At 65.6% G+C, this 115,343-nt stretch carries 101 protein-coding genes and 1 pseudogene (1 of these 102 running past the window's edge); 54 read left to right on the plus strand and 48 right to left on the minus strand.

Going from position 1 to position 115,343, the window contains the following annotated elements:
- Positions 1–216 precede the first annotated feature (216 nt).
- From QX135_RS08170 to QX135_RS08215, 10 genes are all read right to left on the minus strand, one after another.
- Positions 217–1,047, minus strand: a complete 831-nt coding sequence (locus QX135_RS08170; RefSeq protein ID WP_316170688.1) for an ABC transporter permease — start codon at positions 1,045–1,047, stop codon at positions 217–219.
- A 64-nt stretch (positions 1,048–1,111) separates the two neighbouring features.
- Positions 1,112–2,053, minus strand: coding sequence for an ABC transporter permease (locus QX135_RS08175; RefSeq protein WP_315776419.1), 942 nt, complete (start codon positions 2,051–2,053; stop codon positions 1,112–1,114).
- A gap of 145 nt (positions 2,054–2,198) precedes the next feature.
- On the minus strand, positions 2,199–3,710 hold the full coding sequence (locus tag QX135_RS08180; protein WP_316176684.1) for an ABC transporter substrate-binding protein: 1,512 nt from the start codon (positions 3,708–3,710) through the stop codon (positions 2,199–2,201).
- 78 nt (positions 3,711–3,788) lie between these two features.
- Complete coding sequence (locus QX135_RS08185; protein ID WP_315737197.1) at positions 3,789–4,499, minus strand: DUF1028 domain-containing protein; 711 nt, start codon at positions 4,497–4,499, stop codon at positions 3,789–3,791.
- A 15-nt stretch (positions 4,500–4,514) separates the two neighbouring features.
- Positions 4,515–6,317, minus strand: a complete 1,803-nt coding sequence (locus QX135_RS08190) for a gamma-glutamyltransferase family protein (protein ID WP_316176683.1) — start codon at positions 6,315–6,317, stop codon at positions 4,515–4,517.
- Between the two features lie 147 nt (positions 6,318–6,464).
- On the minus strand, positions 6,465–7,460 hold the full coding sequence (locus QX135_RS08195; protein WP_315776423.1) for an oligopeptide/dipeptide ABC transporter ATP-binding protein: 996 nt from the start codon (positions 7,458–7,460) through the stop codon (positions 6,465–6,467).
- Entirely contained in the window at positions 7,457–8,440 is a 984-nt protein-coding gene (locus QX135_RS08200; protein WP_316176682.1) for an ABC transporter ATP-binding protein, read from the minus strand. The genes QX135_RS08195 and QX135_RS08200 overlap by 4 nt, the downstream gene beginning before the upstream one ends.
- A 34-nt stretch (positions 8,441–8,474) precedes the next feature.
- Entirely contained in the window at positions 8,475–9,440 is a 966-nt protein-coding gene (locus tag QX135_RS08205; RefSeq protein WP_315737201.1) for an ABC transporter permease, read from the minus strand.
- A gap of 2 nt (positions 9,441–9,442) precedes the next feature.
- Positions 9,443–10,423 (minus strand): ABC transporter permease, encoded by a 981-nt coding sequence (locus QX135_RS08210; protein ID WP_315737202.1) that lies wholly within the window; start codon positions 10,421–10,423, stop codon positions 9,443–9,445.
- A gap of 108 nt (positions 10,424–10,531) precedes the next feature.
- On the minus strand, positions 10,532–12,127 hold the full coding sequence (locus QX135_RS08215; protein WP_315737203.1) for an ABC transporter substrate-binding protein: 1,596 nt from the start codon (positions 12,125–12,127) through the stop codon (positions 10,532–10,534).
- Positions 12,128–12,650: 523 nt separating this feature from the next.
- Here QX135_RS08215 and QX135_RS08220 point away from each other — a divergent pair.
- Both QX135_RS08220 and QX135_RS08225 read left to right on the plus strand, forming a co-directional pair.
- Complete coding sequence (locus tag QX135_RS08220; RefSeq protein ID WP_315715763.1) at positions 12,651–12,911, plus strand: DUF6489 family protein; 261 nt, start codon at positions 12,651–12,653, stop codon at positions 12,909–12,911.
- A gap of 139 nt (positions 12,912–13,050) precedes the next feature.
- The gene (locus QX135_RS08225; protein ID WP_316176681.1) at positions 13,051–14,055 is read left to right on the plus strand and encodes an alpha/beta hydrolase; all 1,005 of its coding nucleotides are present in this window, start codon (positions 13,051–13,053) and stop codon (positions 14,053–14,055) included.
- A gap of 109 nt (positions 14,056–14,164) precedes the next feature.
- On the opposite strand, the gene QX135_RS08230 is transcribed toward QX135_RS08225, so the two are convergent.
- Entirely contained in the window at positions 14,165–15,085 is a 921-nt protein-coding gene (locus QX135_RS08230) for an alpha/beta hydrolase (RefSeq protein ID WP_316176680.1), read from the minus strand.
- 146 nt (positions 15,086–15,231) lie between these two features.
- Here QX135_RS08230 and QX135_RS08235 point away from each other — a divergent pair, with 146 nt between their 5' ends.
- From QX135_RS08235 to paaE, 8 genes are all read left to right on the plus strand, one after another.
- Complete coding sequence (locus QX135_RS08235; protein ID WP_316176679.1) at positions 15,232–16,002, plus strand: hypothetical protein; 771 nt, start codon at positions 15,232–15,234, stop codon at positions 16,000–16,002.
- Positions 16,003–16,190: 188 nt separating this feature from the next.
- A complete protein-coding gene (locus tag QX135_RS08240; protein ID WP_315715766.1) occupies positions 16,191–16,667 on the plus strand; it encodes a phasin in 477 nt (158 codons plus the stop codon).
- Between the two features lie 93 nt (positions 16,668–16,760).
- Positions 16,761–17,642, plus strand: coding sequence for a phenylacetic acid degradation operon negative regulatory protein PaaX (gene paaX, locus QX135_RS08245; protein ID WP_316234022.1), 882 nt, complete (start codon positions 16,761–16,763; stop codon positions 17,640–17,642).
- Positions 17,643–17,720: 78 nt separating this feature from the next.
- A complete protein-coding gene (gene paaA / locus QX135_RS08250; RefSeq protein ID WP_315813025.1) occupies positions 17,721–18,710 on the plus strand; it encodes a 1,2-phenylacetyl-CoA epoxidase subunit PaaA in 990 nt (329 codons plus the stop codon).
- Between the two features lie 14 nt (positions 18,711–18,724).
- Positions 18,725–19,012 (plus strand): 1,2-phenylacetyl-CoA epoxidase subunit PaaB, encoded by a 288-nt coding sequence (gene paaB / locus QX135_RS08255; RefSeq protein ID WP_315737209.1) that lies wholly within the window; start codon positions 18,725–18,727, stop codon positions 19,010–19,012.
- A 133-nt stretch (positions 19,013–19,145) separates the two neighbouring features.
- Positions 19,146–19,922: a 1,2-phenylacetyl-CoA epoxidase subunit PaaC gene (gene paaC, locus QX135_RS08260; RefSeq protein ID WP_316162161.1), complete on the plus strand. Its 777-nt coding sequence runs from the start codon at positions 19,146–19,148 to the stop codon at positions 19,920–19,922.
- Positions 19,916–20,419 (plus strand): 1,2-phenylacetyl-CoA epoxidase subunit PaaD, encoded by a 504-nt coding sequence (gene paaD / locus QX135_RS08265; RefSeq protein WP_315772475.1) that lies wholly within the window; start codon positions 19,916–19,918, stop codon positions 20,417–20,419. Before paaC ends, paaD begins: the two co-directional genes overlap by 7 nt.
- A gap of 139 nt (positions 20,420–20,558) precedes the next feature.
- Positions 20,559–21,638 (plus strand): 1,2-phenylacetyl-CoA epoxidase subunit PaaE, encoded by a 1,080-nt coding sequence (gene paaE, locus QX135_RS08270; RefSeq protein WP_315772477.1) that lies wholly within the window; start codon positions 20,559–20,561, stop codon positions 21,636–21,638.
- 244 nt (positions 21,639–21,882) lie between these two features.
- On the opposite strand, the gene paaK is transcribed toward paaE, so the two are convergent.
- Together paaK and paaI are read right to left on the minus strand one after the other, a co-directional pair.
- The gene (paaK, locus tag QX135_RS08275) at positions 21,883–23,211 is read right to left on the minus strand and encodes a phenylacetate--CoA ligase PaaK (protein WP_315737213.1); all 1,329 of its coding nucleotides are present in this window, start codon (positions 23,209–23,211) and stop codon (positions 21,883–21,885) included.
- A 43-nt stretch (positions 23,212–23,254) separates the two neighbouring features.
- A complete protein-coding gene (paaI, locus tag QX135_RS08280) occupies positions 23,255–23,722 on the minus strand; it encodes a hydroxyphenylacetyl-CoA thioesterase PaaI (RefSeq protein WP_409998887.1) in 468 nt (155 codons plus the stop codon).
- A 214-nt stretch (positions 23,723–23,936) separates the two neighbouring features.
- Here paaI and QX135_RS08285 point away from each other — a divergent pair, with 214 nt between their 5' ends.
- Positions 23,937–24,983 (plus strand): YeeE/YedE family protein, encoded by a 1,047-nt coding sequence (locus QX135_RS08285; protein ID WP_316177245.1) that lies wholly within the window; start codon positions 23,937–23,939, stop codon positions 24,981–24,983.
- A 1-nt stretch (position 24,984) separates the two neighbouring features.
- Here QX135_RS08285 and QX135_RS08290 read toward each other — a convergent pair whose 3' ends face one another.
- The 6 genes from QX135_RS08290 to QX135_RS08315 form a co-directional block, all read right to left on the minus strand.
- Entirely contained in the window at positions 24,985–26,202 is a 1,218-nt protein-coding gene (locus tag QX135_RS08290; RefSeq protein WP_316176677.1) for a bifunctional alpha/beta hydrolase/OsmC family protein, read from the minus strand.
- Positions 26,203–27,059: 857 nt separating this feature from the next.
- Positions 27,060–27,425 (minus strand): hypothetical protein, encoded by a 366-nt coding sequence (locus QX135_RS08295; protein WP_316176676.1) that lies wholly within the window; start codon positions 27,423–27,425, stop codon positions 27,060–27,062.
- A gap of 151 nt (positions 27,426–27,576) precedes the next feature.
- On the minus strand, positions 27,577–28,239 hold the full coding sequence (locus QX135_RS08300) for a sulfite oxidase-like oxidoreductase (RefSeq protein ID WP_316176675.1): 663 nt from the start codon (positions 28,237–28,239) through the stop codon (positions 27,577–27,579).
- A gap of 26 nt (positions 28,240–28,265) precedes the next feature.
- Positions 28,266–29,588: an MFS transporter gene (locus QX135_RS08305; RefSeq protein WP_315737218.1), complete on the minus strand. Its 1,323-nt coding sequence runs from the start codon at positions 29,586–29,588 to the stop codon at positions 28,266–28,268.
- 206 nt (positions 29,589–29,794) lie between these two features.
- Positions 29,795–31,219, minus strand: a complete 1,425-nt coding sequence (locus QX135_RS08310) for an amidase (RefSeq protein WP_316176674.1) — start codon at positions 31,217–31,219, stop codon at positions 29,795–29,797.
- Between the two features lie 79 nt (positions 31,220–31,298).
- Positions 31,299–32,075: an SDR family oxidoreductase gene (locus tag QX135_RS08315; protein WP_315776434.1), complete on the minus strand. Its 777-nt coding sequence runs from the start codon at positions 32,073–32,075 to the stop codon at positions 31,299–31,301.
- 160 nt (positions 32,076–32,235) lie between these two features.
- On the opposite strand from QX135_RS08315, the gene QX135_RS08320 reads away from it, so the two are divergent.
- On the plus strand, positions 32,236–33,309 hold the full coding sequence (locus QX135_RS08320; RefSeq protein WP_315798114.1) for a tartrate dehydrogenase: 1,074 nt from the start codon (positions 32,236–32,238) through the stop codon (positions 33,307–33,309).
- A 421-nt stretch (positions 33,310–33,730) separates the two neighbouring features.
- Here QX135_RS08320 and QX135_RS08325 read toward each other — a convergent pair whose 3' ends face one another.
- From QX135_RS08325 to QX135_RS08335, 3 genes are all read right to left on the minus strand, one after another.
- Positions 33,731–34,642 (minus strand): NAD(P)-dependent oxidoreductase, encoded by a 912-nt coding sequence (locus QX135_RS08325; protein WP_316176673.1) that lies wholly within the window; start codon positions 34,640–34,642, stop codon positions 33,731–33,733.
- A gap of 224 nt (positions 34,643–34,866) precedes the next feature.
- Positions 34,867–36,117, minus strand: a complete 1,251-nt coding sequence (locus tag QX135_RS08330; RefSeq protein WP_316176672.1) for a Zn-dependent hydrolase — start codon at positions 36,115–36,117, stop codon at positions 34,867–34,869.
- On the minus strand, positions 36,114–37,076 hold the full coding sequence (locus tag QX135_RS08335; protein ID WP_316176671.1) for a LysR family transcriptional regulator: 963 nt from the start codon (positions 37,074–37,076) through the stop codon (positions 36,114–36,116). The genes QX135_RS08330 and QX135_RS08335 overlap by 4 nt, the downstream gene beginning before the upstream one ends.
- A 113-nt stretch (positions 37,077–37,189) precedes the next feature.
- Here QX135_RS08335 and QX135_RS08340 point away from each other — a divergent pair, with 113 nt between their 5' ends.
- The 6 genes from QX135_RS08340 to QX135_RS08365 all read left to right on the plus strand — a co-directional run bounded on the left by QX135_RS08340 (position 37,190) and on the right by QX135_RS08365 (position 42,827).
- The gene (locus QX135_RS08340) at positions 37,190–38,008 is read left to right on the plus strand and encodes a putative hydro-lyase (RefSeq protein ID WP_316176670.1); all 819 of its coding nucleotides are present in this window, start codon (positions 37,190–37,192) and stop codon (positions 38,006–38,008) included.
- 82 nt (positions 38,009–38,090) lie between these two features.
- Positions 38,091–39,335 carry an ABC transporter substrate-binding protein gene (locus QX135_RS08345; RefSeq protein ID WP_316176669.1) on the plus strand — a complete coding sequence of 415 codons (1,245 nt, stop codon included), beginning with the start codon at positions 38,091–38,093 and terminating at the stop codon, positions 39,333–39,335.
- Positions 39,336–39,528: 193 nt separating this feature from the next.
- Positions 39,529–40,407, plus strand: a complete 879-nt coding sequence (locus QX135_RS08350) for a branched-chain amino acid ABC transporter permease (RefSeq protein ID WP_315737227.1) — start codon at positions 39,529–39,531, stop codon at positions 40,405–40,407.
- Positions 40,407–41,411, plus strand: coding sequence for a branched-chain amino acid ABC transporter permease (locus QX135_RS08355; RefSeq protein ID WP_315779604.1), 1,005 nt, complete (start codon positions 40,407–40,409; stop codon positions 41,409–41,411). Before QX135_RS08350 ends, QX135_RS08355 begins: the two co-directional genes overlap by 1 nt.
- Positions 41,408–42,139, plus strand: coding sequence for an ABC transporter ATP-binding protein (locus QX135_RS08360; protein WP_315737229.1), 732 nt, complete (start codon positions 41,408–41,410; stop codon positions 42,137–42,139). The genes QX135_RS08355 and QX135_RS08360 overlap by 4 nt, the downstream gene beginning before the upstream one ends.
- Positions 42,123–42,827, plus strand: coding sequence for an ABC transporter ATP-binding protein (locus tag QX135_RS08365; protein ID WP_316176668.1), 705 nt, complete (start codon positions 42,123–42,125; stop codon positions 42,825–42,827). The genes QX135_RS08360 and QX135_RS08365 overlap by 17 nt, the downstream gene beginning before the upstream one ends.
- A 157-nt stretch (positions 42,828–42,984) precedes the next feature.
- Here QX135_RS08365 and QX135_RS08370 read toward each other — a convergent pair whose 3' ends face one another.
- From QX135_RS08370 to QX135_RS08395, 6 genes are all read right to left on the minus strand, one after another.
- On the minus strand, positions 42,985–43,887 hold the full coding sequence (locus tag QX135_RS08370) for an ABC transporter permease (RefSeq protein WP_315737232.1): 903 nt from the start codon (positions 43,885–43,887) through the stop codon (positions 42,985–42,987).
- Between the two features lie 3 nt (positions 43,888–43,890).
- Positions 43,891–44,826, minus strand: a complete 936-nt coding sequence (locus QX135_RS08375) for an ABC transporter permease (protein WP_315757781.1) — start codon at positions 44,824–44,826, stop codon at positions 43,891–43,893.
- A gap of 91 nt (positions 44,827–44,917) precedes the next feature.
- On the minus strand, positions 44,918–46,207 hold the full coding sequence (locus QX135_RS08380) for a PotD/PotF family extracellular solute-binding protein (RefSeq protein ID WP_315798108.1): 1,290 nt from the start codon (positions 46,205–46,207) through the stop codon (positions 44,918–44,920).
- 32 nt (positions 46,208–46,239) lie between these two features.
- Positions 46,240–47,277, minus strand: a complete 1,038-nt coding sequence (locus QX135_RS08385; protein ID WP_316177243.1) for an ABC transporter ATP-binding protein — start codon at positions 47,275–47,277, stop codon at positions 46,240–46,242.
- Between the two features lie 509 nt (positions 47,278–47,786).
- Complete coding sequence (locus QX135_RS08390) at positions 47,787–47,999, minus strand: hypothetical protein (protein ID WP_316176667.1); 213 nt, start codon at positions 47,997–47,999, stop codon at positions 47,787–47,789.
- Positions 48,000–48,023: 24 nt separating this feature from the next.
- Entirely contained in the window at positions 48,024–48,686 is a 663-nt protein-coding gene (locus QX135_RS08395) for an aldolase (RefSeq protein WP_316176666.1), read from the minus strand.
- A gap of 120 nt (positions 48,687–48,806) precedes the next feature.
- Here QX135_RS08395 and ltnD point away from each other — a divergent pair, with 120 nt between their 5' ends.
- From ltnD to QX135_RS08450, 11 genes and pseudogenes are all read left to right on the plus strand, one after another.
- On the plus strand, positions 48,807–49,730 hold the full coding sequence (gene ltnD / locus QX135_RS08400) for an L-threonate dehydrogenase (RefSeq protein ID WP_409997724.1): 924 nt from the start codon (positions 48,807–48,809) through the stop codon (positions 49,728–49,730).
- 26 nt (positions 49,731–49,756) lie between these two features.
- Positions 49,757–50,539 (plus strand): 2-oxo-tetronate isomerase, encoded by a 783-nt coding sequence (gene otnI / locus QX135_RS08405; RefSeq protein ID WP_316176665.1) that lies wholly within the window; start codon positions 49,757–49,759, stop codon positions 50,537–50,539.
- On the plus strand, positions 50,536–51,813 hold the full coding sequence (gene otnK, locus QX135_RS08410; RefSeq protein WP_316234023.1) for a 3-oxo-tetronate kinase: 1,278 nt from the start codon (positions 50,536–50,538) through the stop codon (positions 51,811–51,813). Before otnI ends, otnK begins: the two co-directional genes overlap by 4 nt.
- Positions 51,814–52,044: 231 nt before the next feature.
- Positions 52,045–54,072: a methyl-accepting chemotaxis protein gene (locus tag QX135_RS08415; protein ID WP_315737240.1), complete on the plus strand. Its 2,028-nt coding sequence runs from the start codon at positions 52,045–52,047 to the stop codon at positions 54,070–54,072.
- A 524-nt stretch (positions 54,073–54,596) separates the two neighbouring features.
- Entirely contained in the window at positions 54,597–56,300 is a 1,704-nt protein-coding gene (locus QX135_RS08420; protein WP_315737241.1) for a methyl-accepting chemotaxis protein, read from the plus strand.
- Positions 56,301–56,420: 120 nt separating this feature from the next.
- Positions 56,421–57,977: an ABC transporter substrate-binding protein gene (locus QX135_RS08425; RefSeq protein ID WP_316234024.1), complete on the plus strand. Its 1,557-nt coding sequence runs from the start codon at positions 56,421–56,423 to the stop codon at positions 57,975–57,977.
- A 183-nt stretch (positions 57,978–58,160) separates the two neighbouring features.
- Positions 58,161–58,817: pseudogene (locus QX135_RS08430) on the plus strand (methyl-accepting chemotaxis protein); the annotation flags it as partial.
- Positions 58,818–59,035: 218 nt separating this feature from the next.
- A complete protein-coding gene (locus tag QX135_RS08435) occupies positions 59,036–60,727 on the plus strand; it encodes a methyl-accepting chemotaxis protein (RefSeq protein ID WP_316234025.1) in 1,692 nt (563 codons plus the stop codon).
- A gap of 350 nt (positions 60,728–61,077) precedes the next feature.
- Positions 61,078–62,043, plus strand: coding sequence for an MBL fold metallo-hydrolase (locus tag QX135_RS08440; protein ID WP_315737244.1), 966 nt, complete (start codon positions 61,078–61,080; stop codon positions 62,041–62,043).
- A 39-nt stretch (positions 62,044–62,082) separates the two neighbouring features.
- Positions 62,083–63,189, plus strand: coding sequence for a J domain-containing protein (locus QX135_RS08445; RefSeq protein ID WP_316234026.1), 1,107 nt, complete (start codon positions 62,083–62,085; stop codon positions 63,187–63,189).
- A 113-nt stretch (positions 63,190–63,302) separates the two neighbouring features.
- Positions 63,303–63,647, plus strand: a complete 345-nt coding sequence (locus tag QX135_RS08450) for an antibiotic biosynthesis monooxygenase (RefSeq protein WP_315779625.1) — start codon at positions 63,303–63,305, stop codon at positions 63,645–63,647.
- Positions 63,648–63,662: 15 nt separating this feature from the next.
- Here the strand turns inward: QX135_RS08450 and QX135_RS08455 are convergent, their stop codons facing one another.
- Positions 63,663–65,174 (minus strand): acetyl-CoA acetyltransferase, encoded by a 1,512-nt coding sequence (locus QX135_RS08455; protein ID WP_316234027.1) that lies wholly within the window; start codon positions 65,172–65,174, stop codon positions 63,663–63,665.
- A 134-nt stretch (positions 65,175–65,308) separates the two neighbouring features.
- Here QX135_RS08455 and yghU point away from each other — a divergent pair, with 134 nt between their 5' ends.
- The 3 genes from yghU to QX135_RS08470 all read left to right on the plus strand — a co-directional run bounded on the left by yghU (position 65,309) and on the right by QX135_RS08470 (position 68,108).
- Positions 65,309–66,229: a glutathione-dependent disulfide-bond oxidoreductase gene (yghU, locus tag QX135_RS08460; RefSeq protein WP_410053222.1), complete on the plus strand. Its 921-nt coding sequence runs from the start codon at positions 65,309–65,311 to the stop codon at positions 66,227–66,229.
- A gap of 344 nt (positions 66,230–66,573) precedes the next feature.
- Positions 66,574–67,773 carry a molybdopterin-dependent oxidoreductase gene (locus tag QX135_RS08465; protein ID WP_315757766.1) on the plus strand — a complete coding sequence of 400 codons (1,200 nt, stop codon included), beginning with the start codon at positions 66,574–66,576 and terminating at the stop codon, positions 67,771–67,773.
- An 11-nt stretch (positions 67,774–67,784) separates the two neighbouring features.
- Positions 67,785–68,108 carry a cytochrome c gene (locus QX135_RS08470; protein ID WP_316176659.1) on the plus strand — a complete coding sequence of 108 codons (324 nt, stop codon included), beginning with the start codon at positions 67,785–67,787 and terminating at the stop codon, positions 68,106–68,108.
- Positions 68,109–68,134: 26 nt separating this feature from the next.
- On the opposite strand, the gene QX135_RS08475 is transcribed toward QX135_RS08470, so the two are convergent.
- On the minus strand, positions 68,135–68,746 hold the full coding sequence (locus QX135_RS08475; protein ID WP_316176658.1) for a flavin reductase family protein: 612 nt from the start codon (positions 68,744–68,746) through the stop codon (positions 68,135–68,137).
- Between the two features lie 181 nt (positions 68,747–68,927).
- On the opposite strand from QX135_RS08475, the gene QX135_RS08480 reads away from it, so the two are divergent.
- Complete coding sequence (locus QX135_RS08480; RefSeq protein WP_315737252.1) at positions 68,928–69,218, plus strand: hypothetical protein; 291 nt, start codon at positions 68,928–68,930, stop codon at positions 69,216–69,218.
- A 78-nt stretch (positions 69,219–69,296) separates the two neighbouring features.
- On the opposite strand, the gene QX135_RS08485 is transcribed toward QX135_RS08480, so the two are convergent.
- A complete protein-coding gene (locus QX135_RS08485) occupies positions 69,297–70,130 on the minus strand; it encodes an alpha/beta hydrolase (protein WP_315737253.1) in 834 nt (277 codons plus the stop codon).
- A 165-nt stretch (positions 70,131–70,295) separates the two neighbouring features.
- A complete protein-coding gene (locus QX135_RS08490; protein WP_315737254.1) occupies positions 70,296–71,075 on the minus strand; it encodes an SDR family oxidoreductase in 780 nt (259 codons plus the stop codon).
- A gap of 178 nt (positions 71,076–71,253) precedes the next feature.
- Between QX135_RS08490 and QX135_RS08495 the strand changes: the two genes are divergently transcribed.
- Genes QX135_RS08495 through QX135_RS08505 form a run of 3 tightly spaced genes read left to right on the plus strand, consistent with a single transcriptional unit; the run spans position 71,254 to position 73,420 of the window.
- Positions 71,254–72,048, plus strand: a complete 795-nt coding sequence (locus QX135_RS08495) for an enoyl-CoA hydratase/isomerase (protein WP_315737255.1) — start codon at positions 71,254–71,256, stop codon at positions 72,046–72,048.
- Positions 72,045–73,034 carry a phosphotransferase family protein gene (locus QX135_RS08500; protein WP_315776457.1) on the plus strand — a complete coding sequence of 330 codons (990 nt, stop codon included), beginning with the start codon at positions 72,045–72,047 and terminating at the stop codon, positions 73,032–73,034. Before QX135_RS08495 ends, QX135_RS08500 begins: the two co-directional genes overlap by 4 nt.
- The gene (locus QX135_RS08505; RefSeq protein ID WP_316176657.1) at positions 73,034–73,420 is read left to right on the plus strand and encodes a DUF6285 domain-containing protein; all 387 of its coding nucleotides are present in this window, start codon (positions 73,034–73,036) and stop codon (positions 73,418–73,420) included. The genes QX135_RS08500 and QX135_RS08505 overlap by 1 nt, the downstream gene beginning before the upstream one ends.
- A 148-nt stretch (positions 73,421–73,568) precedes the next feature.
- On the opposite strand, the gene QX135_RS08510 is transcribed toward QX135_RS08505, so the two are convergent.
- A complete protein-coding gene (locus QX135_RS08510; RefSeq protein ID WP_315737258.1) occupies positions 73,569–74,348 on the minus strand; it encodes an enoyl-CoA hydratase-related protein in 780 nt (259 codons plus the stop codon).
- A gap of 166 nt (positions 74,349–74,514) precedes the next feature.
- Here QX135_RS08510 and QX135_RS08515 point away from each other — a divergent pair, with 166 nt between their 5' ends.
- The gene (locus QX135_RS08515) at positions 74,515–75,789 is read left to right on the plus strand and encodes an acyl-CoA dehydrogenase family protein (RefSeq protein ID WP_316176656.1); all 1,275 of its coding nucleotides are present in this window, start codon (positions 74,515–74,517) and stop codon (positions 75,787–75,789) included.
- A 182-nt stretch (positions 75,790–75,971) separates the two neighbouring features.
- Here the strand turns inward: QX135_RS08515 and QX135_RS08520 are convergent, their stop codons facing one another.
- Both QX135_RS08520 and QX135_RS08525 read right to left on the minus strand, forming a co-directional pair.
- Positions 75,972–77,552, minus strand: coding sequence for a fatty acid--CoA ligase (locus QX135_RS08520; RefSeq protein ID WP_316176655.1), 1,581 nt, complete (start codon positions 77,550–77,552; stop codon positions 75,972–75,974).
- A 132-nt stretch (positions 77,553–77,684) separates the two neighbouring features.
- A complete protein-coding gene (locus tag QX135_RS08525) occupies positions 77,685–78,560 on the minus strand; it encodes an SDR family oxidoreductase (RefSeq protein ID WP_006613814.1) in 876 nt (291 codons plus the stop codon).
- Positions 78,561–78,662: 102 nt separating this feature from the next.
- On the opposite strand from QX135_RS08525, the gene QX135_RS08530 reads away from it, so the two are divergent.
- From QX135_RS08530 to ppc, 3 genes are all read left to right on the plus strand, one after another.
- A complete protein-coding gene (locus QX135_RS08530; protein WP_316176654.1) occupies positions 78,663–79,472 on the plus strand; it encodes a crotonase/enoyl-CoA hydratase family protein in 810 nt (269 codons plus the stop codon).
- 177 nt (positions 79,473–79,649) lie between these two features.
- Positions 79,650–81,194: an acyl-CoA synthetase gene (locus QX135_RS08535; RefSeq protein WP_316176653.1), complete on the plus strand. Its 1,545-nt coding sequence runs from the start codon at positions 79,650–79,652 to the stop codon at positions 81,192–81,194.
- A gap of 138 nt (positions 81,195–81,332) precedes the next feature.
- Positions 81,333–84,116 (plus strand): phosphoenolpyruvate carboxylase, encoded by a 2,784-nt coding sequence (ppc, locus tag QX135_RS08540; protein WP_316176652.1) that lies wholly within the window; start codon positions 81,333–81,335, stop codon positions 84,114–84,116.
- Between the two features lie 933 nt (positions 84,117–85,049).
- On the opposite strand, the gene QX135_RS08545 is transcribed toward ppc, so the two are convergent.
- From QX135_RS08545 to QX135_RS08560, 4 genes are all read right to left on the minus strand, one after another.
- Positions 85,050–86,165 (minus strand): SMP-30/gluconolactonase/LRE family protein, encoded by a 1,116-nt coding sequence (locus QX135_RS08545; protein ID WP_315737264.1) that lies wholly within the window; start codon positions 86,163–86,165, stop codon positions 85,050–85,052.
- A 124-nt stretch (positions 86,166–86,289) separates the two neighbouring features.
- On the minus strand, positions 86,290–87,204 hold the full coding sequence (locus tag QX135_RS08550; RefSeq protein ID WP_315737265.1) for an SDR family oxidoreductase: 915 nt from the start codon (positions 87,202–87,204) through the stop codon (positions 86,290–86,292).
- Positions 87,205–87,312: 108 nt separating this feature from the next.
- Complete coding sequence (locus QX135_RS08555; protein WP_316176651.1) at positions 87,313–88,452, minus strand: thiolase C-terminal domain-containing protein; 1,140 nt, start codon at positions 88,450–88,452, stop codon at positions 87,313–87,315.
- Positions 88,453–88,456: 4 nt separating this feature from the next.
- Complete coding sequence (locus tag QX135_RS08560; RefSeq protein WP_315776466.1) at positions 88,457–88,870, minus strand: Zn-ribbon domain-containing OB-fold protein; 414 nt, start codon at positions 88,868–88,870, stop codon at positions 88,457–88,459.
- Positions 88,871–89,061: 191 nt separating this feature from the next.
- Here QX135_RS08560 and QX135_RS08565 point away from each other — a divergent pair, with 191 nt between their 5' ends.
- Genes QX135_RS08565 through QX135_RS08575 form a run of 3 tightly spaced genes read left to right on the plus strand, consistent with a single transcriptional unit; the run spans position 89,062 to position 91,019 of the window.
- Positions 89,062–89,388: a hypothetical protein gene (locus QX135_RS08565; RefSeq protein WP_315772505.1), complete on the plus strand. Its 327-nt coding sequence runs from the start codon at positions 89,062–89,064 to the stop codon at positions 89,386–89,388.
- Between the two features lie 6 nt (positions 89,389–89,394).
- Positions 89,395–90,747 (plus strand): amidase, encoded by a 1,353-nt coding sequence (locus QX135_RS08570; RefSeq protein WP_316176650.1) that lies wholly within the window; start codon positions 89,395–89,397, stop codon positions 90,745–90,747.
- 20 nt (positions 90,748–90,767) lie between these two features.
- Positions 90,768–91,019: a hypothetical protein gene (locus tag QX135_RS08575; RefSeq protein WP_316176649.1), complete on the plus strand. Its 252-nt coding sequence runs from the start codon at positions 90,768–90,770 to the stop codon at positions 91,017–91,019.
- Here the strand turns inward: QX135_RS08575 and QX135_RS08580 are convergent, their stop codons facing one another.
- Positions 91,020–92,036: a biosynthetic peptidoglycan transglycosylase gene (locus tag QX135_RS08580; RefSeq protein WP_316176648.1), complete on the minus strand. Its 1,017-nt coding sequence runs from the start codon at positions 92,034–92,036 to the stop codon at positions 91,020–91,022.
- Between QX135_RS08580 and QX135_RS08585 the strand changes: the two genes are divergently transcribed.
- The 3 genes from QX135_RS08585 (at position 92,019) to QX135_RS08595 (ending at position 94,731) form a co-directional block, all read left to right on the plus strand.
- Positions 92,019–92,762 (plus strand): 2OG-Fe(II) oxygenase, encoded by a 744-nt coding sequence (locus tag QX135_RS08585; RefSeq protein ID WP_316176647.1) that lies wholly within the window; start codon positions 92,019–92,021, stop codon positions 92,760–92,762. The two genes, QX135_RS08580 and QX135_RS08585, sit on opposite strands and share 18 nt — an antisense overlap.
- 5 nt (positions 92,763–92,767) lie before the next feature.
- The gene (alkB, locus tag QX135_RS08590) at positions 92,768–93,421 is read left to right on the plus strand and encodes a DNA oxidative demethylase AlkB (protein ID WP_316176646.1); all 654 of its coding nucleotides are present in this window, start codon (positions 92,768–92,770) and stop codon (positions 93,419–93,421) included.
- A gap of 74 nt (positions 93,422–93,495) precedes the next feature.
- Positions 93,496–94,731 carry an MFS transporter gene (locus QX135_RS08595; RefSeq protein ID WP_316176645.1) on the plus strand — a complete coding sequence of 412 codons (1,236 nt, stop codon included), beginning with the start codon at positions 93,496–93,498 and terminating at the stop codon, positions 94,729–94,731.
- Between the two features lie 6 nt (positions 94,732–94,737).
- On the opposite strand, the gene QX135_RS08600 is transcribed toward QX135_RS08595, so the two are convergent.
- The 5 genes from QX135_RS08600 to hpaH are packed head-to-tail and all read right to left on the minus strand — an operon-like array spanning position 94,738 to position 100,036.
- On the minus strand, positions 94,738–96,372 hold the full coding sequence (locus tag QX135_RS08600; RefSeq protein WP_316176644.1) for a thiamine pyrophosphate-dependent enzyme: 1,635 nt from the start codon (positions 96,370–96,372) through the stop codon (positions 94,738–94,740).
- 18 nt (positions 96,373–96,390) lie between these two features.
- The gene (locus QX135_RS08605) at positions 96,391–97,263 is read right to left on the minus strand and encodes a fumarylacetoacetate hydrolase family protein (protein ID WP_316176643.1); all 873 of its coding nucleotides are present in this window, start codon (positions 97,261–97,263) and stop codon (positions 96,391–96,393) included.
- Between the two features lie 12 nt (positions 97,264–97,275).
- Entirely contained in the window at positions 97,276–98,814 is a 1,539-nt protein-coding gene (gene hpaE / locus QX135_RS08610) for a 5-carboxymethyl-2-hydroxymuconate semialdehyde dehydrogenase (protein ID WP_316176642.1), read from the minus strand.
- The gene (locus QX135_RS08615) at positions 98,807–99,205 is read right to left on the minus strand and encodes a 5-carboxymethyl-2-hydroxymuconate Delta-isomerase (protein WP_315757741.1); all 399 of its coding nucleotides are present in this window, start codon (positions 99,203–99,205) and stop codon (positions 98,807–98,809) included. The genes hpaE and QX135_RS08615 overlap by 8 nt, the downstream gene beginning before the upstream one ends.
- A gap of 24 nt (positions 99,206–99,229) precedes the next feature.
- The gene (gene hpaH / locus QX135_RS08620; RefSeq protein WP_316176641.1) at positions 99,230–100,036 is read right to left on the minus strand and encodes a 2-oxo-hept-4-ene-1,7-dioate hydratase; all 807 of its coding nucleotides are present in this window, start codon (positions 100,034–100,036) and stop codon (positions 99,230–99,232) included.
- A gap of 177 nt (positions 100,037–100,213) precedes the next feature.
- On the opposite strand from hpaH, the gene hpaR reads away from it, so the two are divergent.
- The 4 genes from hpaR to QX135_RS08640 all read left to right on the plus strand — a co-directional run bounded on the left by hpaR (position 100,214) and on the right by QX135_RS08640 (position 104,461).
- A complete protein-coding gene (hpaR, locus tag QX135_RS08625) occupies positions 100,214–100,669 on the plus strand; it encodes a homoprotocatechuate degradation operon regulator HpaR (protein ID WP_410052082.1) in 456 nt (151 codons plus the stop codon).
- 159 nt (positions 100,670–100,828) lie between these two features.
- On the plus strand, positions 100,829–101,914 hold the full coding sequence (locus QX135_RS08630; RefSeq protein ID WP_316176639.1) for a malate/lactate/ureidoglycolate dehydrogenase: 1,086 nt from the start codon (positions 100,829–100,831) through the stop codon (positions 101,912–101,914).
- A 132-nt stretch (positions 101,915–102,046) separates the two neighbouring features.
- Positions 102,047–102,826, plus strand: coding sequence for an HpcH/HpaI aldolase family protein (locus QX135_RS08635; RefSeq protein WP_316176638.1), 780 nt, complete (start codon positions 102,047–102,049; stop codon positions 102,824–102,826).
- A gap of 111 nt (positions 102,827–102,937) precedes the next feature.
- Complete coding sequence (locus QX135_RS08640) at positions 102,938–104,461, plus strand: altronate dehydratase family protein (protein ID WP_315737281.1); 1,524 nt, start codon at positions 102,938–102,940, stop codon at positions 104,459–104,461.
- A 209-nt stretch (positions 104,462–104,670) separates the two neighbouring features.
- On the opposite strand, the gene QX135_RS08645 is transcribed toward QX135_RS08640, so the two are convergent.
- Positions 104,671–104,868: a hypothetical protein gene (locus QX135_RS08645; RefSeq protein WP_008964013.1), complete on the minus strand. Its 198-nt coding sequence runs from the start codon at positions 104,866–104,868 to the stop codon at positions 104,671–104,673.
- Between the two features lie 453 nt (positions 104,869–105,321).
- Here QX135_RS08645 and QX135_RS08650 point away from each other — a divergent pair, with 453 nt between their 5' ends.
- From QX135_RS08650 to QX135_RS08665, 4 genes are all read left to right on the plus strand, one after another.
- Positions 105,322–108,636, plus strand: a complete 3,315-nt coding sequence (locus QX135_RS08650) for a transglutaminase family protein (RefSeq protein ID WP_316176637.1) — start codon at positions 105,322–105,324, stop codon at positions 108,634–108,636.
- Positions 108,637–108,666: 30 nt separating this feature from the next.
- Positions 108,667–111,201, plus strand: coding sequence for a circularly permuted type 2 ATP-grasp protein (locus QX135_RS08655; RefSeq protein ID WP_316176636.1), 2,535 nt, complete (start codon positions 108,667–108,669; stop codon positions 111,199–111,201).
- Positions 111,198–112,076, plus strand: a complete 879-nt coding sequence (locus QX135_RS08660; RefSeq protein ID WP_316176635.1) for a transglutaminase family protein — start codon at positions 111,198–111,200, stop codon at positions 112,074–112,076. Before QX135_RS08655 ends, QX135_RS08660 begins: the two co-directional genes overlap by 4 nt.
- Before the next feature lie 98 nt (positions 112,077–112,174).
- The gene (locus tag QX135_RS08665; protein ID WP_315714907.1) at positions 112,175–112,555 is read left to right on the plus strand and encodes a hypothetical protein; all 381 of its coding nucleotides are present in this window, start codon (positions 112,175–112,177) and stop codon (positions 112,553–112,555) included.
- Between the two features lie 938 nt (positions 112,556–113,493).
- On the opposite strand, the gene QX135_RS08670 is transcribed toward QX135_RS08665, so the two are convergent.
- Both QX135_RS08670 and QX135_RS08675 read right to left on the minus strand, forming a co-directional pair.
- Complete coding sequence (locus tag QX135_RS08670; protein ID WP_315772513.1) at positions 113,494–114,387, minus strand: SMP-30/gluconolactonase/LRE family protein; 894 nt, start codon at positions 114,385–114,387, stop codon at positions 113,494–113,496.
- Between the two features lie 217 nt (positions 114,388–114,604).
- A protein-coding gene (locus tag QX135_RS08675; protein WP_316234029.1) for a PQQ-dependent sugar dehydrogenase crosses the window boundary here: on the minus strand, positions 114,605–115,343 show its final stretch. The gene runs 1,310 nt beyond the window's last position; only the last 739 of its 2,049 coding nucleotides appear in the window; its start codon lies off the right edge, out of view; its stop codon occupies positions 114,605–114,607.

Genomic DNA, 115,343 nt, shown 5'->3' on the forward strand with positions numbered 1-115,343 from the left:
CCGCCGTTTTGTTTGGGGCGGTCTCTCGACGCCCCCCGCTGTCGTCCCGGCGAACGCCGGGACCCATAGCCACCGGCGGTCGTTGTTGTGCGAGAGGGTCACTCCGCGCGTGCCTCAAACCACGGCCTGTGGCTATGGGTCCCGGCTCAAGGCCGGGACGACAGCGGAGGATGAAGCGCCGGCGATGGCCTACGGCTTGCTCCTAAGCGAGATGGCTCACTGCTCCTGCTGCGGATCGAGCGCGTCGCGCAGGCCGTCGCCGAGGAGGTTGAGCGACAGCACGACGAGGAAGATCGCAAGCCCCGGCCAGATCGCCATCCATGGCGCGTTGGTGAGGAAGCGCTGGGCGGCGTTGAGCATGCTGCCCCAGGACGGCGCCGGCGGCTGCTGGCCCAACCCCAGGAACGAGAGCGCGGCCTCGGCGATGATGGCGGCGGCGACCGACAAGGTCGCCTGCACCAGCAGCGCCGGCATGATGTTCGGCAGGATGTGCCTGACCGCGATCTGCAGGTCGGTGTCGCCGACGCTGCGCGCGGCTTCGACATATTCCTCGACCTTGACGCTCATCACCTCGCCGCGGGTCAGCCGGACGAAGATCGGCGTCGCCGAGACGCCGATCGCGATCATGGCATTGCCGAGGCTCGGCCCCAGGAACGCCGCCAGCGCGATCGCCAGGATCAGGAACGGGCAGGCCAGCATCGCGTCGGTGATGCGGCTGATCAGGGCATCGATGAAGCCGCCGCGATAGCCTGCGAGCATGCCGATGGGGACGCCGATCGCCAACGCAATGGTGACCGAGATCGCACCGGCCAGCAGCGAGGCCCGCGCGCCGTAGATGACGCGGGCCAGCACGTCGCGGCCGAGATCGTCGGTGCCGAACCAATGCGCCGCCGACGGTGCCTTGCGCACCAGCGCCCAGCTCGTCTTGATGGGATCGGCGGGCGCCACCAGCGGCGCAAGGACGGCGAGCAGGATGAAGACCGTGATCAGGCCGAGCCCGACCATGGCACCCTTGCGCTTGACGAGGCGGCGCAGGGTGCGCTGCATCGGCCGTTCGAGCGGGGCGAGGGCGCGGGCTCCGTGCGGAGCTGACAGCGTCGTCTCGACCATGTCAGCTCCTCAGCCGCGGGTTGACGAGGACATAGGCGAGATCTGCGATCAGGTTCAGCATGATGTAGACGGTGGCGGTGACCAGCACGACACCCTGCACCACCGCGTAGTCGCGATTGAACACGGCATCGACGATCAGCTTGCCGAAGCCGGGGATCGAGAAGATCTGCTCGGTCAGCACAGCACCGGACAACAGCGTGCCGAGCTCGAGCGCGCCCAGCGTGATGACCGGCGTCAAGGCGTTGCGCAGCGCATGGCCGAGGATGACTTGGCGTTCGGAGATGCCCTTGGCGCGCGCGGTGCGGATGTAGTCGCTGCTCAGAACCTGCAGCATCGCGCTGCGGGTGTGGCGCATCAGGATCGCGGCGATGGCATTGCCGAGCACGAAGGCCGGCATGATGGTGGCGGCGAGGCTGGCCCGCCAGTCCTCGGCGGGCGAGACGTAACCGGAGGCGGGGAGCCAGCCGAGCTGGATCGAGAACAGGAAGATCAGCATGATGCCGAGCCAGAAGTTCGGCGTCGAGATGCCCCACAGCGCAAACAGGTTGGCGGCATAGTCCCAGGCCGTCCCGCGCTTCACGGCGGAAATGATGCCGGCGGGAATGCCGATCAGGAACGCGATCACGATCGCCATCGAGGCGAGCTGCAGCGTCACGGGCAGTTTCTGCAGGATGAGATCGCGCACCGGCATCTTGATGCGCAGCGACTCGCCGAAATCGCCCGAGAGCACGCCCTTGATCCAGTAGCCGTATTGAACGGGCAGGGGCTGATCGAGGCGATACTGCTTGCGGATCTGCTCGATCACCGCCGGATCGCGCTCCTCGCCGGCCATCACCAGCGCGGGGTCGCCGGGCAGGAGTTGCTGCAGCGAGAAGATGAGGATGGAGACGAAGATCAGCGTCGGGATGATCTGGCCGAGGCGGCGTGCGAGGAAGGTCAGCATGATCAGCTCTTCCTGCGGCGCTGAGGATGTCGGCCGTCAGATGCAGGTCGCGCCTCCTGCGTTCCCTCCCCCACAAGGGGGGAGGGAGCAGAGGGAGTTCGCCGCGTCGGCTGCACGTCCCGGCGGACAGAGGCCACCCGACCGCTCATTTCAGCTTCAGCCCGACCACGCGCACCAGGCCGTCCGGCATCTGCTTGTAGCCTTCGAGCTTCTTGGTGTGCGCGATCAGGATACGGCGGTGATAGAGGTAGAGGATCGGCTCGTCCTCGATCTCGAGCTTCGTCAGCTTCTCGTAGAGCGCCTTGCGCTGGGCCATGTCGGTCACGAGCCGCGCGTCGCTGAGCGCCTTGTCGGCCTCGGCGTTGGCCCAGACGCTGTAGTTCTGCGGCGCGTTGCGGTGCAGGAACACGTAACTGTTGCCGTCGGGATCGATGCGGCCGCTCCATGACAGCATGAAGGCCTGATAGTCGCCGGCCTCGGCCTGCTTCAGCGAGGTCGCCAACTCGGTGACCCGGATCTTCAGGTCAAAGCCGGCCTCGGCAGCCATCGACTGCACGACCTGGGCGGCGGCCTCGGTCTCGGCGCCCTTCGGCACCATGAAATCGACCGCGACAGGCGGCGTGACGCCGGCCTCCTTCAGCAGCGCCTTTGCCTTCTCGACATCGCGAGCACGGACAGGGAAGGCCTTCTGATAGTAGGGATGCGAGGGATTGACCCACTGGTTACCCGGCATGAACTCGCCGTTGAAGACGACTTGGTTGAGCGCCTCACGATCGATCGCGAGGTCGAGCGCCTGCCGCACCTTGGCGGACTGGCTGAGCGGACCCTTGGCCTTGTCCTTGCCGATGTTGAGCGTGATGCCTTGATAGCCGAGCTCGATCGCCGTCGAGAGCGCGAGCCTGGAATCGGCGCGCACGTCCTTGATGTCGGTGGCGAGCACGCGCTCGATCAGGTCGAGTCCGCCGGACTTCAGGTTCGCCAGCCGCACCGTGGCATCGACGATCGGCTGGTAGACGATCCTGTCGATGAAGACGTTGTCCTTGTTCCAGTAGTCGGCGAACTTCTCGAATACGATCTTGTCCTGCTGGACACGTTCGACGAACTTGTACGGACCGGCGCACACCGGATGCAGGCCGAACTTGTCGCCGGCCTCTTTCGCGGCCTTCGGCGACACCATCATGCCGGCGCGGTCGGTGAGCTGGGCGATCAGCGGCGAGAACGGCGCCTTCAGGACGAGCTTGATTGTCAGGGGATCGACGACGTCAACGTGATCGACCGAGGCGAGCTCCGGTTTGCGGAACGAGCCGGGGAAGGTGAGGTGGCGGTCGAGCGAGAATTTGGCGGCCTCGGCGTCGAACGGCTCGCCGTCATGAAACTTCACGCCGGGCCGCAGCTTGATGATGACCTCCTTGCCGTCGGCCGAGGTCCCCTGCGACAGCGCCAGCTGCGGTACGATGTTCAGCTTCTCGTCGATGTCGAACAGCTTATCGCAGGTCGCGGCGAACACGATGCGGCCAACATAGGTGCGGGCCATGGTCGGATCGAGAACGTCGGGGTCCTCGGCAAGGCCGATGCGCAAGGTGGTCTGCGCCTGCGCGACCGGCCCCCAAGAGGCCACGACAACGGCCGCGACCGCGGCCAAGCACCAGTTCCTCATCATCCGATGTCCCTCACGCGAATGCAGCCTGCGTTGTTGCACTATCAATACCAACCACGTGCCATGCTTCCGGCTTGGTCATGTCTGGTTCGCGAGCGCGGCGGCGATGCCGGCATCAATCGTGGCGCGATCCGTGATCCCTGCAGGATTGTCGCGCGTCGGCATGAACTGCCGGAATACGGCCCAATGCTTGCGGCTGACGCTCTCCAGTCGTTCGAGCTCTGCCAGCGGATCGGGGTGATCGTCGACGCGCAGATCGAGCTCGGACCATTCCTCCTTGCCGTGGACGAGGAGGGCAGCGGACTGTTTGCCGCGCTTGTCGCCGCCGGCGGCCTCGCCGGCCTTCATGGCGGCGATCAGGCGCAGGGCGAGGGGCAGAGCGCTGTTGGCGAGAAAGGCGTTCGCGGTCTCGTTCAGCACTTGTGGGCCGGCCAGCATGTTGCCGGCAATTGAAAAGCCCCGGCCTTCGAGATGGCCGCACCAATCGATGCAGTCGCGGCCGGTGTGGGCGGCAATCTGGCCGTTGCGATCGAGGATGTGGAGCTGGCGGCTCTCGCGGCCGGGATCGGCAGATGTCAGCAGTTGCACGATCTCGCGCGGATGCCGGCCGTCGCGCAGCAGCGTGACGCCGTCGATGCCGTAATAGGGATTGACCAGCGCCTGGGTGGCGATGCCGCCGTGGCCGGCGACGATGAAGGGCACGCGCGCGCCGACGGCGAAGAAGCGGGTGGCGACGGCGATGCCGATCTGGCCGGTGAGATCGTCCTTGGCAATGATCGACCAGGTCATCGTCGCGTCGCTCTCTTATCGTCCGGCCGCGTAACCCTGCATGCCCCGCGGATTGGCCGCGGCGCGGCGGCGGCGGCCCACGCGGGAGGCCGCGGTGAGGCGGCCCTCCGACCAGTCGGGGCCGACTTCGACCACATGGCCGCGGCGGCGCAGCTCCTCGACGGTCGCCTTGGGCACGCGGCCCTCGACCACGAGCACGCCGGGGCGCGCGGTGCGCGGCCAGAACGAGATCGGGAAGTGTTCGGAGTGCCACGCCGGCGCGTCGATCGACTCTTGCAGGTTCATGCCGGCATGGACGTGGCGCAGGAAGAACTGCGTGTTCCACTGGTCCTGCTGGTCGCCGCCGGGCGAGCCCCAGGCGACGTAGGGCTCGCCGTCGCGCAGCGCCATGGTCGGCGACAGCGTGGTGCGCGGCCGCTTGCCCGGCACCAGCGCGGCTGGATGATCCTCCTCCAGCCAGAACATCTGCGCGCGAGTCCCCAGGCAGAAGCCGAGCTCGGGGATGACCGGCGATGATTGGAGCCAGCCGCCGGAGGGCGTCGCCGAGATCATGTTGCCTTGGGAATCGATGATGTCGAAATGCACGGTGTCGCCGCGCACCTCGCCGAAGCGGCCGACGGTCGGCTCGCCCGAGCCCATTGCGCCGACGGCCTCGCGGTGGCCTTGGGCCTCGCGCAGCTTGACCTTGGCGCCGTAGCCGTCGAGCGTGCCGGGACGCAGCTCGAGCGAGGCCTTGTCGGTGATCAGCTTGCGCCGCTCGTCGTTGTAGGCATCGGACAGCAGCGTGCCGATCGGGATGTCGGCAAACTTCGGATCGCCGTAGAACGCTTCGCGGTCGGCGAACGCAAGCTTCGCCGCTTCGATCTGCCAATGGATGAAGTCGGGTCCGGTCGGATCGAGGCCGTCGAGCGCAAATCCCTTGAGCAGTGCGAGCTGCTGCAGCAGCACCGGGCCCTGGCTCCAGACGCCGGCCTTGCACACGGTGTAGCGGCCGTAGTCGTAGGTCAGCGGCGCCTCGATGGTCGGCTGCCAGCGCGCCATGTCGTCGGCGGTCAGCACGCCCGTGTGGCGCGAACCCGAGACGTCCATCACTTCCTGCGTCCGGCAGAAGCGGTCGATCGCCTCGGCGACGAAGCCCTGCGACCAGGCCTTGCGCGCGCGCTCGATCTGCGCGTCGCGATCACCACCCGCGCTTTCGCCTTCACTCAGGATGCGCGCGTAGGTTTCCGCGAGCTGTGGATTGGTGAACAGCGTGCCTGGCCTGGGTACCTCGCCATTGGGCAGATAGAGCGCGGCCGAGGTCGGCCAATGCGTCTTGAACAGTTGCTCGACGGTCTGGATCGTCGCGGAGACGCGCTCGACCAGCGGATAGCCGTCGCGCGCGTAGGAAATTGCCGGCTCCAGCACGTCGCGCAGCCGCATCGTGCCATAGTCGCGCAGCAGCAGCATCCAGGACTCGAAGGTGCCGGGCACGCAGGCCGCGAGCAGGCCGGTGCCGGGCACCATGTCGAGGCCCTCGCGCTTGTAGTGCGCAATGGTGGCGCCTGATGGCGCCGGGCCCTGGCCGCAGATGACCTCGGTGCGTCCGCGTCTGACGTCGTGCAGGATGATCGGCACGTCGCCGCCGGGACCGTTCAGATGCGGCTCCACCACCTGCAGGGTGAAGGCCGCCGCGACGCCGGCATCGAAGGCGTTGCCGCCGCGCTCCAGCATCGCCATGCCCACCGCGGTGGCCAGCCAGTGCGTCGAGGTGACGACGCCGAAGGTGCCGTCGATCTCGGGGCGGGTCGTGAAGGGATCGGGGTTGATGAAGCTCATGGCCGGCTTTGCCTATCCTATCGAGTCGCCGTCATTGCGAGCGAAAGCGAAGCAATCCAGGACCGTGGATGACGCCCTGGATTGCTTCGTCGCTTCGCTCCTCGCAATGACGATCCATTCAAATTTCGCCTCATCGCTCATCACAACTCAGGCCGGCACAGCGGCCGCGGCCGGCTGGTTCACCGCATGGCAGGCAACGCCGCCGATCAGCTCGGGCGCCTGCTGCCGGCACAGATCGAACGCGAGGGGACAGCGTGGGTTGAAGGTGCAGCCCGGAGGAGGGTTGATCGGGTTCGGGATCTCGCCCTTGACCGGAATGCGCTGGCGGCCCGACATCGACAGGTCCGGCACCGCGCCGAGCAGCATCTTGGTGTAGGGCATGCGCGGATCGCTGAACAGCGTGCGGCCGTCCGCGATCTCGACGATGCGGCCGAGATACATCACGCCGATGCGGCTCGCCATGTGGCGCACGACCGCGAGATTGTGGCTGATGAACAGATAGGTCAGGCCGAACTTGTCCTGCAGGTCGCGCATCAGATTGAGGATCTGCGCCTGTACGGAGACGTCGAGCGCCGAGGTCGGCTCGTCGCAGACGATGAACTCGGCCTCCGAGGCGAGCGCGCGCGCGATGGCGATACGCTGGCGCTGCCCGCCGGAGAATTCGTGCGGAAACTTCTGGCCGTCGTCGGGATGCAGGCCGACCAGGGTCAGCAGCTCGCCGACGCGGTCCTTGATCTGGCGCTCACCCTCGATGATGTCAAAGGCGCGGATCGGCTCGGCGATGATGCTATCGACGCGGAAGCGCGGATTGAGGCTCGCGTAAGGATCCTGGAACACCATCTGGATGCGGCGGCGCAGCGTGCGCCGCACCTGGGCCTGGCGCGCATCGCTCATCGACACGCCGTCGATGATCACCTCGCCCGACGTCGGCGGCAGCAGCCCGACCACCATGCGCGCGACCGTGGTCTTGCCCGAGCCGGATTCGCCGACCAGCGCGAAGGTCTCGCCCTTCCTGATCCCGAAGCTGACGCCGTCGACCGCCTTCAGGAACTCCTGCGGCTGACGCTCGATCACGCGGTTGAGCCAGGGTTTCGAGACGTCGAACACCCGGCGCAGGTTCTTGACCTCGACGAAATCGGTCATGCCGCGGTCTCCGTCGCGCGATCATAGAGGTGACAGGCGACGGCCTGCGTGCCCTGGCGCAGCGGCTCCGGCCGGTCGACGCGGCAGCGGTCGAAGGCGAAGCTGCAGCGCGGATTGAACGAGCAGCCGGGCGGGATCGCGGACAGGCGCGGCATCGAGCCTGGGATCTGCACCAGCCGCTTCTCCTCGCCCGCGAGCGTCGGGATCGCACCCATCAGGCCCTTGGCGTAGGGGTGCAGCGGGTTCTGGATCACCTCCTGCACCGGGCCGATCTCGGCGACGCGGCCGGCATACATCACCGCGACGCGGTCGCAGGTCTCGGCGATCACGCCCATGTCGTGGGTCACCAGCATCACGGCGGTGCCGTGGTCGCGGCCGAGCCGCTTGATCAGCGAGATGATCTGCGCCTGCACGGAAACGTCGAGCGCGGTGGTCGGCTCGTCGGCGATGATCAGCTCCGGCTCGGCGCACAGCGCCAGCGCGATCACGACGCGCTGGCGCATGCCGCCGGAGAATTCGTGCGGATAGCCGTCGATGCGCTTCTCGGGCGCCGATATGCCGACCTCAGCGAGCAGGTCGATGGCTCGCTTGCGCGCCTGCTGCTCGGTGAGGTTGGTATGGGTCCTGATGGTCTCGATGATCTGGTCGCCGACGCGATACAGCGGATTGAGCGAGGTCAGCGGATCCTGGAAGATCATGCCGATGCGCTTGCCGCGCACCTTGCGCATCTCCTCCGGTGGCAGGTTGTCGACACGCAATCCTGAGAGCAGGATCTCGCCGCCGGAGATGCGGCCGGGAGGATCGATCAGCCCGATCACGGCAAGGCCGGTGACGGACTTTCCGGCGCCGGATTCGCCGACGACGCCGAGTACCTCGCCCTTGGCGATGTCGTAGGAGACGCCGTCGATCGCGCGCAGGGTGCCGCGCCGGGTCGCGAACTCGACCTGCAGGTTACGCACGGACAGAACGGGGGCGGTCATGAGCTCAAGCCTCGGAAGGACGCAATCACGCGGGTCATCGCAGTTTCGGGTTGAGGGCGTCGCGCAGCCAGTCGCCGAGCAGGTTGATGGCGAGGATCAGTCCGGCCAAAGCGATGCCGGGGAAGGCGACGATCCACCATTCGCCGGCGAACAGATAGTTGTTGCCGATCCGGATCAGGGTTCCGAGCGAGGGCATCGTTTCGGGCATGCCCGAGCCGAGGAACGACAAGGTCGCCTCGGTGATGATCGCCAGCGCCAGGTTGATGGTGGCGATCACCAGCACGGGACCGGTGGTGTTGGGCAGCACGTGGCGCAGCATGATGACCGGCGCGGGCAGGCCGATCAGTTGAGCTGCGGCGACGTAGTCCTTGTTCTTCTCGACCAGCACTGAGCTCCGCACCGTGCGCGCATATTGCACCCAGAAGGAGAGGCCGATCGCCAGCACGAGCACGACCAGCATGCTGAGCCAGTCCAGCCGGTTGCCGGATACCGACTTGGCGATGCCGTTGACCAGCAGAGCGATCAGGATCGGCGGAAAGGTGAGCTGGACGTCGGCGATGCGCATGATCACGGTGTCGACCCGGCCGCCGAAATAGCCCGCGATCAGGCCGAGGCCGATGCCAAGCGCGCCGGAAAAGGCGACGCCGAGAATGCCGACCAGGAGCGAGATCCGCAGGCCGTAGAGGATGGCCGAGAGCACGTCGCGACCCTGCTCGTCGGTGCCGAGCAAAAACGGGCTCTGTCCGTCGGCGGTCCATAGCGGCGAAATCCGCGAGTTCAACAGCTGCAATTGGGCCGGGTCGAACGGGTTCTGCGGCGACAGCAGCGGCGCGAAGATCGCCAGCAGGAAGAACAACAGCGTGATCACGGCCGCGGCGACCGTCAGCTTGGAGCGGCGGAAGGAATAGAACAGGTCGCTCGCAAGCGCACGCTTCAGCCATCCGTCGGTGGCGCGCGGCGTCTCGACGGGAGTGGGATGAGGAAGGGCTGCGTCGCTCATGATCAGGCCGGCCGGCTGATGGTCGCGCGCAGGCGCGGATCGACCACGGTGTAGAGGATATCAACCACGAGATTGATGGTGACGAAGATCAGCGACACCATCATCAGGTAGGCCGCCATGATCGGAATGTCGACGTTCTGCACCGCCTGCACGAACAACAGGCCCATTCCCGGCCATTGGAACACCTGCTCGGTGATGATCGAGAACGCGATCACCGAGCCGAACTGCAGGCCGACCACGGTGATCACCGGCACCAGCGTGTTGCGCAGCGCGTGGCCGAAATGAATCGCGCGCGTGGTCAGCCCACGGGCGCGGGCGAAGCGGATGTAGTCGGTGCGCAGCACCTCGAGCATCTCGGCGCGGACCAGCCGCATGATCAAGGTCATCTGGAACAGGCCGAGCGTGATCGAGGGCATGATCAGCGCCTTCCAGCCTGAGACGGTGAACAGGCCTGATGTCCACCAGCCGAGCCTGACGGTGTCGCCGCGGCCGAACGACGGCAGCCAGCCCAGCGTGACCGAGAACAGATAGATCAGGAGGATGCCGATCAGGAAGGTCGGCAAGGAGATGCCGATCAGCGATACCATCTGGAACAGCTTGGCGAGCAGGGAGTCGCGGTGCAGCGCCGAGAACACGCCCATGAGGATGCCGAAGAACAGCGCCAGGATCGTCGCGCAGATCGCGAGCTCCAGCGTGGCCGGCATGCGCTCCTTGAGCAGATCGGAAACCGGCTGCCGGAACTGATAGGAGACGCCGAACTTGAACTGCGCCGCGTCGAACAGATAACGGCCGAACTGGACGATGAAGGGATCGTCGAGGCCGAGCGACTGGCGGATGCTGGCCCGTTCCGCGGCCGACGCGTCGATCGGCACGATCTGGCTCACCGGATCTCCGGCGAAACGGAACATGGCGAACGCGATGATTCCGACGGCGATCATGACGCCGATGGCCTGAATTGCTCGGCGAAGCGCGAAGGCGAGCATCTGATCCTTTCAGATCCTTCGAGATGCGGCGGCGCGTAGCACTTGCCGCAGGAAATGAAAAGTCCCGAAAAGCAGTTCTGCTTTCCGGGACTAGTCGTCGCGTGTGGACTACTCGGTCTTGGTGGCGAGGAACAGCAGCACGGCGTTGTCGGCGCGCAGCGGGATCTTCACCTTCTTCGAGACGCCCCAGGCCACCGCCTGCTGATGCAGCGGGATGTAGCCGTAATCCTTAATGCCGATCTCGAAGGCCTGCTTGATCAACTGATCGCGCTTGGCGGTATCGGTCTCGACCAGGACCTTGTCGGTCAGAGCGTCGAACTCCTTGTTGCAGTAATTGCCGAGATTGGCTTCGCCGCGGGTGGCGTCCTTGGCGTCGTCACGGCAGCCCATGATGTCGTGCATCACGTTGTGGGCGTCCATCGACGACGGCGTCCAGCCGAGCAGGAAGAACGAGGTGTTGTAGCCGCCGGGCTTCAGCACCTTGGCGAAGTACTGCGCCTTGGGCTGCGCATTCAGGTTCACCTTGACCCCGATGCGCGCGAGCATGCCGACGACGGCCTGGCAGATCGCGGCGTCGTTGACGTAGCGGTCGTTGGGGCAGTCCATGCCGACCTCGAAGCCGTCGGGATAGCCGGCCTCCGTCAGCAGCTTCTTGGCCGCGTCGGGATCGTATTTCGGCCGCGTGAACTCCTTCGACAGCGCATAGAGCTGCGGCGCGATCATCAGCGCCGACGGCGTCGACAGGCCGCGCATGACGCGGGTCTTGATCAGCTCGATGTCGATGGCCTTGTAGAACGCCTCGCGGACGCGGATGTCCTTGAACGGGTTCTTGCCCTTGACGTTGGAGTAGAGCAGCTCGTCACGGGTCTCGTCCATGCCGAGAAAGATCGTGCGCAGCTCGGGCCCCTTCAGGACCTGGGCGTTCGGGCTCGAATCGACGCGGCCGATGTCCTGCACCGGAACCGGCTCGATGATGTCGACCTCGCCGGACAGCAGCGCGGCGACGCGCGTGGCGTCGGAGGCGATGGTGGTGAACACGATCTCCTTCAGATTGTGCTCGGGCTTGCCCCACCAGTTCGGATTGACCTTGAACACGGTCTTCACACCGGGCTGATGGCTCTCGATGATGAAGGGGCCGGTGCCGTTCTCATGCAGCGCGGCGTAGCTTGGCGTGGTTGCCGACACCGGCGTCGGCGCGACCGAGTTGTTGTCCTCGCACCACTTCTTGCTCATGATGTACCACGTATCCCATTGCGAGATCAGGATGGGATTGGGGGCATCGAGCTTCACGTCGACCGTGTAGTCGTCGACCTTGATGAATTTTGCGTCCGGCGGAACGTTGGACAGGAAGTTGGAGCCGGTGGCGCGGACGCGATCGGCGGAGAAGATCACGTCGTCGGCGGTGAAGGGTTCGCCATTGTGGAACTTGACGCCCTTGCGCAGATGGAAGCGCCAGCGGGTCGGCTCGGGCGTTTCCCAGCTCTCGGCCAGCGCGGGGACGATCTTCAGGTCCTTGTCGCGCGCGGTCAGTCCCTCATAGACGTGGGCATGGTGCGCAATCGTGGTCGATTCCTTGAAGGTATAGGGATCGAGCGACTTCAGGGTGCCCTGGTTGGCGTAGCGCAGGGTCTGGGCCGAGGCCGGCATGACGGCGAGGCCGAATGCGACCGCTGCCGCGATGAGCAGGGATTTGCGTCCCGACATATGTTCAAATTCTCCGCGTTTGACGCTTGTTTTCTCGGCAGGCGCGATTGTGTCCGGCCTGCCTTGCTTCGAAGTTCGTGATTTCTGCAGCGCCTCTTGCACGAACTTCAAGAAGCAACAAGACGCCGGGCGATATGCTTGCAAGTCTGATGCCGCGCCGGAATGAACTGATCCCGTTGGCTCTGGCCTGGCGGTGCGCCGTACGACCCGCGGCAGATCGATCAGAATATGTTGCCAGAGTTCAGCGGCGGCACACAAGTGCAGTTTGTTTAAGCCTAAACGATAAGGTTATCCCCCGCCGCCGCTGTGCGGCGCACGCGGGAGGCGGCGTCCGGGATGGGCGGAAGGCTCCCGGATTGACCATGTCCCGGGAATTGCGCACCTGCAGCAAGGCGCCGCTTGCTAGAAGGGGGGCGGCGCGGTGATACTGGACACCCCCTGCCGCGAGTCCGGGATCGGCGTTCCTGGTGAAGGGAGCCCGGCCCGGGGCTGGCGTCGGGATGGTTCGAACAGCGGAGCGGACATGAAAGTCAATATCGAGATCGATTGCACACCGCTCGAAGCGCGGCAGTTTTTCGGACTTCCCGATGTCGGTCCGATGCAGGCCGCGGTCATGGACCGGCTGCAGAACCAGATGACGAGCAACATCGACAAGCTGACGCCCGAAGCCATCATGCAGAGCTGGTTCACCTTCGATCCCCGCCTGGCCGAACGGTTTCAGGACCTGATGCTGACCATGACGGGCCTCGGCGGCAGCCGCTCGAACGACAAGAAGTCGGCCTGACGCGGCCGGCGGCTGCACGGATTTCGCTTGCGCGGAACTCCGAAGAGAAGCGGCGTGACGTCACGGCATGGAGCAGGCTCCACGCCGACGCCGAAGACCGGTCGAAAAAGGCCGGCTGAACAGCTTCAGGGGAGGATGCATGACCGATCCGTCTTGGATGCCGGCGCTGCAGTTCGCGACGACCAACGGCATTCGCATGGGCTATTACGAGGCGGGCCCCGTCAGCGACCGGCCGCCGATGATCCTCTGTCACGGCTGGCCGGAACTGGCCTTTTCCTGGCGGCATCAGATCAAGGCGCTGGCCGAGGCCGGCATCCGCGTCATCGCACCCGATCAGCGCGGCTATGGCGCGACCGACCGGCCGGAGCCGGTCGAGGCCTATGATCTCGAGCATCTCACCGCCGACCTCGTCGGTCTGCTCGATCACCTGAAGATCGACAAGGCGATCTTCGTCGGTCACGACTGGGGCGGCTTCGTCGTCTGGCAGATGCCGCTGCGCTATCCGCAGCGTGTCGCCGGCGTCGTCGGCATCAACACGCCGCATCTGCCACGCGCGCCCGCTGATCCCATTGCCATCATGCGTAAGCGGTTCGGCGACATGATGTACATCGTGCAGTTCCAGGATCCCGCACGCGAGCCGGACCGCATCTTCGGCAGCCGCGTCGCGGAGACCTTCGATGCCTTCATGCGCAAGCCGCTGCCGCGCAGCGATGCGCCGCCGACGGAGCCGCCGGCCGGTGGGATCGCAGCCTCGCCATCGCTCAACCTGGCGTTCCCACAGATGATCGCGGCCTATGACGCCGCCAAGGACACGCGGCAGCCGATCCTGTCGGAGGCGGAGAAGCAGGTGTTCGTCGACACCTTCACACGCACCGGCTTCACCGGCGGCATCAATTGGTATCGCAACATGACGCGGAACTGGCAGCGCTCGGAAGGGCTCGATCATACGGTGCGGGTGCCGGCATTGATGATCATGGCGGAGAACGACGCCGTGCTGCCGCCCTCGGCCGCTGACGGCATGGAGAAGCTGGTGCCGGACCTGGAGAAACATCTCGTCCGCGACAGCGGCCATTGGACGCAGCAGGAGCAGCCCGCGGAGGTCAGCGCCAAGCTGATCGAATGGCGGCGGCGACGGTTCGGTTGAAGAACGGCCGAGGCAGATTGCACGTCCGAGTGAGAGGCTGCGGCCGAGCCAAACAACAACAAACAACAACAGGTGTCGTCAAGCCTGCCGACGCAGCGCGTCGGCTCTCCTAAGCCGCCTGCGCATTCGCGCCGTGCGCGTGCTCGGCGATCGCGTCGATGATCTGCGGCCACATCGGCCGCGGAGTGGCGTGGCCCATGCCGTCGATCATCAGGAGCTTGGCATTTGGAATCGACTGGGCGGTGTCTTTGCCGGCGGTGGGATGGACCAGCGGGTCGACCTTGCCGTGGATCACGAGTGTCGGCGCCGTCACCAGATGCAGCCGCGGCTTGCGGCTGCCGGAGGCCAGGATCGCGCGCAACTGACGTCCGACGCCGGCGGGATTGATGCCGCGCGCGAAGCAGCGTTCGGCGAGCGCCACGTCACTTGCCTCGTCCTCGGGAAATGAGCCGACGCGCAGCGCCTTCCAGGTCTTCTGGAAGCGCTTGATGTACTCGTCCTTGGTCTTCGGCGGCGGCGCCATCAGCAGCATCGCGACCTCGCGCGTCGGCGGCGGGATGCGCGGATTGCCGGTCGTCGACATGATCGACGTCAGCGAGCGCACGCGATGCGGAAAGGAGATCGCGATCTCCTGCGCGATCATGCCGCCCATCGAGGCGCCGACCAGATGCGCCGACTTGATGTCGAGCGCGTCCATCAGGCCGACCGTGTCCTTGGCCATGTCGAGCAGCTTGTAGGGTGCGGAGACGGGAATGTTGAAGAAGCGCAGCTTGATCAGCTCGAACGGCGTCAACCGGCGACCGCCATGCAGCTTGCTCGACTGGCCGATGTCGCGGTTGTCGAAGCGGATCACGCGGAAGCCGCGGCTTGCGAGCTGTTCGCAGAACTCATCATACCAGATGATCATCTGCCCGCCGAGGCCCATGATCAACACGAGGGGAGGGGCAGCCGGGTCGCCGAAGATCTCATAGCAGATGTCGATACCGTTGGCGCGCACAGTCTGCGGCAGCTGATGAGCAGTTGCAGTCACTTGATCCCTCGTTCAAAGCCTTGGAACCCTCTATGGCATGGGTCTGTTGCTTGAGAGAAGCAAGCTACAAGTTCTCCCGCACCGCAACGAAGGCGTGCTATGAGAGGTTGTGTTTGAGTCTTGTGTTGGTCTGAAGGAGCGTGCCGATGGCGAACAAATCCGGCGACCCGATCGCATTCTGGCAGCAGATGGTCGGTGAGATGCAGAGGAGCTTCAGCGCCTTCACGCGGCTGCGCCCGATGGGCGTGACGCCCCGTCCATCCTCCAATGATCCCGCAACTGGTTCAGGAAACGGACAGAAGCCCATGGTCGATCTGATGGAAAACTACTTCGCCGGCATGAACGTGCCGAGCCGTGGTCAGCTCACCGCCTTGAATGAGCGGCTCGCCTCCATCGAGGGCGAGCTGGCGGAGACGCGGGCGCTGTTGAAGGAGCTGCTGGCTTCCACACAGGTGCCTGCGAAGGCGCCCGCCGATCCCGCTCCGCAATTGAACGAGATCAAGAGCATGCTGGATTCGCTTCTCTCCGCGTCCAAGGCGCCGGCGCCAGTCGTGGCGCCGCCGCGCGACGTCACGCCGGACTTGAAGGGGATCAAGGACTTGCTCAACGAGCTTCTTGCCGCAACCAAGGCTCCGCAACCGGCGGCAAAACCCGCCGTCGACGTCACGCCTCAGTTGAGCGAGATCAAAGCATTGCTCGACCAGACGCTGAACGCTGCCAAAGCACCCGATCCGTCACCGACAGTCGCGATCGAGGCAGAGTTGCGCGAGATCCGGGCCATGCTCGACACGATGAAGCCGTCGCAGCCGGTCGACGCCGCGCCCAAGGCTGACGAGGCGGCTCCAAAGCCGGCCGAGCCGGCCCGGTCGGGGAAGAACCGCAACAAGAAGCACGGCGGCGCCCCTGCCGAGCACTGAGGGTCGCCCGAACGCCCCGACTTGCGCGGGGCGCTCTGAGGTGGCGAGCGCCTTCCTCTTATCCCAAGATGGTGCACTGCAACATTTATGTTGCGGCGCACCATCCGAAATGATATAGCTGAGTCACTCCGGTTTCATAAGGGACGGAGTGAGCCCATAGCTCAGAACCATTGAGGATGGAGACAGCCATGACCACCGAGACCAACACCGTGTTCGACACCGTCAAGGATGCCTTTGCACCGGTGACCGACGCGTTCAAGAACCTGCAGACGATGGAAGTGCCGGAGTCCGCGCGGGAGTTCGTCAAGAAGACCGCGTCGACCGCCAAGGAGCGCGCTGCGGAGGCCCTCGCTGGCTCCGAGAAGGTGACATCGGCGATCGAGACCGCTGTGTTCGACGGCGTGACCGAGGCCGGCAAGATCAGCCGCAACATTCAGCAGGCGCTGTATCAGGACACCGAGGCCTTCTTCGACGGCATCGACCGGCTGGCGTCCGCCAAGTCGATCAGCGAGGCCGTCCAGATCCAGGGTGAGCTGGCCCGTGCCCGTGGCGAGGCGCTGGTCGCGCGCGCCAAGTCGACCAGCGAGTATGTCGGCAAGCTCGTCACCGAGGGTGCCAAGCTCGCCCAGGAGAACATGGCCAAGGCCTACAACAAGACCGCCTGAGCGCGTCTCGCGCGTCAGACGATCAACCTGCAAGGCCCGCATCGTGCGGGCCTTTTCTTTTGCGATCGGGTGAAACCGGCTAAAGCCTTCGCCATGCCGCAGCCGCTGTCCCGGATCGTCCATCAGCTCAAGAGCGAGCCGTCGCGCACGGGGTCGCTGATCATCACCGTGTTCGGCGACGCCATCGTGCCGCGGGGCGGCAGCGTTTGGCTCGGCACCTTGCTCGCCTTCTTCGAAGGGCTGGCCATCGACGGCAGCGTGGTGCGCACGGCGATGTCGCGGCTGACGGCGGAAGGCTGGTTCGAGCGCACCAGAATAGGCCGCAACAGCTTCTATCGCCTGACCCGTCGCGGCGAGCAGACCTTCGCCGGTGCCACCCGCCACATCTACGATTCACCGCCGGCGGAATGGAACGGCAGCTTCGAACTGCTGCTCATCGGCAGCGCCGATGATCGCGAGCAGGCGCGCGCCGCCCTGCGCGATGCCGGTTTCGGCAGCCCGCTGCCCGGCGTGTTCGTGGCCCCCGCGAGCATCGCCGTCCCTGACGCTGTGGAGGGAGCCATCCGCCTGCAGGCGTCGGCCGGCTCCGACATGGCACGGCGGCTGGTGGCCGAGAGTTGGGCGCAGGAGCGGACGGCGGAGGCGTACCGCAAGTTCACCGCCTCCTTTGCGCCACTCAAGGACAGCATCGCGCGCGGCGAGGCGCTCTCCGCCGGCCAGGCCTTCACCGCGCGGATCCTGCTGATCCACCACTACCGGCGCATCGTGCTGCGCGATCCGCTGCTGCCGGCCGAGCTGCTGCCGGGGAATTGGCCGGGACGGCAGGCCCGGGCGCTGTGTGGCGAGATCTATCGGTTGCTGCTGCCGGGTTCCGAGCGCTGGCTCGACACCCATGCGACCAACGATCAGGGCCCGCTGCCGGAGGCCGGCGCGGCGCTGCAGCGGCGTTTTGCCGACGTGCATGAGGCACCCTGATATATTACAGAATTCGATTGCACGGATAAAATATCGTTATATATTGGCGACAACCAAGTCCTGGGAGGACGCCGCCGCATGTACACGCAGGCGCTCAATTCGCCCGAGGAGGGCAGCTTCGCCGAGGACGCTGGACGCGCCTCGCGCTTTCAGGCCCGCATCGATGCCGAGGAGCGCATCGAGCCCAATGACTGGATGCCGTCGGCCTATCGCAAGACGCTGATCCGGCAGATCTCCCAACACGCCCATTCCGAAATCGTCGGCATGCTGCCCGAGGGCAACTGGATCACGCGCGCGCCGAGCCTGCGCCGCAAGGCGGCGTTGCTCGCCAAGGTCCAGGACGAATGCGGCCATGGGCTGTATCTCTACGCCGCCGCCGAGACACTCGGCGCCTCGCGCGAGGAGCTGGTCGATGCGATGCTGGCCGGCAAGGCGAAGTACTCCTCGATCTTCAACTATCCCACCCTGACCTGGGCGGATATCGGTGTGATCGGCTGGCTGGTCGACGGCGCCGCGATCATGAACCAGATTCCGTTGTGCCGCTGCTCCTATGGTCCCTATGCGCGCGCGATGATCCGCGTCTGCAAGGAGGAATCGTTCCATCAGCGGCAGGGCTACGAGATCATGCTGACGCTCTGCCGCGGCACCGCCGAGCAGAAGGCGATGGCGCAGGATGCGCTGAACAGGTGGTGGTGGCCGGTGCTGATGATGTTCGGCCCGCCCGACCAGGCCAGCCAGCACAGCGACACCTCGACGAAGTGGAAGATCAAGCGCTTCTCGAATGACGAGCTGCGCCAGAAGTTCATCGATGCCACCGTGCCGCAGGCGCAGTATCTTGGGCTCACCATTCCTGATCCCGAGATGACGCAGGACGAGCAGGGCCATTGGCGCCACGGCCCGATCGACTGGAACGAGTTCAAGCAGGTGCTGGCCGGTAACGGCCCGTGCAACCGCGACCGGATGGCGGCGCGCCGCGGGGCGCATGCCGACGGCGCCTGGGTGCGCGAGGCCGCCGCGGCCTATGCAGAGAAGCGCGCGCGGCGCCAGATGGCGCAAGCGGCCGAATAGCAGGGAGGTCAGTCATGGCGACGCCGAACACGCCGTTGTGGGAGGTCTTCATCCGCAGCCGCAACGGGCTCGCGCACAAGCATTGCGGCTCGCTGCATGCGCCGGATGCGACCATGGCGCTGCAGGCCGCGCGCGACATCTACACCCGCCGCGGCGAGGGCCTGTCGATCTGGGTGGTGCCGTCGAGCGCGATCACCGCGTCCGATCCCGCCGACAAGGGCATGATGTTCGAGCCGGCGGAATCGAAGATCTATCGGCATCCGACGTTCTACGAGGTGCCCGAGGAAGTCGGGCATATGTGATCGGCTGAGGATCTCAGCCGTCGTCATTGCGAGCGCAGCGAAGCAATCCAGACTGCCTGCTCGGATGAATCCCTGGATTGCTTCGCCGCGCCCGCAATGACGGAGTTCGTGGCGGGCTGATCGGATCACAACCATGACCGCACCCTCGATCACCGTCTCCGAAACGCCGCTGGTGCTCTACACCTTGCGCCGCGCCGACGATGCGCTGATCCTCGGCCATCGCCTCTCCGAATGGTGCGGCCATGCGCCGATGCTGGAAGAGGACATGGCGCTCTCCAACATGGCGCTCGACCTGATTGGCCAGGCGCGCGAGCTCTATGGCTACGCCGCCAAGGTCGAGGGCTGCGACAACGACGAGGACAAGCTCGCCTATCTTCGTGATATCAGGCAGTACCGCAACCTGCTGCTGGTCGAGCGTCCCAATGGCGATTTCGCGCATACGATGGTGCGCCAGCTCTTCTACGCGGCGTTCGCCGATCTCTATTGGCGGGGCATGATGGGCTCCACCGACGCGACCCTGGCGGCGATCGCGGCCAAGTCTGAGAAGGAATGCGCCTATCATCTGCGCCATGCCAGCGAATGGGTGATCCGGCTCGGTGACGGCACCGACGAGAGCCACCGCCGCGCGCAAGCTGCGATCGATGACCTCTGGGCCTATACCGGCGAGATGTTCAGTGTCGACGATGCGGAGCGCGGCCTGATCGATGCCGGCATCGCGATCGATCCGACGATGCTGCTGCCGGAATGGCTGTCGATCGTCTCGCATGTCGCGCGTGAGGCGACATTGGTGCTGCCGGAGAAGGACTGGATGCAGCAGGGCGGCCGCGACGGGCGTCACAGCGAGCATCTCGGCCATCTCCTCAGCGAGCTGCAATACATGCAGCGCAGCTTCCCCGGTGCGTCGTGGTAGTCGCCGAATTGAGCCCGGCTGAGCTGCGCCAGCGTGCCTGGGAGGCGGCGGCGTCGGTGGTCGATCCGGAAATCCCGGTGCTGACGATCGACGATCTCGGCGTGCTGCGCGAGGTCGAGGTGGTCGGGGAACGGGTCGACGTCGCGATCACGCCGACCTATTCCGGTTGCCCGGCGATGAACATGATCGCGCTCGAGATCGAGCTGGCGCTGGAGCGAGCCGGCTTCCGCGAGGCCAGCGTGCGCACTGTGCTGTCGCCGGCCTGGACCACGGACTGGATGAGCGAGCAGGGTCGCCGCAAGTTGCGGGAGTACGGCATCGCGCCGCCGCAGCCGTCGAGCGGCCGGCGCGCGCTGTTTGGCGTGGCCGAGGTTGCGTGTCCGCAATGCGGATCCGTCGACACCGAGCAACTCGCCGAGTTCGGCTCGACCTCGTGCAAGGCGCTGTGGCGCTGCAGGTCGTGCCGCGAGCCGTTCGATTATTTCAAGTGCCACTGATGCAGGCTTATGCAGCCGTCATTGCGAGCGAAGCGAAGCAATCCAGAGTCGAGTGCGCAGCCCTGGATTGCTTCCGCCTACGCCCTTCGGGCTTCGGCGGACAAGTCGCTTCGCTCGCAATGACGTGGAGATAGGTTCGATGTCGACAACGCCACGCTTCCATCGTCTCGCCGTCCGTGACCTGCGCCGGGAGGCGCCCGATGCGGTGTCGCTGACCTTTGCGATTCCGAACGAGCTTGCCGATGACTATCGCTTCGCGCCAGGGCAATACCTCACGCTCAAGACCACGCTCGGCGGCGAGGAGGTCCGGCGCTCCTATTCGATCTGCTCCGGTCCCGATGACGACGAGATCCGGATCGCCGTGAAGCGTGTCGATGGCGGCGCATTCTCCAGCTTCGTCACCGACGAATTGAGGCGCGGCGACGAGATCGACGTCATGACGCCGACCGGCCGTTTTGGCGTGGCACTGCAGCCTGAGGCCGCGCGTACTCACGTCGGCCTTGCCGCCGGCTCCGGGATCACGCCGATCCTCTCGATCGTGAAAGCCGTGCTGGCGCGGGAGCCGCACAGCCGCTTCTTCCTGTTCTACGGCAACCGCACCACCGCAGGCATGCTGTTCCGCGAACAGCTCGAGGAGCTGAAGGATCGCTTCCTCGACCGCTTCTCGGTGTTCCACGTCATCTCCGGTGAGGAGCAGGATCTGCCGATCCTGCACGGCCGGCTCGACGGCGAGAAGGTGCGCGTGCTGCTGCGTTCGCTGGTGCCGGCCGAGAGCATCGATCATATCTTCATCTGCGGCCCCACCGGCATGAGCGAGGACATCGCGGCCACCTGCCGCGCGCTCGGCATCGCTGACGAGCGCGTCCATGTCGAGCGCTTCGTCTCGGGCGCCGGCGGCAAGCCGCGGCCGAAAGCTGTTGTGCCTGATACGGCGCCGCCCAAGGCGATCGCCGCGCTGATCATCGACGGCAAGCGCCGCGAGGTCCCGGTCGCCGACGGCGAGGCCATTCTCGACGCCGCGCTTCGCGCCGGTGTGGACTTGCCCTTCGCCTGCAAGGGCGGCATGTGCTCGACCTGCCGCGCCAAGCTGGTGGAGGGGAGAGCGGAGATGGAGCTGAACTACTCGCTGGAGCCATGGGAGCTGCAGGCTGGCTTTGTGCTCACGTGCCAGGCCAGGCCGGTGACGGAGCGCGTGGTGGTGGACTACGATCATGTGTGAGGTAGTGGCCGCGAAATTTCGACTGCTGATCGAGGCTGATGTGAGCACGCTCGCTCGGCTCGCTCGCTGCACCTCGCCCCGCTTGCGGGGAGAGGTCGGATTGCATCGTTAGATGCAATCCGGGTGAGGGGACTCTCCGCGAGTTCGGTGCGTGGAGAGTCCCCCTCACCCCAACCCTCTCCCCGCAGGCGGGGCGAGGGAGCTCACTGTCATCGGCGCTCAACCTCGATTCATCTCTGAACGGCTACCCCACCGGCCGCTTGTCCTTGATCCGTTTCGCCTTGCCGGCCGAGCGCTCCAGCGTGTCGGGCGGGACGACTTTCACCTTTGCCGTGAGGCCGATGGTGTTCTTGATGTGGATGGAGATGCGCTCGGCATGCGCGCCGAGGCCGGTCTCGTCCCAATGCTCCGGTCGCGACTCCGCGTAGATCGTCAGCTCGTCCATACGGCCCTCGCGCGTCAGCTCCAGCATGAAATGGCCGCCGCACCATTCGGTCGACAGCAGGATCTCCTCGATCTGTGACGGGAACAGGTTGACGCCGCGCAGGATGATCATGTCATCGGAGCGGCCCGTGACCTTCTCCATCCGTCGCATGCCCGGCCGCGCGGTGCCCGGCAGCAGCCGGGTCAGATCGCGGGTGCGATAGCGGATGACGGGGAAGGCCTCCTTGGTCAACGAGGTGAACACCAGTTCGCCCATCTCGCCGTCGGGCAGCACCTTGCCGGTGTCGGGATCGACGATCTCCGGATAGAAGTGATCCTCCCAGATGTGCAGTCCGTCCTTGGTTTCCAGGCATTCCTGCGCCACGCCAGGGCCGATCACCTCGGACAGGCCGTAGATGTCGGTGGCATCCATCGCAAATGCGTCCTCGATCTCGGCGCGCATTGCATTGGTCCATGGCTCGGCGCCGAAGATGCCGATCCTGAGCGAACTCTGCCGCGGATCGAGGCCCTGACGCTTGAACTCGTCGAGGATTGCCAGCATGTAGCTTGGCGTCACGGTGATGATGTCAGGGCGGAAATCATTGATCAGCTGCACCTGCCGCTCGGTCATGCCGCCGGAGATCGGCACCACCGTGCAGCCGAGCTGCTCGGCGCCGTAGTGGACGCCGAGGCCGCCGGTGAACAGGCCGTAGCCATAGGCGTTGTGGATGATCATGCCGCTGCGGCCGCCGGCGGCGCGGATCGAGCGTGCCATCACGGCCGACCAGGTCGCGATGTCGTTGCGGGTATAGCCGACCACGATCGGCTTGCCGGTCGTGCCCGAGGAGGCGTGCACCCGTACCAGTTGCTCGCGCGGCACGGCGAACATGTTGAACGGGTAATTGTCGCGCAGGTCGGTCTTCACCGTGAACGGAAACTTGCCCAGATCGGCAAGCTCGCGGAAATCCGACGGATGCACGCCGGCCTTGTCGAAAGCCTGGCGGTAATGGGCGACGTTGTCGTAGGCGTGCTTGAGCGACCAGGCGAGCCGGCGGGTCTGCAGCGCCATGATCTCGTCGCGCGAGGCCCGCTCGGTTTCGTCCATCTCGGGAACGTAGCTGCCGGTCGATTGAAGCTTGGTCGATGTCATGGTCAGGTCCTCCGGCGGGGGCGCGGGGCGATAGGGAAGCGGATCAGCTCGCGGCGGCCGGGACCAGCGTGCCGCCGATGCTGCGCGAATGGCCGCGGAATTCGGCGATCACCGTGTCGCCTGCCGTAACGCGGACATCATAGATGCCGGAGCGCCCGCTGCGCGACACCTCGTGCGCGCGGGCAAGCAGAACGTCGCCGAGCTTGCCGGGGCGGATGAAGCTGATGCTGCCCTGTGCGGCCACGGTGCGGTCGTTGTGCGAGTTGCAGGCGAATGCGAAGGCGGAATCGGCCAGCGTGAAGATGAAGCCGCCATGGGCGATGCCATGGCCGTTGACCATGTGAGGCTGCACTTGCATCTGCAGGGTGGCGCGTCCGGGGCCGATCTCGACGATGTGCATGCCGAGCCCCTGGCTGGCGCGATCATCCTGCCACATCGCGTCGGCGCAGGCGCGGGCGAGAGCGTCGGGGGAAAGTGTCGCCACGCCGCTCACCGTGCGGCCTCCATGCATGCGCGATGCGTCGGCCACCCCTGAGGATGCGTTTCTGAAATCACGGCGTTCTCTCCCGTCGATGCTTGTTGGAACAAGCATTCTCATCTAGTTAGGTGCGACATCGTGGCAAATATTCTGCGCGCGTCAAGCGAAAGCGCTGCCTGCGCAACGCGCGTGTTGTCCGCAACCGGAAGGATTCCTGAACGTGCCCGAAGCCGCCAATCTGGCCGTGATGGCCGGTCTCATGATCGGCCTGATCTATGGCGTGGTCGGGCTGCTCAGCGGCTTCTGCATGATGAGCAGCCTGCGCGGCTGGTGGGCCGACGGCGACCGCCGGCTGGTGCGAACTTACGCCCTGGCGATGGGCATCGCCATCGTCGCCACACAGCTGCTCGCGGCCAACGGGGCCGTCGATCTCGGCAAGTCGATCTATCTGCAGCCGACGTTCTCGGTGCCGCTGATGCTCTTGGGCGGTGTCCTGTTCGGCTACGGCATGGTGCTCGCCAATGGTTGCGGCTCGCGCGCGCTGGTGCTGCTCGGCCGCGGCAATCTGCGCTCCTTCGTCGTGGTGACGGTGCTGGCGATCGCTGCGGAGATGACGTTGAAGGGCCTGATCGCGCCGTTGCGCATCGCGCTGATGCAGGCCTCGCAGACCACGGCCGCGGCGACATCGCTTCCTGCGCTGCTGTCGGCCGGCGGCCTGCACGGTGCGCCAGCGCGCCTCTTGCCGGCGCTCGCGCTCGGCAGCGTGTTGATCGTGTTCGCCTTCGCGCATGCGCCGTTCCGGCGCGCACCGGGGCAGATGCTCGCGGGCCTCGTCGTCGGCCTGCTGATCGCGGCCGGCTGGTTCGCGACCGGCTATCTCGGCGCCGATGAGTTCAATCCGGTGCCGGTGGCGTCCCTGACCTTCGTCGCGCCGATCGCCGACGGCCTGCAATATGTGATGCTGTCGACCGGCTCGACGGTGAACTTCGGCATCGCAACGGTCGCCGGCGTGCTGGCGGGGAGTCTCGTGACGGCGCTGGTCACGCGCCGCTTCAAGCTCGAAGGTTTTCACTCGCCGAATCACATGCTGCGCTCGGTTGGCGGCGCCGCGCTGATGGGCATCGGCGGCGTGATGGCGCTGGGCTGCTCGGTCGGGCAGGGGCTCACGGGACTCTCCACTTTGGCGCTGCCATCGTTCGTTGCCATCACCGGCATTTTCATCGGCACGGCCGCAGGCCTGCGCGGCGCCTTGCGCGTGCGGCCGCTGAAGATGGAGCCGGAAGCGGCGCGTTAGCTCAGTCGGCCGCGCGCGTGACGATGCGGATCTCCGACGTCAGCGTCCGGTGCACCGGGCACTTGTCGGCGATCTCCATCAGCTTCCTGCGCTGCTCCTCATCGAGCGCGCCGTCCATGTGGATCTCGCGCTCGAGCTGATCGATCAGCCCGACCTTGGTCTCGCACGCCGCGCAGTCCTCCGCATGGATCTTGTTGTGACGCAGGGTCACGGTGATCAGGTCGAGCGGCAGCAATTTGCGGTCGGCATAGAGCCGCATCGTCATCGAGGTGCAGGCGCCGAGCGCCGCGAGCAGAAGGTCGTAGGGGCCCGGACCGGAGTCCTGGCCGCCGACGGAGAGCGGCTCGTCTGCGGTGAGATGGTGGGGCCCGAGCGCGATGCTCTGCTGCAGCTTGCTCGCCCGCGTCTCGCGCACGACGACGTCGCGCGGGCCATCGGTGGCCGCAAGCTCGACCGGCGCCGGTGCGACGTAACGGCCGGCCCAGCTCGCGATCACCTCGGCGATATAGGCGGCATCTAGCTTGCTGCTGATGAGATGATCGGCGTGATCGAGCGAGATGAAGCTCTTCGGATGCTTGGCAGCGACGAAGATGTGGGTCGCGTTGTCGATGCCGACGGTCTCGTCGACAGGCGAGTGCATCACCAGCAGTGCCTTGTGCAGATGCTTGACCTTGTCGAGCAGGCGCTGCTCGGCGATGTCGTCGAGGAAGGAGCTGCTGATCCGGAACGGGCGCCCCGCGAGCGAGACCTCGGCCGAGCCGTCGCGGCGGATCGCCTCGAGGCCGTCCTTGAACATGTTGGTGACATGGCCCGGATCCGAAGGCGCGGCGATCGTCACGACGGCTTTCGCATCGGGAATGTCGCCGGCGGCCGCCAGCACGGCGGCGCCGCCGAGGCTGTGGCCGATCAGGATCGCCGGCGCCTGTCGGGTCTCGCGCAGATGATTGGCGGCGCGGACAAGATCGGCGACGTTGGAGGAGAACGTCGTGTTGGCGAAGTCGCCTTCGCTGGAGCCGAGGCCGGTGAAGTCGAACCGCAGCACGGCGATGCCATGCGCCGTCAGCGCCATGGCGATGCGCCGCGCCGCATGCGTGTCCTTGCCGCAGGAGAAGCAATGCGCGAACAGCGCGTAAGCGCGCGGCGAACCGTTGGGCAGGTCGAGCGCAGCGGCAAGCTGCTCGCCGCTTGCGCCTTCAAACTGGAAACGTTCGGTCGGCATATCGTGCCCCATTCGTTGCGTCTTCACTACCGCTCGAGGCGATGACACCGCATCGTCTCACATCGTCATACAACAGATAGGGCCATACCAGCAGACATGATGGCGCATTCTCGCGGCCTGTACGGCCCGAGCTTTGCGGCTATTCGCCCTCTGCAATCGAGAGGGCGCAGGGAAGGTCGGGAGCCTGCCGCCCCCATGGCCCGCCTGCGGAAAAAATGCAGGCGGCAGAACCACAGGTACGGCTGAGGACATCCCGGCCTTCCCTGCGCAATGGTTGGAACGGCTTATACGTGCTCTCTCCGGGGAACGGCTGTCTTGCCCCCGTCATCGCGATGCGCGTCATCCGCACCACGACTTGACGCCAGCACCGCGGCGCCGAGACCACACGATTTCGCCGTGCGCACCGGATCGTTCGTCCGCATGGAAGACCACGCTGCAACCCGTTGCGCCCACCGCATCCCGCGCTCCACGTCCGTGACGATCGCGATACGCCCCTCTGCAACGAGGCGGGACGGCGGTGAGTAAATCACGATTTTCAGAAATATGCAAGGGGCATATTTTGTGGAAACGAGGCGGGACGAGGGATCACATTATTGACGCCATCACCGTTCGGTCCGCCCCGGGGCTATCGCATTTGACGATCGTAGTTTTGCGCTCGCCTGCCTCAAGGTCGTCATGGCCGGGCTTGTCCCGGCCATCCACGCCGTTCGGCATGCTGGGAACGACGTGGATGCCCGGGACGAGCCCGGGCATGACGGAGTAACTAACTGGCGTACTTGTTCGTCGCGACGTATCTCCATATGCAGTCGGACTCCGGTCAGCCTAGGCAAGCGATCGATCTCAAGACCAGGCCATGATCACTCTCGCGGCGGCAGAAGCTCGATCTCCTGTTCGCCGTGCCGGATCACTGTCGGCAGGTCCTGCGCGACGAGATCGGAAATCCATTGGACGAGCGCGGGCAGGGCTTCGTCCTTCGCGCGCCGACGAAGTCCAGGCAAGTCCCGCTCGTGCGCGGTGCCGACTTTGATGTTGAGACGCTCATAAGGAATGTCGCCGTCCGGCGGCCGATATCGCGCATCGAACAGACGCCTGCCGTGGCTTCGAACGAGGTGGATGCGAATGCCGCCGAGATCTCTTGCGGTCAGTGCGGCGAGGATGACGCTCGGCTTGAGAAGATACCCGTATCCCTTGGGGATCTTGCCGGTTTCTGAGGTGAACTCCATGCGATATCTCTGGCAGGTTCGGAAACTGAGCCCGTAGGGTGGGCAAAGCGGAGCGTGCCCACCATTCTTTTCTTTTCAGCTTCATTTCAGTGGCGACGGCGGTGGGCACGACGCTTCGCGTCTTTGCCCACCCTACGGTCCTGTCAGCCCATCAGTCCGAATAGCGTTGCTCGGCCCAGGGATCACCGCGGTTGTGATAGCCGCGCACCTCCCAATAGCCGGGCGCATCCTTGTCCAGGAATTCGATCGCCTTCAGCCATTTTGCGCTCTTCCAGAAATACAGATGCGGCACGACGATGCGGACCGGGCCGCCATGCTCCTGGGTGAGCGGCGCGCCGGACCAGCTATGCGCGAGCAGGGCGTCCTCGGCGGCGAAGTCCTCCAGTGCGAGATTGGTCGTGTAGCCGTCGTAGGAATGCAGCACGACGAAATCGGTTGTGTCGCGCGGCCGGCAGGCGGCAAGCAGGTCGCGCGTCGCAAGCCCTTCCCATTGATTGTCGTAGCGCGACCAGGTCGTCACGCAATGAATGTCGGATGTGAACTGGCGCTGCTCCTGGGCGAGGAAGGCGGAGAAATCCCAGAACAGAGGATTTTCCACCGCGCCATAGACGTCGAGCCGCCAGCGCTCTGATGTGACCGAGGGCGTCAGGCCGAGATCGAGCACCGGCCAGTCGCGGGTCAGATGCTGGCCCGGCGGCAGGCGCTGGTCCTCGGGCCGCACGATCCGGCCGGTCAGGAATTTGCCCTCGTGAGCCCAGCGCTCCTTGCTGCGGGTCAGCTTGCTCTCGGGCGGTAGCCCGGACTCGTCAGCCATGACGGCACCTCATCCGTGGTGGCAGCTCATTCATGGCGGTGCATCGCCGACGCATGCTTGGTGTCACGCATGGTCGCATAGATCAGTAGCGACGTGAAGATCACGCCCGTGAGATAATAATAGAACCAGGTCTCGTGCCCAATGCTCTTGAAGTAGAGCGCGATAGCCGGTGCGGTGCCGCCGAACAGCGAGACGGTGATCGCGTAGGGCAGGCCGACACCGAGCGCACGGACATTGGTCGGAAACAGCTCGGCCTTCACCACCGCGTTGATCGAGGTGTAGCCGGCCGTGAAGATCCAGGCGCCGCAGATCAGCAGGAAAGCTGTGAACGGCTCCTTGGTGCCCTGCAGCACGGTCAGAATCGGGATCGTCGCCAGCGTGCCGGCGACGCCGAAGAAGATCAGCAGCGGCTTGCGGCCGATGCGATCGGAGATCGCGCCATAGAGCGGCTGTAGCACGCAGGCAAACAGCAGCGAGCCGAAGATCACCATCGTGGTCTGGTCCTCGGTGAGGCCGACCGACAGCTTGACGAAAGTCTGCATGTAGGTCGTGAAGGTGTAGAATGCCGCCGTGCCACCCGCGGTCAGGCCGACCACCAGCAGCAGCTCTCTCGGATATTTGAGCAGCGTGGTGATCGATCCCGACGGACTGACCGTCTTCTTTGCTTCCACGAAGGCCTCGGTTTCATGCAGGTTCCGCCGCATGACGGCGGTGAAGATGGCGAGGCCGGCGCCGATCGCAAATGGAATGCGCCAGCCCCATGCCTTGAGCTCCTCGGTTGTCAAGAACACCTTCTGCAGGAGCAGCAGCACGATGATCGCGGTGAGCTGGCCGCCGATCAGGGTGACGTATTGGAAGCTCGAATAGAAGCCGCGATGCTTGGCGTCAGCGACCTCGGACAGGTAGGTGGCGCTGGCGCCATACTCGCCGCCGAGGCTGAGGCCCTCGATGACGCGGGCGAGCGCCAGGATGATCGGCGCGGCGATGCCGATGGTGGCATAGGTCGGCGTCACCGCAATGATCAGCGAGCCGAAGCACATGCAGAGGACCGAGACGGTCAGCGACAGCCGCCGGCCATGGTGATCGGCGAGATAGCCGAACAGCCAGCCGCCGAGCGGGCGCATCAGGAAGGTCGCGGCGAACACGACCGCAGCGTTGAGCTGCTCGACGACCGGGTCCTTCGATGGAAAGAAGGCCGGCGCGAAATACAGCGCAAACGCCGTATAGGCATAGAAATCGTACCATTCGACCAGGTTGCCGGCCGAGCCGATCAGGATCGCCTTGATGCGGCGCTCGACGTCGCTGAACGTCGTGGCTTCTTCGGCAGGCTCGATCACCTGGTCAGTCATATCCGGTCTCCGGCAAGCGTGATTTGCGGCCCTTCTACGGCAGCAGCCCCGATTGCCACAGACGATAACGGACATGGGTCCCATGTTCAGCGCATGGAACTCTGCGCGCGTGCCACAAACGGTGTCGAGGCGGGGAAGCATCACGCTGCGGCCTCATCCTTCGAGACGCCCGCCTTCGGCGGGCTCCTCAGGATGAGGGGAATGACTTAGCCCTTCGGCGCGCGCGGATCGATCGGGGTCGAGCCGGCAACGCCGAGGACGTCCTCCAGCACCTTGGCGCCTGCGAGCAGCTTGGCGTCGGCGCGCGGCGCTGCGACCATTTGCAGTCCGACCGGAAGACCCGACGCCGTGAAGCCGCAGGGCAGCGACAGGGCTGGGCAACAGGCCAGCGTGATCGCGTAGACGATGCCGAGCCATTGCACGTAGTTGTCGAACTTATGCCCGGCGCATTCGGCGACGTAGCGGTTTTCGACCGGGAAGGGCGGTACGATGGTGGCCGGCGCCAGCAGCAGATCATAGGTCTCGAAGAACTTGACGGCGCGCGCGGTGATCGCCACGCGCTGCGCCTCGGCGCGCGCGATCTGCGCGACCGTGAGCTTCAGCCCTTCCTCGATGTTCCAGATCACCTCGGGCTTCAAGAGGTCGCGCTTGGTACGCAGCAGCTCCGCCTTGCTCATCGCGAAGTCGAGCGCGCGCAGCACGTGGAAGCATTCATGCGCCTCGCTGAAATCGGGATGCGTCTCCTCGACGATCACGCCGAGCTCGGCGAAGCGCTGCGCCGCCTTGCGGGTGACCGCAGCGACTTCCGGATCCACGGGCGTGATGCCAAGATCCGGAGAGTAGGCAACGCGAACCGGCCTCTTGCCGGAGCGCGCCGCGGCCAGGAACGACGTCGCAGGCGAGGGCAGCGAGATCGGATCCGCGGCGTGCTCGCCGCTCATCGCGTCGAGCAGCAGCGCGAGGTCCGCGACGTTGCGGGCCATCGGGCCCTGGATGGCGAGATTGCGGTCGATGGCCACCGCCGGCGTATGCGCGACGCGGCCGAAGCTCGGGCGCAGGCCGACGATGCCGCAGAAGCTCGCGGGGTTGCGCAGCGAGCCGCCCATGTCGGAGCCGTGCGCCAACCAGGCCATGCCGGTGGCAAGCGCCACCGCGGCGCCGCCGGAGGAGCCGGCCGCCGAGCGGGACGTGTCCCAGGGATTGCGCGTCGCGCCGAACACCTCGTTGAAGGTGTTGGCGCCGGCGCCGAACTCCGGCGTATTCGACTTGGCGTAGATCACGCCGCCGTTGGATTCGAGGTGCTCGACCAGGAGATCGGAGCGTTCCGGAATCCGGTCCTTGAAGATCGGCGAGCCCTGCGTCGTCAGCACGCCGGCGACATCCGTGAGGTCCTTGATCGGGATCGGAAGTCCGGCGAGCACCCCGCGCTGGGCGACCGGCTTCTGCATCAGCGCCTTGGCGTGCTCGCGGGCGCGATCGAAGCACAGAGTCGGCAGCGCATTGACCTTGTCGTCGACGGCTTTGATGCGCGCTTCCAGCGCGTCGAGGCAATCCAGCGGCGTGACCTTGCCGGACTTCAACTTGTCGACGACGGCGCAGGCGCTCTCGCGGATCAATCCCTGGTCGGCCAAAGTGCAGTTCTCCTGATTGGAAGCGTCCCGGCGCAAAGTCGTAGATCATGTTTCGGCTGAGGTGGAAAGGTCGCGGCGATCAACCCCACCCTGCGCTGATGCCGCCATCGACGGTATAGATCACGCCGGAGGTGTAGCCGGCACGGTCCGAGGCCAGGAACGCCATCAGGTCGGCGATCTCCCTGACATGCGCGGGACGGCCGAGCGGCAGGCTCTTCTGGAATTCGGTGTAGCGGCTCTCGTCGCCGAACTGATGCTTGGCGCGGGTCTTGAGCAGAGTGACGTGGCGATCGGTGCCGACCGGCCCGGGATTGATGCCGACCACACGGATGTTGTCGGCGAGGCTCTTGGAGCCGAGCGCGCGGGTGAAGGCCATCAGCGCCGCATTGCCGGCGCTGCCGCAGATGTAGTTGGCGTCGAACTTCTCGCCGGCCGCGCCGATGTCGTTGATGATGACGCCGCCACCGCGCGCCTTCATCTGCGCATAGACCAGGCGCGTCAGATTGATGAAGCCGAACACCTTCAGGTCCCAGGCATGCCGCCAGGCCGCCTCGTCGATCTTGTCGATCGCGCCGCCCGGGATGTCGCCGGCATTGTTGACGAGGATGTCGATATCGGAAGCAGCTTCGGCCAGCCGCGCGACGTCCTCGCTCTTGCGCAGGTCCACGACATGCGCGGCCGCATCGATCTGATGCTTCGATCGCAGCTGCTCGACCAGGGCCGCGAGCCGGTCGCCACTGCGCGCTGCAAGCCTGACGTGACAGCCTTCCTCGGCGAAGGCTTCGGCGGCTGCGGCACCGATCCCCTTGGACGCGCCGGTGATGAGAACGCGCTTGCCGCGCAGATGAAGGTCCATGGACGTGCTCGCTGGGATGGGTGAGGAGATAGGATTGTCTGGCGCGTCAGCCATGCGGTCAATCTTGCACCGCAGCGTTGCGCTTGGGCGTGGTTTGGTTCATTCAGGCATTCGCCATTTCAGCCGGGCGTACCGGCGTAAACGACCAAGGATCCGCTCGATGAGCAAGAAGCCCTATCGCATCGCAGTCATTCCCGGCGACGGCATCGGCAAGGAGGTCATGCCCGAGGGCATTCGCGTGATCGAGACGGCGGCCAAGAAGCACGGCGTCGCGGTGCAGTTCGATCATTTCGACTTCTCGAGCTACGACTATTACGAGAAGCACGGCCAGATGATGCCGGACGACTGGAAGGCGCAGATCGGCGGCCATGACGCGATCTATTTCGGCGCCGTCGGCTGGCCCGCCAAGATCGCAGACCATGTGTCGCTGTGGGGCTCGCTCATCAAGTTCCGCCGCGAGTTCGATCAGTACGTCAATCTGCGTCCCGTGCGGCTGATGCCCGGCGTGCCGTCGCCGCTGGCGGGTCGCAAGCCCGGCGACATCGATTTCTGGGTGGTGCGCGAGAACACCGAAGGCGAATACTCCTCGGTCGGCGGCCGCATGTTCCCGGACACCGATCGCGAGTTCGTCACCCAGCAGACGGTGATGACGCGGGTCGGCGTCGACCGCATCCTCAAGTTCGCCTTCGAGCTGGCGCAGTCGCGGCCGAAGAAGCACCTGACCTCGGCCACGAAGTCCAACGGCATCTCGATCACGATGCCGTATTGGGACGAGCGCGTGGAAGCGATGGCGAAGAACTATCCGGGCGTGAAGTGGGACAAGTACCACATCGACATTCTCACCGCGAATTTCGTGCTGCACCCGGACTGGTTCGACGTCGTCGTCGGCTCCAATCTGTTCGGCGACATCCTGTCCGATCTGGGACCTGCCTGCACCGGCACGATCGGCATCGCGCCGTCGGGCAACATCAATCCCGAGCGCAATTTCCCGTCGGTGTTCGAGCCGGTGCACGGCTCGGCGCCCGATATCGCAGGGCAGGGGATTGCCAACCCGATCGGCATGATCTGGTCGGGCGCGATGATGCTGGAGCATCTGGGAGAGAAGACTGCAGCGCAGTCGATCGTCGGCGCGATCGAGCGGACGCTGGCCGAGCGGACGCTGCGCACGCGGGATCTGGGCGGCAACGCCGATACGGTGGCGTGCGGCAAGGCCGTCGCGGACATGGTGGACTAGCAACGACTCTTTGTTGTCGCCCCGGCGAATGCCGGGGCCGATAACCACCGGCAGACATTGTTGACCCCGGTATCAACCACCGTCCGCCCTCGTGACATCACGCGGTATGGGTCCCGGCGCCGCGTGCGCAATTGCGCACTAGGCCGGGACGACAGGGGCGGTTGGGGCGACAGCTCGATCAACAACGTCATTGCGAGGAGCAGACGAAGCAATCCAGGGGGCGTCGCGGGACTCTGATTGCTTCGCTGCGCTCGCAATGACGAAGGGAAGAGCCGTAGGGTGGGCAAAGGCGCGGCTCTGCTGCATCCCCGCATGAGATCGCGGTGGCGCCGTGCCCACCGTCTTGCCGCGTACGCGCTGATCGACGGTGGGCACGCTGCCGCCTAGCGGCGGCCGCTTTGCCCGCCCTACGCGTCAACAACTACTTCTTCGCCACCCTGCGGCAGTGCTCCCACGCCGCGTGAATCAGGTTTTCGCTGGCTTCCGGCGTGCGGAACGCCGAATGCGCCGACAGCGTCACGTTGGGGATGGTGGTCAGTACGTGACCGGCGGGCAGCGGCTCGGTGTTGAAGACGTCGAGGCCGGCGTGGCGGATGTGGCCGGAGCGCAAGGCGTCGATCATCGCGGCTTCGTCGACGATGGCCGCGCGGGCGGTGTTCACGAAGATCACGCCCGGCCGCATCTGCGCGATGCGGTCGCGGGACAGGAAGCCGCTTGTCTCGTCGTTGAGCAGGAGATGCAGCGAGACGACGTGGCTCTCCTTGAGCAGCGTGTCGAGATCGACGAACTCCACGCCCGGATGACTCTTCGGCGAGCGGTTCCAGGCGATCACCTTCATGCCGCTGCCGGACGCGATGCGCGCGACTTCCGCGGCGATGCCGCCGAAGCCGATCAGGCCGAGGGTCTTGCCGGTCAACTGCATGCCGTCGTCGCGCAGCCAGTTGCCGGCGCGCATCTCGCGGTCCATCTGCGCGATGCCGCGGGCCGAGGCCCACATCAGCGCGATCGCTGCTTCTGCCACCGCCGTATCGCCATAGCCCTTGATCAGGTGCACGGTGATGCCGAGATCGGCCAGCTCCTCCGGATTCATGTAGCTGCGCGCGCCGGTGCCGAGGAACACGACGTGCTTGAGCCCCTTGCACTGCTTCGCGACCTCGGTGGGCAGGGCGGTGTGATCGACCACGCCGATCTCGGCGCCATCGAGAATGGCGGGCCAGTCGTCCGGCTTGATGTCCGGATCGAGATGCACGCGCATCTCGGGATCGCCCGATTTGCGCTGCCGCTCGAAAATCTCGGCAAGCGACTCGTTGGCGTCGATGAAAACTCCGCGCACGTGATGGTCTCCTTTCGGGATGTGCCGAGCAGTCGCGCCGACGAAGCTGTGCTCCCTCCCCCTTGTGGGGGAGGGTTGGGGAGGGGGAGCCCCGGGCGACACCGCCGTTGTGGACCCCCACCCCCGACCCCTCCCCGCAAGGGGGAGGGGAGCTCAGTGTGCCTGCGCGACTTAGATCGGAGAATGATAACTTAAAGTAGGAGCGAGTGAGAGCAATCAGCCCGTCACGACGCCACGCCCGCCAGCGACAGCACGGTGTGCAGCAGCACGTTGGCGCCGGCGGCGCAGTCGGATTGCGTGGCATCCTCGAGCTCGTTGTGGCTGATGCCATCCTTGCAGGGCACGAACACCATCGCGGCCGGCATGATCGTGTTGAGATTGCAGGCGTCATGGCCCGCTCCCGACGTGATGCGCCGGTGCGAATAGCCGAGCGTGCCGGCAGCGCGCTCGACGGCATCGACCAGCTTGGGATCGAAGTGCGTCGGCGGCTTGCGCCAGACCTGGTCGATCGCGATCTCGACTTTGCGCTTCTTGGAAATCTCGCTCGCCGCCGCACGCAGGCTGGTATCGAGCGCGTCCAGCGTCTCGGCGTCGGCGCTGCGGCAGTCGATGGTGAAGGCGATCTCGCCGGGGATCACGTTGCGCGAGGGATTGGCGATCACGGCCTCGCCGATGGTGGCGACCGCGTTCGGTCCGAGCTTGAGCGCGATCTGCTCCAGGGTGAGCGCGAACTCCGACAGCGCCAGCAGCGCGTCGCGGCGCAGCGGCATCGGCGTCGAGCCGGCATGGCTCTCGAAGCCGGTGACCTTGCCGTCGTACCAGAACACGCCCTGGCCGTGATCGACCACGCCGATGGTCTTGTTCTCGGCCTCCAGGATCGGACCCTGCTCGATGTGCAGCTCGACGAAGCCCGAGAATGTCTGCGTGCCGACCTTGGTCTCGCCGCGATAGCCGATCTCGTCCAGCGCCGCGCCCACGGTCATGCCTGCGGCATCTGTCCGCGACAAAATGTCCTCGACCGTGAAGTCGCCGACATAGGCGGCCGACGCCATCATCGCCGGCGCGAAGCGCGAGCCTTCCTCGTTGGTCCAGTTGACGATGCAGAGCGGCGCGTCGGTCTCGATGCCGGCGTCGTTGAGCGTGCGGATCACCTCCAGCGCGCCGAGCGTGCCGAGAATGCCGTCGAACTTGCCGCCGGTCGGCTGGGTGTCGAGATGCGAGCCGAGCCCGATCGGCGGCTTCGCCATGTCGCGACCCTTGCGGAGCGCGAACATCGAGCCGAGCGTGTCGACGTGCACGTCGAGCCCGGCATCCTCGCACGCCCTGCGGAACCAGTCGCGGACCTGCTTGTCCTCCTGGCTCAGGGTCAGCCGCCGCACGCCGCCCTTCGGCGTCGCGCCAAACCTGGCGGTCTCGTGAATGCTGTCCCAGAGGCGGGCGGAATCGATCTGCAGATTGGTGACGGCGCGGCTCATGCTTGAATTCCCTGTACTCCGGCGTCCTGTCCATCGCGCGCCGCGGCGATCGCGTCAACCGATGCGGCCGGATGGCTGGCCGTCTGCGCCGTCCTGGCTGCGAGCTCGGCGACGCGCTCGATCGCGACCATCTCGGGGGACGACAGCCAGCTCGCCGTGAAGGTCAGCGGCGGAATCCGCAAATCCGTTTTCAGCTCCTGCAGGCGTCCGCGCTCGATCTCGTTGGCGACGATCGCCGCGGGAATGACGGCGACGCCGAGGCCCTCGACCGCCATGTGGATCACGGTCGCCAGCGAGGCGCTGGCGTGCAGGCGCATCGGCGGCAGATGCGGGCGATTGAAGAGCGAGCGCACATTGTCGTAGGGCTGGGTGTTGCGCGGGAAGGTGATGATTGGAAACCGTGCCATCTGCTCCGCCGTGATCAGGCCTTTGCCGAAACCCAAAGAGGGGCTGGCCAGGAAGCTGATCGGATAGTCGCACAGCACGCGGCTGCGGATGCCCGACGCGGACGGCGAGCCGAGCGCGAAGGCGAGCTCGATCTCCTGCGCCAGCAGCCGCGCATGCAGGTTCGGCGTGACGTCGACCTCGATCTCCAGCGACAGGTTCGGATAGCTCTCGTTGACGCTCTTGATCAGCCGCGGCAGCCAGTCGTGCACGATGGTCTCGGCGACACCGAGCCGAAGCACGCCGCGCATCGCGGAGCGGTCGCCGACCTCGGCCAGCATCTCCGCGCGCAGGCCGATCAGCTTCTCGGCATACACCAGCATCTGCCGTCCGCTCGCGGTCGGCGACGCCACGCGGTGGTCGCGGTTGAGCAGCTTGACGCCGAGCTCGCGCTCGAGCTGGGCGATCCGCTGGGAAATGGCCGGCTGAGTGGTGTTCAGGCGCTGCGCCGCGCCGCGAAAGCTGCCAAGCTTCACCACCCAGAGGAAGGTCTCGATGGAACGGAAATCCAACATCGCGCCCCGCTCGGATCAATTTGTCTTATCGATCCCGATTAAAAACGAAGATTAGACTTTATAGCATGGCTGATGTTCAGTGAGTTTGTCGAGATATTAGGCAAGTGGCACAAATGACTGTTTCTGCGGCATTGCAGCAATCAGCGGGTGGGAGTGAACTTCTCCCGAGCCATCAAGCCCGCCTGGATTATCGCACCGGCAGGGGCTGGAGCACGGCGGGGGTCGCAAACGGCTTCGTCCAGGGCAATCTGGCGATTATCCCCGAGACGTACGCTGGCGTCTTCCACCGCTTCTGTCAGCTCAATCCAAAACCGTGTCCGATCATCGGCATGTCCGAACCGGGCAAGCCTTTCATTCCGGCGCTCGGCGCCGACCTCGACATCCGCACCGATGTGCCGCGCTATCGCGTCTGGCGCGATGGCGAGATGGTCGAGGAGCCGACAGATCTGCTCTCGCACTGGCGCGACGACCTCGTCACCTTCGTGCTCGGCTGCTCGTTCTCGTTCGAGGAGGCGCTGATGGCGGACGGTCTGCCGATCCGCCACATCGAGCAGGGCTGTCGCGTGCCGATGTACCGCACCAACATCGCCTGCACGCCGTCGGGGCCGTTCGCGGGGCCGATGGTGGTGTCGATGCGCCCGTTCAAGCCGGCGCAGGCGATCCGCGCAGTGCAGATCACGACGCGCTTTCCCGCGGTGCACGGCGCGCCGGTGCATCTCGGTCATCCTGAGCAGATCGGTATCGCTGATCTCAACACGCCGGACTACGGCGATCCGGTGCCCGTCGCCGCGGACGAAATCCCTGTTTTCTGGGCCTGCGGCGTCACACCGCAGGCGGTCATCGCCGCGGCCAAGCTGCCCTTCGCCATTACCCACGCGCCGGGCCTGATGCTGATCACCGATCTCAGGAACAAGGATCTCGCCGTCCTCTAATCAGCCAGCTTGTGCTGCTTTTTGAGCCTTTACCACCGACGTCAACCGCTTCATCGATGCGCTTTCATCAGAGGATCTTGCCATGACCATTACGCGCCGTAACGTCCTGCTTGGAGCCACCGCTGCCGCTGCTCTCGGTCCGATCGCCGCCCGCGCCCAGACATCGGAAGTGAAGATCGGCGTGATCTATCCGTTCTCGGGCGCCAGCGCCCAGATCGGCGTCGACGCGCAGCGCGCGTTCGAGACGGCGGCCGAGATCATCAACGGCAAATACGACTACGACCTGCCGCTGGCCCGTACCGAGGGTCTGCCGGGTCTCGGCGGCGCCAAGATCAAGCTGGTGTTCGCCGATCATCAGGCGGATCCGCAGAAGGGCCGCGCCGAGGCCGAGCGCCTGATCACCCAGGAGAAGGTTGCAGCCGTCATCGGCTCCTATCAGAGCGCCGTCGCGGTGACGGCGAGCCAGATCTGCGAGCGCTACCAGATCCCGTATCTCTCCGCCGACAACTCCTCGCCGAGCCTGCATCGCCGCGGCTTGAAATACTATTTCCGCGCCGCGCCGCACGACGAGATGTTCTCGCAGGCGATGTTCGACTTCTTCGATGCGATGAAGAAGAAGGGCACCAAGATCGAGACGCTCGCGCTGTTCCACGAGGACACGATCTTCGGCACGGATTCGAGCAACGCCCAGCTCAAGCTCGCCAATGAGCGCGGCTACAAGATCGTCGCTGACATCAAGTACCGCGCCAACTCGCCGTCGCTGTCGGCCGAGGTGCAGCAGCTCAAGGCGGCCAATGCCGACGTGCTGATGCCGTCGAGCTACACCACGGACGGCATCCTGCTGGTCAAGACCATGGCTGAGCTCGGCTACAAGCCGAACGCGATCGTGGCACAGGACGCCGGCTTCTCCGAGAAGGCGCTGTATGATGCGGTCGGCGACAAGCTCGAAGGCGTGATCTCGCGCGGCTCGTTCTCGCTCGACCTCGCCGCCAAGCGGCCGATGGTCGGCAAGATCAACGACATGTTCAAGGCCAAGTCGGGCAAGGACTTCAACGACTACTCGTCGCGCCAGTTCATGGGCCTGATCGTGATGGCCGATGCCATCAACCGCGCCAAGTCTGTCGACGGCGAGAAGATCCGCGACGCCCTGGCCGCGACCGACATGCCGGGCGCTCAGACCATCATGCCCTGGAAGCGGGTGAAGTTCGACGAGAACGGCCAGAACAACGACGCCGACCCGGTGCTGCTGCAATATATCGGCGGCAAGTTCGTCACGATCTTCCCGACTCAGGCGGCGGTGGCCGAAGCCACCTGGCCGATGAAGTAGCAACCTCGAGTGTCGTCCCGGGCAAGCCGCGACGCGCGTCAGCGCGTGGCGGCGCCGACCCGGGACCCATACTCCGAGGCCGTGGTTGGACGATGATTGGTCGTCGTCGTGCCCCACAAAAACAGTCGTGGTTATGGGTCCTGGCTTTCGCCAGGACGACACCAAGTGTCACATCGAGAGTGGGGCAAGATCTGTGACAGCAGAAACAATCATCCAAAGTCTCGCCAGCGGCCTCTTGATGGGCCTGCTCTACGGCCTGATCGCCGTGGGGCTGGCGCTCATCTTCGGGCTGATGGACGTCGTGAACTTCGCCCATGGCGAGTTCCTGATGATCGCGATGTACGCGACCTTCTTCCTGTTCGCGTTCTTTGCGCTCGACCCGTTGCTTGCGGCGCCGCTGGTCGCCGCCGCTCTGTTCGTGTTCGGGGCCGTGGTCTATCTGCTGATCGTCAGATTCGCGGTCCGTGCCAAGGCCAATACCGGCATGGTGCAGATCTTCTCCACCTTCGGGCTCGCGGTGCTGATGCGCGGGGTCGCGCAGTATTTCTTCACGCCGGACTATCGCAGCATTCCGCACTCCTGGCTCGGCGGCAAGACGATCTCGATCGCGGGGATCTACCTGCCGCAGCCGCAACTGGTCGGTGCGCTGATCGCGATCGCGGCCTTCGCCGGGCTCTATTTCTTCATCCACCGCACCGATTTCGGCCGCGCGCTGGAGGCGACGCGTGAGGATGCCGGCGCGGTGGCGCTGGTCGGCATCGACAAGAACAAGGTGTTCGCACTCGGCTGGGGCCTTGGTGCGGCGCTGGTCGGCCTTGCCGGCGCGGTCATGGCGATCTTCTTCTATGTCTTTCCCGACGTCGGCGCGTCGTTCGCGACCATCGCCTATGTGACGGTGGCGCTCGGCGGCTTCGGCAGCGTATTCGGCGCCTTTGCCGGCGGCATCGTGGTGGGCCTCGTCGAGGCCATCACCACGCTGATCCTGCCGCCGTCGCTGAAGACTGTCGGAATCTACGGAGTCTATCTCCTCGTCGTCTTCATCCGCCCGCGCGGCCTGTTCGGATCGATCTGATGGACAAGGCATTCATCCAACGCCGTCGGCGCGACCTCGTCCTCGCCGCCTTCCTTGCGGCCATCGCCGCCGTCGTGCCGTTCTTCGTCAAGGACGTCTACGTCCAGAACATCATGGTGCTCACCCTGATGTATGCGGCGCTGTCGCAGAGCTGGAACATCCTGTCCGGCTATTGCGGTCAGATCTCGCTGGGACACGCGCTGTATTTCGGGCTTGGCGCCTACACCACCGCGATCCTGTTCACCAAGTTCGGCGTGCTGCCGTGGTTCGGCATGCTCGCCGGCGGTCTCATCTCAGCCGTCATTGCGATGGCGCTCGGCTATCCCTGCTTCCGGCTCGGCGGCCATTACTTCGTCATCGCAACCATCGTCATCGCCGAGATAACGCTGCTCTTGTTCCAGAACTGGGATTGGGCAGGGGCGGCGCTCGGCATCGACATTCCGGTGCGGCGCGACTCCTGGCTGACGTTCCAGTTCACACGCTCCAAGCTGCCATACTTCTACTTCGCGCTGGCGCTGGCCTGCGTCGCCTGGTTCGTGACCTGGTGGCTCGAGGATTCCAAGTGGGGCTATTGGTGGCGCGCGGTGAAGGACAATCCGGTCGCGGCGGAGAGCCTCGGCGTCGACGTGTTCAACTCCAAGATGGGGGCGGCGGCCGTTTCGGCCTTCCTGGTCGCCATCGGCGGCAGCTTCTATGCGCAGTTCGTCTCCTACATCGACCCCGAGAGCGTCATGGGCTTCCAGTTCTCGTTGCTGATGGCGCTGCCTGCCGTGCTCGGAGGCATCGGCACCTTGTGGGGCCCGATGCTCGGTGCCGTCATCCTGATCCCGCTGACCGAGCTGACGCGTTCATATATTGGTGGGTCCGGCCGCGGCGTCGACCTGATCGTCTATGGCGGCCTGATCATCGCGATCTCGCTGGCGCGGCCGCAGGGGTTGGTCAGTCTGTTCTCCCGCAAGCCGAGGCCGGCCGCCCAGCCGGCGAGAGAGGCGGTGGCGTCATGACCGCTCTGTTGGAAACCCGCAACATCACCCAGCGCTTCTCCGGCCTGACCGCGAACTCCGACGTCTCGATTTCGGTCGGGCGCGGCGAGATCGTCGGCCTGATCGGGCCGAACGGCGCCGGCAAGTCGACCTTGTTCAACCTGATTGCCGGCGCGTTCAAGCCGACTGAAGGCGCGATCATCTTCGACGGCGAGGACGTCACGGCGCTGCCGGCAGCCGAGCGCTGCCAGCGTGGCATCGGCCGCACCTTCCAGGTCGTGAAGAGCTTTGAGAGCATGACGGTGATCGAGAACGTCATCGTCGGCGCGCTGGTGCGCACCACTGTCATGCGCGAGGCGCGGCGGAAGGCGCATGACGTGCTGGCCTTCTGCGGGCTCGATACGCGTGCCGACGTGCTGGCGAGCGACCTCGTGCCGTCGGAGAAGCGGCGGCTGGAAGTGGCCCGCGCGCTCGCGACCGAGCCGAAGCTGCTGCTGCTCGACGAGGTGCTGACCGGCCTGACGCCGGTCGAGTCACAAAAGGGCGTCGAGCTCGTGCGCCGCGTGCGCGACACCGGCATCACGGTGCTGATGGTCGAGCACGTCATGGAGATCGTGATGCCGCTGGTCGATCGCGCCATCGTGCTCGATCTCGGCAAGGTGCTGATCGAAGGCAAGCCCACGGACGTCGTCCGCGATCCCAAAGTCATTTCCGCCTATCTCGGAGACCGCCATGCTGTCGGTGCGTGACGTCACCACCGCCTATCAGGGGCTGGTTGCGATCTCGAACGTCTCGATCGACGTCAACAAGGGCGAGATCGTCTGCGTCGCCGGCGCCAATGGCGCCGGCAAGTCGACGCTTCTGAAGTCGATCGCCGGCGCCGAGCGGCCGCGTGCCGGCGCCGTCACCTTCGACGGCAATCGCATCGACGGCATGGCGCAGCATCTGATCACGGCCAAGGGCATTGCCTATGTGCCGGAGAACCGGCGGCTGTTTCCGCGGCTCTCGGTGCGCGACAACTTGAGGCTCGGCAGCTATCTGTATCGCGGCGAGGCCAATCGCGAGGAGCCGCTCGACTTCGTGTTCAAGCTGTTCCCGCGATTGTCCGAGCGGCTGGACCAGCGCGCCGAGACGCTGTCCGGCGGCGAGCAGCAGATGCTGGCGATCGGCCGCGCACTGATGACCCGGCCGCGGCTCCTGATGCTCGACGAGCCGTCGCAGGGCATCATGCCGAAGCTGGTCGACGAGATCTTCCAGGCGGTGAAGCGCATCCGCGACGCCGGCATGACCGTGCTGATCGTCGAGCAGCGCATGGCCGAATGCCTGGAGATCGCCGACCGCGCCTACATCCTCCAGACCGGCCGGGTGCTGATGCAGGGCACGTCGGCGGAGATCAGCGGCAACAAGGATGTGCGGAAGGCGTATCTGGGGCTGTGAGTTGGTGCCCCTGTAGGGTGGGCAAAGCGGAGCCGTCAGGCGCCGCGTGCCCACCGGCGGTGCCGGTGAGGGAGGTCGGTGGGCACGGCGCGCGAGACACCTTTGCAAATGAGCGACGACCGCGGCGCGCCTTTGCCCACCCTACGTTTTCATGCAGCTACACCATGCCCTTACCAGCGTCGGAGCCCTGGCGGCGCTGGCGGGCCTGCAGCACCAGGATCACGGACAGCGCGGCGAAGATCACCACGAACGACACCGCCGAGGTCAGCGTGCCCAGCGCGTAGATGTCGGGCTTGGTCACCGTCGTTGTCAGGCCCTGCAATTCCAGCGGCAGCGTATTCACCGAGCCGATCGCCTGGCTGGAGCGGGCGAGCTCGTCCCAGGACAGCGTAAAGCCGAACAGGCCGATGCCGACCACGCTGGGCAGGATGATCGGCAGCACGACGTGGCGGAAGGTCTGCCAGGGCGTGGCGCCGAGGTCGCGTGCGGCTTCCTCCAGCCGGCCGTCGAAGCGGTTGAAGATCGCGAACATGATCAGGAGGCCGAACGGCAAGGTCCAGGTGAGATGCGCACCCAGGCCCGACGTGAACAGGCCCATGGCCGTGGTATAGCCGTCAGCGAGCCAGCCGAGGCCGACATTGGCGCCGTGCTTGTTGACGAAGTCGTCGATCAGCCGGAACTCGAGCGCTATGCCGAGCGAGGTGATGATCGACGGCATGATCAGGCTCGCGATCGCCGTGTAGAACAGTACCGAGGCGCCGCGGAACGGCTTGCGGAAGGCCATGCCTGCGGCGACCGACAGCACCACTGTGATCACCATCACGACGAGCCCGAGCGCCAGCGACCGCTTGAACGCCGCGCCAATATCGACGATGCCTCCGCCGGAAAACACTTTGCCGAACCAGGTCAGCGACACCCCGTTCATCGGAAAGGTGAGGCCGCCGTCAGGCCCCTGGAATGACAGGATGTAGATCGCGATCATCGGCCCATACAGGAACAGCACATAGGCCGAAAAGAACAAGGCGAGGATGTAGAACGAGCGCGGCCGCTTGTCGCCCATGGCTCACAGCTCCTTGCGCACGTCGACGATCCGCGTCAGCGCGGAGATGATGATGATGGTGATGCCGAGCAGGATCACGGCATTGGCGGCGGCGGCCGGGAATTGCAGCGCGGAGAGGCGCGCTTCGATGATCTTGCCGGCGGAGGCAATCTGCTGGCCGCCCATCACGCCGATGGTGACGAAGTCGCCCATGACGATCGTGATCACGAAGATCGAGCCGATCACGATGCCGGGCTTCGACAGCGGAATGACGATGTTGACCAGTGTCTGCCAGCCCGACGCGCCGGCATCATAGGCGGCCTCGATCAGCCGCTTGTCGATGCGGATCATCGAATTGAAGATCGGCACCACCATGAAGAACGTGAACAGGTGCACCAGCGCCAGCACCACCGAAAATTCGGAGAACAGCAGCCATTCGATCGGCTTGTTGACGATGCCCACACCTTGCAGGCCCTGATTGACGAGGCCGTTGCGTCCCAGCAGCGGGATCCAGGCGATCATCCGGATCACGTTCGATGTCCAGAACGGGATCGTGCACAACAGCGATAGCACGATCTGCCAGGTCTTGCTGCGAACGTGGAAGGCGAGGAAATAGGCGACCCAGAAGCCGATCATCAGCGTCAGGCCCCAGGTCAGGAGGCACAGCTTCAGCGTCTTGAGATAGGTCTTCAGGATGGTGCACAGCTCGGGCAGGTTGGCGACGCAGCCCTCGAACGTGTCGGTGTAGCCGCGGAAGCTGAACGCCGGGATCATCTCATATTCGTTGTAGTCCCAGGCGCTGACGACGACGACGAGCACGAGCGGCAACAGGAAGAACAGCGCGAACACCAGCATCATCGGGCCGGCCTGCAGCCAGGCGATCGAGCGCATGGTGATCTTGCGCAAAGCGCTCTCCGCCGGCGCCACGCTGTCAGGCGAATTGTCGATCGTCACGGCCACGGATGCAACCTGTCGTCCTGTGTGTGCGGGGAGAGAGAGAAGGAGGCCTGCCGCGCGGGAAAGCACGGCACGGCAGGCCGGGATCGTCACATCAGGCGGCGATGAACTCGTTCCACTTGCGGACCATGTAGTCGTTCTCGTCCATGACCGCGTTCCAGCACACGACGTTGCCCATGCGGTCCTCGTAGGAGCCGCCATCGCGCACGGCGCCGGCCTTCTCCATCAGGGTGCCGTCCGGCGCCTTGATGTCGGCCTTCGCCGGCTTGCCTTCCATCCAATAGCCCCACTCGTCCTCGGTCATGTTGGCCTTGGCGGTGGAGAGCACGGCCGAGTAGTAACCCTGGCGGTTGAGATAGGCGCCGGCCCAGCCGGACAAGTACCAGTTGACGAACTCATAGGCCCAGTCGAGCTTCGGGCCGCCGGCCACCGCCTTGGAGACGCAGAAGCCCGAGGCCCATGAGCGGTAGCCTTCCTTGAGCGGCTGGAAGGTGCAGGGGATGCCCATCGACCGCACCTTGGTGACCGCCGGCGACCACATCGACTGGATCACGGTCTCGCCCGAGGCCATCAGGTTGACGGACTCGTTGAAGTCCTTCCAGAACGCGCGGAACTGGCCGGCCTTCTTGGCCTCGGTCAGGACCTTCATCGTCAGGTCGATCTCGGCCTTGGTCATGTTGCCCTTGTCGGCATATTTGTACTGGCCGGTCGCCTCGACGACGAGGGCGGCGTCCATGATGCCGATCGAGGGGATGTTGAGGATCGAGGCCTTGCCCTTGAATTCGGGGTTGAGCAGCTCGGCCCAGGAGTTGATCGGGCGCTTGATCAGGTCGGGACGGATGCCGAGCGTATCGGCATTGTACACGGTCGGGATCAAGGTGACGAACTCGGTCGGCGTCGCCGAGAACGTCTTAGAGTTCGGGCCGTCGAGATAGAGCACCTTCCACGGCGCGGTGCCCTGGCCGCCGATCTTCTTGCCGTTCGGCAGCTCGCCCTTGGTGAAGACGGGCGTGATGTTGTCGAACTCCTTGATCTTGCGCGCGTCGAGCGGAAAGATGTTGCCGGACGGCACCAGCTTCTTCAGCGAGAAATATTCGGTGTCGAGCACGTCGAAGGAGTTCGGCTGGGTGATGACGCGCTTGGTCACGTCGTCGGTCGTCGCCGTGATGTATTCGATCTTGATGCCGGTGTCGGCGAGGCATTTCTTCGAGATCTCGTCGCCCTCGTTCACGGCGGTGCCGAGATAGCGCAGCACCTTGGCGTCGGCTGCGTGGACATAGGGCGCGCTGAGCAGCGTGCCCGAGCCGGCGAGACCGGCGACGCCCGCCGCGCCCTTGAGCAGCGCGCGGCGGCTGATGGATGTTGTCTTCGATCGGTCGGTCATGATCATCTCCTTGGGAAAACGAGCAAACGAAATCAGGCGACCAGCTCAGCGGCCGGTGCGGCTGCTGCTGCGGGACGGGTCGTCAGCGCATCGGCGAGCGCCGGATTCCAGGTGACGACGACGCGCTCGCCGATGCTGTGGGTCTGTGCATCGAACTGATCGTCGCTGAGCTGCGCCGAGATCTCGGGGCCGCCATCGGTCGCCACCGCGACCAGCACATAGGTGCCCTGATATTCGATCTTGCTGATCGTGCCCGGCACGGCCGGACCGTCGACCGCCGCAGTCGGCGCCTTGAGCTGGATGCGGTCGACGCGCACCGCGAAGGTCTCGCCATTCAGCGGGATCACGTTGTGGCCACCGATGAAGCGGGCGGCGAATTCTGTGCGTGGATGATTGAAGATCTCGCGCGGGCTGCCCTGCTGCTCGATGCGGCCGCCATTCATCAGCACCACGAGGTCGGACAGCGCCATGGCCTCGTCCTGGCCATGGGTGACATGGACGAAGGTGAGGCCGAGCTCGCGCTGCAGCCGCTTCAGCTCGGCGCGCATGCGCAGGCGCAGGAACGGGTCGAGCGCCGACAGCGGCTCGTCGAGCAGCAGGATCTGCGGCGAGGTGATCAGCGCGCGGGCCAGTGCCACGCGCTGCTGCTGGCCGCCGGAAAGTTGCGCCGGAAGTCGGGCTGCATAGCTCTGCATGTCCACCAGCTCGAGCAGCTCGCGTGCCTTGGCGTGGCGCTCGGGCTTGGACACGCCTTTCATCTTCAACGCAAACGCGACGTTGTCGATGACCGACAGATGCGGAAAAAGCGCGTAGGACTGGAACATCATCGCGGTGCCGCGCCCAGCAGGCGGCAGCTCGGTCACGTTCTTGGCGCCGACGATGATGTCGCCCGATGTCGCCGATTCATGGCCGGCGATCATGCGCAGGGTGGAGGTCTTGCCGCAGCCGGACGGACCGAGCAGGCAACAATAGGAGCCGGCGGGAATCCGCAGATCGATTGCGTCGACGGCGGTGACGTGACCGTACATCTTCGTCACCCTCACCAGTTCCAAGCTCGCGCCCGCCGCCATCCGCCCTCCGTCGTCCTGTCGCGTGTCGGTCATGATCGCGGCTCGCTCCATCGGGCGGCTGCGATCCGACCCGTCTGATGTCTGCAACGGATATGCCAAGGGTCGCCGTGGGGGCGGGGCAGTGCGTGAAGATTGCGCGTTGGGTGAGATGCGTATGCAACGCTCGAAAGGGCATTCCCCGGTCCCGGCGGCAGCCCGCTCAGATCGGGCGCCGATCCGGCCAAACAGCCGCGCCCACGCCGATGTGGAGGCATTTTGCCCTTGTCCTTTCGTGCTCCGGGCGTGCTGCGCGATGGACTGCAATCGATGGTGGAAGAGCGGGGCGCATCCTCGCGCCGCGGCAGTGGTGTGCTGCCGGTGCCGTCCTTGTTCGATCGATCCGCCCGTGATTGCTGCCGCAGCCTTATCTTGCCTCAATATTAGGCATCGTTGCCGTCTGGAGGCAAGGCAGCTTGATCAGTGACAAGGCGGCGCAGGCTCCGCGGCATGCAGGCAGGCCGGGCGGGACGCTAGACCCGCCGTGCCCGCGATCTGGCCTGCGCGGCGGCCACCAGCATGCGCTCGGCGATGTCGCGCAGCTCGCTGACCGCGATTGGATCGGAGGCGGCGAACGCGTCATAGGAGTCGGTTGCGATCGGAAACCAGCGATAGAAGCGGGCATCGTCATAGAGCACCCGGACAGCGGCATCGATCTCGGCTGGCATTGTTGCGGGATATTGCATGCCCATCCATCCGGACTGGTGGGATCAGTGATGATCGCTGTGATCGGGCAGGCCGAGGCCGAACACTTTCACCAGATCGTCCACCTGTTGCGGCGAGAGGTGACGTGGGTTGAGCCCGCGCAGCAGCAGATGCAGCTTTGCGGTTTCCTCGAGCTCCTCCATCGCGAACACGGCGGCTTCCAACGTATCGCCGGACACCACCGGCCCGTGATTGGCGAGCAGCACCGAGGCGTATTTGCCGGCGAGACCCTTGATGGCATCGGCTACCGCGGGATCGCCGGGACGATGATAGGGCACCAGCGCGGTCTGACCGCAGCGCATCAAATAATAAGGTGTCAGCGGCGGCAGCGCGGCGCGCGGATCGATGTCCGGCAGCATCGAGATCGCGACCGAATGGGTCGAGTGCAGATGCACCACGGCGCGGGCAGCATCGCGCGTCTGGTACAGCGCGGTGTGCAGCGGCACCTCCTTGGTCGGCGCGTTGCCCGAGACCAGCTTTCCCGCGGCATCGAGCCGCGACAAACGGGCCGGATCGAGGAAGCCGAGCGAGGCATTGGTCGGCGTGACCAGCCAGCCGCCATCATCGAGCCGCACGCTGATGTTGCCGGAAGAGCCCGGCGTCAGCCCGCGCTCGAACAGCGAGCGGCCGAACCGGCAGATGGCCTCGCGAATCGCAGTTTCCGCCACGGGACTTTCCTCGCATTTCGCTCTTTGGCCGCTTTGTCTCACGCTTTGGCAACGCGGCCAAGCCGTGATACCCAGAGTGCAGTCCGGGGCAACCGGACGTCACCAGGAAACGCTTCAGGGATCTGCCGCATGCCGTCGCCATCGCAATTGAAAGTCGCCGTGATCGGGCTCGGCTCGATGGGGTTCGGCATGGCGACCTCGCTGAAACGCGCAGGCTTCGAGGTGACCGGATGCGATGTCTCGGCGGATGCCGTAGCGCGCCTCGTCGCCGACGGCGGCAAGGGCGCGGCGAGCCCGGCCGAGGCGGCGCGAGGTGCCGACATCGTGGTCAGTGTCGTCGTCAACGCGGCGCAGACGGAAGCCATCCTGTTCGGCCCCGGCGGTGCTGCCGAAACCATGCCGAAGGACTCCGTGTTCGTCTCCTCCGCGACCATGGACCCTGACGTCGCGCGGCGGCTCGCGAAGCAGCTCGAAGCCACCGGCCGGCACTACCTCGACGCGCCGATCTCCGGCGGCGCGCAGCGCGCCGCGCAGGGCGAGCTGACGATCCTGGCCTCGGGCAGCGCGGCTGCGTTTGCCAAGGCGCGGCCGGCGCTCGATGCGATGGCGGCCAAGCTCTATGAGCTCGGCGATGCGGCCGGGCAGGGCGCCGCGTTCAAGATGATCAACCAGCTGCTCGCCGGCGTGCACATCGCAGCCGCCAGCGAGGCCATCGCCTTCGCCGCCAAGCAGGGCCTCGACATCCGCAAGGTCTATGAGGTCATCACAGCCTCGGCCGGCAATTCCTGGATGTTCGAGAACCGCATGCCGCACGTCCTCGACGGCGACTACACGCCGCGCAGTGCGGTCGAGATCTTCGTCAAGGATCTCGGCATCATCCAGGACATGGCGCGCAGCCATCGTTTTCCGGTGCCCGTCTCGGCCGCCGCGCTGCAGATGTTCCTGATGACGTCGGCCGCCGGCATGGGCCGCGACGACGACGCCTCGGTGGCGCGGATGTACGCGCAGGTCACCGGCACGACGCTGCCGGGCTCCTCCAAGTAGCAAGCAGTACGACGAGTTTTCACGCCATGCCCCGTTTCGCCGCCAATCTCTCGATGATGTTCACCGAGCATCCGTTCCTCGACCGCTTCGCCGCCGCCGCCAAGGCCGGCTTCACCGCGGTCGAATTCCTGTTTCCCTATGATTATCCGGCCGAGGAGGTCGGCAAGCGGCTGCACGGCAACGGCCTGACGCAAGCGCTGTTCAACCTGCCGCCCGGCAACTGGGATGCCGGCGAGAAGGGCTTTGCCGCGCTGCCCCAGCGCTTCGATGATCTCAAGGCGAGCCTCGAGACGGCGCTGCCCTATGCCAAGGCCACCGGCGTGAAGCGGCTGCACATGATGGCGGGCATCGCCGAACGTAGTGATGCGAAGGCCGTGGAAGCCTACACCAAGTCGGTGGCCTGGGCGGCGGAGTTCTTCGCGCCCCATGGCCTCGACGTCGTGATCGAGCCGATCAATGCGCGCAACGTGCCCGGCTACTTCCTCAACGATTTCGGCTTCGCCCGCGATCTCATCCGCGAGCTGAAGATTCCCAATCTCAAGCTGCAGTTCGACATCTATCACTGCCAGATCATCCATGGCGACGTCACCATGCGGCTGCGCGAGATGATGGACATCATCGGCCACATCCAGATCGCCAGCATCCCCTCGCGCAACGAGCCCGACGGCGAGGAGCTGAACTATCCGTTCCTGTTCGCCGAGCTCGACCGGCTGGGCTATGCCGGCTTCGTCGGCTGCGAGTACAATCCGCGCGGTCGCACCGAGGACGGGCTCGGCTGGTTTGCGCCCTACAAGGGAGTGAAGCCGTGACCTTGAAGCTCGGCTGCATCGCCGATGACTACACCGGCGCCTCCGACCTCGCCAACACCTTGACTCGCGCCGGCCTGCGCACGGTGCAGACGATCGGCGTGCCGGCTGATGACCTCACGCTGCCGGAGGTCGATGCCGTCGTGGTGTCGCTGAAGAGCCGGTCGATCGAAGCTTCGCTTGCCGTGGCCCGCTCACGCGAGGCCGACAAATGGCTGCGCGCACGGGGTGCCGACCACGTGCTGTTCAAGATCTGCTCGACGTTCGATTCCACCGACGCCGGCAATATCGGCCCTGTCATGGATGCGCTCGCCGGTGATGCGGGCGACGGCATCGTGCTGGTGACCCCGGCCTTCCCGGAAACCAGGCGGACCGTCTATCAAGGCAACCTCTTCGTCGGCAGCGTGCCGCTCAACGAGAGCCCGCTCAAGGATCATCCGCTCAACCCGATGCACGACGCCAATCTGGTGCGCGTGCTGGCGCGCCAGAGCCGCAGGAAAATCGGCTTGGTCGACCTCGCCGCCGTCGTGCACGGGCCGGAGGCGATCGGCCACCGGCTGCAGGAATTGGCCGGGCAGGGCATTGGTGCGGCGATCGTCGATGCCGTGTTCGACGCCGACCTGATTGCGATCGGCGCGGCCGCCTTGAAGAACCGGGTCTCTGTCGGCGCGTCCGGCATCGGGCTCGGGCTGGCGCGCGCTTTGGTCGAGGCCGGGCACGTGCATGCCCACGGCTTGGCGCATCACGCGGATGCACCCGTCGGCGGCATGGCCGCCTGCCTCGCCGGAAGCTGCTCGCAGGCGACGCTGCAGCAGATTGCGCAGGCCGAGACCATCATGCCGGTGCTGCATCTCGATGCGGCGGGCCTGGTCGCCGGTCCGGACGAGGCGCAGCGCGCGCTGGCCTGGGCGCGTGAGCGCATTGCCAAGGGGCCTGTGCTGATTGCCTCCAGCGCGACGCCGGATCAGGTCAGCGCGCTGCAATCCAGGCACGGCCGCGAAGCGGCGGGGCACGCCATCGAGCAGGCGATGGCCGATCTCGCCGAGGGGCTGATTGAGGCCGGCGTGCGGCGGTTGATCGTCGCCGGCGGCGAGACCTCGGGCGCCGTCGTTGACCGGCTGGGGATTCCCGGCTTCCTCGTTGGTCCAGAGATCGCGGCCGGTGTGCCGGTGCTTCGCGCAATCGGCGCACAGGGCGGCGACATGCTGCTGGCGCTGAAGTCCGGCAATTTCGGCGGGCCGCAGTTCTTCGCCGACGCGCTCGGGCTGATGCGATAACATCCGCGTCCGCCCGGCTGATTCCGATTTCATCATCTGCATATTCCGTGAGCCGGCTGGCCGCGCCGTCGCGCGCGCTGCCGCCATAAGCATCGGGACGCACACCGAAAAAGCAGAAGTTTTTTGCGTGTAATGCCCGATAACTCCCGTAAATTAACGGTCTCTAGGGACCTCACCGCTATACCTCCGGTACGGACCGTCGCGTGACGCGTCCATCTGTGGGTAGGGGCAATGAAACTGAATCGGATCGGCTACAAACTCGGGCTCGCTGGCGCCATCGGCGCATCTCTCGCCGTCGGCATGATCGCTAACCAGTTGATGGCGGAAAGAGCGGTCAACCACGCCAATCAGCAGGCCGAGCGCGCGCGGCGCGTCGTCGAGAGCGTGCTGTCGGCCAGCATCAACATGCAGCAGACCCAGCTCGGTGGCCGTTCGGCGCGGCTGGCGCGTGCGCCGGCCGAGGCAGAGAAGGCAGCCGCCGACATTCAGCAGTTCTCGACCGGGATGGTGACGGACATCGACGCCGCGCTCGCCAACGTGTCGACCGCCGACAATCGCGCCCGGCTGACCCGGATCAAGGAGCTGATGACGAGCTATGCCGCGGGAGCGGTCGATCTCGCCGAGGCGCAGAAGAAGTTGCTGACGCAGATCGAGAAGCGCAGTGCCGTCTCCAACGACTGGAACACCAGCCTGAAGGCGCTGCTCGCCTCGCCGTCGCTGCCGAAGCTCGCCTTCCGCGAGCGGGTCGAGCGCCAGCTTCACGCCGCCGATGCCAAGTTGAACTACATGCGGTCGCAGGCTTGGCGGTTCGGTATGACTGGCGATGCCGCGACGATCCTGACGGTGAAGCAGACGGTGCCGGGGCTGAAGAGCTCGCTGACCGACGCCCGCATGCTGGCCGACGATCGCGAGATCCAGGCCACGATCACCAAGCTCAATGGCCTCGCCTCGGACTTCGTCGCCGCGAACGACGAGGTGGTGAAGACCGAGGGGATCAAGGAGGCCGTGCTGCGCGACCGCACGCTCATTTATCTCGGCGAGGCCGGCGAGCTGATGTCCTCTGCGATCCAGGATGCGCGCGCGCGCAACGCGAGCGCGCGGTTCGAGGCAGACCAGGTCGCCGCGCAGGCGAGCTATATCACGCTGTTTGTCGGATTGGCGGTTCTGTTGTCGGTGATCGGTTCGGTCGTGTTCTCGTTCCTCGGGATCGCCCGTCCGTTGACCCGGCTCAATGCGGCGCTCGGCGAGATGGCGCGTGGCCGGCTCGACATCGTCATCCCCGGTGCATCGCGCGGCGACGAGATCGGCGATCTTGCCAAGACCGTGACGGTGATCCGGGGCAACGCGGAGGAGAAGGCGCGTGCCGAGGCCGAAACGAAGAATGCACAGGACGCGATCGCGGCGCGCCAGCGCAAGGCCGACATGCAGCGGCTGGCCGAGCAGTTCGAAGCCGCGGTCGGCGAAATCGTGAACACCGTCTCGTCGGCCTCGAGCCAGCTCGAGCAGTCCGCCTCCACGCTGACCCAGGCCGCGACGCGCTCGCAGGGCTTGACGACGGCGGTTGCGTCCGCCTCGGAGGAAGCAACGACCAACGTCCAGTCGGTGGCGTCTGCGACCGAGCAGATGGCCTCTTCGGTCACCGAGATCAGCCGCCAAGTGCAGGAATCGGCGCGCATCGCCAACGACGCCGTCGGCCAGGCCCGCACCACGACCGGGCGTGTCAGCGAGCTGTCCAAGGCGGCCACCCGCATCGGCGATGTCGTCGAACTGATCAACACGATTGCCGGCCAAACCAACCTGCTGGCGCTCAACGCCACCATCGAGGCGGCGCGCGCCGGCGACGCCGGCCGCGGCTTCGCGGTCGTCGCCTCCGAGGTCAAGGCGCTGGCGGAGCAGACCGCGAAGGCAACCGGCGAGATCGGCCAGCAGATCTCGAGCATCCAGGTCGCGACGCAGGAGTCGGTCAGCGCCATCAAGGAGATCTCCTCCACGATCGAGAAGCTGTCGGAAATCTCCTCGACGATCGCAGCGGCCGTCGAAGAGCAGGGTGCGGCGACGCAGGAGATCTCACGCAACGTTCAGCAGGCCGCGCATGGCACGCAGCAGGTCTCGTCCAACATCGCCGATGTCGAGCGCGGCGCGGCCGAGACCGGGTCGGCCTCGGCCCAGGTGCTCTCAGCGGCACAGGCGCTGTCCGGCGACAGCAATCGCCTCAAGCAGGAGGTCGCGAGCTTCCTCGGCTCGGTGCGGGCGGCGTAACGCTGAGCAGCGGAAGCGACGAACTGCTGGTCGCGCGGGGGATTGGAAGGCCGGAGCATCGAACGCTCCGGCCTTCTGCGTTTTCTGGCCCAACAGGGACTGTCCGCGGCCCGTCGCCCGCGGCTTTTCTGTTCGCGCTACATCGACGCCGGAAAACTAACCTGCGTAGTCAATCTGCGTTTTTAACTTGCATTAATAGTCGGCGTGTAGGGTCTGGTCATTCGCGGCCAACGCGCAGTCGAGCCCCACGGGCAAACGGCGCTTCTCTCGTTCGGTCGCACAGCATGAGATGACGCGCCGCACGGCCAAGCCGGAGCGCGTTACCGATCTGGACGGGCAACGATCACTTTTCGATCGCTGCTCCGTATTTGCACGGACACGGTCTTAACCAGACTTAATTTTGGCTCCCGTAGCTTCCACGCGTGGGCTGCGGGCCCGTTTGCGTGACGACGAGGCGAGCCCACGCCCGTCGACGTGATCTGTCCCCGAGCGCCCCCAGCATGAGTCGCGCCGTGGAGACCGACATGTCCTTTGCAATGCCCCATCGCCTCAAGCTCACCATCGGGATCAAGATCTATGCCCTGATCGGTCTGAGCTTCCTCGGCCTGATCGGCCTGACTGCCTTCAATTCCCGCGAGCTCGCCGCAGGCCTCAAGCAGCAGAAGCAGCTCGAGCTCCGGCATCTGACCGAGCTCGCGCTCGGCATCTTCGCCGAGGAGCATGCGGCCGCGCAGAAGGGGACGATCTCGGTCGCCGAGGCGCAGAAGCGCGCTCTCGAGCGCGCCTCCCAGCTGCGCTATGGCGGCAACGAGTATTTCTTCGTCACGGACATGACCGCGAAGATGCTGATGCATCCGATCTCGACCAAGCTGGTCGGGCAGGACGTCGCGGACATGAAGGATCCGAACGGCAAGAAGCTGTTCATCGAGATGATCGATGTGGTTCGCCAGCATGGCCGCGGCTTCGTCGACTACGATTGGCCGAAGCCCGGCTCCGAGACGCCGCAGCCCAAGCTGACCCATGTCGCGGGGTTCGCACCCTGGAATTGGCTGGTCGGAACCGGCGTCTATATCGATGACCTCTCGGCGCAGGCCTGGGCCTCGACGCGGCAGTCGTTGACGGCGGCCGGAATCGTGCTGCTGATCCTGCTCGTCGTGTCGACGCTTGTCGGGCGCGGCATCACCAACCCGCTGCATCGCATGACCAGCGCGATGAAGAGCCTCGCCGGCGGCCGTCTCGACGTCGAGGTCCCCGGCGTGGGACGCGGCGACGAGATCGGCGAGATGGCCGGTGCCGTCGAGGTGTTCAAGAGCAATGCGGTCGCACGTCACGCGCTGGAAGCGGAGCAGAAGGAAGCCGAGCAGCGGGCGCTGGCCCGCCGCAAGGCCGATATGCACAAGATGGCCGACGACTTCGAAAGCGCCGTTGGCGAGATCGTCGAGACGGTCTCGTCGGCTTCGTCCAGGCTGGAAGTGTCGGCGGACACGTTGAGCAAGACGGCGGTCCGCGCCGGCGAGCTCGCAACCACGGTGGCGGCCGCGTCGGAGGAAGCGTCCACCAACGTGCAATCCGTCGCCTCGGCCACCGAGGAGATGACGTCCTCGGTCACCGAGATCGGCCGCCAGGTGCATGAATCGGCGCGCATGGCCAATGAAGCGGTCGAGCAGGCGAAGAAGACCAACGAGCGGGTGAGCGAGCTGTCGCGCGCGGCGAGCCGCATCGGCGACGTGGTCGAGCTGATCAACAGCATTGCCGGGCAGACCAATCTGCTGGCGCTGAACGCCACCATCGAGGCGGCGCGTGCCGGCGAGGCGGGACGGGGCTTCGCCGTGGTCGCCGCCGAGGTCAAGGCGCTGGCGGAGCAGACCGCCAAGGCGACCGACGAGATCGGCCAGCAGGTGGCCGGCATCCAGGCGGCGACACAGGAATCGGTCGCGGCGATCAGGCTGATCTCCGGCAGCATCGAGCGGCTGTCGGAGGTTTCCTCGACGATTGCTGCCGCCGTCGAAGAGCAGAACGCCGCGACCAAGGAAATCTCGCGCAACGTACAGCAGGCGGCGCACGGCACGCAGCAGGTTTCCGTCAACATCACCGACGTGCAGCGCGGCGCGACCGAGACCGGCTCGGCGTCGACCCAGGTGCTGGAGGCGGCCCAGGGTCTGTCGACAGACAGCAACCGCCTGAAGCGCGAGGTCAGCCGCTTCCTGCAGACGGTCCGCGCGGCCTGAGAGGCCGGCAGCAATCTCATCAGCTAAATCAGCGATCCAACCAACGTGTCTCAACGAGTTTGAAGCTCCGCCATGATCACCTTTCTTGACTTCCGGCCCCGCCACGAGTTGGTAAGCCGGATGCGATCGTTCGCGAATTCCTCGGCGATCATCCTCGCCCTCATGTTCACTACATCGATCCATGCAGCGCCCGGCGACAACCTCGCCGTCGTGCGCGACCTCAGTGGCAGGATCGGTCCCGTCATCGGGGCCGCCCTTGCCTGCAGCGATATCCCTCGGCCGCGTATCCAAGCCATCATCGGCAAGTTCCAGGCCGTCATCTGGGAGGCCTCGAACAACGACGGCGATCGAAACGAGCTGACGCGCCAGTTCGACCGCTTCATCGCCGACGGTCGCGCGGCCGTGGCGAGTGGCCGCCAGGACTGCCGACGGGCCGAGCTCCAGCTCGGAGACATCGAGCGATCGATCGGCGCACCGGCAACGGCGGCCGGCGCGCTGCCGGATGCGACGCTCCCGGTCGCTGCGGCTGGTGCGACGAGTGCTGTGCCTGCTCCATCGGTTCGCGGCGTCACGGAGCGTGACGTCACGTTCGGCAGCGTCTTGCCGCTGTCGGGCGCGAACAAGGAATCAGGACGTCTGCTCAAGGTCGGTATCGAAGCCGCCTTCAACCATGCCAACGACGCCGGCGGGGTCAATGGCCGGATGCTCAAGCTCGCCGTCGCCGATGACGGCTATGATCCGAACCGCACGCTCGATGCCATGAAGCAGCTCTACGAGAAGGAGCGCGTGTTCGGCTTCGTCGGCAGTTTCGGGACCGTGACCGCGGCCGTTGCAATTCCATATTCGCTCGAGCGCCGGATGCTGTTCTTCAGCCCCTACACCGGTGCGAACGTCTCGCGCCACGATCCGCCGGACCGCTACGTCTTCAACTATCGCCCGAGCTATTCGGAAGAAGCCGATGCGCTGGTCCGTTACCTGGTGAAGCTGCGCCGAGTACCGCCGCGCCAGATCGCGCTGTTCGCGCAGGACGATTCGTTCGGGGATGCAGGCTTTGCCGGCGTGGCGAAGGCATTTCGCGTCCTGGGCCTCAGCGACGCTGCGATCCTGCGCGTCAACTACACCCGCAACACCGTGGATGTGGAGCCCGCGATCAACCAGCTCAAGGCACAGAAGGTGCCCGTCCGTGCGGTCATCATGGTCGCGACCTCGCGCGCGGCAGCGAAGTTCATCGAAAAGGCGCGCGACGCGCTTCCCGGCGTCGTCTTCGTCAATGTGTCGGCGGTCGGTGCATCGGCGCTTGCCAACGAGCTCATGCTGCTTGGTTCGCGATACGCCTCCGGGGTCATCGTGACCCAGACCGTTCCCGCCGTCTCCGGCTATTCGAGCGTGGTGCTCGACTACAAGGCCGCGCTGGCGAAGCATTTCCCCGGCGAGCCGCCGGACTACACCTCGCTCGAGGGCTACATCGAGGCGAGCATCCTGATTCAAGCCCTGAAGAAGGCCGGTCCGCAGCTCGATACCGAGCGGTTGATCGATACCCTCGAGTCGATGCGTAACATCGATCTCGGTCTTGGAGCCTTGCTCAACTTCGGCCCCGCCGAACATCAGGCCTCGCACAAGATCTGGGGCACGGCGCTCGACGAGACCGGCGCCTATCAGGCGATCGAGCTGGAGTGACCCGCGGCGCGGGCTAAAAAGGGGGAGCGAGCGCCAGCATGTGCGGCCCATGGCGGCCGCATCGCAAGCGTGAGATGCAGCAGCTCGCAATCATCGAGATGCTGTCGGCGATTTCTTCGGCCATCGGCTGCAGATGCCGTCGGGCGACACCACCCCCTCAGGCGCGAGGTCGGACGTTTCCTGGTCGCGTCGGCCACCGAGGAGCTGTCCTCCTCGGCGACCGAGATCAGCCGCCAGGTGCCGGAATCGGCCCGCATGGCGAGCGAGGCCGTCAACCGGGCGCGGCGGACAAACGACCAGGTGAGCGAGCTGTCCAAGGCCGCCGCGCGGATCGGCGACGTCGTCGAGCTGATCAACACCATCGCCGGCCAGACCAACCTGCTGGTGCTCAAGGCCACCATCGAAGCGGCGCGCGCCGGCGAAGCCGGCCGCGGCTTCGCGGTGGTTGCCACCGAGGTCAAGGCGCTGGCCGGGCAGACCTCGAAGGCGACCGGCGAGATCGGTCAGCGGATTTCCGGCATCCGGAGCGCGCCCCAGGAATCGGTCGGCGCCATCAAGGAGATTTCCGGCACCATCGAGTGGCTCTCGGAGATCGCCTCGACCATCGCTGCTGCGGTCGAGGAGCAGGGGGCGGCGACGCAGGAGATCTCCCGCAACGTCCAGCACGCCTCGCAGGGCACCAAGGACGTCTGGTCCAACATCATCGAGGTGCAGGGCGGCGCCAATGAAACCGGCTCCGCCTCGTCCGAGGTGTTGTCCGCCGCGCAGGCGCTGTCGTCCGACAGCAACCGGTCGAAGGCCGGAGTCAGCCAATTCCTGGAGACTGTCCGCGCCGCCTGAGTGCGCGCGGCCGCCGATGATAGGAGGGCGCGGCTGCGCAAGCTGCGCCCTTTGCTTTGCCCGCCGGACAACGGCAACCGCCCATGAATGGGGTCCAGCGATCCGTATTTCAACGGTTGCGGCACTTTATCTTAGGTTAATCGGCGACTGCGACAATGGACGCATCGTTTGCAGCAAAATTAGCCATGCCGATGCCGGCATGGCTCGAAAGACTCGCCATGCGTAAGAATTTGCCGGTCACCAACGTCGAGTATCCGATCACGGATGACACGCTGATCGTGTCCAAGACCGACACGAAGGGCAAGCTGACCTTCTTCAACCAGGATTTTGTCGACGCGGCCGGCTTCGCCGAAGCCGAGCTGATGGGGCAGCCGCACAACATCGTGCGTCATCCCGACATGCCGCCTGAAGCCTTCGACAATCTCTGGACCACGCTCAAGGCCGGCCGCCCCTGGGTCGGCGCGGTCAAGAACCGCCGCAAGAACGGCGACTATTACTGGGTGCTGGCGACGGCGTCGCCGATCTGCAAAGACGGCCAAGTCGTCGGCTACACCTCGGTGCGCACCAAGCTGCCCGCCGACCAGCGCGCGGAGGCCGAGCAGGTCTATGCGGCGATCCGCGAAAAGCGGCCGCATGGTTACAAGATCGACGACGGCATCGTCCGCCGCCGCTCGGTGTTCGACCATCTCTCGATGTTCACCGGCACGATCGCGGCAAGGCTGCGAACGCTGGTCGGATTGCAGACGCTGTTCCTGCTCGTGCTTGGCGTCATCTCGTTCGGGGAGGGCGGGCTCGTCGGAATGACCGCCGTGGCGATTGCTGCCGCTGGTGTCGTGCTGTGTGGTCTGGTCGGGCTGCGTACGATGAACGTGATCGTGGCGCCGCTCGATCATCTGAACGAGACGATGGAGAGCATCACCCAGGGCACGCTCGACACCCGCATGCGCATCGAGCGCGACGACGAGATCGGCCGCGCCTTGCGTAACCTGCAGACCGTTCAGACGATGGTGCGGTTCAACGACAGGGAGCTCGGAGAGCAGGAGCGGCGCGCAGCCGCCGCGCGCAAGCGGGAGATGTCGGAGCTCGCCAACGGTTTCGAAGGCGCCATCGGCAACATCGTCAATACGGTGTCCTCGGCCTCCAGCGAGCTCGAGAGCTCGGCGAACTCGCTGTCGAGCACCGCCGTGCGGGGGCAGGAGCTTTCCACCACTGTTGCCGCGGCCTCCGAAGAGGCGTCGGCCAATGTTCAGGCCGTGGCGTCGGCGACCGAGGAGCTCACCTCGTCGGTCCGTGAGATCAGCCGCCAGGTGCAGGAGTCCGCGCGCATCGCTTCCGATGCGGTCGAGCAGGCGCGCCGCACCAATGATCGTGTCGGCGAGCTGTCGAAGGCGGCGACCCGCATTGGCGACGTCGTCGAGCTGATCAACACGATCGCCGGGCAGACCAATCTGCTGGCGCTCAATGCCACCATCGAGGCCGCGCGGGCGGGCGAGGCTGGCCGCGGCTTTGCCGTCGTCGCCTCCGAGGTCAAGGCGCTGGCCGAGCAGACTGCAAAGGCGACCGGCGAGATCGGCCAACAGATTTCCGGCATCCAGGGGGCCACGCAGGAGTCGGTCGGCGCCATCAGGGAGATCTCGACGACGATCGAGCGGCTGTCGGAGATCGCCGCGACGGTGGCGGCCGCGGTCGAGGAGCAGGGCGCAGCGACCGCCGAGATCTCGCGCAACATCCAGCACGCCGCCGCGGGTACACAGCAGGTGTCCGCCAACATCACCAACGTCCAGCGCGGCGCCAGCGAGACCGGTGACACCTCGGGGCAGGTGCTCAGCGCCGCGCGCCAGCTCTCCGGTGATAGCGAGCGTCTCAAGCAGGAGGTCAGCCGTTTCCTGCAATCGGTTCGCGCCGCCTGATCCGCGACATGACGAAGCCGGCGACAGCGGCCGAGATTGCCCGCTGTCGCGTCCGATAGTCGAACGACACAGCCCCGACTGATAGCCGCGGGCACAGCCGATGACGCCGCGCCGAACCACGTCGACGTGGACGCTCATGCGTGCGCCGTTCGTCAGGCGGCGCCCCGCTCGACCGGATCATCCCCCACCGTTGCAGACTCCCCACACCTGACGCCCCGGCCAGAAAGGCCCTTGTGGCGCCATAATCCCGCTAAGGTGCAGAGATTAACTTGTGTTAGATATTTATTCAACCAGCGGTACATTTAGTGGCAGGCAATGTGATTGCGAGCAGACCTTCGCGCAGGACCCTGGTGCTAACGGCCGCGACGGCCGCGGTCGCCTTGGGTCTCGATGCGGGGCTTGCCGTGGTTGCCGCCAAGCCGCGCCGCCGCACTGAGGATCCCGCGCACGGCTATCGCCGGATCACGATCGGCGAGGCGGAGGTGATCGCCCTCTACGACGGTGTATGGGAAAAGCCGCACGAGGCCGGCTTCATCGACAATGCCAGCATCAGCGACGTGAAGGAAGCACTGCGCGCTGCGGGTCTGAGCCCCGCCTTCGTCCCGGTCCCGATCTCCACCTTCGTGGTGCGGCTGAAGGGCAAGACCGTGCTGTGCGATGCCGGCGGCGGCGGTCAGGTCCAGGGCTACAATTCCGACTCGATCTTCATTTCGGGCCGCCTGCTAGACAATCTGAAAGCAGCCGGCATTCGCCCGGAGGACATCGATACCATCCTGATCTCGCACTTCCATCCCGATCATATTTTCGGACTGCTCGGCGAGGACACCAACGCGCCGGTGTTTCCCTCCGCCGAGATCATCGTGGCTGCGGCCGAATACAAATTCTGGACCGATGCATCTCTGACCAGCCGGCTGCCGCCGTGGCGGCAGTCGCTGGCGCGCCGCATCCAGAGCGTGATCCCGGGCTGGAAGAACGTGCTGCCGGTCGAGGGCGAGGACGAGGTGGTGCCCGGCATCCGCTTCGTCAGCGTCCCCGGTCATACGCCGGGGCACACCGCGTTTCATCTCAGCTCCGGAGCGGAGCAACTGATGATCTCGGGCGACACCGCCTATGTGCCGGCGTTGTGCCTGCGTCATCCCGAATGGCACGGCGCCTATGACCAGGACGGCGCGGCTGCCGAGGTCAGCCGGCGCAGATTGCTCGATCGTATCGTTGCAGAAAAGATGTTGGTTTGTGGATCTCATTTTCCGTGGGCCGCGTTCGGTCGGCTCACCCGCGATGGCGCCCATTATGCGCTCGACCTGCTCCCCGCGTGATCCCGAACCGGCCTCGGAAGAGAGGCTCGGGATCGCGCCATGACGACGCATTATGAGGTGCTCGGCGTATCGCCGCGGGCCGATCTCGACACGATCAAGCGGGCGTTCCGCCAGGCCGCCAAGGCGCACCATCCCGACCTCCGGGGCGGCGCCGATCCGGCGTCGGAGCACCAGCTCAAGTTGATCATCGTCGCCTACAACGTGCTGCGCGACCCTGACCTGCGCGCCGAATACGACGCCCATCTTGCTTCTGAGCGCGACCGCGTCCGCCGCGAACGCTGGGACGCCATCCTACAGTTCACCGCGGCGACCGCCGTGCTCAGCGCGATCCTGATCGGCCTCGAGATTCTGCTCTTGCCCTCCTCCGGTGATTGGATGAGCAGGCCGGCGACGCGCTCGATCGTGACACCGTCACCGCAGGCCCGATCGGGGCCGCAGCGCAAGGTCGCAGGTGAGACCGTCCCGGCGCCTGCCGTCCAGGACGCGACCGGAGCCGTGCTGCCGGTGCCGCCTCCGGAGGCGGAGGCCCCCGGGCTGTCTCCGCCGGCAGAGCCGAGAGCCGCAGAGCAGGTCGTCCCGGCTGCACCGACGACCGCCGCATCCTTCCTGAAGCGGGGGATGGACCGCAGCCGGCAGGGCGATCTCGAGCGCGCTGTCGCTGATTTCGACGAAGCGATCCGGCTCGCGCCCCGCAATGCCGATCTCTATCGCTATCGCGCCAGGGATCTGGTCCGCATGGGCCGCATCGACCGCGCGCTTGGCGATTTTGAGCGGGCGATCCGGCTGGATCCGAACGACCCGGTGCTGTTTCACGATCGTGGCCTCGCGCATCAGCGCAAGGGCGATCTTGACGAGGCCCTCGTCGATCTCGACCACGCCGTGCGCATGGGCTTCAGCGATGCCGGAATGTACAGCGACCGTGGCGCGGTGTGGCTGGCGAAGGGGCGCTACGACCGCGCGCTCGCCGACTTCAACCAGGCCCTCAAGCTGGATCCGGAATTGGCGATCGCGGCCGCACGGCGGGATGAGGCCCTCGCGCGCAGGCGCGACCGGCAATTGGCCGGCGACAACAGCGCGCCTCCGGCGGCGGCGGAGACCACGGGCACGGTGCCTGCCGACGCGAAGCCCAGGCGTAGCGGGCGCTGAGCGCCGGACCGTGATCTGCGCTCCGACATCCGGGAGACGGCGAGCAGCGTTGTGCTCACACCCGTCGGCGCGACCGTTCCATTGCGCGGCGGTCTGCGATCCAGGAGCGCGCCATGAGCGTTTACGTTTCCGTCACCGGCTTCCGCCCGCATCGCGGCCTCAATCGGCTGGCGCGATTCTGGTGGCACACGTTGCGCGCCGTCCGCCAGGCGCGTGCGGCTCCCGGGAATCTGCGCGTCGAGCTTCGTCAGGTGAATGGCATCTATCATACGCTGACGGTCTGGACCGACGAAGCCAGCATGCGCGCCTATGTCAGAAGCGGCGCGCACCGCCGCGCCATGATCGGCTTCCGCGACCTCGGCGGCGGCAGGACGCTCGGCTTCGTGGCGGACAGCGATCCTGATCCTGATTGGGACACGGCCTATGCGCGCTGGCAGCGTGACGCCCGGGAGGTGTGAGGCGACGGAAGCGAACTAATTCGTCCGCCACTCCGGCACACCATCGGCGGCCATCGTGATCTTGCCGAGCGCGCCGACCGGCGTCCTGTCCTGATCCATCAGCCGCGCCAGCGTGGCTGCGTCCTGCGCCGGAACGCGCGCCAACGTGCGCGTGTCCTGCTCGGTGCGCAGCATCGCAACGCCATGCTCGACCTCGCCGTTGCGATCAAACAGCGCGGTGAAGCTTTCGACCCGGCCGCCGCCGCCGGCTTCGCTGACGAACGCCGGCGCGGCGGCGCGATGCCGATCGGCCTCGGCCTGCACGCTCGCCTCCTGTGACAGGGACGACGGCGGCTCGCGCGAGATCACCAGCGCATGATGCTTGGTGACGAAGCCGCCCTGGCCATACAGCAGGCCGCGCCTGGCGCCGCCGCGCAGCCGCCGCACCATCGCGCAGGCGGCGTGCGTCATGTAGGTGTTGAGCGGCGCGCCGAAGAAGGTCAGCCCGCCGGTGACGGTCGGCTCCACGTCGGCGCCGAGGCCGAGGATCCGCCGTGCCATCTTCGGCACGCAGGGAAAGCAGCTGTAGAGCTCGATGACGTCGAACGCCGCGCCGTTGCCGCCTACCATGTTCATTGCGGCCCGCAACACGGCGTTCTGCGGATGACTCTCGGCGAACTGATCGCGCGTGAAGTAGTCGCGCGGATCCTCCGCCGCTGCGCCACCGAGCGGATAGATCATGCGGCTGTCGGCAATGCCCGCCGCACGCGCCTTGGCCAAGCTGGTCAGGATCAGCGCCGCGCCCATGTTGACCATGGGATTGGCGACCATCAGCTTGGTGTAGGGCCAGGCGATCGGGCGGTTGTCGGCCGACGGAGTCGTGATCTCCTCGGGCGCGAAGTGCCGCTTCAGCCAGGCGTTGGGATTGTAGGCGGCAACCGCGGAAAAGCGCGACCACAGCTCGCCGGATTCCGCGAGCGCCTGCCGCGGCGTCTGGCCCCATTTGGCCGCGCTCGCGACCTCGTAGAACGGATAGACCGAGACCGGGCGGAATACGCCGAGCTTCACCGCCAGCGGCTTCTGGAACGCGGCGCCGCGCTTCGGCTCCTCGACGTCGTGGGCGAACGGCGTCCACGGCAAGGGCACGCCGGCGCGGTCGGCCTTGGTCGCGGTCGATTGCGCCTCGGCGCCGCAGACCACGGCGACCTCGCATTCGCCGCGCGCGATGCGCAAGGCGGCCTCGTGCAGAAAGCGGATCGGGCTCTCGCCGCCGACCGGACCATAGTGGCAGTGCGCCGGCGTCACGCCGAGCCGCTGCGCGAGAAGCTGCTCGGGATCGCGGTAGCGCCAGCTCAGGAAGTTGACGACGTCGAGCGAGCCGATGTCGTGGATGAGCTTGGCGCCCGCGTCATTTTCCGCACGGCGGATCGCCTGTTCGAGCAGCGTCAGCGGCTCGAGACCGTCGCCGATATCCTTGGGACGATCGACGATCTCGCCCACGCCGACGATCACGGGAATGCGGTCGGGGGGCAGGGTACTTGCAGTCATCGGCGTTTCCAAGAGCCGGCCCGTGACGGACCGTCATTGTTGTCTTGTCTCCTTTCTGTCATCGCAGGTTCGACCGCGCAATGCAGAAAATGCTGATGGCGCCCGCGCGCAGCATGGCTTCCGCTCCACGGCAGATGCGCCTAAAACGCTTGCTCCTGACGCTCACGCCGGAGTCTGCCGTGTCTGAACAGAACAGCTATGTGCCGCCCAAGGTCTGGACCTGGAACAAGGCCAGCGGCGGCCGCTTCGCCAACATCAACCGGCCGATCGCAGGTCCGACGCACGAGAAGGAATTGCCTGTCGGCCGTCATCCCTTGCAGCTTTATTCTCTGGGAACGCCCAACGGTGTGAAGGTCACAGTGATGCTCGAGGAGCTGCTGGCGCTCGGCCACAGCGGCGCCGAATACGACGCCTGGCTGATCCGGATCGGCGAGGGCGATCAGTTCGGTTCGGGCTTCGTCGCCATCAATCCCAATTCCAAGATCCCGGCGCTGCTGGATCGCAGCGGGACCGAACCGATCCGCGTATTCGAGTCCGGTGCGATCCTGGTGTATCTGGCCGAGAAGTTCGGCGCCTTCCTGCCGACCGATCCGGCCAAGCGAGCCGAATGCCTGTCCTGGCTGTTCTGGCAGATGGGAGCTGCGCCCTATCTCGGCGGCGGCTTCGGCCACTTCTATGCCTATGCGCCGACCAAGATCGAGTATGCCATCGACCGCTTCGCGATGGAGGTGAAGCGCCAGCTCGACGTACTCGACCGTCGTCTCGCCGAAAGCGAGTATCTCGCCGGCCCCGACTACACTATCGCCGACATCGCGGTGTGGCCGTGGTACGGCGCGCTCGCCAAGGGCCTGCTCTACGAAGGCGGCGAGTTCCTCTCGGTGCAGGACTACAGGAATGTTCAGCGCTGGACCGACCAGATCGCGCAGCGCGCCCCTGTGAAGCGCGGCCGCATGGTCAACCGCGTCTCCGGCGATCCAAAGAGCCAGCTCCACGAGCGCCACGACGGCAGCGACTTCGACACCAGGACACAGGACAAGATCGGGCAGGGCACGTAGTTGCGCGTGTAGGGTGCGCAAAGGCGCGGCGAGCTCATCGCGGCGTGCAACGACTGTGGAGTGCGCCGTGCCCAACGTCGTCCCTCGCCGGCGCCGTCGGTGGGCACACGCCGCCTGACGGCCCCGCTTGCCCGCCCTGCGGTTCGATGCACGATTGCTCTTGTTGCACGTGCGAAGTCTCGTCCGTTGCCGCGCTGCGATGCCATGATTGCGGACGTTCACGGCTTTTCTCGCAGTGAGAGAATGTGCAACGATCAATTCGCAGCGGCCGTGCATGCCGCCAGATTGATGAGAGCCGGCGGTGATGACCGCGGGTTCAAAACGACCACTCCGGAGGGAGTTGCATGATCGACAGACGTGATCTGCTCAAGGGAGCGGGGATGGCTGCTTTGCTGGGCAGCTTCGGCACGACCCGTGCGCTGGCCGAGGAGACGGTGACGTTGCCCTTCGCCAATGGCGAGCGCCCGCTGGTGAAATATCCGCAGAAGCGACCGATGATCGGTCTGACCAGCCGGCCGCCGCAACTCGAAACGCCATTCGGGGTGTTCAATGACGGCGTGATCACGCCGAACAATGCCTTCTTCGTCCGCTATCATTTGGCGGGCCTGCCTTACGATCTCGATCCGGACAAGTTCACGCTCGCGATCAGGGGAAAGGTCGACAAGCCGCTCAAGCTGTCGCTCAAGGACATCCGCAAGATGAAGGCGACCGAGATCGTCGCCGTCAACCAATGCTCCGGCAACAGCCGCGGCTTCTTCGAGCCGCGCGTCGCAGGCGGCCAGCTTGGCAATGGCGCCATGGGCAATGCGCGCTGGCGTGGCGTGCCGCTCAAGACCGTGCTCGACATGGCGGGTGTTCAGGCCGGCGCCAGGCAGGTCACCTTCGGCGGCATGGACGGCCCGGTGATCGACAAGACGCCGGATTTCGTCAAGGCGCTCGACCTCGATCACGCCATGGATGGCGAGGTGATGCTGGCCTACGGCATGAACGGCGAGGATCTGCCGTTCCTGAACGGCTTTCCGCTGCGCCTGATCGTGCCCGGCTACTACGGCACCTATTGGGTCAAGCACCTCAACGAGATCACTGTCATCGACAACGTCTTTGACGGCTTCTGGATGAAATCGGCCTATCGAATTCCGGACACGCCGAACAATGCCGTCGAGCCCGGAACCACGCCGAAAGCGACGATCCCGATCAACCGCTTCACGGTCCGCTCGTTCATCACCAGCCTGGCCGACGGCGCAAAGCTCAAGGCGGGCAGGGCAATGCTGCGCGGCCTCGCATTCGACGGTGGAACGGGAATCAAGCAGGTCGCGGTCTCGACCGACGGCGGCAAGACCTGGACCGACGCCAAGCTCGGCAAGGATCTCGGAAAATATTCCTTCCGCGAGTGGAAGCTGCCAGTGAAGCTTGCCGCGGGGGCCCACGATCTCAAGGTGCGTGCCACGAGCAATTCCGGCGAGACCCAGCCGGAGACGCCGCGCTGGAATCCGGCCGGCTATCTGCGCAACGTCGTTGAAACCGTCCGCGTCACCGCGGCCTGAGGAGCATCACCATGCGTCGGACGTCTTTCCTCATCGCCACGCTGGCCGTCGGACTTGGCTGCCTGGCGGGCCGCCCCATCTCGCTCACGGCAGCCCCGGTCAACTATCAGGTTCCGCAGGACACGGCGGCCTTCAAGCCGGGGCCCGATCTCGCCGTCGTGCAGGGCAATTGCACGGCCTGTCACTCCGCCGACTACATCAAGACCCAGCCGCCGATGCAGAACAAGAAGGAGTTCTGGCAGGCCGAAGTCACCAAGATGATCAAGGTCTATGGCGCCCCGATCGACGCGGCCGATGTCGGCAAGATCGTCGACTATCTCGCCGCGACCTACTGACTGCCCGTGCCGGCGGCCGGGAACGCTCAGGCGGCGCCCTTCGCCGGCGGGAAATCCATCCGGTCATTGGTGCGGCAATAGCGGTCGGCGAACATGCGCCCGACAGGATGGAACAGCTCCATCTCGACCCGCATCTTCTCGGTGTCCCACAATTCGTCGCGGATGTGGAAAGCGAGGCCTTCGCCGAGCACCAGCACGCGATCGCCATTGACGTCGATGAGCTGCCAGATCTTACACTCCATCGCGAACGGTGCCTCCGCCAACCGCGGAACGCCGATCATCCGCGACGGTGTAAGCTTGAGCCCGAGGTGATCCGGCTCGCCGATCTCAGGTGGAAAGTCGCCGCCGGTCTCGTGCATCGCCTGCGCCAGCGGCTCGTCGGTGATGTGGACGACGAACTCGCCGCCGCGGCGGATGTTGACGAGGGTGTCCTTGACCCGCCCATCGGGCCGCAGGTTGATCGCGAACACGCACAGCGGCGGGTCCTCGCCGAGCACGTTGAAGAACGAGAATGGCGCGGCGTTGACGATCCCGGTCTCGCCTCTCGTCGTCACCCAGGCGATCGGCCGCGGCAGCACGAAGGAGGTCAGGATCTTGTAGCGCTCGCGCGGGCTGAGATCGGTGGAGAGGTATTCCATCTAGAGGCCTCTGGTGCGTCGGTTCCCCGACCGTAGTGGGCTGTGACGCGATGCGGAAGCCAATAAAGCGGGCAGGGGTTGCGCACATCAGCGCCGTCTTCGCGGAAATTCGATGTTCCCGGGAACGGCTCCGCCAGCGCTACGTTCGGACAGCACGGCAACGACAAATGGAGGTCGCGCCATGAAACCAATGATCGGTCTGATCGCTTGCGCATTCGTCGTCTCGGCCACGTCCGCGCTGGCGCAGGGCAGCCCACAGACCGCGCCGCCGCCGAGTGCGCAGAATTCTGGAGCAGGCATCCAGGGCGCGCCGGGCAACAAGAACGGACCGGGCACTGAGACGGGAAGCGGCACGGTGGGCTCGTCCACGATCAACCGCCATAATCCGGACGTCAGCGCGCAGGACCCGTCGAACATCAAGGGCATGCCGGGGAACAAGAGCGGCCCGCCGGCCAAGAAACCGCAGGACTGACGTCTGCAAAGGGCGGCTGCGCGATTGCGCAGCCGCCCTTCGCATTTCGCCGGCCGTGCCGTCGCGCTGATTGCCAGATCAGGGAAGGGCGGCTGCCCCGTTGGTCACGATCAGATTGTCGGTATCTGCCGGGGCCAGCTCGCTCGTCGCATCGCCGCCGAGATATTTGTCGAGCGTCGCCTGAATCCGTTCCCGCGCCGTGTAGGGGCCACGGTCGCTCATCCATGTGTGCTGGAACTCGGTCTTGATGATGTCGATGCCGCTCTTCCTGTCGACATGCGTCGGCACCACGCCGGGGTCGGTCTTGAACTGCGGATCATCCGAGCGGAACGACAGGATCTTGAGCTTGTCCCTGATGACGAAAGGCACGCGCAGATTGTCGAGCGTCACCACCTGCGAGACGATGTTCGGATGCTCCTTGGCGAAATACATCGCGGTGTCGCCGCCATTGGAGTGGCCGACCAGGGTCAGGTGATCGTAGTCGGCATTCGGATGACGCTTCTTCATCTCGTTCAGCACGCAGAGGATGTTGGCCTCGCCCTTCTGGTAGACGTCGAGCCGGCCGACATATGGCATCCCGACCTTGGTGACGAGCGGCGGATCGGTCGGCAGGTCCTGCTGGACGCTGGCGACGAGGTAGCCGCGCGCGGCGAACACGTTCGCGAGGAACGAGTACTCGGTGTTCTTCACGGTGTTGCCGTTGCTGATGATGGCCACGGGCAGCCGCCACAGCCCGGCATTGGCCTTCATCTCGTAGTCCTTGCGTACCGCGACATCGACATTGATCGACCGCTGCCGCGCGGCATCGAAGAACTCGCGGCTCTCGTGCTGGATGCCCCACTTTGCCATCGCAAAGTAGCCGGCCACAGCCAGGGCAGACACACAGGCCAAAACCGTCACACCGCGCTTCATGGCATCCTTCCTGGAAATTCTCTCCGTTATGTGATGGGTGACAACGCCGGCGTCACGGGGGCGTGGCAGCCAGAGGCGGATTAAATTTCGGAAATCTTGGAGCGCAGCACGGAACAATCCCCCTCTGGTGAGCCGGCGCACCGGCTCACCACCCGCTGCGAGGGATCAGAATGCGGTATAGCCGCCGTCGATCACGAAGCAGTCGGCGGTGTGATAGGAGGACGCCTTGCTCATGAGGTAGACGGCGATGCCGCCGAAATCCGACGGCTCGCCGAAGCGGCGCACCGGGATACGCGGCATGACGTTGGCGACGAACTTCTCGTTGCCCATGATGCCCGCGGTCATGTCGCTCTTGATCCAGCCAGGCAGGATGGCATTCGCGGTGACGCCATAGCGCGCCAGCTCCACCGCGAGCGCGCGGCACAGCGCATTCAGCGCGGCTTTGGTCCCGGCATAGTGCTCGTTGCGCGCGGTGCCGAACAGCGAGGCCAGGCTCGAGGTGGCAACCAGCCGGCCGAACGCGTCACCGGCTTCGGCGCGCGCGGTCATGTGCCTCGCGGCAGCCTGGAACGCATGGAACACGCCGTCGAGATTGGTTGCGAACATCGTGCGCCATTCCTCCTCGCTGCGCTCGATGAACGGCTTGCGGCCACCGCCGCCGATGCCGGCATTGGCAAAGCAGCCGTCGACGCGGCCGAACGTGTCGAGCGTGGCCTTCATCGCCTCGTTGACGGAAGCGGCGCTGGTCACGTCGCAGATACGGGTGTCGACCTTGCCGGGCCCGGCGGCCATCGACGCCGCAGCAGCCTTGTTCTTCTCGGCGTTGCGGCCCCAGATCGAGACGTTGCAGCCACTGGACGCAAGTGCCTGGGCGATTCCGAGGCCTATGCCTCCATTGCCGCCGGTGACGACGGCCACACGGCCGGTGAGGTCGAACATGGTCATGGGGTTCTCTCGGGCGTTTCCGTGATGATGTGAGCGCGCTGCGCGTCGCTTCGGTTATTTGGATGATGCAACCATGGACAAGCGAGGCGCAAAAATCAAATATGCTGACCGAACCGGGCTGCGCTTCGAATTTCCGCCGCGAAGAATGCAGCGACCGAAAAGCTCTTGAGAGGAAACCATGCAGTACAAGCACGTCACGCTCGATTTCGACGGGCCCGTCGCCATCCTCACGCTCGATCATCAGGAGGTGATGAACGCGGTCTCGATCGACATGCTCGGCGGGTTGGCCGAAGCGCTCGACGAGATCGAGGAGAAGAAGGCTGCGGTGCGTTGCCTCGTCGTGACGGGCGCCGGCCGCGCGTTCTGCACCGGCGCCAACCTGCAGGGCCGCAATGCGCAGGCCAAGCCCGGCCGCAGCAATGCCGGCGCCGCGCTCGAGACCGCCTTCCATCCGTTTCTGCGCCGCTTGCGCAATCTGCATTGCCCGATCGTGACCTCGGTGAATGGCCCGGCCGCCGGCGCCGGCATGAGCTTCGCGCTGATGGGCGACATGATCCTGTGCGCGAAGTCCGCCTACTTTCTGCAGGCCTTCCGCCGCATCGGACTGGTGCCTGATTGCGGCTCGACCTGGCTGTTGCCGCGCCTCGTCGGCAAGGCCCGCGCGATCGAGCTGTCGCTGCTGGGCGAGAAGCTGCCGGCCGAGACGGCGCTGCAATGGGGCCTCGTCAACCGCGTCTATGACGATGCGGTCCTGAAGGAGGAGACGATGAAGCTCGCGCACGAGCTCGCCAACGGGCCGACGGTGGCGCTGGCGCAGATCCGCCAGCTGTATTGGGACAGCCCGGAGAACTCTTTCGAGGAGCAGCTCAACGCGGAATTTCAGTCGCAGCGCGTCGCAGGCAGCACTTCGGATTTCAAGGAAGGCGTCACCGCGTTCCTCGAAAAGCGCCCGGCGAAGTTCAAGGGCCAATGATCGAGACCGAGCTGTCCCGCTGCGTCGCCTCGTTCATGCCGGGGGCGACCGGTGTGAGCGGCGCCGCAAGACTCTCCGGCGGCGCCAGCCAGGAGACATGGCGCTTCGACATCGTCCATCCCGTCGGTGAGGTCGGCGCCATTCTGCGTCGCTCGCCGAAAGGCTACGGCGCCGCGCCCGGGCGTGCCGCCGGGCTCGACAACGAGGCGGCGCTGATGCGGCTCGCTTATGCCGCCGGCGTGCCGTCGCCCGAGGTCCTGCACGTGCTGCGGCCGGAGGACGATCTCGGCGCCGGTTTCATCATGCGCCGCGTCGAGGGCGAGACCATCGCACGCAAGATCCTGCGTGATGCCGAATTCGCCGAGGCGCGGCCGCGCCTCGCGCGCCAGCTGGGCGGCATCGCCGCTGGCATCCACGGGATTCGACGCGAGACGCTGCCCGCGTTGCGCGGGATGACCGCGACCAAGGAGATCGCGGAGCTCGCACGGGAATATCAAAGCTTCGACTGGCCGCGCCCGGTGTTCGATCTGGCCCTGCGCTGGCTGTCGCAGAACGATCCCGGTCCCCCGGCCGAGATCACGCTGGTGCACGGTGATTTCCGCAATGGCAATCTCATCATCGGCCGCGATGGCGTGCGCGCCGTGCTCGACTGGGAGCTCGCCCATCTCGGCGATCCCATGGAGGATCTCGGCTGGATCTGCGTCAACTCCTGGCGCTTCGGCGAGATCGACAAGCCGGTCGGCGGCTTCGGATCGCGTGAGGAGCTGTTCGCGGGCTACGAGGGCGGGGGCCGCAAGGTCGACGCTGATAGAGTGAAGTTCTGGGAGGTCATGGGCACGCTGCGCTGGGGCGTGATGTGCTGCGGCATGATGCAGCGTTTTCGCATCGGTCCCGACCATTCGATGGAGCGCGCCATGATCGGCCGCCGCGCGTCGGAGACCGAGATCGATCTGTTGCGATTGCTTGCGCCGAGGGGAGAGGGCTGATGCAGGACGAGCCGACGCCGACCGAGCTGGTGCAATCCGTCGCCGACTTCCTGCGCAACGACATCGCGCCGCTGATCTCGGGGCACCAGGCGTTCAAGCTGCGCGTGGGCATCAACGCGCTCGATCTCGTGGTGCGACAGCTGACACAGGCGGCTGCGGCAGAAGAGGCGGAGCATGCGCGGTTGAGAGAATTGCTGGGACAGGATGGTGATTTACTCGAACTCAATCGAGCGCTCACGGCTCAGATCGCCAGCGGCGCCGTTGGTCTCCAGACACCGGGCCTGAAGCAGCACCTCTGGCGGACCACTCTCGCCAAGCTCGCCGTCGATCAGCCGAACTACGCGTCCTACAAGCGCGAAGCTGGGAGGAGCACCGATGGCTCCTAACCCACCGGCGTCATGCCCGGGTTTGACCCGGGCATCCATCTCTTCACGAGTCTGCTGCGAGACGTGGATGGCCGGGTCAAGCCCGGCCATGACGGAGCGGAGACAACCCGGCGCGATCAGGCCCAGAGCATGCGAAGTATCGGATAACTCACCGCCCGAGCCACCTCGGCGGCCGCTTCTCCGAGAACGCCTTCGGTCCCTCGATGTAGTCCTGCGAATGGATCATCGCCTGCACCGCCGGGTAGTCGCGCTGCTCGGTGATGGCCTGCTCCAGCGAGACCGCAAGGCCCTTCTCGATCGCCTGCTTGGAGGCGCGGATCGACATCGGCGAGTTCTTGGCGATCGTCTCGGCCCATCGCTCCGCCGCCGCCAGCGCCTCGCCTTGCGGCACCACCTCATTGACGAAGCCGAGCTCATGGCCTTCGCGGGCGCCGACATGTCGACCGGTGAGGATCATGCCCATCGCGCGCTTCATGCCGATCTGGCGCGGCAGCCGCTGCAGGCCGCCGGCGAGCGCGGCGAGGCCGACGCGCGGCTCGGGCAACGCGAAGGTCGCATTCTCGGAGGCGATGATCAGGTCGCAGGCGAGCGCGATCTCGAAGCCGCCGCCCATTGCGACGCCGTTGACGGCGGCGATGATCGGCTTGTCGCAATCGAAGCGGGAGGTGAGCCCCGCGAAGCCGCTCTTACCCCAACCGCGGGCGCCGCCGGCCGCCTGCCATTTCAGGTCGTTGCCGGCGCAGAACGCCTTGTCGCCCTCACCGGTGACGATCGCGACCCACTGCTCGGGATCGGCGGCGAAGGCGTCGAACACGCGCTCGAGTTCATGATGCGCCTCGATGTGCAGGGCGTTGTAGACCTCGGGGCGCGCCAGGGTGACGATCGTGATCGGCCCCTTGCGCGTCACTCTCGAAAACTTCAGCTCCATCGGCTGTTCCTCCTGTCTTCTGATTGGCTGTCGCGCATCAGCTTAGCGCCTGCGCAGGTGTTGCAGTCATCCAAATACGCAACGGCGCTGCGCGCCACAAGCACGCGACGGGAGGTCGCGCCGACCAGGATCAACAACAACAACGAAACACACTGGGAGACACGCCGTGGATTTTTCCTTGCCGAAGGAATTGGTCGCCTATCTCGACGAGCTCGATCGCTTCATCGCCGCCGAGATCAAGCCGCTGGAGCAGGCCGACGACAACATCCGCTTCTTCGATCATCGCCGCGAATGGGCGCGCACCGATTTCGAGAATGGCGGCCTGCCGCGGCATGAATGGGAGCAACTGCTGCGCAAGGCCAAGGATCGTGCCGATGCGGCCGGCCATCTGCGCTTTGCAATTCCGAAGCGCTATGGCGGCAAGGACGGGTCCAACCTCTGGATGGCCGTGATCCGCGAGCATTTCGCCTCCAAGGGCCTCGGCCTGCACAACGACCTGCAGAACGAGCACTCGATCGTCGGCAATCTGCCGATCGTCACCATGCTCGACCGGTACGGCCGCGACGACCAGAAGGCGATGATCGACGGCTCGATCACCGGCAAGTACCGCATCACGTTCGGTCTCACCGAGCCGCATCACGGCTCGGACGCGACCCACATGGAAACCAAGGCCGTTCCGGCCACCCGCGACAACATCAAGGGCTGGCTGATCAACGGCGAGAAGATGTGGACGACGGGCATGCACGTCGCCACCCACTGTGCACTGTTCGCGCGCACCTCGGACAATGATGGTGACGCGCGCGGCATCACCTGCTTTCTGGTGCCGGCCAAGACCGAGGGTGTGAAGGTCGAGGAGTATCTCTGGACCTTCAACATGCCGACCGATCATCCGCGCGTCAGCTTCACCGACGTGTTCGTGCCGGAGGATGCGCAGTTCGGCGAGGTCGGGCGCGGCCTGTCGCTGGCGCAATGCTTCGTCCACGAGAACCGCATCCGGCAGGCGGCGAGCTCGCTCGGTGCGGCCGTATTCTGCATCAATGAGAGCGTGAACTACGCGCGTGAGCGCAAACCGTTCGGGAAGGCGCTGGCCGAGAACCAGGCGATTCAGTGGCCGCTGGTCGAGCTGGCGACGCAGGCCGAGATGCTGCGGCTGCTGATCCGCAAGACCGCCTGGGAGATGGACCAGCTCACCCAGGCCCAGGTCGAGCACACACTCTCGGACAAGGTCTCGATGTGCAACTACTGGGCTAACCGTCTGTGCTGCGAGGCGGCCGACCGCGCCATACAGGTCCATGGCGGCATGGGCTATTCGCGCCACAAGCCGTTCGAGCACATCTACCGCCACCACCGCCGCTACCGCATCACCGAGGGCAGCGAGGAGATCCAGATGCGGAAGGTCGCCGGCTTCCTGTTCGGCTACATGGGGGTGAACAAGCGGTGACACGCTGTTGAGCGGCAGGGCCCTGTCGCAAGCGCAATTGATGCAATCGAGCGTCGTCTCCGGAGCCCTGGATTGCTTCGGCGCAAGGCGCCTCGCAAATGACGGCGGAGAGGGAGCGCGCACTCTCTCCACGGCGTCATCGCGAGCGCAAGCGAAGCGATCTAGGATGGCGGTGCGTGCACTCAATTGACCTGCCGATCCTTGCCCGCCCAATAGGGGGCGCGCAGATTCCTTCGCAGGATCTTGCCGGAGGGGTTGCGCGGCAGGGCGTCGAGGAAGTCGACGCTCTTCGGCGTCTTGAAACCGGCGATGCGCGTGCGGGTGAAATTGATGATGTCGGTCTCGGTGGCGCGCGTGCCAGGCTTCATCACGACGATCGCCTTGACGGCCTCGCCCCATTTGTCGTCGGGAATCCCGATCACCGCGGCCTCGGCGACATCGGGATGATCGCAGATCGCGCTCTCGACCTCGGCCGGATAGATGTTCTCGCCGCCGGAGATGATCATGTCCTTGATGCGGTCGTGAATGTAGACGTAGCCGTCCTCGTCCATGTAGCCGGCATCACCCGTGCGCAGCCAGCCGTCCTTGCCGAGCGTGCGTGCGGTCGCCTCCGGCAGGTTCCAGTAGCCGGTCATGTTGGAGCCCGAGCGCGTCGCGATCTCGCCGACCTGCCGCGGCGCCAGCGGATTGCCGAGGGGATCGATGATCGCGACCTCGACGCCGGGCAACGGCTTGCCGGCGGAGCGCATGCGCTCCAGTCCCTCGACATGGTCCTCGGGCGGCAGCGCGATGATGGTGCCGGTGGTCTCGGTCATGCCATACATCTGCACGAAGCCGCATTTGAACACGTCGATGCATTCCTTGAGCAGCGCGGCCGGGATTGGCGAGGCGCCGTAGAGCATGTATTTCAGGCGGGAGAAATCGACCTGCCGCGCGCGCGGCTGCCGCACCACGAACTGCATCGCCGCCGGCACCATGAACAGCTTGGTGATGCCGGACTGCTCGAAGAAGTCGAGGATCCTAGTCGGATCGAACTCACGGGCGATCACGCCGCGGGCGCCGTGATAGAGGCTCATCAGGCCCCAGCCGGAGCCGCCGATGTGGAAGATCGGCATCGCGATCAGCGAGACGTCGTCGGTCGACCATTTGTTCCAGTCCGGTTTCTCCTCGGGATTGCCGGTGTTGACGAGGTTGAGGAAGTTGGCGTGCGACAGCATCGCGCCTTTCGGCTTGCCGGTGGTGCCGGAGGTGTAGAGCTGCAGCGCGATGTCCTGCGGCGTGATCGGAACGCCCGGATCATCCGCGCTCTGCGCGTCGCGCCAAGCCGTGTAGTCCTGCCATTCCGGCGCGCCGCCCTCGGTGGTGATGATGTGCCGCACGCTCGGGATCTGGTCGCGGATGTTGCGGATCATCGTAGTGAATTCCGGTCCGACGAACAGTGCAGGGGCCTTGCAGTCCTCGACGATGAAGGCGACCTCGGGACCGGCGAGGCGCCAGTTCACCGGCGCCATGACGACGTTGGCCTTCATGGCGCCGACGAGCAGCTCAAAATAGATGTCGCTGTTCTTGCCGAAATAGGCGATCCGCTCGTGCGGCTTGACGCCAAGCGCCTTCAGCGCGTTGGCGACCTGGTTGGTCTTGCGGTCGAACGCGGCGAAGCTGGTGATGCGCCCCTCGAACTCATAGGCGGTGGCGGAGCCCAGCGTTTGCGCTCTGTCGCGCACGACGTCGACGAGCGTCGACGATGCCGTCGAGACGGACATGTTTCCCCTCCGATTGCGTCTTGTTCTTTGTTTGATGTCTTGTCGTGGTCCTCGCCCCGGATCGCGCCGGAGCAAGCATCTCTCGATCAGTCTACAGGGCGCACGTCGCCGATCAACCGGGCGATTCGGCCGTCAGCTCGTGCGCGTCGCGCGGTCCTTCTCGTTCTGCGCCTTGATCGACTCCTTGGCCTTGGTCCAGTCGTCGTCGCTCCAGTCGCGCAACTGATAGAAGTTGCCGCCCATCGCCAGCGCCTGGGCGCCGTCCATCGCGATGGTCTCGCCGTTGATCCAGTTGCAGCCGCCGGAGATCAGGAACACCGCGAGGTTCTGCAGCTCCTCCATGGTGCCGACGCGACCCATCGGGTTCATCGCCTTGGTCCGCGCGCCGGCCTCGTCGCCGGGCTTGATGCGCTTGCTCATGCCTTCGGTCGGGATTTCGCCGGGCGCGATGGTGTTGAGGCGGATGCCATAGCGGCCCCATTCAGTCGCGAGCGACATCGTCATGGCGTGGATCGCCGACTTGCTCATCGCCGATGGCACCACATAGGGCGAGCCGTTGCGCACCCACGTCACCGTGATCGACACGACGTTGCCCGGCTGCTTCGCAGCGATCCAGCGCTTGCCGACGGCATGCGTCACGTAGAACGTGCCGTGCATCACGATGTTGGCGACGGCATCGAAGCCGCGCGGGCTCAATTCCTCGGTGCGGGAGATGAAGTTGCCGGCCGCGTTGTTGATGAGATCGGTGAGGCCGCCTTCCTGGAAGATGGCCTCGATCATTTCCTCCACCGCCATGGCATTGCGGATGTCGACACCGTGGCTGGTCACGCGGCCGCCGTAGAGATCCATCAGTTCGGTCGCGGTCTCGTCGCAGACGATTTTCCGCCGGCCGCAAATATGCACCTCGGCGCCGAGCTGCAGGAAGCGCGCGGCCATCGCCTTGCCAAGGCCCGTGCCGCCGCCGGTCACCAGAATGCGTCGACCTTCGAGGAGATTGTCCTTGAACATGGGAGTTTCCGCCTGACATGTTGTGAGTTAATTGGTCGATTGACTAAATCGCTCCGACAGCCTTCTGTAAAGTCACAAAGACATCCGTAGGGAGACCGCTCGATGGACAACCGCCTCGCGATCGAGATCAAGGACGGCGTCGCCGACGTTCGCCTGGTTCGCGCCGACAAGATGAATGCGTTGGACATGGAGATGTTCGAGGCGCTGGTCGCGGCGACCGAGCGGCTGTCGAAGGAGAAGGGACTGCGGGCGGTGGTGCTGTCCGGCGAGGGGCGTGCCTTCTGCGCGGGCCTCGACATGGGCCGCTTCGCCGCGATGAAGGAGTCCGGCGGCAACGGCATACCCGGCGGCGAGACGCGCGACCTCACCATTCGCACCCACGGCAAGGCGAATTTCGCCCAGCAGGCTGTCTGGGGCTGGCGGCAGCTGCCGGTGCCGGTGATTGCTGCAGTGCATGGCGTCGCCTATGGCGGCGGCTTCCAGCTCGCGCTCGGCGCGGACATGCGCTACGTCGCGCCGGACACCAAGATGTCGATCATGGAGATCAAGTGGGGTCTGGTGCCCGACATGGCGGGCACGCCGATCCTGGCGACCCTGATGCGCGACGACATCCTGCGCGAGTTGACCTACACGGGCCGGGTGTTCTCGCCGGAGGAAGGCCAGTCCTACGGCCTCGTTACCCGCATCTGCGCCGATCCGCGCGCGGCTGCGCTGGAGACCGCGCGTGAGATCGCCGGCAAGAATCCGGATGCGATCCGCGCCGCCAAGCGGATGCTGAACAATCTCTCGGTCGATCCGGGGCCGGCGCTGCTCGCCGAATCGGTCGAGCAGCAGAAGCTGATCGGCAGTCCGAACCAGCTCGAATCGGTGCGCGCCAACATCGAGAAGCGCGCGCCGAGGTTTGCGGACTGAGTCCGTCATTCCGGGATGCTCCGAAGGAGCAGGCCCGGAATCTCGAGATTCTCCGGTGCGCAACTGCGCACCTGAGTTCGATGCTCCGCGCAAGACGGCTCCGCCGTTTTGTCGCGGCGCATCGCCCCGGAATGACGGCCGAAACTCAAACCGACGCCAGATCGGATAACAAAGAAAATGGAAACGTCCTCCCTGTTCTGCGGCATCATCTCCGGCGAGCGCCGGCGCAGCCACGCCGAAATCGCCGACCGCGCCGCGCGGATCGCCAGCGGCCTCGCGAAGCTCGGCGTGGGCCAGGGCGATTGCGTCTGCATTCTCATGCGCAACGACATCGCCTTCATCGAGGCCGCCTATGGCGCGATGCGGCTCGGCGCCTATGGCGTGCCGGTGAACTGGCACTTCAAACCGGAGGAGATCGACTACATCCTCAAGGACTCCGCGACCAAGGTGCTGATCGGTCACGCCGATCTGTTGCATCAGCTTCGCGGCCTGATTCCACCCGGAGGCACCGTGCTCAGCGTGCCGACGCCGCCGGAGATCCTGTCCAACTACAAGATCGGCGCGGATCTGCTCGCAACACCGGAGTTCGCGACCGACCTGGAAAGCTGGCTCATGCAACAGGGTCCTTACGAGGGGCCGCAGGTGCCGCAGCCGCAGAACATGATCTACACCTCCGGCACGACCGGTCATCCCAAGGGCGTGCGCCGCAATGCGCCGACGGTCGAGCAGGCGGCTTCGGCCGAGCGCATGCGAGCGCTGATCTACGGCTTGAAGCCGGGCTCGCGCGCGCTCTTGCCGGGGCCGCTGTATCATTCTGCCCCGAATGCGTTCGGCCTGCGTGCCGGACGTCTCGGCGGCGCGCTGGTGCTGATGCCGCGCTTCGAGCCGGAAGAATTTCTCGGCATCATCCAGACAGAGCGGATTGATACGATCTTCATGGTGCCGACCATGTTCATCCGGCTGATGAAGCTGCCGGAGGAGGTTCGCCGCCGCTACGACGTATCGTCGCTGCGCCATGTCATTCACGCTGCCGCGCCGTGCCCGGCCGACGTCAAGCGCGCGATGATCGACTGGTGGGGGCCGGTCATCTACGAGTTCTACGGCTCGACCGAATCCGGCGCCGTCACCTTCGCAACCTCGGAGGACGCGCTGAGGAAGCCAGGCACCGTCGGCAAGGTCTCGCCGGGCGCCGAGCTTCGTTTCCTCGGCGAGGACGGCCGCATCCTGCCGCAGGGCGAGGTTGGCGAGATCTATTCGCGCATCGCGGGCAATCCGGATTTTACCTATCACAACAAGCCGGAGAAGCTTGCCGAGATCGACCGCGACGGCTTCATCACCTCGGGCGATGTCGGCTACATCGATGCCGAGGGCTACGTCTTCCTGTGCGACCGCAAGCGCGACATGGTGATCTCCGGCGGCGTCAACATTTATCCGGCCGAGATCGAAGCCGTATTGCATGCCGTGCCCGGCGTGCACGATTGCGCGGTATTTGGCATTCCCGATGCCGAGTTCGGGGAAGCCCTGATGGCCGTGGTCGAGCCGCAGCCCGGCGTCGTGCTGGACACCGGCGAGATCAGACACCGGCTCAGGGCTTCGCTGGCCGACTACAAGGTGCCCAAGCACATCGAAATCCAGGACAAATTGCCTCGTGAGGATTCCGGCAAGATCTTCAAGCGGCGGCTGCGCGACCCCTATTGGGCGCAGGCAGGGCGAAAGATCTGATCGATTGGCGGCTCTCAGCGATGAGAAGACGTCACGTGAGCATTGAATAGGGCAGGCGACGCCTCTTTCTTGATCTTGCGCTGCGGTATAGATACGGCAGACTGACCCGTAAATGGGCAGCTGCTGGAGAGCGCATCCATGTCGCCGCAAACCATGACAGAGGAAATCCGTCCCAACCGCGCTGCCGAGGCGCAGGCCATGGAGGAGGATGCGCGGCTGCGGGACGATATCCGGCTGCTCGGCCGCATCCTCGGCGATACGGTCCGCGACCAGGAGGGCGCCGAATTGTTCGACCTCGTCGAGCGCATCCGCCAGACATCGGTGCGCTTCCACCGCGACGAAGACCGCCAGGCGCGGCGCGAGCTGGAGCAGATCCTCGACGGCATGACGACGGCTGAGACCGTCCGCATCGTCCGCGCCTTCAGCTATTTCTCTCACCTCGCCAACATTGCCGAGGACCAGAACAACATCCGGCGCATGCGTGCCAAGAGCGATTCCAATGGCGGGGCCGGCATGCTGGCGGCGACGCTCGCTCACGCCAAATCCGCCGGGTTCGAGGCTTCCGATCTGCGCAAGTTCTTCTCGACGGCGCTGGTCAGCCCGGTCCTGACCGCGCACCCGACAGAGGTGCGGCGCAAGAGCACGATGGATCGCGAGATGGAGATCGCGATGCTGCTCGACCGCCGCGAGCGGATGCAGCTGACGCCGGATGAGCGCGAGGCCAATGACGAGGCGCTGCGCCGCGCCGTGCTGACCTTGTGGCAGACCAATCTGCTGCGCCGGACCAAGCTGACGGTGCTCGACGAGGTCACCAACGGGCTGTCGTTCTACGACTACACGTTTCTGCGTGAGGTGCCGCGTCTGCTGTGCTCGCTCGAGGATCGGCTCAATGACGGAGGGGAGGTGGCGGGCGATCTCGCCTCGTTCCTGCGCATGGGGAGCTGGATCGGCGGCGATCGCGACGGCAATCCGTTCGTCACCGCCGAGGTGATGCGCGGAACGCTCAAGCTGCAATCCAGCCTGGCGCTGCACTACTATCTCGAGGAACTGCACCTGCTCGGCAGCGAGCTGTCCATCGCCGCGCATCTCGCCGATGTCTCCGAGGAGCTGCGTGCGCTGGCCGAGCGCTCGCCGGACACGTCGCCGCATCGTCACGGCGAGCCATATCGCCTGGCGGTGTCCGGCATCTATGCGCGCTTGGCGGCGACGGCGAAGAAGCTCGGTATCCCGATCAGCCGCCTTCCCGTGGCGGCGGTGGCGCCTTACGACAGCGTCAAGCAGATGCAGGATGATCTCGACGTGCTGCATCACTCGCTGATCGCCAACAATGCCGAGGTGATCGCCCGCGGGCGGCTGCGGCTGCTGCGGCGTGCCCTGGATTGCTTCGGCTTCCATCTGGCCCGGCTCGACATCCGCCAGAATTCGGCGGTGCACGAGCGCACCGTCGCCGAGCTGATCGACACCGCGATGCCCGGCATGTCCTATATGGCGCTGAGCGAGGATGCGCGGGTCGGCCTGCTTGTCAGCGAGCTGCGCAACGCCAGGCCGCTTGTATCGCAATTCGTCAAGTACAGCGATGAGACCGTCGGCGAGCTCGCGCTGTTCCGCGCCGCTGCCGAGGCGCACGCGACCTTCGGCGCCGACGTGATCCCCCAGTGCATCATCTCGATGTGCAAGGGCATGTCCGACATGCTCGAGGTGGCGCTGCTGCTCAAGGAGGTCGGCCTGATCGATCCATCGGGCCGCTGCGCCGTCAACATCGTGCCGCTGTTCGAGACGATCGAGGATTTGCAGGCCTCCAGCGCCATCATGGACCGCATGCTGGCGCTGCACGATTACCGCCGCCTGGTCGACAGCCGCGGCGCCGTGCAGGAGGTCATGCTCGGCTATTCCGACAGCAACAAGGACGGCGGCTTCGTCACCTCGGGCTGGGAGCTCTACAAGGCCGAGATCGGCCTGGTCGACATCTTCGAACGCCATGGCATCCGGCTCAGGCTGTTCCATGGCCGCGGCGGATCGGTCGGCCGCGGCGGCGGTCCGAGCTACGACGCCATCATCGCCCAGCCCGGCGGCGCGGTGAACGGCCAGATCCGCATCACCGAGCAGGGCGAGATCATCTCCAGCAAATATTCCAACGCCGAGGTCGGACGTAACAATCTGGAAATTCTCGCCGCCGCGACGCTCGAGGCCAGCCTGCTGCATCCGCGGCAGCCGGCGCCGAAGCGCGAATATCTCACTGCGATGGACCGGCTCTCGGAGCTCGCCTTCAAGGCCTATCGGGGCCTCGTCTACGAAACCGACGGCTTCGTCGAATATTTCTGGGCCTCGACGGTTATCAACGAGATCGCCACCCTCAACATCGGCAGCCGCCCGGCCTCGCGCAAGAAAACTCGCGCCATCGAGGACCTGCGTGCGATCCCCTGGGTGTTCTCCTGGGCGCAGTGCCGGCTGATGCTGCCGGGCTGGTACGGCTTCGGCAGCGCGGTCGAGACCTGGATCGCGGAAAATCCGGAGCAGGGCATGCCATTCCTGCGCGAGCTTTATCAGGAATGGCCGTTCTTCCGCATGCTGCTCTCGAACATGGACATGGTGCTCGCGAAAAGCTCGATCGCCATCGCCTCGCGCTATGCCGAGCTGGTCCCGGACGAGGCCCTGCGCGAAAAGATTTTTGGCCGCATCCGGCGCGAATGGAATCTGGTGATCGAGACGTTGCTCGATATCATGGGACAGGAGCGCTTGCTGCAGGGCAATCCGCTGCTGGAGCGCTCGGTGCGCAACCGCTTTCCGTATCTCGATCCACTCAACCACGTGCAGGTCGAGCTTCTCAAGGAGCACCGCGCGCAGAACCCGGACGAGCAGGTGCTGCGCGGGATTCAGCTGACGATCAACGGCATCTCGGCGGGGTTGAGAAATACGGGATAGCTCGGCTGTAACCACAGACTCTCTGTCGTCCCGGCGAACGCCGGGACCCATAACCCCAGGGAGCAGTTTGGAGCGAATGCGTTGTCGACCTTCGCCTATCACGGCCGCCGCGGCGTATGGGTCCCGGGTCGGCGCCACGACGCGCTGCGCGCATCGTGGCTTGCCCGGGACGACAGCGGTGGTGCGACTGATTTGCGGCTCAAGCAGCAAATGACATACGATCTCGTCCTCGCGGCGTTTCGCGCCCGAGTGCATGCAGCGAACATGTCCCTCACGAGCGTGCAAGGGCGCGGGGAATGCCGGGTGAAGGCCTCACCCATGGCCCGCCTGCAGAAAAGAAAGCAGGCGGCAGTCACCACAGGTTCAGCCGAACATCCGGCATTCCCCGCGCGATGTCTTCACGCTTATACGCGATCTCCCCGGTGTGCCGGCTCGTAGACACCGTCGCCCGCGCGATGCGCTGGGCATCACCACGGACTTGACGCCTGCTTCGGGGCGCCAGGACCACGCGATTTCACGTCCGCGGCAAAGCCGTTCGTCCGCGCATCCAGGGACACGCTGCGGCTCAACCGCGGCCATCGCATCCCCGCCTCGCGTGTCGTGACGATCGCGCGCTACGCCCCTTGCATGAGGCGGGATGGCGAGAGAAGAACATGATTTCCGAAAAATAGCAAACGATTTATTCGTTTCAGAAGGCGAGGTGCGTCCGTTCGTCGGGTCCCGGTCTTGATTCGGACCCGGAGCCGCAGGCAGATGTGGCTGGGCGAGGAGGATCGACCATCGTGCCTCGCACGTCTCCCTGGGGTTATGGGTCCCGGATCTGCGCGCGCGTACCGCGCGCCTGTCCGGGACGGCAGTGTGAGTGTGGCCCCATCGTTGACGAGGCATCCCCGCTTTCGCAGGGACGCCTCGTAGCAAGGGCGGTTTTCCGGCCTAACAGATATGCGCGCCCTGCGTCTCCACATAGACCGCATAGAGCGATTGGCTCGCGGTCATGAACAGGCGATTGCGCTTCTTGCCGCCGAAGCAGACATTGGCGCAGATCTCCGGCAGCTTGATCTGGCCGATGCGGACGCCATCCGGCGCGAAGATGTGGACGCCGTCATAGCCTTCGCCGACCCAGCCGGCGCCGACCCAGATGTTGCCGTCGATGTCGACCCGCAGCCCGTCCGCGAAGCCCGACTTGCCGTCGAGCGTCATGTCGATGAACGCCTTCGGGTTCGCCAGCTTGTCGCCATTGACGTCGTACTGCCAGATCACGTTCTTGGCGTTCGGATAGTGCGTGATGCCGGTGTCGCAGACGTAGAGCTTCTTGTAGTCGTGGCTGAAGGCGATGCCGTTCGGCTTGAACGGCTCGTCCGCGACCTTGGTGATCGCGCCGGACTGCGCATCGACGCGGTAGACGGCTTCCTTCTGGAACGGCTGATTGGAGCCGTTGCGGGCGTTCTGCCCTTCATACAGGTTGATCGAGCCGTAGCCGGGATCGGTGAACCAGATCGACTGGTCGCTGGGATTGACGACCATGTCGTTCGGGCCGTTGAGGGGCTTGTCGTTCGCCTTCTCCGCGAGAACGGTGACCGAGCCGTTGTGCTCGAAGCGGACGAGGCGGGTCCGCTCGGCCGTGATCTGCCGCCCTTCATAATCGAAGGTGTTGCCGTTCGATTCGTTCGATGGCTTGCGGAACTGCTGGGAGATGTGGCCGTCGTCGTCGAGATAGCGCAGTTGTCGGTTGTTCGGGATGTCGCTCCAGACCAGATACTGCGCCTGCGCGTTCCAGGCCGGACCTTCCGCCCACAGGCAGCCGGTGAACAGACGCTTGATCGTGGTGTTGCCAACCTTGGCCTTGAAGCGCTTCTCGTCGATCACAACGATGTCGGGATCCGGATAGCGTTGCGGCTGCGCGCCCGGTCCGAAATCGCGGGCACCGGCCGGCGAGACTGCCGCTGCCGCCGCGGCAAAGCCGGCGACGCCCTTGAGGAGCATGCGCCGGTCGAAGCCGTCAGTTCCGGCCGGCGAATCCTGCGTGATGTCGTGTCGTGCATTCGTCATCTATGTCCTCCCGACTTTTGTTGGGAGGCGACCATACGACGAAATCATGGCGGCGCGCGGGTCGTTTAGACAAAAAACAACTTGAGATGGTGTGCGCTGCAAGCGGATTTTGGCGCTGCAAATCTCAGATCGGGTCCCAGCCGAACACGTCGGCGGAACGATCGAGCTTGTAGAACGACGGCTTCAGTGCCGGCATGCCATGCTCCGCAATGGTCTGCGGCGTCCAGCCTTCGCCGCGGTGCACCGAGCGTAATGGGCGCGACTGGCTCATCAGGAAGATCTCGTTCATGCGAACGGCGAAGATCTGGCCGGTGACGTCTTTCGAGGCATCGCCGAGCAGATAGGCGACGACGGGCGCGATCTTCTCGGGCCCCATCCGCTTCATGCGTTCGACGCGTTCCTTCTCGGCCTCGGTCTCCGCCGGGATGGTGCCGATCATGCGGCTCCAGGCAAACGGCGAGACGCAATTGGAGCGCACGTTGAAGCGGCCCATGTCGAGCGCGATCGACTTCGACAGGCCGACGATGCCGAGCTTTGCCGCGGCGTAGTTGGCCTGGCCATAATTGCCGATCAGGCCTGAGGTCGAGGTGAAATGGACGAAGGAGCCGCTCTCCTGCTCGCGGAACAGCCGCGCGGCGGAGTGAGCGACATAGAACGAGCCCATCAGGTGGACCTTGATGACGGCCTCGAACGCCTCGATGCTCATCTTGTGGAAGATCATGTCGCGCAGGATGCCGGCATTGTTGACCACGCCGTCGAGCTTGCCGAAGTGGTCGGTCGCGGCCTTCACGATCTTGCTGGCCGGGATCGCTTCGGACACGCTCTCGAAATTCGCCACCGCCGTGCCGCCGCGCTTCTTGATTTCCTCGACCACTTCCTCCGCCGGCGCTGCGCTGGTGCCCGAGCCGTCGGAGGCGACGCCGGGATCGTTGACCACGACCTTGGCGCCTTCGGCGGCGCACAGCAGCGCGATCTCGCGGCCGATGCCGCGGCCGGCGCCGGTGACGATGATGACTTTGTCCTGGAGCGATTTGGTCATGGGGAGGTCTCCTTGTTTTGCCCCGTCATTCCGGGCTGGTGCGCAGCACCAGACCCGGAATCTCGAGATTCCGGGTTCGCGCTTTCGCGCGCCCCGGAATGACGGTGGTTATCTTTCGTTCGTAAAAATAATCGTCCCTGACGCGGCGAACATGCCGCCGACGCCGTGACACACCGAGATCTTGGCTCCGGGTACCTGCGCCGGGGCGATGCCACGCATCTGGCGCACGCTCTCCTGCAACGCATACATGCCGTACATGCCCGAATGCATGTAGGACAGGCCGCCGCCATTGGTATTGAGCGGCAGCTTGCCGCCGGGACGTGTGTGTCCGGCAGCGATGAACGGGCCGGTCTCCTCATGCGGCATGAAGCCGAGATCGCCGAGCCCGAACAGCGGCAGATGCGCGAACGCGTCGTAGATCATGAGATGGTCGACGTCGGCATGGCCGATGCCGGCCTCCTTGAAGGCGAGGGGGCCCGCGACCTTGAAGGCACGCGACGAATTGAACGTCTCCATCTGGCTGACCATCGGCGTCTCCACGCTTTCGCCGGTGCCGAGAATATAGACTGGCCTCTGCGGAAAATCCTTGGCTCGATCGGCCGAGGTCAGGATCAGCGCGCCGCCGCCATCGGTGACGAGACAGCATTGCAGCAGCCGGAACGGATAGGCGATCATGCGCGAGTTCAGCACGTCCTCGACCGTGATCGGATCCTTCATCATCGCGCGAGGATTCTTCGCGGCCCATTCGCGCTGGACGACGGCGACCATCGCCAACTGCTCATGGGTGATGCCGTAGGTCTTCATGTAGCGCAGCACGGGGATCGGGAACATGCTGGGCGGCCCTGAGATGCCGAACGGCGCCTCGAACTGGCCCTGCAGACTGTCCGGCGGAATCGAGCGCGGCAGCCTGCCGATCATCGATTTGCCGCTCTCGGCGTGGGTGATCAGCACGGTCTTGCATAGGCCGGCTTCGATCGCAGCCGCGGCGTGGCGGACATGCAGCATGAAGGAGCAGCCGCCGACCGAGGTGCCGTCGACCCAGGTCGGCGTGATGCCGAGGTAATGACAGATCTGCTGCGGCGTCTCGACCGCGGTGGCGAAGCCGTCGATGTCCGACAGCTTGAGCCCGGCATCGGCGATCGCATTCAGCGCCGCGTCCGCATGCAGCTGGATCTGCGACATCGTCGGGATGATACCGAGCTCGGTGGTCTCGGCCGCGCCGACCACGGCCACCTGGTTTCGACGCATGGCGCTATCCTTTCGCCGGCCGGAACAGGGGCAGGGTGATTTGTTCGTCGAGCGGCTCGAAAGTGACTTCGAGCGGCATGTCGAGCTCCAATGCCTCCGGTGTCTGGGGGCAGCCCGTGATGTTGCTCATCATGCGCGGGCCCTCTTCGAGCGCCACGACGGCAATGGCGTAGGGCGGCGTGAAGCCGGGCGCAGGGGGACGATGGTTGATGACGTAGCTGTAGAGCGTGCCCCGGCCTGAGGCCTTGAAGACGCTGACCTTGCGGCTGGCGCAGGCCGGACAGAACGGGCGCGGCGGGAAGTAGACGTGGGCGCAGGCGTCGCAGCGCTGCAGTCGCAATTCAGCGGCTCTGGTGCCGTCCCAGAAATGCTGGGTCTCGGGTGTCGGCTTGGGACGTGCGCGCGCTGGCTCGGCCATCCGATGGATCCTCCCTGTGGCGGGCTCCGTCGCCTGCTCATTTGCCGGATGTGATGCGCCATTTGAAGCAGACGCGTCAACGGTCCATCACGCCGCGCATGCCGCTCTCCGGCAAGCGCAGAGGTGTCCCGGGCAGCAATTGCCGTCCGGTGAAAATTGGTCTTTGATGCGGCCGCATGATCGGAGACGAGATGAAGCTGCGCGACATCGCCCATTCCAGGACCGGCGACAAAGGTGATACCTCGAACATCTCGGTCATCGCCTACGACGCCAAGGATTATCCATTGCTGCGCGCACAGGTGACGGCCGAGCGGGTCAGGGCCCACTTTGCCGGCATTGTCCGGGGCGAGGTGGTCCGCTATGAGCTGCCCAACATTGCGGCGCTGAATTTCGTGATGAGCCGGGCGCTCGGCGGCGGGGTGACCCGCTCGCTGGCGCTGGATGCGCACGGCAAGTCGCTGAGTTCCGCGCTGCTCGATATGGATATCGCGGCCGATGCCGCTGATCACACGCGATAGGACGCCATGACCGCTTCAAATCCGACCCTGGCCGCGCTGGCCGACGATCTCGCCGCCGGCCGCACCACGTCGCGCAAGCTGGTGGAGGCGTGTCTGGCCCGGATCGCCGATCCCGCCGGCGAGGGAGGGCGCGCCTTCATCCATGTCGACAAGGACGCCGCGCTGGCGGCCGCCGACGGCATGGACGCGCTGCGCAAGGCCAATGCCGCGCCGTCGCCTTTCGCCGGCATTCCGGTCTCGATCAAGGATCTGTTCGACATCAAGGGCCAGGTGACCCGTGCCGGCTCGCGCGCGCTCGACGACTCCGCGCCGGCCGAGGCCGATGCGCCTGCCGTGGCGCGGCTGCGCCGGGCCGGCTTCGTCGTGATCGGCCGCACCAACATGACCGAGTTCGCCTATTCCGGCATCGGCATCAACCCGCACTACGGCACGCCGAAGAGCGCCTGGAAGCGCGAGGTCGGCCATGTCCCCGGCGGCTCGTCGTCGGGCGCCGCCGTCTCGATCGCCGACCGCATGGCCTATGGCGCGCTTGGCACCGACACCGGCGGCTCCTGCCGCATCCCCGCCGCCTTCAACGGCATCACAGGCTTCAAGCCGACGCAGGTCCGCGTGCCGCTCGACGGCGGCGTGCCGCTGTCCTCCACGCTCGACAGCTTTGGGCCGCTCGCCAACACCGTCGCCTGCTGCGCGATCCTCGACTCGGTGCTGGCCGATGAGCCGATCCGGCCGCTGGCTGCGCGGCCGGTGAAGGGCCTGCGGCTCGCGGTGCCCACGACGATCGTGCTCGACGAGCTCGATGCCGAGGTCGCCGAGACCTTCGAGCGGGCGCTGGAGACGCTGGCGAAGCAGGGGGCGCTCATCGAGCGCATCGAGTTCCCTGAATTCCTCGACGTCGGCGTCATCGGCGCGAAGGGCGGCTTTGCCGCGGCCGAGAGCTACGCCTGGCACCGCTTCCTGCTGACCGCCAAGGGCGACGTCTATGATCCGCGCGTCTCCGTCCGCATCCTGCGCGGCGAGGCGATCACGGTGCCGGATTACATCGAGATGCTGAATGCCCGACGCTCGCTGGTGAAGCGCGCCGCCGCGCGGATCGCGCCCTACGACGCGCTTGTCATGCCGACCACCGCCAACACGCCGCCAAAAATCGCCGATCTCGCCGACGACGCAGCCTTCGCCCGCGAAAACATCCGTGCCCTGCGCAACTGCACCTTCATCAACATGATCGACGGCTGCGCGATCTCGCTGCCGGCGCACCGCCATGGCGAGGTCCCCGTCGGCCTGATGCTGGCGCGATCCGGCGGCAACGACCGCACGCTGCTGGAGATCGCGGCGGCGGTTGAGGGCGTGGTGCGGGGGTGAGGCGGCCGGGAATTGCTCAGGTGTCGAATGACATTCAGGTTGGGGATCGTGTGAGGCTGCTCGGTCTGCCTGATTGGCTGGTGCATGACTTGCCTGCGAGCGAGCAAACGGAGATGCGCGGCTTCATTGGCCAATCATGCGTGGTCAGTGAAATTGACACTTATGGCTACTACTGGCTTGGCTTCAGTACGATTGTCGAAGACGCCGATAGCGCGCGCTGCACGGGCCACTCATTCTGTGTTCCGCGAGACTTCATTGAACGGGAGGGATGATCAGGGATTGCGTGGCTGGCCATCGATCGGGGGAAGTGGCGCGGCTTTGGCCGCGGTGGCCTGGGCTTGGTCGATGAGACCGGCGGCCAGCATCCTGTCGAGCATGCGATTGCGCCACTCGCTGTCGTGCTCAGAGGGCCACGGCCATCGGAAACGCGCGAGGAGAAAGGCAATCTCGCCGATATCGAGGCTTGCGAGGGCTTTGCCGAAATAGGTCGTGGCTGCGTCTGCAGCACCATGGGTCCGGTGGCCAAGATAGGAGTTGTTCAGATAGGCCTCCAGGATGCGATCGCGCGTGAACGTGCGCTCGATGCGGCCCATGAAGACCTCCGTGCCAATCTGCCATTCGAGGCTCGGTCCTTTGTAGCAGTCCGGCACGAGGGTACAGAGACAATCGCGGCTGACCGAGTGGATGATGTTCGACCGCCCCGGCCGGCGACCAGCCGCAATGTCGGATGCGAGCCGGGCCAGCGGGCCGACATAGGGGCGCGCGTAGAAGTCGCGGTCTTCAGACGCCACGACGGCGTTCCGGACCAGAGGCGGAATCTCCGAGAGCGGCATAAAGCGAATGTTCGGAGAGGTCGGACAGAGTGGACCTTCCGTCGGGAGGGCCGCAAGCCGGCTCTCGGTGGGGAGGCCGAGGCCATATTCGAAGTACCAGATCACATAGCCTTCGACGTAGAGCAGCAGCATGACGGCGAGCGAGAGCAAGGCCAGGATCGACTTGCCGAACAGGATGAAGACGCGTCTGGTGCCGGGACGTTGCATCGTCAGAACATTGGTTCCGCCCGAAGCGTTTCGGTTCATCGTGGCGTTCAGGCGCCAGGCCGCTAGGCCGTCCAGGAAACGGGTGGCCGTCGCTCCCTCTTCTGTCACACCCTCGTCATTCCGGGATGCGCGCCCTTGCGCGCAGGCCCGGAATCCATAACCACGATCGTGCGTATGGATTCCGGGCTCGTCGCTTCGCGCCGCCCCGGAATGACAGCTGGGATGAATTGCATGGCCAGACTCGAGCACGCAGTGCCCGAAATCGACGTTTCCGCCGCCACCGGGATCGATGCAATCGACTGGGCGATGGTCGAACGCGACCTCGATGCTGGCGGCTGTGCGGTGTTGCCGCAACTGGTCTCGCCCGAGGAGTGCCGTGCGCTGGCGGCGCTCTATCCGGACGACAGCCACTTCCGCAGCCGCGTCATCATGGCGCGGCACGGGTTTGGGCGCGGCGAGTACAAGTATTTCAGCTATCCGCTGCCGGATCCGATCGCGCGGCTGCGGCCGCTGCTCTATGCGCGTTTGGTTACGATCGCCAATCGCTGGAACGCGACGATGGGGATCGACGTCCGGTATCCCGGCGACCACGAGGATTTTCTCGCACGCTGTCATCAGGCCGGCCAGACCAGGCCAACGCCGCTGCTGCTGCAATATGTCGAGGGCGACTACAACTGCCTGCACCAGGATCTGTATGGCGAGCACGTGTTTCCGCTGCAGGTCGCGATCCTCTTGTCCGAGCCGGGGCGCGATTTCGAGGGCGGCGAGTTCGTGCTGACCGAGCAGCGGCCGCGCATGCAGTCGCGCGCCGAGGTGGTGCCGCTGCGGCAGGGCGATGCCGTGGTGTTCGCGGTCCACAATCGTCCGGTGCAGGGCACGCGCGGCAGCTACCGCGTCAACATGCGCCATGGTGTCAGCCGGCTGCGCGCCGGCCGGCGCCATACGCTGGGCGTGATCTTTCACGATGCGAAGTGAGGCGCATGACGGCGGATCTGTTCGATGGATTCGCGGCGGCAGGACCGGCCCGCGAGCAGCTCGCGCCCGGCGCGGTGCTGCTGCGCGGCTTCGCGCGGCCGCAGGAGGCGGAGCTGATCACAGCGATCGAGGCGATCGCGGCGCAGGCGCCGTTTCGCCGCATGGTGACCCCGGGCGGCCATCGGATGTCGGTCGCGATGACGAGTTGCGGTGCGTGTGGCTGGGTCACGGATCGCAGCGGCTACCGCTATGATGCTGTTGATCCGGACAGCGGCCAGCCATGGCCGGCGATGCCGCCGCTGTTTCATCAACTTGCCGAGCAAGCCGCAAGCGAGGCCGGTTTCGCAGGCTTCGCGCCCGATGCCTGCCTGATCAACCGCTATGAGCCGGGCGCCAGGATGTCGCTGCATCAGGACCGCGACGAGCGTGACATCGGCGCGCCGATCGTCTCGGTGTCACTGGGGCTGCCGGCAACGTTCCTGTTCGGCGGGCTCAAACGCACCGACAAGACGCAGCGTTATCGGCTGGTTCATGGCGATGTCGTGGTCTGGGGCGGGCCGGCGCGGCTCGCATTTCACGGCGTTGCGCCGCTCGCCGACGGTGAGCATGCTCGGCTCGGCCGCCGGCGCATCAACCTGACCTTCCGCCGAGCGCGGTAGTCCTGGCCGGTCTGTGACCTTCCTCGTTTTGCAACGGGCATCCGTGGCTCTATGCTGCCCCCGGGAGAGGGGCCATGAGCACTGTCGAACTTGCGGAGGAGCGAGCGCCGGCGGCGACGCGAATAGGACTTCACCTTGCGCTGCTGCAGCTGGTGTTCACGCTGCTGTGGACGACCTATGTGATCTATCTGCCGAAGCTCGCGGCCCAGGCCGGCATCGCGCCTTCGGCCGTCATCCTGATCCTGATGCTGGACCAGGCGATCTTCACATTGTTCGATACCGCGATGGGAGTTGCGGCCGATCGGATCGGGCGCGCGGCCGCGCGCTTCGGCATCTTCGTCGGCCTGCTGACTGCGGTATCCTGCGCCGCCTTTGTCGCGCTGCCTTTCGTGGCGGCGTCGGCGGGTCCAGCGGTCTTCATCGGACTGATCGCGATCTGGGCGCTGACCTCCTCGGTGTTGCGCGCGCCGCCCTTGACCCTGCTCGGGCGCCATGCGGCCCGGCCGGCCATTCCGTTCCTGGCAGCGCTGGTCATGCTCGGCTATGGCGTGGCCGGCGCCGTGTCGCCATATCTCGGTGTGATCCTGCGCGACTACGATCCGCGATTGCCGTTCGTCATCTCATCGGCGGTGCTGCTGCTGACCGCGCTCGGTCTCGCGCGCATCCCGCAGGATAGCGGTCGGGCAGCGCAAGCGCCGGCCAAGCCCGAATCCAAGCCAGGGCCCAAGCCGCTGCGGGGATTGCCGCTGCTGTTCATTGGCGCGATGGTGATCCTCGCGCTCGGCTACCAGCTGCATTTCAGCATCAACAGCTCGGCGTTCTATCTGCGCTTTGCCAAGCCGGAGGATCTGCCCTGGCTGATGCCGGTGTTCTGGATCGGCTTCAACCTCGTGCTGTTCCCGGCCAGCGTCGTGGTGAAGCATCGCGGCGGGCTCATGGTGATGGGAATTGCCGGGCTGCTGGGTGCACTCGCCATCGTCAGTGCCGAGCTCGCGGGTGCGCTGACCGTGCTGATCGTGGCGCAGTTCATCGCCGGTGCGGCCTGGGGCTGCATGATGATGAGCGCCATTTCCGCGGCGCTCGCGATCGGGACGACGGGTGCCGAGGGCAAGGTGACCGGGCTCGTCTTCTCGGCGCTGGCGCTGGCAACCTTCGCGCGGATCGCCGCCGTCGCCGGCGGTCTGCAGAAGCTGCCCGACTATGCGCCGCTGGTGCAGTGGGCGCCAGTCGCGTGCTGGCTCGTGGCCGGGGCCGGCCTGCTGGCGATGGCCGCGGCCGGATTGCAGGGACGCCGCGCGTCCCCGCCGTGAGGTCGATCAGATCCCTGGAGGCTTCGACGGATGGATGAAGGCCCAGGGCGAGACCTCGGAATCGCGCGGCACCTCGATGTCGATCAGATACGGCCCGCCATGGGCGAGCGCGGTCTCCAGCGCCGACTTGAACTGGTCGGGCGACGTGACCTTGCTGGCGGCGACGCCGAAGGATTCGGCGAGCCTGACGAAATCCGGATTGACGAGATCGGAGGCGACGACGCGGCCGTCGAAGCGCTCGCGCTGGTCGCGTCGGACATTGCCGTAAGAGTTGTTGTTGAACACCAGGGTGACGACGCTGATGTTGTATTGCACGGCCGTCGCCAGCTCCTGCACGGCGAACATGAAACCGCCATCGCCGGTGATCGCGACGACAGGCGTGTCGGGATGCGCCACCTTGGCGCCGAGCGCGGTCGGAAAGCCGGCGCCGAGCGTGCCCTGATAGCCCGAGGTGATGAAGGTGCGCGGCTCGTAGACCGGAAAGCCGTACCAGGAGGCGAAGCCGACTTGTGACAGCTCGTCGGTGACGATGGCGTCTTTCGGCAGCACCTCGCGCAGCACGTTCAGATAGGCCATCTGCGGCTGCACCTGCTGGATCTCCTGCAAGGTCGCAGCGCTGGCGTCGCGGATGGACGCGCGACGGCCTGTTGTCTTGCGATAGCCCGCCTTGCTGACGGCGGCGGCCAGCGCGGCCGTGCCCGCCTTGGCATCGGCGACGATGCCGGCATCGACGATCAGGCGCCGCATCTCGGCGGGATCGATGTCGATGCGGATCGACTTCAGGCCGTCCGGCTTGAACGGCCAGCGGAACGTGGTCGGCAGCTCCATGCGGGTGCCGATGCCGATCATCAGATCCGTGGTCGGCCAGAGCTTGTAGGCCGCAGCCATGGTGAGCCCGAGCTCGTGCGCATTGGAGACGATGCCGCGCCCGGAGCGAAAAGCGACCACCGGCGCGTCGATCATCTCGGCGAGCTCGCGGATCTCCTCGCGCGCATCGATCGCGCCCGCACCGACGAAAATCATCGGCGTCTTCGCAGCCGTGATCAGCGCGGCGGCCTTGGCGATGCGGTCGGGATCGGGCTGCGGCGGCGCGAACGGAGCCAGCGGCTTTGCGGCGGCCGTCTCGGCCTTCTGCGTGAACACGTCCCAGGGCATTTCCAGCGCCGCGGGGCCGCGCCGCCCGGACATCATCTCTTGAAAGGCGCGCGAGACCAGCGTCGGCGCGCTGTCGGGATATTCGATGCGCTCGGCCCATTTGACGAAGGTGCGCAAGGTCGCGAGCTGGTCCGGCATCTCGTGCAGATGGCCGCGGCCACGCCCGAGATAGTCGGTCGGCACCTGGCCCGTGAGGCACAGCACCGGCTCATTGCAGCCGAAGGCGGTGAGCAGCGCAGCACCAGCGTTGAGCACGCCGGGACCCGGTACGACGCTGAACACGCCGGGCTTGCCGCTGGCGCGCGCATAGCCGAACGCCATGTAGCCGCAGGCCTGCTCATGGCGGGCGCCGATGACTTTCAATTGCGCCTGGTGGAAGGCGTCGAACAGGCCGTAGACCTGCGCGCCGGGCAGGCCGAACACGGTGTCGACGCCGTGGGCGACGAGCCCGCTGACGATGGCTTCGCCGCCGGTCATGGTGGTCATGCTTCCGTTCCTGAACTGTTACAGAGCTTCGTCGACGACGCCGTTGCGCAAGGTGCCGACGCCCTCGGCCGCGATCTCGATGACGTCGCCGGGCTTGAGATAGCGCGGCGGATCGAACCGTGCACCGGCCCCGGTCGGCGTGCCCGTCACGATGACGTCACCAGGCACCAGCGTCGCGAAGGTCGAGATGTAGTTGATGAGATAGCGGAAGCCGAAGATCAGCCGCGACGTCCGGTCGTCCTGGCGCAATTCGCCATTGACGTGCGTGGTCAGCCTGATGTCGGCAATCTGGCGCTCATCCGTGTAGGGCACGATCCAGGGGCCGAGGCTGCCGGTCGAATCGAAGTTCTTGCCTTGCGTGACGTTGAATTTTGCGTGCCGCACCCAGTCGCGGATCGTACCCTCGTTGCACAGCGTGAGCGCGGCGATGTGATCCAGCGCCTGGCTTTCCGGAATGTGCCGGCCGGCCTTGCCGATCACGAGGACCAGCTCGCCCTCATAGTCGAGCTGCGGCGAGGCGCGCGGACGCACCAGCGGCGTGTCATGGCCGACGAAGGAGCGCGGCGTGCGCATGAACATCGACGGATATTTCGGCGCGTCCTGGCCGTCCTTGTACTCGGCGTTGCGATCGGGATAGTTGACGCCGATGCAGATGATCTTCTCGGGCGAGGGGATGGGCGGCAGCCAGGTGATGGCATCGAGGCCGTGATCGGGAGACAGCCCGGCGGCGGCATCGATCAGCCGCGGCAGGGCGCCTGCGGCAATCACCTCACGCAGGGTCGGATAGTCCTTCGCGAAACGCGAGGAGAGTTCGACGAGGCCCTTGTCGGTCGCAAGTCCGTAGCGGACCGAGCCATCGGCGACATAGGTGGCGAGGCGAGGGGAGGTCATGGGCGGTTCTCCTTAGACGCCGAGCCGCTGGATCTTGTGGGTGCCGCGCGCGAGCGAGACGTGCTTGGTCTCCATGTAGAAGTCGAACGAGTAGTCGCCGCCATCGCGACCGATGCCCGACGCCTTCATGCCGCCGAACGGCGTCGGCAGATGGCGGACGTTCTCCGAGTTGAGCCAGATCATGCCGGCCTCCAGCGCATCGGCGACGCGCAGCGCGCGGCCCATGTCGCCGGTCCAGACATAGCCGGTGAGGCCATATTGTATGTCATTGGCGATCGCGATCGCCTCCGCCTCGTCGCGGAACGGGATCACCGTGAGGAACGGCCCGAACACTTCCTCCTGGGCCACGCGCATGGTCTGGTTCGCGCCGGTGACGAGCGTCGGCTCGACATAATGACCGCCGCCAGGGCCGGCAAACGGCTTGCCGCCGACGGCGACGATCGCGCCATCCTGGCGCGCGATGTCGACATAGGAGCAGACCTTGGCGAGATGCCGCTCGTGGATCAGCGGCCCGATCTCGGTGGCGGGATCGAGCGGATGACCCACTTTCAGCGCGCGCACGCGTGCGGCGAGCTTGGCCGTGAAGGTCTCGGCGATGCTCTTATGAACCAGCAGGCGGCTGGAGGAGGTGCAGCGCTCGCCGTTGAGCGAGTAGATCATGAACACGACCGCATCGAGCGCCCGATCGAGGTCGGCATCGTCGAACACGATCACCGGGTTCTTGCCGCCGAGCTCGAAATGCACCCGCTTCAAGGTCGGCGCGCCCTGCGCCATGATCGCAGATCCGGTCGAGCTCTCGCCGACGAAGCCGATCGCCTTGATCGCGGCATGCTCGGTCAGCGCTTTGCCGGCCTCCTCGCCAAAGCCGTGGACGGTGTTGAGCACGCCGTCGGGAATGCCGGCGTCCTTGGCGAGCTTCGCCAGCCATTGCGCCGTGATCGGCGACCATTCGGCGGGCTTGTGCACCACCGTGCAGCCGGCCGCGAGCGCCGGCGCGATCTTCCAGGTCGACAGCATGAACGGCGTGTTCCACGGCGTGATCACGCCGACCGGGCCGATCGGCACCCGCGTCGAGATGTTCCAATGCTCGTCGCTCGGCGTGCTCAGGCCGTCGCGGGCCTCGGTGCATTTGTCGGCGAAGAAGCGGAAATTCTCGGCGGCGCGGATCGCGGCCTTGGCCATGAAGCGATAGGCCTGACCGGTGTCGATGCATTCGAGCACGGCGATGTCGTCGGCATGATCCTCGATCGCGTCGGCCACGCGATGCAGCAGCTTGCGCCGCATCGCGGGCGCCATGTCGCGCCACGACTTGAAGGCGAGGGCGGCCGAGGTCGCCGCGCGATCGATGTCCTCGGCATTGCCGCGCGCGACCTTGGCGAGCACGGCACCGTCGATCGGAGACTTCGTCTCGAACGTCGCGCCCGAGATCGCCGGCACCACCTTGCCGTCGATGAAGTGGCCGATGCCCCCGTCCTTCAGCTTCGCGAGCAGGGGAGCGGCACGGTCGAGATTGGCCTTGTAGATGTCGGCTTTGGGACTGGCCTTATCCATGGGATGCCTCCGCTTTCAGGGCGTCGTGGATGTTGTTGCGCTTCCAGCTGGTCGCGGCGTCGTTGATCTGCATGTCGAAGGACAGCGCGAACTTGCTGCTGGCGAAGACCGGATCGAGATACGCCGAGAGCGCCTTGAAAACGTGCTCGCCGGCCTTCTGCCGTGCCGCGAGGTCGCGGCCTTCGCCGAGCCGCAGCAGCATGGCGAGGAAGGCGGAGTCGGGCTTGCCGTCGGCGATCGCGTAGTGCTCGCAGCGGATCGCGCGCACGCGGATGCCGCCGATCGGAAAGATCCCGGTCTCGCTGGCGGCCTTGCGGACCACTTCGCAGACATTGGCCATAACGACAAAGGCGTCGAGATTGGCGGAGTATTCGATGCTGAAATGCGGCATGATGCGGTCGCTCCGGGGCAGGCGTCAGGCGAAGTAACAGCTCACCGTCCCATACGGGCCGTAGTCGGCCTGGATCGTGTCGCCCTTGCGCGCCTCGATCGGTCGGATGAACGAGCCGGCAAGGACCACCTGTCCCGGCTCCAGCGCCAATCCATTTGCCGCGATCTTGTTGGCGAGCCACGCAACGGCCGTTGCCGGGTTGTTCAGCACGCCGGCGGCCAAGCCGGTCTCTTCCAGTTGACCGTTCTTATAACAGAGTGCGCCGATCCAGCGCAGGTCGGCATCGAGCGGCCGCAGCGGCCGGCCGCCGAGCACGATGCCGGCATTTGCGGCGTTGTCGGCGATCGTATCGAAGATCTTGCGGGTCGCCTTGGTCGCGGAATCCACCCGCTCGATCCGCGTATCCAGGATCTCGAGTGCCGGCACCACGAAATCCGTCGCGTTGAGTACGTCGAACAAGGTGCAGTCCGGTCCAGACAGACGGTGCTTCATGACGAAGGCAAGCTCCGCCTCGATACGCGTCGCGATGAAGCGGTCGGACGGCACCAGCCCGCCATCGGCAAAGAACATGTCGTCGAGCAGCACGCCCGAATCCGGTTCATCGATGTTCAGCGCGCTCTGCATCGCCTTCGATGTCAATCCGATCTTGTGACCCTTGATGACGCGGCCCGCGGCCACCTTGACGCTGATCCAGGCCTCCTGGATCGCATAGGCATCTGCGATGGTGATATCGGGAAACTCCTGCGACAGCTGCCTGATCTGGCGGCGGCTCTTTTCGGCCTGATCCAGGCGTAAGGCGCAGCTATGAATCTGGTCGCTCGCAAGAGGCATGAGTGATCGCTCGGAAAAGAGGTGGCGAGAGATGGTTAACATGTTAAGTTTCTGCGGGCAAATCGAAAGGGCAATTGCTGCAGTGCAAATGTTTGGGGCGGCCCAGGGGGGACCGATGTGAGCGAGATCAGGGCCAAGGTCGCCAGGCAGGCGGCGAAGGAAGCCCGTAAGGTGCCAATGCGTGACTTCTCGCAGTCGCTGCCGATGGCATTGTTGCGGGCGCGTGAGGCCGTGATGCGGCAGTTTCGTCCCAGTCTGCGGCAGCACGGCCTGACCGAGCAGCAATGGCGCATCCTGCGCGCGCTGGCGGCGGTCGACGTGATCGAGGTGACGGAGCTGGCGCGGGTCGCGTTCCTGCTTGGGCCTAGCCTGTCCCGCATCCTGCGCGATCTCGAGGCGCGCGGCTTGATTCAACGCGAAGTCGATAGCCGCGACATGCGCAGAGGCGTGTTGTCGATCTCGACCAAGGGCATGAAGCTGATCGCGCAGGTCGCGCCGAGCTCAGAGGCGATCTACGCATCAATTGCCAGCCGGTATGGTGCACGCAAGCTTGCCGCATTGCACAAGATGCTGGGCGAGCTCGAGCGGAGCATTGGCGGCGATCTCGACCCCGACGACAGCGGCGACGGCTGATATGCCGCGGACGAGACGCAATGGGTGGGGTCTCGTGCTTGGCAGGCCGTTCGGCGTTTTGATAAGAAGCGATGCAGTCGAGCGGAGATGGCGTGCGTCGCAGGCATGGCAAACCATGCTAACTCTGTTTTCGCATGCTGATCGAACCCGCGAGTTGTCATGGTCACTATCAAGGTTGCGCATCTCATCGATTTCGTTGCCGATGTCTTCGAACACGCCAATTCCTCGCCGGAGGAGGCCCGCCGGATCGCGACCTATCTGACGACGGCCAACCTGACAGGGCATGACAGCCACGGTGTGATCCGCGTGCCCGTCTATATCCGTTGGCAGAAGATGGGTTCGATCGTGCCCAACCAGACCGCAGAGGTCGTGGTCGACACCCCGTCGCTGGTGGTCGTCGACGGCAAGTTCGGCTACGGCCAGACCGTGACACCACAGGCCGTGAGGATCGGCATCGAGCGTTGCAAGAAGAGCGGCTTGGCCGCCTTGGCGCTGCGCAATTCCGGCCATCTCGGCCGGGTCGGCGACTGGGCGGAGATGGCCGCCGCTGAGGGACTCGTCTCCATTCATTTCGTCACGGCCGCAGGCTCGCTGCTGGTGGCTCCCTATGGCGGAGTCGAGAAGCGGTTCTCGACCGCGCCCTATTGTGTCGGCATCCCACGCCAGGGACAGGATCCCATCGTGCTCGATTTCGCGACCTCGATCGTGGCCGAGGGCAAGGTCCTGGTGGCGAGCCGCGGCGGCAAGAAGCTGCCCAAGGGCGCCTTGATCGATGCCGATGGTACGCTCAGCGAGGATCCGGCGGTGCTCTATGGACCCTATGAGGCCGAGGGGACGCGCGACCACACCAAGGGGACGGGAGCGATCCGCGCCTTCGGCGAGCACAAGGGCTCCGGTCTCGCCTTCATCTGCGAGCTGCTCGGCGGCGCCTTGACCGGCACCGGGGCGACGTCGGCAAACCGGCGCTTTGCCAACGGCATGCTCGCGATCTACATCGACCCGAAGGTGGTCGATCCGGCGAGCTTCTTCGATGGTGAGATCACCCGCTACACGGATTTCATCCGGGCGACCAAGCCGGTCTCCGGCGTCGATCAGGTTCTGGTGCCGGGCGATCCCGAGCGCAAGATGCGGGCCGAGCGTACGGCCAATGGCGTGCCCTTGCCCGATGACACCTGGGCGGCAATAGTGAACACGGCACGCGAAGTCGGTGTCAGCGAAGCGAGCATTCAGCGGGCGACATCGTGATATCAGTGTGATTTGCGGGTGGCGCGAAGCATCCATGCTCAAATTGAGCGGGATTGCATTGCGTTGCGCCATGGGCGAAAACGAATTCTAATGAGACGGATCGGTTGAACAACAAGGGAAGGAAACGCAGTCGTGGCGAACAATAAGGTCAAGCAGCTCTGGGCCGAAGGCAAGACGGTGGTGAATGCCTGGCTCGCGATCCCCTCGGGCTTTTCCGCGGAGGTCGTGGCTCAGTGCGGCTTCGACAGCGTCACCGTGGACATGCAGCACGGGGTACAGGACTATCTGTCGATGGTGCAGTGCTTTCAGGCGATGCATGGCCATCCGGTCACGCCGATGGTGCGCGTGCCGTGGAATGAGCCCGGCATCATCGGCAAGGTGCTCGATGGCGGTGCCTATGGCGTCATCTGCCCGATGGTCAACACAGCGCAGGAAGCGCGCAACCTCGTTTCCTATTCCAAATATCCGCCCAAGGGTGTGCGCTCCAACGGTCCGATCCGTTCGGGCATGTATGGCGGCGCGGGCGAGTATCAGAAGACGGCCAACGACGAGATCGTGCTGCTGCCGATGATGGAGACCAGGACCGCGGTCGAGAACATGGAAGCCATTCTCGATGTCGAAGGCATCGACGGCGTCTATATCGGTCCCTCCGATCTCGGCTTCTCCTATGGTCTCGTGCCGAAGCTCGATCGCGACGAGCCGGAGATCCTCAAGATCTATGAGAAGATCGTGAAGGAGTGCGGCAAGCGCGGGCTCAATCCCGGTATTCATTGCAGCGGCGCCGAGGGCGCTGTCCGCGCCATCAACATGGGCTTCAAGCTCGTGACCTTGTCCAACGAGGTCGGCCTGATGCAGGTCTATGCCCGCCAGCAAGTCGCGCAGACCCGCAAGGACTCCGGCGGCAGGGCCTGAGGCGAATTGCGAATAGGGAGTAGCGAATAGGGGATTCATTCATTCGCTATTCGCAACTCGCTATTCGCATGCCGGTTTGCGACCTACCGATACAAACGAAGAGAGACTGCCATGGCTCCCGCCCCCGTCATCCGTCTTCATCCCGAGGACAGCGTCCTGATCGCGCGTGCGAGTCTGCCGCCCGGCCTCGCGGTTGCCGATGGCGTGGCCACGGTGGACCGCATTCCGGCGGGGCATAAGGTCGCGGTGCGTCCGATCGCGCAGGGCGAGCCCATCCGCCGCTACGGCCAGATCATCGGCTTCGCGACCGCGCCGATCGCGCCGGGGCAGCACGTTCATACACAGAACTGCGGCATGGGCGATTTCGCCAAGGATTATGCCTATGGCGTCGACGTGAAGCCGACGCCGAACTTCGATCTTCCGGCGACGTTCGAGGGCATTCGCCGGCCCGATGGCCGGGTCGCGACCCGCAACTACATCGGCATTCTGACGTCGGTGAACTGCAGCGCGCATGTCGCGGGCCTGGTCGCCGACGTCTTCAAGCGGAATCCCTTCACCGGTGATGATCCGCTCGCCGACTACCCGAACGTCGATGGCGTCGTGGCGCTGACGCACAAGACCGGCTGCGGCATGACGCTCGACGAGCCGCTGAAGCTGCTGCGGCGAACCCTCGGCGGCTACGCGCGTCACGCGAACTTCTCTGCGGTGATCGTGCTCGGTCTCGGTTGCGAGGCCAATCAGATCGGCGGACTGATGGAGGAGCAGAAGCTCGCCGGCCGTCTGCGTGCCATGGACATCCAGGAGGTCGGTGGCACCCGCAAGACCGTCGAGGCCGGCATTGCTTTCGTCAAGGAAGCGCTCGCCGACGCCAACAGGGTCAAGCGCGAGACGGTTCCGGCCAGCGAGCTGACGGTCGCGCTGCAGTGTGGCGGCTCCGACGGCTATTCCGGCATCTCGGCCAATCCGGCGCTCGGTGCAGCAAGCGATCTGCTGGTGCGACATGGTGGCACGGTGATCCTGTCGGAGACGCCCGAGACCTATGGCGCCGAGCATCTGCTGACGCGCCGCGCAGTCAGCCGCGACGTCGGCGAGAAGCTCGTCTCCCTGATGCGCTGGTGGGAGGAGTATACGGCGCGCGAGGGTGCGGAGATGAACGCCAACCCCAGCCCGGGCAACAAGGCGGGCGGCCTGACGACGATTCTCGAGAAGTCGCTCGGCGCGATGGCCAAGGCCGGCAGCACCAATCTGGTCGATGTGCTGCATTATGCCGAGGCCGTCACCAAGAAGGGCTTCGTGTTCATGGACACGCCTGGCTACGACCCCGTCGCGGCGACGGGGCAGGTGGCCGGCGGCGCCAATCTCGTCTGCTTCACGACCGGACGCGGCAGCGTGTTCGGCTGCAAGCCGGCGCCGTCCATCAAGCTCGCGACCAACACGCCGATGTACAGGCGGATGGAAGACGACATGGACGTCAATTGCGGCACCATCCTCGACGGCGAGGAGACGGTGCAGGAGTGCGGCCAGCGCATCTTCGAATTGATGCTGAAGACCGCCTCGGGGCAGCCGACCAAGAGCGAGAGCTTCGATTTCGGCGGGGCCGAGTTCGCACCCTGGGTGCTCGGCGCGACGATGTAGCTGGATCACTCAGCTATTCGGCTGCCCCATATCGGGGCTGCCGTCTGACATGTCCCGGCATCTGATCGCAGCTGAGATCGCCAATAGCTGAGACTGGATCGCAACTGAGATCAGATGACAGGTGAGCGCGCCGCCATGTGCTGGCTGTCGTGGGCAGTCCGTCATGGGCTGGCCCTGCCGACGCTCGCGCGACAGCGGCGCAGAGCAATTTACCGCTGGTGGCCCAGGCCGATGCCGAGCGCCAGGGCCTTCTGACGGAGCGAGCCTTCGGTCCGCTTCATGGCCTTGGCGATCTTGGCAACCGGGGTCTTGGACTTCGAGTGCTGCTTCAGCAGCTTGATGTCGGCGGGCGTGTAGGGTTTCCGCGCCAACTTCTTGGTAGCTGCCTTCTTAGCTGTCTTCGCCACTTGATTCTCCTTTTGGCAATGGTGGTCCTAAATAGCATGTGTAGTCGAGCTATCAAGCGATTGCGGCAAATGCAACGCTATTAGTTCTTGTTAGTTCATCATTCGGGGTTAATCCCTGCTTTGAGGGACTGGTCAATCTTCCGTGAGCGCCTGCGCGCCTTCCTGTGGACAACTCTCCGCGTGCGGCTGGAGAGGTTGTTTGTTCTTCTCTCGTTCTTCGTGACGGGCCGGATTGGGGCGCGCAGCGGCCGGAAAAGCGACCGGTGCGTGCAGCTGAAGCACCTGACAGGGGAGGCTCAACTCGACCTACGCGGACCCAAATGCCGCCTTTCGGGCTTAGGGCCGCCTTTCGGGCTTAGGATAGTTCAATAGGCAGCTCTGCCCTTTGTTAGTGCTTGATCCCTAAGCACAGCAATGTTCTGCTTAAAAAAGTTGCTGGAGCGCCGAAACCTCGTGTCAATCTACGTCGCATTACATCACGTCACCCATTACAAATACGATCGTCCGGTCGAACTGGGCCCGCAGACCATCCGCCTGCGTCCTGCACCACATACCAGGACCCCCGTGCTGAGCTATTCGCTCAAGGTCACGCCGCCCAACCATTTCGTGAACTGGCAACAGGATCCGCAAGGCAATTGGCTGGCCCGCTACGTTTTCCCTGAGAAGGTGAACGAACTCAAAATCGAGGTCGACTTCACGGCGCAGATGACCGTGATCAATCCGTTCGACTTCTTCGTCGAGCCTTATGCGGACAGTTTTCCCTTTGCCTATCCGGAGGGTCTCAAGGTGGAACTCGCGCCCTATCTCGAGACGATCGAGCCGGGGCCGTTGTTCGCGGAATACTTGAAGTCGATTCCCCGCGATGCGAACAACACCGTCAACTATCTCGTCGAACTCAATGCGCAGTTGCAGAAAAAGATTCGTTATATCATCCGGATGGAGCCCGGTGTTCAAACGCCGGAGGAGACGCTGTCGTCGGCCGCCGGCTCCTGCCGCGACTCGGCGTGGCTGCTGATCCAGACGCTGCGGCATCTCGGCCTCGCCGCCCGCTTCGTCTCCGGCTATTTGATTCAGCTTCGTCCCGACATTGATCCGGTCGAGGGGCCGGTCGAGGTCGAGAATGATTTCACCGATCTGCATGCCTGGGCCGAGGTCTATCTGCCCGGTGCTGGATGGATAGGCTTCGACGTCACCTCGGGCATGCTGGCGGGCGAGGGACACATCCCCGTTGCTGCGACTCCCCACTATCACTCGGCCGCGCCGATCAGCGGCAGCGCCGGAGTTGCCGAGGTCAACTTCAACTTCGAGATGAATGTGAGGCGCATCCGCGAAGCGCCGCGGATCACCCGGCCATTTTCGGATGAGGCGTGGGACCGGCTCGACCGCCTCGGCGAAGCCGTCGATGCCGATCTCGCCGCGAACGACGTGCGGCTCACGATGGGCGGCGAGCCGACCTTCGTGTCGATCGACGACATGGAATCGGCTGAGTGGAATACGGCTGCCGTCGGCCCGGCCAAGCGCGGGCTCGCCGACAGCCTGATCCGGCGTCTGCGCGCGCGTTTCGCGCCCGGTGGCCTGCTGCATTACGGACAGGGCAAGTGGTATCCCGGCGAAAGCCTGCCGCGCTGGGCGTTCGGACTGTATTGGCGCAAGGATGGTGAGCCGATCTGGCGCAATCCGGACCTGATCGCCAGCGTCGATGGTCCGCGCAAGGCGACGATCCAGGATGCGGAGCGTTTCCTCGACACGGCCGCCGAGACGCTCGGGCTCGAATCCGACTACGTGCTGCCCGCGTTCGAGGATCCCGCGCATTGGCTGCAGAAGGAAGCCGCCCTGCCCGAGAACGTCGACGCACTCGACTCCAAGCTCGCCGATCCCGAAGAGCGCGCGCGCATGGCGCGGGTGTTCGACGAAGGCCTGCACATCCCGCGCGGCTTCGTGCTGCCGATCCAGCGCTGGAATGCACAGCCCAGGCGCTGGCGCAGCGAGCGCTGGGGCCTGCGGCGCAAGCGCCTGTTCCTGATTCCCGGCGACTCGCCGCTCGGCCTGCGGTTGCCGATCGGCTCGCTGGCCTACATTCCGCCGGAAGATTTCCCGTATATCCACGATCAGGACCCGATGGAGGAGCGCGGGCCGCTGCCGATGTTCACGCAGGGGCGGCCGGTGATCGTGCCACAGGTGCCGCCGCTGCCGAAGCTCGACCGCGCGCCGAAGCCGCAGCAGGACGTTCAGTATCAGTACTGGGGCGGGCTCGGCGTCCGCACGGCGATGTCGGTCGAGATCCGCGATGGCATTCTCTGCGTGTTCATGCCGCCGGTCGAAACCATCGAGGACTACCTGGAGCTCGTCGCAACGGTCGAAGCGACGGCGGAGGCGATGCAGATCAAGGTTCACGTGGAGGGCTATGCGCCGCCGTTCGATCCGCGCATCGAGGTGATCAAGGTGACGCCCGATCCGGGCGTTATCGAGGTCAACATCCAGCCGGCCGCGAGCTGGCGGCAATCGGTCGACATCACCTTCGGGCTTTATGAGGATGCCGCGAAGGTGCGGCTCGGCGCCAATCGCTTCCTGATCGACGGCCGCCACACCGGCACCGGCGGCGGCAATCACGTCGTTGTCGGTGGTAGCTCGCCGCCGGATTCGCCGTTCCTGCGCCGCCCGGATCTGCTGAAGAGCCTCGTCCTGTATTGGCAACGGCATCCGTCGCTGTCTTATTTGTTCTCCGGCATGTTCATCGGGCCGACCAGCCAGGCTCCGCGCATCGACGAGGCGCGCCACGACAGTCTCTATGAGCTGGAGATCGCGCTCGCCAATGTGCCACGGATCGGGCAGAGCGTGCCGCTGTGGCTGGTCGACCGGCTGTTCAGGCATCTGCTGGTGGACATCACCGGCAATACTCATCGCTCGGAGATCTGCATCGACAAGCTCTACTCGCCGGAGGGACCCACGGGCCGCCTCGGACTCGTGGAGTTCCGTGCGCTGGAAATGCCGCCCGATCCGCGCATGTCGCTGGCGCAACAGCTTCTCATCCGAGCGCTGATCGCCAAATCGTGGCGCGAGCCGCAGGACGGCAAGTTCGTGCGCTGGGGCACGGCGCTGCACGACCGCTTCATGCTGCCTCACTTCATATGGGAAGACTTTCTTGATGTCCTGGATGAGCTGAGGTCGTCCGGCTACGATTTCTCGCCGGAATGGTACCAGGCGCAGCTCGAGTTCCGTTTTCCGACCTTCGGCCGCGTGCAGCATGGCGGCGTGACCTTGGAGCTGCGGCAGGCGCTGGAGCCCTGGCATGTGCTGGGCGAGGAAGGCGCGGCCGGCGGCACGGTGCGCTACGTCGATTCCTCGGTCGAACGACTTCAAGTGAAAGCCGAAGGTTTCATCGAAGGCCGCCACCTCATCACCTGCAATGGTAGGAGAATGCCGATGACCTTGACGGGGCGTTCGGCGGAGGCGGTGGCGGCGGTTCGTTTCAAGGCGTGGCAGCCGGCCTCCGGTCTGCACCCGACGATTCCGGTGCATGCGCCGCTGACCTTCGACCTGATCGACACCTGGAATGGCCGTTCGCTCGGCGGCTGCGTCTATCACGTCGCCCATCCCGGCGGCCGCAACTACGACACCAAGCCGATCAACTCCTACGAGGCGGAGGCGCGGCGGCTCGCCCGCTTCCAGGATCACGGCCACACTCCCGGACGAATCGCGCTGCCGCCGGAAGAACGCACAAATGAATTCCCGATGACCCTCGACTTGCGCAGGCCGCTCCTGCATTGATGAAACGGAGTTTGCGCGGAGGACCAGGGTATGGACGGCTCGAGCGGCCAGGACCAGGGAGCGAGCCCCGCCGCCGGTCGGCCGGCGGCACGTTCTCCGCTGCGCCGCGCCGAGCATTGGGCGCGCGATTATGCCCGGCTCCCCGGCATCCCCGATGAGTTCATCGGGGCCGACGGCCGTCCGCGGCCGGTCTGGACCCGCTTTGCCGAGACCTTCGCCGCACTCGCGCCGAGCGACATCGAGCGCCGCTTCGCCTCCGCCGATCGCCATCTGCGCGAAGCCGGCGTCACCTATCGCTCGCCGGGCGATAACGCCGAGCGATTGTGGCCTCTGAGCCATCTGCCGCTGCTGATCGACGAGTCCGAATGGGCGCAATTGTCCCAGGGCATCGTCCAGCGCGCCGAGCTGTTCGAGCGGGTGCTGCAGGACATCTATGGCGAGGGACGGCTGCTCGCGAGCGGCGCGCTTCCTGCGGCCGCCGTCGCCGGGTCCAGCGAATATCTGCGCCCGGTCTGCGGCGTCAAACCGCCCGGCGGCCGCTTCCTCAGCATCTACGCCGCCGATATCGGCCGTGGGCCCGACGGCGGCTGGTGGGTGCTCAACGACCGCACCCAGGCGCCGTCCGGCATGGGCTATGCGCTGGAAAATCGGCTGGTGCTGTCGCGCGCCTTCTCCTCGATCTACAAGTCCATGAACGTCGAGCGTCTCGCGCCGTTCTTCGAAGCGTTCCGCGATGCGCTGCGCGCCAGCGCCGATCGTGACGAGCCGCGCATCGGCGTGCTCACGCCGGGCATGTTCAGCGAGACCTATTTCGAGCACGCGACGCTGGCGCGCTATCTCGGCTTCCTGCTGGTCGAGGGCGACGATCTCGCCGTCAGCGGCGACCGCGTGCACATCCGCACCGTCGCCGGCCTGAAGCGCGTCGACGTGCTGCTGCGGCGGCTCGATTCCAACTCGCTCGATCCGCTCGAGCTCGACGCGGCCTCGCGGCTCGGCGTTGCCGGACTCATGGACGTCGTGCGCAAGGGCGGCGTCGTGGTCGCCAACATGCCGGGCTCCGGCGTGCTCGAGGCGCGCGCGCTGCTCGGCTTCCTGCCGAGCCTCGCGCGGCGCGTGCTCGGTGAGGATCTCAAGATCCCGCACATCGCGACGTGGTGGTGCGGCCAGAAGTCCGCGCGCGACGAGGTGCTGTCGCGGCTCGAGGAGTTCGCGATCGAAGGCGCCTATGGCCGCGCCGTGCCGGGCTTCGCAAGCAGCGGTCCGGTGCTGGCCGGCGAGCTCTCGGCCGCCGAGCGCGAGCGGCTGCGCGCCGCCATCAGCCAGCGCGGCATCGATTATGTCGGCCAGGAGGTGGTGCGGCTGTCGACCACGCCGGTGTGGGAGGATGGTCGGATCGCACCGCGGCCGTTCGTGCTGCGGGTGTTCGCGGCCGCCACGCCCGACGGCTGGACCGTGATGCCCGGCGGCTTCTGCCGCATCGCCGACAAGCTCGATGCGCGCGCCGTGTCGATGGGCGACGGCGCGCGCGCCGCCGACGTCTGGGTAGTCGCCGACAAGGCGGTGGCGGCGCGCACCTTGCTGCCGGGCTCCGACAACGTGCGGATACGCCGCATCGCCGGCGTGCTGCCGAGCCGCGCCGCCGACAATCTGTTCTGGCTCGGACGCTATCTGGAGCGCGCCGAGGCCACCGTGCGGCTGATCCGGGCGCTCGCAGCCCAGCATCGTGATCCCGGCAAGGGATCGCCGGCGCAGCTCAACACCTCCGAGCGCATCCAGCGGCTGTTGCTGGCATGGGGCGCTGTTGAGCAGACCTCGCGCAGCAAGGGATTCCAGGTGGCTGCCGAAGCCCTGCAGGCCGAGGCGCAGTTCGGCTCGGCGCTGTCGCTGCTCAAATCGGCGCAGCGCACCGCGACCTCGCTGCGCGAGCGCCTCTCGCCCGACGCCTGGCAGGTCATCACCGAGATGCCGAATCGGCTGGCGCAGGAGGCCGAGGATGAGGACGCCGTCGTCAGCATCGCCGAGCTCACGCTCGACAGGCTCGCGAGCTTCGCCGGCCTCGCCCAGGAGAACATGAATCGCGCCGCCGGCTGGCGCTTCCTCGACATGGGTCGCCGCGCCGAGCGCGCCATCAACACCGCGCGATTCGCGCGGCAGTTCGGCTATGACGAGGCGACGCCCGAGGATCTCGACGTCCTGCTCACCCTGGTCGATTGTCAGATCACCTATCGCTCGCGCTATCTGATCGGCCCGGCGCTGGCGCCGATCCGCGATCTCGTCGTGCTCGACCTCTATAACCCGCGCTCGGTCGCGTTCCAGGTCGAGCTGCTGAACGAGCACATCGCGAGCCTGCCGGTCCTGAAGGAGAACGGGCTGATCGAGCGGCCGCAACGCCTCGCGATCTCGCTGGGCGCGCGGCTGACCGCAGCGGAGGCGGCCCATCTCGATGGCCGCACGCTGTTTGCACTGGAGCAGGACCTGCTCAATCTGGCGGAGGCGATTGGCCAGCACTATTTCCCGCACGGTCCGAATGCGACGCGGCCGGAAAAGCTGACGGGCCTCGCGTGATCTACGACATCCGGCATGTCACGACCTATGAGTATGAGAGCGCCGTCAGCTTTGCGCGCTGCTCGCTGCGCCTGGAGCCGCTCAGCGGCGACGGCCAGGAGTTGATCTCGCACAGCGTCGACATCCGCCCGCGTCCCTCGGAGCGGACGGCGCGGCGCGATTTCTTCGGCACACTGACCGAGAGCATCGTGATCGAAACTCAGCACCGCCACCTGCGCATCGACTCGCGCTCGCGGGTGAGGCTGTCGCGCACACCGCCGGAGCGCGATGCGCCGAGCGCGGCCTGGGAGGACGTGCGCGATGCCGCCTTCGAGGCGACAAGCCTCGGACCGTCGTCGCCGATCGGCTACGTCTTCGCCAGCGCGCTGGTGCCGGTGCTGGAGCCGGTGACGGACTATGCCGCGGCAAGCTTTCGCGCCGGCACCGGCATCGTTGCCGGCGCGGCCGACCTCATGCGGCGCATCCGCAAGGAGTTCAGATACGATCCGAAGGCGACCGTGATCTCGACCCCGTTGCGCGAGGTGTTCGACAATCGCCACGGCGTCTGCCAGGATTTTGCTCATATCATGATCGCCGGCCTGCGCGGTCTCGGTCTCCCTGCGGCCTATGTCAGCGGCTATCTGCGCACCATCCCGCCCGAGGGCCAGCCGCCGCTGCAGGGCGCCGACGCCACCCATGCCTGGGTGTCGCTGTGGGGTGGCGAGGAGCTGGGCTGGATCGGCTTCGATCCGACCAATGATCTCCTGGTCGGCAATGATCACATCATCCTCGGCATGGGCCGCGACTTCTCCGACGTCTCGCCGGTCGATGGCATCATCGTCGGCTCGCGCAAGCAGAAGCTCGGCGTCGCCGTCGATGTCGTGATGGTCGAGTAGGTTCCCTGACCGGGAACGGTCGGAACATTTTTCCCGCATCGCACTTGATCCGCCCGAGGGGCCCGAATGGGGGCTGGCTGACCCTTTCGAGCGATGGAGTGATCGACATGAAACGTGTTGCAATCGTCATTGGCCTGGTCGGCGCCTGCGTCGCCGGCAGCGCCTCGGCCCAGCCGAGTGCGAACCTCACCGGCACCTACCGCTGCATCCAGATGTGCCGCGACGGCATGATCGGCGCGCCGGCCTTCGTGACGCAGAACGGCGATGCTGTGAACCTGACCACCGAGACCGGCGAGTCCCTCCAGGCCTGGCCGGACTGGAACGCTCCCAATAGCCGGCTTTGGATCGACGCACGTGACGAAAGCGCGGTGTATTCGCCCGACGGCATGCGCATTCAGTTCGACGACGGCCGCGTCTGGGAGCGCGACCTGCCGCCGCCGCTGATCGTGCGCCGCGCGCCGGTCGTGTACGGGCGATAAGCGATCGCCATTGCTACCAAGGCCCTCGCGCACGCGGGGGTCTTGATTTGCGGGTGAGATGAAAGGTGCCGGCCTCACAATCACTGTCGTCCCGGCGAACGCCGGGATCCATAACCCCAACTGAGTGTTGGGCGGCACGCTGTTAGCAGCATCTCGCGCGTCACTCCTGCTGCGGAGTATGAGTCCCGGGCTTGCCTGGGACGACGGCGAGTTTGTTGCACGGTCTCTCCACCATTCGCGCTGCGGCGGGATACTTTCCGCTATCATTGTCCGCGAAAGCAGACGATCCAGTATTCGCCGGAAGGGGGGATGAATCGAGACGCCGCGGCGTACTGGATGCCCGCCTGCGCGGGCATGACACGGGGTATGGGGCGGCGTTCTCGCGACATGATCTGTCCGAGTCATGATGGATCGTTCGACCCTCCTGATGATGAGAGGGCGCAGGGAATGCCGGGTGATGGCCTCACCCATGGCCCGCCTGCGAAAAGAATGCAGGCGGCAGGAACCACAGGCAAAGCCGGATCAACCGGCATTCCCTGCGCGATGGCTTTACGGCTTATACGTGGTCTCCCTGGTGCGCCGGGCTTTCTGGCCACCATCCCCAGCGCGATCGCATTGCGCCAGGTTGACACCAGCATCGGGGTGTCGGGACATCACGACTTCACCGTGCGCATCATGCCGTTCGTCCGCGCGACTGATCACGCTGCAGCACCACACGCCCACCGCTCCCCAGGCTCCACGTTCGTGACGACCGCGATACGCCCCTCTCACGAGCCCGGGATGGCCGGAAACATCGGTCTGATTTGCCCGACGACACAAGTGGGCAAGCGTGCGACAAACTGGCACGACGGGCAATTCGGGCATGGCGGATATGCGCGATCTGTTAGTTGTCGTTCAGACAGCGAGCGGCATGCTCAATCCGGCACCAGCAGAGAAGCTCAGCACTTCCGCATCTGCAAACAATGCTCTCGCCCCTCGACATCAGTCCGAAACGACTCGATGAAGCCGCCCTGGCGCTGGGTCACATACACGGTCTTGCCGTCGGTGCCGCCGAAGGCGAGGTTGGTCGGCTCCTTGGCTTTCAGCGCGATCTCCCTGATCATGCGCCCATCCGGCGCCAGCATGGCGATGCTGCCCTTGAGGATGCGCGCGACCAGCAGCCGGCCGCTGGCGTCGGTGCGCAGTCCGTCGATCGTGTTCGGCTCGAAGGTCTTGATCAGCTTCGGCCGTGTCAGCGCGTCGCCGTCGATCGCATAGGACCAGATCTCGCCGCTGTTGGATTCGCCGACATAGAGCGTGCGGCCGTCGGGGCTGAGATCGATGCCGTTGGCGGTGCCCATGGCGCGTGGCGCGATCATCGCCGCGCCCTGCATCACGCCATCAGCGCCCTTCGCAATGCGCCAGACGCGGCCGCTGCGCGCCTTCCAGTTGGGATCGCTCGCATAGATGGTGCCGTCGCGTGACAGCGTGACGTCGTTGGGCTGGCTCATGTCGTCGGCATGGAAGACGAGGCGGGGCTCGGTGGTGCCGGGCGCGATGGCGAAGATGTTGTGCTTCTTGTAGTCGGCGACGAACATGACGCCGGCAGCGTCGATGCGGATCGCATTGCCGATGCTGCCGTCGGGCAGCTCGGTGAATTTCTCCGAGGCCGTCGCTTCCGGCGCCAGCCTGCCGATCGTGCCGGGTTTGCTGATATTGACCACGAACAGATTGCCGTCGCGGTCGACGGCGGGGCCTTCGATGCCGAAGGTGTATTCGCCTGACGGTGTGAGCTGCGTGCTCTCGAACAGTTTTGGGGCGGCCAGAGCAGGGACGGTCGCAAGGACGAGCATTGCGAGTTCCGCCAAACGCGGGATGCGTAGGGTGGGCAAGGGCGCGATGCGACGCTGCTTCCGAGCCAACACCGTGTGCGGTGCGCCGTGCCCACCATCGCGGGCAGCGGTGCTCGCGACTACCCCCACCCCCGACCCCTCCCCGCAAGGGGGAGGGGAGCACACTGCGCCTGTGGCAGTCGCTTTGCTCATCCCAGGGATGATCTCGTCGCGTCCGTCAGAGCGGCACCAGAAACTGCTGTTGGATATAATAGCCATCGTCGTCCGTGCAGGTGCCGTTGAGATAGGTGTCGGCTGGCCGGAAGAAACGGCTGAAGCCGGGCTGATTGACGGCAGACCTCTCGGTCACCACGACGATCTTGCCGAACGGAATGTCGCCGCATTCGCGGCCGTCCGCGGCGAAGAACTTGCGGTGCGGCGGGCCGCCCGCTTTGACCCGCATCCGCGTGCCTGGAACCAGGCGTGCGACGAGGTCGTCGGCCACATCAAGCAGTTTCGCATAGCCTGGTTCCGTCTTGATCAGGTCGGCCCCGGGCGGCATCTGCCGCTCGGCACCCAACCCGCGCAATCGCTGACGCAGCCGGCCGGCTTCGGGATCGCCGGGATAGATCCAGCCGTCCTGGGCCAGCATGAAGCGCAGCACCGCGAGGTCCTTGTCTCGATCGGATTGTCCGGCCTCGAGGCCGAAATCCGAATGGCAACCGCGACAATGTTTCTCGATGAGGTTCTTGCGCACCATCGCCAACCGCGCGCGCCCGGCAGCATCGTCCAGCACCAAGGCGGCCAGCCGGTCGATCAGTTGATCGCTTCTCGTGTCGCAAGGCAACGGCTCGGGTGCAGCCTCGTCCGTGTGGTCGATCCGGATCACGGTCTGGTTCTTGTCCTCCACCAGCCAGATCGCGCCGTCGTCGGCCACGGTCATGCCGACCGGCGCGCCTTGCGGCCGGATGCCGTTG

The organism is Bradyrhizobium sp. SZCCHNR1098 (genome assembly GCF_032489375.1).
Taxonomy (GTDB): Bacteria; Pseudomonadota; Alphaproteobacteria; order Rhizobiales; family Xanthobacteraceae; genus Bradyrhizobium.

Coding starts and splice junctions, on each gene's coding strand:
- QX135_RS08170 (WP_316170688.1), bottom strand. CDS start 1,047: ATGCAGCGCACCCTGCGCCGCCTCGTCAAGCGCAAGGGTGCCATGGTC.
- QX135_RS08175 (WP_315776419.1), bottom strand. CDS start 2,053: ATGCTGACCTTCCTCGCACGCCGCCTCGGCCAGATCATCCCGACGCTG.
- QX135_RS08180 (WP_316176684.1), bottom strand. CDS start 3,710: ATGAGGAACTGGTGCTTGGCCGCGGTCGCGGCCGTTGTCGTGGCCTCT.
- QX135_RS08185 (WP_315737197.1), bottom strand. CDS start 4,499: ATGACCTGGTCGATCATTGCCAAGGACGATCTCACCGGCCAGATCGGC.
- QX135_RS08190 (WP_316176683.1), bottom strand. CDS start 6,317: ATGAGCTTCATCAACCCCGATCCCTTCACGACCCGCCCCGAGATCGAC.
- QX135_RS08195 (WP_315776423.1), bottom strand. CDS start 7,460: ATGACCGATTTCGTCGAGGTCAAGAACCTGCGCCGGGTGTTCGACGTC.
- QX135_RS08200 (WP_316176682.1), bottom strand. CDS start 8,440: ATGACCGCCCCCGTTCTGTCCGTGCGTAACCTGCAGGTCGAGTTCGCG.
- QX135_RS08205 (WP_315737201.1), bottom strand. CDS start 9,440: ATGAGCGACGCAGCCCTTCCTCATCCCACTCCCGTCGAGACGCCGCGC.
- QX135_RS08210 (WP_315737202.1), bottom strand. CDS start 10,423: ATGCTCGCCTTCGCGCTTCGCCGAGCAATTCAGGCCATCGGCGTCATG.
- QX135_RS08215 (WP_315737203.1), bottom strand. CDS start 12,127: ATGTCGGGACGCAAATCCCTGCTCATCGCGGCAGCGGTCGCATTCGGC.
- QX135_RS08220 (WP_315715763.1), top strand. CDS start 12,651: ATGAAAGTCAATATCGAGATCGATTGCACACCGCTCGAAGCGCGGCAG.
- QX135_RS08225 (WP_316176681.1), top strand. CDS start 13,051: ATGACCGATCCGTCTTGGATGCCGGCGCTGCAGTTCGCGACGACCAAC.
- QX135_RS08235 (WP_316176679.1), top strand. CDS start 15,232: ATGGCGAACAAATCCGGCGACCCGATCGCATTCTGGCAGCAGATGGTC.
- QX135_RS08240 (WP_315715766.1), top strand. CDS start 16,191: ATGACCACCGAGACCAACACCGTGTTCGACACCGTCAAGGATGCCTTT.
- paaX (WP_316234022.1), top strand. CDS start 16,761: ATGCCGCAGCCGCTGTCCCGGATCGTCCATCAGCTCAAGAGCGAGCCG.
- paaA (WP_315813025.1), top strand. CDS start 17,721: ATGTACACGCAGGCGCTCAATTCGCCCGAGGAGGGCAGCTTCGCCGAG.
- paaB (WP_315737209.1), top strand. CDS start 18,725: ATGGCGACGCCGAACACGCCGTTGTGGGAGGTCTTCATCCGCAGCCGC.
- paaC (WP_316162161.1), top strand. CDS start 19,146: ATGACCGCACCCTCGATCACCGTCTCCGAAACGCCGCTGGTGCTCTAC.
- paaE (WP_315772477.1), top strand. CDS start 20,559: ATGTCGACAACGCCACGCTTCCATCGTCTCGCCGTCCGTGACCTGCGC.
- paaK (WP_315737213.1), bottom strand. CDS start 23,211: ATGACATCGACCAAGCTTCAATCGACCGGCAGCTACGTTCCCGAGATG.
- paaI (WP_409998887.1), bottom strand. CDS start 23,722: ATGCATGGAGGCCGCACGGTGAGCGGCGTGGCGACACTTTCCCCCGAC.
- QX135_RS08285 (WP_316177245.1), top strand. CDS start 23,937: ATGGCCGGTCTCATGATCGGCCTGATCTATGGCGTGGTCGGGCTGCTC.
- QX135_RS08290 (WP_316176677.1), bottom strand. CDS start 26,202: ATGCCGACCGAACGTTTCCAGTTTGAAGGCGCAAGCGGCGAGCAGCTT.
- QX135_RS08295 (WP_316176676.1), bottom strand. CDS start 27,425: ATGGAGTTCACCTCAGAAACCGGCAAGATCCCCAAGGGATACGGGTAT.
- QX135_RS08300 (WP_316176675.1), bottom strand. CDS start 28,239: ATGGCTGACGAGTCCGGGCTACCGCCCGAGAGCAAGCTGACCCGCAGC.
- QX135_RS08305 (WP_315737218.1), bottom strand. CDS start 29,588: ATGACTGACCAGGTGATCGAGCCTGCCGAAGAAGCCACGACGTTCAGC.
- QX135_RS08315 (WP_315776434.1), bottom strand. CDS start 32,075: ATGGACCTTCATCTGCGCGGCAAGCGCGTTCTCATCACCGGCGCGTCC.
- QX135_RS08320 (WP_315798114.1), top strand. CDS start 32,236: ATGAGCAAGAAGCCCTATCGCATCGCAGTCATTCCCGGCGACGGCATC.
- QX135_RS08330 (WP_316176672.1), bottom strand. CDS start 36,117: ATGAGCCGCGCCGTCACCAATCTGCAGATCGATTCCGCCCGCCTCTGG.
- QX135_RS08335 (WP_316176671.1), bottom strand. CDS start 37,076: ATGTTGGATTTCCGTTCCATCGAGACCTTCCTCTGGGTGGTGAAGCTT.
- QX135_RS08340 (WP_316176670.1), top strand. CDS start 37,190: ATGACTGTTTCTGCGGCATTGCAGCAATCAGCGGGTGGGAGTGAACTT.
- QX135_RS08345 (WP_316176669.1), top strand. CDS start 38,091: ATGACCATTACGCGCCGTAACGTCCTGCTTGGAGCCACCGCTGCCGCT.
- QX135_RS08355 (WP_315779604.1), top strand. CDS start 40,407: ATGGACAAGGCATTCATCCAACGCCGTCGGCGCGACCTCGTCCTCGCC.
- QX135_RS08360 (WP_315737229.1), top strand. CDS start 41,408: ATGACCGCTCTGTTGGAAACCCGCAACATCACCCAGCGCTTCTCCGGC.
- QX135_RS08365 (WP_316176668.1), top strand. CDS start 42,123: ATGCTGTCGGTGCGTGACGTCACCACCGCCTATCAGGGGCTGGTTGCG.
- QX135_RS08370 (WP_315737232.1), bottom strand. CDS start 43,887: ATGGGCGACAAGCGGCCGCGCTCGTTCTACATCCTCGCCTTGTTCTTT.
- QX135_RS08380 (WP_315798108.1), bottom strand. CDS start 46,207: ATGACCGACCGATCGAAGACAACATCCATCAGCCGCCGCGCGCTGCTC.
- QX135_RS08385 (WP_316177243.1), bottom strand. CDS start 47,277: ATGGCGGCGGGCGCGAGCTTGGAACTGGTGAGGGTGACGAAGATGTAC.
- QX135_RS08390 (WP_316176667.1), bottom strand. CDS start 47,999: ATGCAATATCCCGCAACAATGCCAGCCGAGATCGATGCCGCTGTCCGG.
- otnI (WP_316176665.1), top strand. CDS start 49,757: ATGCCCCGTTTCGCCGCCAATCTCTCGATGATGTTCACCGAGCATCCG.
- QX135_RS08415 (WP_315737240.1), top strand. CDS start 52,045: ATGAAACTGAATCGGATCGGCTACAAACTCGGGCTCGCTGGCGCCATC.
- QX135_RS08420 (WP_315737241.1), top strand. CDS start 54,597: ATGTCCTTTGCAATGCCCCATCGCCTCAAGCTCACCATCGGGATCAAG.
- QX135_RS08425 (WP_316234024.1), top strand. CDS start 56,421: ATGCGATCGTTCGCGAATTCCTCGGCGATCATCCTCGCCCTCATGTTC.
- QX135_RS08435 (WP_316234025.1), top strand. CDS start 59,036: ATGCGTAAGAATTTGCCGGTCACCAACGTCGAGTATCCGATCACGGAT.
- QX135_RS08445 (WP_316234026.1), top strand. CDS start 62,083: ATGACGACGCATTATGAGGTGCTCGGCGTATCGCCGCGGGCCGATCTC.
- QX135_RS08450 (WP_315779625.1), top strand. CDS start 63,303: ATGAGCGTTTACGTTTCCGTCACCGGCTTCCGCCCGCATCGCGGCCTC.
- QX135_RS08455 (WP_316234027.1), bottom strand. CDS start 65,174: ATGACTGCAAGTACCCTGCCCCCCGACCGCATTCCCGTGATCGTCGGC.
- yghU (WP_410053222.1), top strand. CDS start 65,309: ATGCGCCTAAAACGCTTGCTCCTGACGCTCACGCCGGAGTCTGCCGTG.
- QX135_RS08465 (WP_315757766.1), top strand. CDS start 66,574: ATGATCGACAGACGTGATCTGCTCAAGGGAGCGGGGATGGCTGCTTTG.
- QX135_RS08470 (WP_316176659.1), top strand. CDS start 67,785: ATGCGTCGGACGTCTTTCCTCATCGCCACGCTGGCCGTCGGACTTGGC.
- QX135_RS08475 (WP_316176658.1), bottom strand. CDS start 68,746: ATGGAATACCTCTCCACCGATCTCAGCCCGCGCGAGCGCTACAAGATC.
- QX135_RS08480 (WP_315737252.1), top strand. CDS start 68,928: ATGAAACCAATGATCGGTCTGATCGCTTGCGCATTCGTCGTCTCGGCC.
- QX135_RS08485 (WP_315737253.1), bottom strand. CDS start 70,130: ATGAAGCGCGGTGTGACGGTTTTGGCCTGTGTGTCTGCCCTGGCTGTG.
- QX135_RS08490 (WP_315737254.1), bottom strand. CDS start 71,075: ATGACCATGTTCGACCTCACCGGCCGTGTGGCCGTCGTCACCGGCGGC.
- QX135_RS08495 (WP_315737255.1), top strand. CDS start 71,254: ATGCAGTACAAGCACGTCACGCTCGATTTCGACGGGCCCGTCGCCATC.
- QX135_RS08500 (WP_315776457.1), top strand. CDS start 72,045: ATGATCGAGACCGAGCTGTCCCGCTGCGTCGCCTCGTTCATGCCGGGG.
- QX135_RS08505 (WP_316176657.1), top strand. CDS start 73,034: ATGCAGGACGAGCCGACGCCGACCGAGCTGGTGCAATCCGTCGCCGAC.
- QX135_RS08510 (WP_315737258.1), bottom strand. CDS start 74,348: ATGGAGCTGAAGTTTTCGAGAGTGACGCGCAAGGGGCCGATCACGATC.
- QX135_RS08520 (WP_316176655.1), bottom strand. CDS start 77,552: ATGTCCGTCTCGACGGCATCGTCGACGCTCGTCGACGTCGTGCGCGAC.
- QX135_RS08525 (WP_006613814.1), bottom strand. CDS start 78,560: ATGTTCAAGGACAATCTCCTCGAAGGTCGACGCATTCTGGTGACCGGC.
- QX135_RS08530 (WP_316176654.1), top strand. CDS start 78,663: ATGGACAACCGCCTCGCGATCGAGATCAAGGACGGCGTCGCCGACGTT.
- QX135_RS08535 (WP_316176653.1), top strand. CDS start 79,650: ATGGAAACGTCCTCCCTGTTCTGCGGCATCATCTCCGGCGAGCGCCGG.
- ppc (WP_316176652.1), top strand. CDS start 81,333: ATGTCGCCGCAAACCATGACAGAGGAAATCCGTCCCAACCGCGCTGCC.
- QX135_RS08545 (WP_315737264.1), bottom strand. CDS start 86,165: ATGACGAATGCACGACACGACATCACGCAGGATTCGCCGGCCGGAACT.
- QX135_RS08550 (WP_315737265.1), bottom strand. CDS start 87,204: ATGACCAAATCGCTCCAGGACAAAGTCATCATCGTCACCGGCGCCGGC.
- QX135_RS08555 (WP_316176651.1), bottom strand. CDS start 88,452: ATGCGTCGAAACCAGGTGGCCGTGGTCGGCGCGGCCGAGACCACCGAG.
- QX135_RS08560 (WP_315776466.1), bottom strand. CDS start 88,870: ATGGCCGAGCCAGCGCGCGCACGTCCCAAGCCGACACCCGAGACCCAG.
- QX135_RS08565 (WP_315772505.1), top strand. CDS start 89,062: ATGAAGCTGCGCGACATCGCCCATTCCAGGACCGGCGACAAAGGTGAT.
- QX135_RS08570 (WP_316176650.1), top strand. CDS start 89,395: ATGACCGCTTCAAATCCGACCCTGGCCGCGCTGGCCGACGATCTCGCC.
- QX135_RS08585 (WP_316176647.1), top strand. CDS start 92,019: ATGGCCAGACTCGAGCACGCAGTGCCCGAAATCGACGTTTCCGCCGCC.
- alkB (WP_316176646.1), top strand. CDS start 92,768: ATGACGGCGGATCTGTTCGATGGATTCGCGGCGGCAGGACCGGCCCGC.
- QX135_RS08595 (WP_316176645.1), top strand. CDS start 93,496: ATGAGCACTGTCGAACTTGCGGAGGAGCGAGCGCCGGCGGCGACGCGA.
- QX135_RS08600 (WP_316176644.1), bottom strand. CDS start 96,372: ATGACCACCATGACCGGCGGCGAAGCCATCGTCAGCGGGCTCGTCGCC.
- QX135_RS08605 (WP_316176643.1), bottom strand. CDS start 97,263: ATGACCTCCCCTCGCCTCGCCACCTATGTCGCCGATGGCTCGGTCCGC.
- hpaE (WP_316176642.1), bottom strand. CDS start 98,814: ATGGATAAGGCCAGTCCCAAAGCCGACATCTACAAGGCCAATCTCGAC.
- QX135_RS08615 (WP_315757741.1), bottom strand. CDS start 99,205: ATGCCGCATTTCAGCATCGAATACTCCGCCAATCTCGACGCCTTTGTC.
- hpaH (WP_316176641.1), bottom strand. CDS start 100,036: ATGCCTCTTGCGAGCGACCAGATTCATAGCTGCGCCTTACGCCTGGAT.
- hpaR (WP_410052082.1), top strand. CDS start 100,214: ATGCGTGACTTCTCGCAGTCGCTGCCGATGGCATTGTTGCGGGCGCGT.
- QX135_RS08630 (WP_316176639.1), top strand. CDS start 100,829: ATGGTCACTATCAAGGTTGCGCATCTCATCGATTTCGTTGCCGATGTC.
- QX135_RS08640 (WP_315737281.1), top strand. CDS start 102,938: ATGGCTCCCGCCCCCGTCATCCGTCTTCATCCCGAGGACAGCGTCCTG.
- QX135_RS08655 (WP_316176636.1), top strand. CDS start 108,667: ATGGACGGCTCGAGCGGCCAGGACCAGGGAGCGAGCCCCGCCGCCGGT.
- QX135_RS08670 (WP_315772513.1), bottom strand. CDS start 114,387: ATGCTCGTCCTTGCGACCGTCCCTGCTCTGGCCGCCCCAAAACTGTTC.